Origin of the sequence: Nocardia sp. NPDC005366 (assembly GCF_040606855.1) — a bacterium.
Classification (GTDB): domain Bacteria; phylum Actinomycetota; class Actinomycetes; order Mycobacteriales; family Mycobacteriaceae; genus Nocardia.
The window spans coordinates 1-94,230 of sequence record NZ_JBEXFQ010000031.1; the positions used below are offsets into that span (position 1 = coordinate 1).

The 94,230-nt window shown below is 66.2% G+C and carries 87 protein-coding genes, 1 rRNA gene and 3 pseudogenes; 34 read left to right on the plus strand and 57 right to left on the minus strand.

The features are described from left to right. Window positions 1-158 precede the first annotated feature (158 nt). The 9 genes from ABZS43_RS28415 to ABZS43_RS28455 form a co-directional block, all read right to left on the minus strand. Entirely contained in the window at window positions 159-1,172 is a 1,014-nt protein-coding gene (locus ABZS43_RS28415; RefSeq protein WP_355039042.1) for a Rieske 2Fe-2S domain-containing protein, read from the minus strand. A 106-nt stretch (window positions 1,173-1,278) separates the two neighbouring features. Then, on the minus strand, window positions 1,279-2,937 hold the full coding sequence (locus tag ABZS43_RS28420) for an OB-fold domain-containing protein (RefSeq protein ID WP_355039043.1): 1,659 nt from the start codon (window positions 2,935-2,937) through the stop codon (window positions 1,279-1,281). A 22-nt stretch (window positions 2,938-2,959) separates the two neighbouring features. Then, a complete protein-coding gene (locus ABZS43_RS28425) occupies window positions 2,960-3,781 on the minus strand; it encodes an enoyl-CoA hydratase (protein WP_355039044.1) in 822 nt (273 codons plus the stop codon). Window positions 3,782-3,810: 29 nt separating this feature from the next. Beyond that, a complete protein-coding gene (locus ABZS43_RS28430) occupies window positions 3,811-5,013 on the minus strand; it encodes an amidohydrolase family protein (RefSeq protein WP_355039045.1) in 1,203 nt (400 codons plus the stop codon). Between the two features lie 14 nt (window positions 5,014-5,027). Next, window positions 5,028-6,230 carry an acyl-CoA dehydrogenase family protein gene (locus tag ABZS43_RS28435; RefSeq protein WP_355039046.1) on the minus strand — a complete coding sequence of 401 codons (1,203 nt, stop codon included), beginning with the start codon at window positions 6,228-6,230 and terminating at the stop codon, window positions 5,028-5,030. Between the two features lie 12 nt (window positions 6,231-6,242). Next, window positions 6,243-7,295 carry an acyl-CoA dehydrogenase family protein gene (locus ABZS43_RS28440; RefSeq protein ID WP_355039047.1) on the minus strand — a complete coding sequence of 351 codons (1,053 nt, stop codon included), beginning with the start codon at window positions 7,293-7,295 and terminating at the stop codon, window positions 6,243-6,245. Between the two features lie 26 nt (window positions 7,296-7,321). After that, the gene (locus ABZS43_RS28445) at window positions 7,322-8,155 is read right to left on the minus strand and encodes an amidohydrolase family protein (protein ID WP_355039048.1); all 834 of its coding nucleotides are present in this window, start codon (window positions 8,153-8,155) and stop codon (window positions 7,322-7,324) included. Window positions 8,156-8,157: 2 nt separating this feature from the next. Beyond that, the gene (locus tag ABZS43_RS28450) at window positions 8,158-9,783 is read right to left on the minus strand and encodes an AMP-binding protein (protein WP_355039049.1); all 1,626 of its coding nucleotides are present in this window, start codon (window positions 9,781-9,783) and stop codon (window positions 8,158-8,160) included. A gap of 124 nt (window positions 9,784-9,907) precedes the next feature. Beyond that, entirely contained in the window at window positions 9,908-11,113 is a 1,206-nt protein-coding gene (locus tag ABZS43_RS28455) for an amidohydrolase family protein (RefSeq protein WP_355039050.1), read from the minus strand. 311 nt (window positions 11,114-11,424) lie between these two features. On the opposite strand from ABZS43_RS28455, the gene ABZS43_RS28460 reads away from it, so the two are divergent. Continuing rightward, window positions 11,425-12,249 carry an enoyl-CoA hydratase-related protein gene (locus tag ABZS43_RS28460; protein WP_355039051.1) on the plus strand — a complete coding sequence of 275 codons (825 nt, stop codon included), beginning with the start codon at window positions 11,425-11,427 and terminating at the stop codon, window positions 12,247-12,249. 78 nt (window positions 12,250-12,327) lie between these two features. On the opposite strand, the gene ABZS43_RS28465 is transcribed toward ABZS43_RS28460, so the two are convergent. After that, window positions 12,328-13,824 carry a carboxyl transferase domain-containing protein gene (locus ABZS43_RS28465; protein WP_355039052.1) on the minus strand — a complete coding sequence of 499 codons (1,497 nt, stop codon included), beginning with the start codon at window positions 13,822-13,824 and terminating at the stop codon, window positions 12,328-12,330. Window positions 13,825-13,945: 121 nt separating this feature from the next. Further along, window positions 13,946-15,181 (minus strand): cytochrome P450, encoded by a 1,236-nt coding sequence (locus tag ABZS43_RS28470; protein ID WP_355039053.1) that lies wholly within the window; start codon window positions 15,179-15,181, stop codon window positions 13,946-13,948. A gap of 156 nt (window positions 15,182-15,337) precedes the next feature. Between ABZS43_RS28470 and ABZS43_RS28475 the strand changes: the two genes are divergently transcribed. From ABZS43_RS28475 to ABZS43_RS28490, 4 genes are all read left to right on the plus strand, one after another. Continuing rightward, on the plus strand, window positions 15,338-16,123 hold the full coding sequence (locus ABZS43_RS28475; protein ID WP_355039054.1) for an SDR family oxidoreductase: 786 nt from the start codon (window positions 15,338-15,340) through the stop codon (window positions 16,121-16,123). A 192-nt stretch (window positions 16,124-16,315) separates the two neighbouring features. Further along, window positions 16,316-17,524, plus strand: coding sequence for a cytochrome P450 (locus tag ABZS43_RS28480; protein ID WP_355039055.1), 1,209 nt, complete (start codon window positions 16,316-16,318; stop codon window positions 17,522-17,524). Window positions 17,525-17,601: 77 nt separating this feature from the next. Next, window positions 17,602-18,402: an enoyl-CoA hydratase-related protein gene (locus ABZS43_RS28485; protein WP_355039056.1), complete on the plus strand. Its 801-nt coding sequence runs from the start codon at window positions 17,602-17,604 to the stop codon at window positions 18,400-18,402. Between the two features lie 313 nt (window positions 18,403-18,715). Beyond that, window positions 18,716-19,474, plus strand: coding sequence for a TetR/AcrR family transcriptional regulator C-terminal domain-containing protein (locus tag ABZS43_RS28490; protein ID WP_355039057.1), 759 nt, complete (start codon window positions 18,716-18,718; stop codon window positions 19,472-19,474). Window positions 19,475-19,585: 111 nt separating this feature from the next. On the opposite strand, the gene ABZS43_RS28495 is transcribed toward ABZS43_RS28490, so the two are convergent. Continuing rightward, window positions 19,586-20,482, minus strand: a complete 897-nt coding sequence (locus ABZS43_RS28495) for an enoyl-CoA hydratase/isomerase family protein (protein ID WP_355039058.1) — start codon at window positions 20,480-20,482, stop codon at window positions 19,586-19,588. Window positions 20,483-20,525: 43 nt separating this feature from the next. Then, window positions 20,526-21,218, minus strand: a complete 693-nt coding sequence (locus ABZS43_RS28500; protein WP_355039059.1) for a hypothetical protein — start codon at window positions 21,216-21,218, stop codon at window positions 20,526-20,528. A gap of 112 nt (window positions 21,219-21,330) precedes the next feature. On the opposite strand from ABZS43_RS28500, the gene ABZS43_RS28505 reads away from it, so the two are divergent. From ABZS43_RS28505 to ABZS43_RS28530, 6 genes are all read left to right on the plus strand, one after another. Beyond that, complete coding sequence (locus ABZS43_RS28505; protein ID WP_355039060.1) at window positions 21,331-22,134, plus strand: enoyl-CoA hydratase-related protein; 804 nt, start codon at window positions 21,331-21,333, stop codon at window positions 22,132-22,134. 50 nt (window positions 22,135-22,184) lie between these two features. Beyond that, window positions 22,185-22,988, plus strand: coding sequence for an enoyl-CoA hydratase/isomerase family protein (locus tag ABZS43_RS28510; RefSeq protein ID WP_355039061.1), 804 nt, complete (start codon window positions 22,185-22,187; stop codon window positions 22,986-22,988). Next, a complete protein-coding gene (locus ABZS43_RS28515; RefSeq protein ID WP_355039062.1) occupies window positions 22,988-24,535 on the plus strand; it encodes an AMP-binding protein in 1,548 nt (515 codons plus the stop codon). The genes ABZS43_RS28510 and ABZS43_RS28515 overlap by 1 nt, the downstream gene beginning before the upstream one ends. A 75-nt stretch (window positions 24,536-24,610) precedes the next feature. Further along, window positions 24,611-26,212, plus strand: coding sequence for a class I adenylate-forming enzyme family protein (locus tag ABZS43_RS28520; protein ID WP_355039063.1), 1,602 nt, complete (start codon window positions 24,611-24,613; stop codon window positions 26,210-26,212). Next, window positions 26,205-27,809: a class I adenylate-forming enzyme family protein gene (locus tag ABZS43_RS28525; RefSeq protein WP_355039064.1), complete on the plus strand. Its 1,605-nt coding sequence runs from the start codon at window positions 26,205-26,207 to the stop codon at window positions 27,807-27,809. The genes ABZS43_RS28520 and ABZS43_RS28525 overlap by 8 nt, the downstream gene beginning before the upstream one ends. Next, window positions 27,806-28,201, plus strand: a complete 396-nt coding sequence (locus tag ABZS43_RS28530) for a PaaI family thioesterase (protein WP_355039065.1) — start codon at window positions 27,806-27,808, stop codon at window positions 28,199-28,201. The genes ABZS43_RS28525 and ABZS43_RS28530 overlap by 4 nt, the downstream gene beginning before the upstream one ends. An 11-nt stretch (window positions 28,202-28,212) precedes the next feature. Here ABZS43_RS28530 and ABZS43_RS28535 read toward each other — a convergent pair. The 4 genes and pseudogenes from ABZS43_RS28535 to ABZS43_RS28550 form a co-directional block, all read right to left on the minus strand. Next, window positions 28,213-28,386: pseudogene (locus ABZS43_RS28535) on the minus strand (long-chain fatty acid--CoA ligase); the annotation flags it as partial. A gap of 404 nt (window positions 28,387-28,790) precedes the next feature. After that, window positions 28,791-30,461 (minus strand): acyl-CoA synthetase, encoded by a 1,671-nt coding sequence (locus ABZS43_RS28540; RefSeq protein ID WP_355039066.1) that lies wholly within the window; start codon window positions 30,459-30,461, stop codon window positions 28,791-28,793. Window positions 30,462-30,542: 81 nt separating this feature from the next. Then, window positions 30,543-32,072 carry a coniferyl aldehyde dehydrogenase gene (locus ABZS43_RS28545; RefSeq protein ID WP_355039067.1) on the minus strand — a complete coding sequence of 510 codons (1,530 nt, stop codon included), beginning with the start codon at window positions 32,070-32,072 and terminating at the stop codon, window positions 30,543-30,545. A gap of 23 nt (window positions 32,073-32,095) precedes the next feature. After that, a complete protein-coding gene (locus ABZS43_RS28550) occupies window positions 32,096-32,905 on the minus strand; it encodes an NAD(P)-dependent oxidoreductase (protein WP_355039068.1) in 810 nt (269 codons plus the stop codon). Window positions 32,906-33,146: 241 nt separating this feature from the next. Between ABZS43_RS28550 and ABZS43_RS28555 the strand changes: the two genes are divergently transcribed. The 3 genes from ABZS43_RS28555 (at window position 33,147) to ABZS43_RS28565 (ending at window position 35,565) form a co-directional block, all read left to right on the plus strand. Continuing rightward, window positions 33,147-33,968 carry a mycofactocin-coupled SDR family oxidoreductase gene (locus ABZS43_RS28555; protein WP_355039069.1) on the plus strand — a complete coding sequence of 274 codons (822 nt, stop codon included), beginning with the start codon at window positions 33,147-33,149 and terminating at the stop codon, window positions 33,966-33,968. Between the two features lie 47 nt (window positions 33,969-34,015). Then, window positions 34,016-34,789, plus strand: coding sequence for an alpha/beta fold hydrolase (locus ABZS43_RS28560; protein WP_355039070.1), 774 nt, complete (start codon window positions 34,016-34,018; stop codon window positions 34,787-34,789). 296 nt (window positions 34,790-35,085) lie between these two features. Next, window positions 35,086-35,565 carry a DNA-directed RNA polymerase subunit beta gene (locus tag ABZS43_RS28565; RefSeq protein ID WP_355039071.1) on the plus strand — a complete coding sequence of 160 codons (480 nt, stop codon included), beginning with the start codon at window positions 35,086-35,088 and terminating at the stop codon, window positions 35,563-35,565. A gap of 139 nt (window positions 35,566-35,704) precedes the next feature. On the opposite strand, the gene ABZS43_RS28570 is transcribed toward ABZS43_RS28565, so the two are convergent. From ABZS43_RS28570 to ABZS43_RS28615, 10 genes are all read right to left on the minus strand, one after another. Next, window positions 35,705-36,370 (minus strand): hypothetical protein, encoded by a 666-nt coding sequence (locus tag ABZS43_RS28570; protein WP_355039072.1) that lies wholly within the window; start codon window positions 36,368-36,370, stop codon window positions 35,705-35,707. Window positions 36,371-36,417: 47 nt separating this feature from the next. Next, entirely contained in the window at window positions 36,418-37,728 is a 1,311-nt protein-coding gene (locus tag ABZS43_RS28575) for an MlaD family protein (protein ID WP_355039073.1), read from the minus strand. Further along, entirely contained in the window at window positions 37,725-38,834 is a 1,110-nt protein-coding gene (locus tag ABZS43_RS28580; RefSeq protein WP_355039074.1) for an MlaD family protein, read from the minus strand. The genes ABZS43_RS28575 and ABZS43_RS28580 overlap by 4 nt, the downstream gene beginning before the upstream one ends. Next, window positions 38,831-39,925 carry an MCE family protein gene (locus tag ABZS43_RS28585; protein ID WP_355039075.1) on the minus strand — a complete coding sequence of 365 codons (1,095 nt, stop codon included), beginning with the start codon at window positions 39,923-39,925 and terminating at the stop codon, window positions 38,831-38,833. The genes ABZS43_RS28580 and ABZS43_RS28585 overlap by 4 nt, the downstream gene beginning before the upstream one ends. Before the next feature lie 8 nt (window positions 39,926-39,933). Beyond that, the gene (locus tag ABZS43_RS28590; protein ID WP_355039076.1) at window positions 39,934-40,989 is read right to left on the minus strand and encodes an MCE family protein; all 1,056 of its coding nucleotides are present in this window, start codon (window positions 40,987-40,989) and stop codon (window positions 39,934-39,936) included. 6 nt (window positions 40,990-40,995) lie between these two features. After that, a complete protein-coding gene (locus ABZS43_RS28595) occupies window positions 40,996-42,036 on the minus strand; it encodes an MlaD family protein (RefSeq protein WP_355039077.1) in 1,041 nt (346 codons plus the stop codon). Beyond that, a complete protein-coding gene (locus ABZS43_RS28600) occupies window positions 42,033-43,295 on the minus strand; it encodes an MCE family protein (protein ID WP_355039078.1) in 1,263 nt (420 codons plus the stop codon). Before ABZS43_RS28600 ends, ABZS43_RS28595 begins: the two co-directional genes overlap by 4 nt. 4 nt (window positions 43,296-43,299) lie before the next feature. Then, the gene (locus tag ABZS43_RS28605) at window positions 43,300-44,154 is read right to left on the minus strand and encodes an ABC transporter permease (protein WP_355039079.1); all 855 of its coding nucleotides are present in this window, start codon (window positions 44,152-44,154) and stop codon (window positions 43,300-43,302) included. Next, window positions 44,154-44,981 (minus strand): ABC transporter permease, encoded by an 828-nt coding sequence (locus ABZS43_RS28610; RefSeq protein WP_355039123.1) that lies wholly within the window; start codon window positions 44,979-44,981, stop codon window positions 44,154-44,156. The genes ABZS43_RS28605 and ABZS43_RS28610 overlap by 1 nt, the downstream gene beginning before the upstream one ends. 605 nt (window positions 44,982-45,586) lie before the next feature. After that, on the minus strand, window positions 45,587-46,204 hold the full coding sequence (locus tag ABZS43_RS28615) for a TetR/AcrR family transcriptional regulator (RefSeq protein ID WP_355039080.1): 618 nt from the start codon (window positions 46,202-46,204) through the stop codon (window positions 45,587-45,589). Between the two features lie 73 nt (window positions 46,205-46,277). Between ABZS43_RS28615 and ABZS43_RS28620 the strand changes: the two genes are divergently transcribed. The 8 genes and pseudogenes from ABZS43_RS28620 (at window position 46,278) to ABZS43_RS28655 (ending at window position 53,384) form a co-directional block, all read left to right on the plus strand. Continuing rightward, a complete protein-coding gene (locus ABZS43_RS28620; protein ID WP_355039081.1) occupies window positions 46,278-47,096 on the plus strand; it encodes an SDR family oxidoreductase in 819 nt (272 codons plus the stop codon). A gap of 44 nt (window positions 47,097-47,140) precedes the next feature. Beyond that, a pseudogene (locus ABZS43_RS28625) lies at window positions 47,141-47,357 on the plus strand (alpha/beta hydrolase fold domain-containing protein); the annotation flags it as partial. Window positions 47,358-47,656: 299 nt separating this feature from the next. Further along, window positions 47,657-48,265, plus strand: coding sequence for a TetR family transcriptional regulator (locus ABZS43_RS28630; RefSeq protein WP_355039082.1), 609 nt, complete (start codon window positions 47,657-47,659; stop codon window positions 48,263-48,265). Between the two features lie 216 nt (window positions 48,266-48,481). Continuing rightward, entirely contained in the window at window positions 48,482-50,014 is a 1,533-nt protein-coding gene (locus ABZS43_RS28635) for a MorD protein (protein ID WP_355039083.1), read from the plus strand. Next, complete coding sequence (locus ABZS43_RS28640; protein WP_355039084.1) at window positions 50,011-50,817, plus strand: CbbQ/NirQ/NorQ/GpvN family protein; 807 nt, start codon at window positions 50,011-50,013, stop codon at window positions 50,815-50,817. Before ABZS43_RS28635 ends, ABZS43_RS28640 begins: the two co-directional genes overlap by 4 nt. A gap of 140 nt (window positions 50,818-50,957) precedes the next feature. After that, window positions 50,958-51,704 (plus strand): hypothetical protein, encoded by a 747-nt coding sequence (locus ABZS43_RS28645; protein ID WP_355039085.1) that lies wholly within the window; start codon window positions 50,958-50,960, stop codon window positions 51,702-51,704. Between the two features lie 36 nt (window positions 51,705-51,740). Beyond that, window positions 51,741-52,178, plus strand: a complete 438-nt coding sequence (locus ABZS43_RS28650) for a hypothetical protein (protein WP_355039086.1) — start codon at window positions 51,741-51,743, stop codon at window positions 52,176-52,178. A gap of 42 nt (window positions 52,179-52,220) precedes the next feature. Then, window positions 52,221-53,384, plus strand: coding sequence for an aminoglycoside phosphotransferase family protein (locus ABZS43_RS28655; protein WP_355039087.1), 1,164 nt, complete (start codon window positions 52,221-52,223; stop codon window positions 53,382-53,384). A 43-nt stretch (window positions 53,385-53,427) separates the two neighbouring features. On the opposite strand, the gene ABZS43_RS28660 is transcribed toward ABZS43_RS28655, so the two are convergent. Further along, the gene (locus tag ABZS43_RS28660; protein WP_355039088.1) at window positions 53,428-54,225 is read right to left on the minus strand and encodes an SDR family oxidoreductase; all 798 of its coding nucleotides are present in this window, start codon (window positions 54,223-54,225) and stop codon (window positions 53,428-53,430) included. A gap of 250 nt (window positions 54,226-54,475) precedes the next feature. Here ABZS43_RS28660 and mftA point away from each other — a divergent pair, with 250 nt between their 5' ends. From mftA to ABZS43_RS28680, 4 genes are all read left to right on the plus strand, one after another. Then, the gene (gene mftA / locus ABZS43_RS28665; RefSeq protein ID WP_355039089.1) at window positions 54,476-54,583 is read left to right on the plus strand and encodes a mycofactocin precursor MftA; all 108 of its coding nucleotides are present in this window, start codon (window positions 54,476-54,478) and stop codon (window positions 54,581-54,583) included. Next, entirely contained in the window at window positions 54,573-54,866 is a 294-nt protein-coding gene (mftB, locus tag ABZS43_RS28670; RefSeq protein ID WP_355039090.1) for a mycofactocin biosynthesis chaperone MftB, read from the plus strand. Before mftA ends, mftB begins: the two co-directional genes overlap by 11 nt. 16 nt (window positions 54,867-54,882) lie before the next feature. Continuing rightward, the gene (mftC, locus tag ABZS43_RS28675; protein ID WP_355039091.1) at window positions 54,883-56,082 is read left to right on the plus strand and encodes a mycofactocin radical SAM maturase; all 1,200 of its coding nucleotides are present in this window, start codon (window positions 54,883-54,885) and stop codon (window positions 56,080-56,082) included. A gap of 139 nt (window positions 56,083-56,221) precedes the next feature. Then, complete coding sequence (locus ABZS43_RS28680; RefSeq protein WP_355039092.1) at window positions 56,222-57,196, plus strand: HAD family hydrolase; 975 nt, start codon at window positions 56,222-56,224, stop codon at window positions 57,194-57,196. A 636-nt stretch (window positions 57,197-57,832) separates the two neighbouring features. Here the strand turns inward: ABZS43_RS28680 and ABZS43_RS28685 are convergent. The 4 genes from ABZS43_RS28685 to ABZS43_RS28700 form a co-directional block, all read right to left on the minus strand. Next, a complete protein-coding gene (locus ABZS43_RS28685; protein WP_355039093.1) occupies window positions 57,833-58,429 on the minus strand; it encodes a helix-turn-helix domain-containing protein in 597 nt (198 codons plus the stop codon). A 145-nt stretch (window positions 58,430-58,574) separates the two neighbouring features. Beyond that, on the minus strand, window positions 58,575-58,988 hold the full coding sequence (locus ABZS43_RS28690; RefSeq protein ID WP_355039094.1) for a metalloregulator ArsR/SmtB family transcription factor: 414 nt from the start codon (window positions 58,986-58,988) through the stop codon (window positions 58,575-58,577). Further along, window positions 58,988-59,644: an SRPBCC family protein gene (locus tag ABZS43_RS28695; RefSeq protein WP_355039095.1), complete on the minus strand. Its 657-nt coding sequence runs from the start codon at window positions 59,642-59,644 to the stop codon at window positions 58,988-58,990. Before ABZS43_RS28695 ends, ABZS43_RS28690 begins: the two co-directional genes overlap by 1 nt. A gap of 83 nt (window positions 59,645-59,727) precedes the next feature. Continuing rightward, the gene (locus ABZS43_RS28700; protein ID WP_355039096.1) at window positions 59,728-60,390 is read right to left on the minus strand and encodes a TetR/AcrR family transcriptional regulator; all 663 of its coding nucleotides are present in this window, start codon (window positions 60,388-60,390) and stop codon (window positions 59,728-59,730) included. 134 nt (window positions 60,391-60,524) lie between these two features. Between ABZS43_RS28700 and ABZS43_RS28705 the strand changes: the two genes are divergently transcribed. From ABZS43_RS28705 to ABZS43_RS28715, 3 genes are all read left to right on the plus strand, one after another. After that, window positions 60,525-61,670, plus strand: coding sequence for an acyl-CoA dehydrogenase family protein (locus ABZS43_RS28705; RefSeq protein ID WP_355039097.1), 1,146 nt, complete (start codon window positions 60,525-60,527; stop codon window positions 61,668-61,670). 106 nt (window positions 61,671-61,776) lie between these two features. Further along, window positions 61,777-62,673, plus strand: coding sequence for an NAD(P)H-binding protein (locus ABZS43_RS28710; RefSeq protein ID WP_355039098.1), 897 nt, complete (start codon window positions 61,777-61,779; stop codon window positions 62,671-62,673). After that, window positions 62,670-63,329 (plus strand): CPBP family intramembrane glutamic endopeptidase, encoded by a 660-nt coding sequence (locus tag ABZS43_RS28715; protein ID WP_355039099.1) that lies wholly within the window; start codon window positions 62,670-62,672, stop codon window positions 63,327-63,329. The genes ABZS43_RS28710 and ABZS43_RS28715 overlap by 4 nt, the downstream gene beginning before the upstream one ends. A gap of 16 nt (window positions 63,330-63,345) precedes the next feature. On the opposite strand, the gene ABZS43_RS28720 is transcribed toward ABZS43_RS28715, so the two are convergent. Continuing rightward, the gene (locus ABZS43_RS28720; RefSeq protein ID WP_355039100.1) at window positions 63,346-64,092 is read right to left on the minus strand and encodes an MBL fold metallo-hydrolase; all 747 of its coding nucleotides are present in this window, start codon (window positions 64,090-64,092) and stop codon (window positions 63,346-63,348) included. A gap of 316 nt (window positions 64,093-64,408) precedes the next feature. On the opposite strand from ABZS43_RS28720, the gene ABZS43_RS28725 reads away from it, so the two are divergent. Continuing rightward, window positions 64,409-66,922 (plus strand): MFS transporter, encoded by a 2,514-nt coding sequence (locus tag ABZS43_RS28725; RefSeq protein ID WP_355039101.1) that lies wholly within the window; start codon window positions 64,409-64,411, stop codon window positions 66,920-66,922. Window positions 66,923-66,929: 7 nt separating this feature from the next. On the opposite strand, the gene ABZS43_RS28730 is transcribed toward ABZS43_RS28725, so the two are convergent. The 3 genes from ABZS43_RS28730 to ABZS43_RS28740 form a co-directional block, all read right to left on the minus strand. Next, window positions 66,930-67,556 (minus strand): helix-turn-helix domain-containing protein, encoded by a 627-nt coding sequence (locus tag ABZS43_RS28730; RefSeq protein ID WP_355039102.1) that lies wholly within the window; start codon window positions 67,554-67,556, stop codon window positions 66,930-66,932. Continuing rightward, window positions 67,553-68,773: a cytochrome P450 gene (locus tag ABZS43_RS28735; RefSeq protein ID WP_355039103.1), complete on the minus strand. Its 1,221-nt coding sequence runs from the start codon at window positions 68,771-68,773 to the stop codon at window positions 67,553-67,555. Before ABZS43_RS28735 ends, ABZS43_RS28730 begins: the two co-directional genes overlap by 4 nt. Before the next feature lie 63 nt (window positions 68,774-68,836). Further along, a complete protein-coding gene (locus ABZS43_RS28740; RefSeq protein WP_355039104.1) occupies window positions 68,837-69,625 on the minus strand; it encodes a helix-turn-helix transcriptional regulator in 789 nt (262 codons plus the stop codon). A gap of 554 nt (window positions 69,626-70,179) precedes the next feature. Between ABZS43_RS28740 and ABZS43_RS28745 the strand changes: the two genes are divergently transcribed. After that, window positions 70,180-71,082 (plus strand): Scr1 family TA system antitoxin-like transcriptional regulator, encoded by a 903-nt coding sequence (locus ABZS43_RS28745; protein ID WP_355039105.1) that lies wholly within the window; start codon window positions 70,180-70,182, stop codon window positions 71,080-71,082. 70 nt (window positions 71,083-71,152) lie between these two features. On the opposite strand, the gene ABZS43_RS28750 is transcribed toward ABZS43_RS28745, so the two are convergent. Beyond that, a complete protein-coding gene (locus ABZS43_RS28750; RefSeq protein ID WP_355039106.1) occupies window positions 71,153-71,461 on the minus strand; it encodes a DUF397 domain-containing protein in 309 nt (102 codons plus the stop codon). A gap of 62 nt (window positions 71,462-71,523) precedes the next feature. Here ABZS43_RS28750 and ABZS43_RS28755 point away from each other — a divergent pair, with 62 nt between their 5' ends. Then, entirely contained in the window at window positions 71,524-72,108 is a 585-nt protein-coding gene (locus ABZS43_RS28755; protein WP_355039107.1) for a hypothetical protein, read from the plus strand. A 35-nt stretch (window positions 72,109-72,143) separates the two neighbouring features. Here the strand turns inward: ABZS43_RS28755 and der are convergent, their stop codons facing one another. The 11 genes from der to steA all read right to left on the minus strand — a co-directional run bounded on the left by der (window position 72,144) and on the right by steA (window position 84,496). Next, window positions 72,144-73,559, minus strand: a complete 1,416-nt coding sequence (gene der, locus ABZS43_RS28760; RefSeq protein WP_355039108.1) for a ribosome biogenesis GTPase Der — start codon at window positions 73,557-73,559, stop codon at window positions 72,144-72,146. Continuing rightward, a complete protein-coding gene (gene cmk, locus ABZS43_RS28765; protein ID WP_355039124.1) occupies window positions 73,556-74,233 on the minus strand; it encodes a (d)CMP kinase in 678 nt (225 codons plus the stop codon). The genes der and cmk overlap by 4 nt, the downstream gene beginning before the upstream one ends. A 71-nt stretch (window positions 74,234-74,304) precedes the next feature. Next, window positions 74,305-75,522, minus strand: coding sequence for a pseudouridine synthase (locus ABZS43_RS28770; protein ID WP_355039109.1), 1,218 nt, complete (start codon window positions 75,520-75,522; stop codon window positions 74,305-74,307). An 8-nt stretch (window positions 75,523-75,530) separates the two neighbouring features. Then, window positions 75,531-76,175: an SMC-Scp complex subunit ScpB gene (gene scpB, locus ABZS43_RS28775; protein ID WP_355039125.1), complete on the minus strand. Its 645-nt coding sequence runs from the start codon at window positions 76,173-76,175 to the stop codon at window positions 75,531-75,533. A gap of 65 nt (window positions 76,176-76,240) precedes the next feature. Beyond that, window positions 76,241-77,053 carry a segregation/condensation protein A gene (locus tag ABZS43_RS28780; protein WP_355039126.1) on the minus strand — a complete coding sequence of 271 codons (813 nt, stop codon included), beginning with the start codon at window positions 77,051-77,053 and terminating at the stop codon, window positions 76,241-76,243. A gap of 101 nt (window positions 77,054-77,154) precedes the next feature. After that, window positions 77,155-78,132 carry a ParA family protein gene (locus tag ABZS43_RS28785; protein WP_355039110.1) on the minus strand — a complete coding sequence of 326 codons (978 nt, stop codon included), beginning with the start codon at window positions 78,130-78,132 and terminating at the stop codon, window positions 77,155-77,157. A gap of 335 nt (window positions 78,133-78,467) precedes the next feature. Next, complete coding sequence (gene xerD / locus ABZS43_RS28790) at window positions 78,468-79,421, minus strand: site-specific tyrosine recombinase XerD (protein ID WP_355039127.1); 954 nt, start codon at window positions 79,419-79,421, stop codon at window positions 78,468-78,470. A gap of 13 nt (window positions 79,422-79,434) precedes the next feature. Then, window positions 79,435-80,091 (minus strand): NUDIX hydrolase, encoded by a 657-nt coding sequence (locus ABZS43_RS28795; RefSeq protein WP_355039111.1) that lies wholly within the window; start codon window positions 80,089-80,091, stop codon window positions 79,435-79,437. Window positions 80,092-80,346: 255 nt separating this feature from the next. After that, a complete protein-coding gene (locus ABZS43_RS28800; protein ID WP_355039112.1) occupies window positions 80,347-82,068 on the minus strand; it encodes a CTP synthase in 1,722 nt (573 codons plus the stop codon). 237 nt (window positions 82,069-82,305) lie between these two features. Further along, window positions 82,306-83,250, minus strand: a complete 945-nt coding sequence (locus ABZS43_RS28805; protein ID WP_355039113.1) for a copper transporter — start codon at window positions 83,248-83,250, stop codon at window positions 82,306-82,308. Between the two features lie 31 nt (window positions 83,251-83,281). Beyond that, window positions 83,282-84,496, minus strand: coding sequence for a putative cytokinetic ring protein SteA (steA, locus tag ABZS43_RS28810; protein WP_355039114.1), 1,215 nt, complete (start codon window positions 84,494-84,496; stop codon window positions 83,282-83,284). A 349-nt stretch (window positions 84,497-84,845) separates the two neighbouring features. Here steA and ABZS43_RS28815 point away from each other — a divergent pair, with 349 nt between their 5' ends. Then, window positions 84,846-85,220, plus strand: a complete 375-nt coding sequence (locus ABZS43_RS28815) for an SHOCT domain-containing protein (RefSeq protein ID WP_355039128.1) — start codon at window positions 84,846-84,848, stop codon at window positions 85,218-85,220. A gap of 71 nt (window positions 85,221-85,291) precedes the next feature. Here the strand turns inward: ABZS43_RS28815 and ABZS43_RS28820 are convergent, their stop codons facing one another. Then, the gene (locus ABZS43_RS28820) at window positions 85,292-85,489 is read right to left on the minus strand and encodes a rhodanese-like domain-containing protein (RefSeq protein WP_355039115.1); all 198 of its coding nucleotides are present in this window, start codon (window positions 85,487-85,489) and stop codon (window positions 85,292-85,294) included. A gap of 91 nt (window positions 85,490-85,580) precedes the next feature. Then, the gene (locus ABZS43_RS28825; protein ID WP_355039116.1) at window positions 85,581-86,486 is read right to left on the minus strand and encodes a LysR family transcriptional regulator; all 906 of its coding nucleotides are present in this window, start codon (window positions 86,484-86,486) and stop codon (window positions 85,581-85,583) included. A gap of 188 nt (window positions 86,487-86,674) precedes the next feature. Here ABZS43_RS28825 and ABZS43_RS28830 point away from each other — a divergent pair, with 188 nt between their 5' ends. After that, window positions 86,675-87,094 (plus strand): SRPBCC family protein, encoded by a 420-nt coding sequence (locus ABZS43_RS28830; RefSeq protein WP_355039117.1) that lies wholly within the window; start codon window positions 86,675-86,677, stop codon window positions 87,092-87,094. Between the two features lie 139 nt (window positions 87,095-87,233). Here ABZS43_RS28830 and recN read toward each other — a convergent pair whose 3' ends face one another. The 7 genes and pseudogenes from recN to rrf all read right to left on the minus strand — a co-directional run. Next, window positions 87,234-89,003, minus strand: coding sequence for a DNA repair protein RecN (gene recN, locus ABZS43_RS28835; RefSeq protein ID WP_355039118.1), 1,770 nt, complete (start codon window positions 89,001-89,003; stop codon window positions 87,234-87,236). Beyond that, window positions 88,981-89,973: an NAD kinase gene (locus ABZS43_RS28840; protein ID WP_355039119.1), complete on the minus strand. Its 993-nt coding sequence runs from the start codon at window positions 89,971-89,973 to the stop codon at window positions 88,981-88,983. The genes recN and ABZS43_RS28840 overlap by 23 nt, the downstream gene beginning before the upstream one ends. After that, window positions 89,970-90,782, minus strand: a complete 813-nt coding sequence (locus tag ABZS43_RS28845) for a TlyA family RNA methyltransferase (protein WP_355039120.1) — start codon at window positions 90,780-90,782, stop codon at window positions 89,970-89,972. Before ABZS43_RS28845 ends, ABZS43_RS28840 begins: the two co-directional genes overlap by 4 nt. Window position 90,783: 1 nt before the next feature. Beyond that, window positions 90,784-91,056, minus strand: a complete 273-nt coding sequence (locus ABZS43_RS28850; RefSeq protein WP_355039121.1) for a hypothetical protein — start codon at window positions 91,054-91,056, stop codon at window positions 90,784-90,786. A gap of 48 nt (window positions 91,057-91,104) precedes the next feature. Then, window positions 91,105-92,004 carry an HAD-IIA family hydrolase gene (locus tag ABZS43_RS28855; RefSeq protein WP_355039122.1) on the minus strand — a complete coding sequence of 300 codons (900 nt, stop codon included), beginning with the start codon at window positions 92,002-92,004 and terminating at the stop codon, window positions 91,105-91,107. A gap of 266 nt (window positions 92,005-92,270) precedes the next feature. Further along, a pseudogene (locus ABZS43_RS28860) lies at window positions 92,271-92,999 on the minus strand (hypothetical protein); the annotation flags it as partial. 1,140 nt (window positions 93,000-94,139) lie between these two features. Further along, window positions 94,140-94,230: ribosomal RNA gene (rrf, locus tag ABZS43_RS28865) — 5S ribosomal RNA — on the minus strand; the annotation flags it as partial.

A 94,230-nucleotide genomic window follows, 5' to 3' on the forward strand; every position in this document is an offset into this window, starting at 1 on the left:
GGGCGTCGTCGGGGGTCTACCGCCAGGGCGCGAGCAGTTCCTCGGTCGTGGTGACGGTCGCCAGCAGTCACAGCGTGGTGTCGATGATCGCGGTGCCGTATTCGCGTGGCACCCCCGCGACGGCGTCGCGCGGCAGCACCACCTCCACGATCACCGGCTCACGCCGAGGTGCTCGCCGCGTCAACCGGTGGCACATCATAGAACTGAGTGGCCCATTTGCGCAGCGACATATAGGGTTTCGCGTCCTTGGGCGAGAGCGGGGGCCGTTCGACGTACTTCTGGTGGCGCCAGATGCTGAGGTCTTCCCATACGGTGACCAGGAACTGCTTCTCGACGCGGGCCTGGACTTCCGGGGGCGGGACGTCGGAATCGTCGCCCGGATTCCTCGGCCACCAGATCGAATAGAACAGATCCAAGCACTCGTCGTCGACAGGGGTCGTGGCGAAGATGAGCCGATGTTTCGATGAACCCTCGAAGGCGCTGATGGAACCGCCGAGGCCGAACATCTGGGCGTGGATCTTGAGCGCCATCCGCTCCGGATCGTCGCTGCGCGCGTCGGGCCAGCCGGTGAGGAACGACCAGGTGTGGTCGACGGCGCTGTAGTCCAGCATCTGCGGCGTGACGGTTGCGCCGTGCACATACTCGAAATGCAGGCTGTCCGGGCCGTTTTCGAGGACGACCTGGGGATGCACCGGTTCCTTCTCGGTCTTACGGGAGAACTCGGGGTAGGGACGATAGAAGTTCGCCGGGTCGGTGCCGAGGTCAGGGAACAGCCGCAGGATATCGGGCATCTCCCATTGCGGCTCCTTGCCGTCGGGCTGATGCCACATGAACACGCAGCCGTTCTGCTCGTTGACCGGGTAGACCCGCAGCCGCAGGCCGCGGTTGGTCCGATCCTGGCCGGGGATCTTGCGATTGGTGCCGTCCGGCCCCCACCGCCACCCATGGAAGGGGCATTCGACGCAATCACCGACCACCTTGCCGCCGTAGCCGATATGCGCGCCGAGGTGGCGGCAGTGGCCGGTCAGGATATGCAATTCGCCGGATTCGTCACGGTAGGCGACCAGATCCTCGCCGAAGTATCGCAGCGGCCGGACCTCACCGAGCGGGAACTCGGCCGACCAGCCGACCATGAACCAACCGGTGACCTTCCAGGTGAAGGGAACCTTCACGTGACACCTCCCGCATTTCGATAACGTTACTGTTAGTATTACAGTAACGTACGTATACCGGCTTGGCGACCCCGTATCGGCCGTTTCGCCTACGGGAACCGGCGGGTCACCGGTCCGCCCGCAGCAGTAGCACGCCGCTCGGCGTCAGACCGCCGCCGCTGGCGACGGCGACGCGAGCGTCCGGGATCTGGCGAGCGCCTGCCTGACCGCGTAATTGCGCGACCGCCTCGTGGATGAGGCCCATGCCGTGGGTACGGCCGTGCGAGAGTTGCCCGCCGTGGGTATTGAGGGGCAGCACGCCGTCACGCGCGATATTCCTGCCGCCACGCAGGAAATCCTTGGCCTCGCCGATTCCGCAGAATCCCAGCGCCTCTATCCAGGACAGGCAGTTGAAGGTGAATCCGTCGTAGAGTTCGGCCACATCCACGTCATCGGGACGCAGTGCCGTGCGCGACCACAGATGGGCGGCCTGGCCCAGTACCTGCGGCTCATGGGTCGATGTGCTCTGATCCCATTCGAGGCGTTCGATGATCTGGGTTCCCACCGCCTCCACGAAAACCGGCGGCTGGGCCAGATCGGCCACGGTTTCCCGCGCGGAGACCACTACCGCGACCGCGCCGTCGCACGGTACGTCGCAGTCGTACAGACCGAAGGGGGTGGTGATGGGACGCGCGGACAGGTAGTCGTCCATGGTGAGCGGATCGCGGTAGATCGCCGTCGGATCCAGGGCGGCGTTGGCGCGTTGGTTGAGGGCGATCCAGCCCAGCGTCTCCCGGTCGGTGCCGTAGCGGTGGAAATGACGCTGCGCGGTCTGCGCGAGCAGGTGGGCCGCCGAAATCGCGCCGTAGGGGGCAAGCCAGCTGTCGGCGATGCCGGGGGGCGGCGAAAGAGATCCCGCGCGAACCAATTCCGCGTAGGTGGATTCCCAGATGGTGCGGAAACACAGCACGTGCCTGGCCAGACCGCCCGCGACCGCCAGCATCGCCGCGATCACCGAACCGCCGGGCCCGAAGGTCTCCCCACCGCCGTTGTACCAGGTCGGCCGGAGACCGAGAGCGGACTCCACCGCGGTGACACCGCCCTCGGTGAACGGGCCGAGGTTACCCGAACCCGGATAGGTCGCCAGGCCGTCGATATCCTCCAGTCGGAGTCCGGCGTCCTCGACAGCGGCGCGGCAACCTCGCACCGTCAGCGACAGCGGATCGGCCATGAGCCTACGGCCGATGGGCGACATGCCGATTCCGGTGATGGCGACCTTGTCCTCGAACTTCTCCCGCGTCGCCATCGGCCGGACATGATCGCGCATGGACGCGGGATCGATGGGGTCATCGGGCAATGGCGCCAACGGCCCGGACACGGCGGCCGGACGGAACAGCGGCAGCCACACCGCACCGACGTGCTGGAAGACCACCTCCATCCGGAGGCCGAGTTCGAGCTGTTCCGGTTCGCATTCCACCGTGTTGGTGGTCAGCCGGACCCGCGAATCCTCCTCGAGGGCGACCTGTGCGACGACATACGGCGCGGGCAGGCCGGGCAGCGTGAAGCGGTGGTTGACGGTGAAACCGATCAGGGTGGCGTACCCGGACACCGCGCGTACCCCCATGCGGTCGCCGCGACAGTGCCGACAGACCGGCTGCGGTGGATGGATCAGCGCCGCACACGACTGGCATTGCTGAATCCGCAGTCGGCCATCGGCACCGGAAGTCCAAAAGAACTCGGTCTCCGGTGTGATCGACGGCAGCGGACGTTCCGATGTCCCGGACACGTGTTCTCCTCGGGTACCGATCTCAGCGTGGCGTGGCGGAATCGCGCTGCTGGGATACCTCGGCCTTCATCCCCTCCAGCGCGATCAGCACAGGCAGTCCGCTCTCGGAGATCGCGTGGGCGTGCCCGAGCTGATGGATATCGAAGACGGATTGCACCGCGGTGGTGAAGCCTTGGATATCGAGGGTCTGATTGACCGCGCGCTTGGCCATCCGCAGCGCGAAGGGATGCTTGGCAGCGATCTGCGTGGCCAACTCCCTTGTCGCCGAATCGAGTTCATCGCGCGGGACCACCTTGTTGACCATGCCGACGCGATGCGCCTCCTCCGCGAGGATGGCGCGGCCGGTGAACAGGATCTCCTTGGCCAGCCGGTGGCCGAGTTCCCAGGTGTGGCCGTGGTATTCGACTCCACCGATACCCATGGCGAGTACCGGATCGGAGAATTTGGCGTTATCGGCCGCGACGATCAGATCGCACGGCCACGCCAGCAGCAGACCGCCCGCGATACAGACACCCTGCACCGCGGCGATCGACGGTTTCGGGATATTGCGCCACTTCAGCGAATAGCCCACGTATCGGCGAGCCTCGACATCGTAGATATCCGAGACCAGCCATTTCGACTTGTTGTTCCAGGTCTTCGGATCGATGTCGTGACCCGAGGAGAAATGCTTTCCGTTGGCGCGCAGCACGATCACTCTGACCTCGGGATCGTCGCCCGCTCTCGTCCACACCACGTCGAGTTCGTCGAGCAGTTCCATATTCAACGCGTTCGCCACCTCGGGACGATCCAGGGTGATCGTCGCGATGCCGTCGGCGACGTCGTACAGGACGAGATCCGCACTCATAACTGACCTTTCGTTCTGGTGGGCCGGCCTCAGCGGTCGGCGCCCACCTTGGAATCCATTCCGAGCAACTGCAACATATTGCCGCCCATGATCTTGCGGACGTCGTCCTCGGGGATTCCGTCGAAGTAGTCGAGCAGGCTCAGCGGATCCCGCAGTCCTTCCGGATGCGGCCAATCCGATCCGAAGATCACATGGTCGGCGCCCATCAACTCCACGATCTCGCGGTAATCGTCCTCCCAGAACGGATTCATGTACACGCACCGCTTGAACGCGACGACCGGATCCTCCAGGAACAGATGCGGCAGTTTCTTGTAGGCGAGCTTCAGATTCCGGAACAACGTCGGCAGCCAATCCGCGCCGTTCTCGATCGACAGGATCCGCAATTCCGGCACCCGCGAGAGCGCTCCGTGACAGACCAGCGCGGTCATGGCGTCCTCGATGGCGCGGCTACCCATGGCCGCGGTGCGGAATGCCGTGGGGATGAAGGGCTGGTACTCGGTCGCGGGCTCCCAGATGTTGAGCACATCCGAGTATCCGCTGTCGGAAGCGTGCATCGACACCGGAATACCCGCCTCGACGCAGCGACGCCAGAACGGGTCGAACTCCTCGAATCCGAACGAGCGGGTGCCCTGGTAGCCGGGCACCGGCGCGGGACGCACCAGCACCGTCTTCGCGCCGCGCTCGAGGCACCACTCCAACTCCTCCAGTGCCCGATCCACCACCGGCAGCGTGATCACCGGAACCGCGAAGATCCGGCCCTCGTAATCGAAGGACCACTGCTCGAACATCCACTCGTTCAACGCGTGGATCACCTCGTGGGTGAGCGCGGGATCGTCCTTGAGACGCTCCTCGACCAGACTGGCCAGCGTCGGGAACATCAACGCGTAGTCGATACCCAACTCGTCCATCTTCGCCAGCCGCGCCGCGGGTTCGCGAAACGCCGGAATCGACTTCATCGGCTCGCCCATGATCTCCCTGGCGGATTTGCCGTCCGGGTTGCCGTAGCGGAAATAGTCTTCCTGCGCACCGGGTTTCGCGACCACCGAGAAGGTCGGATTGGGAATGAACTCGCTGATCAGATTGCGCACGACGATTTTCGTGCGCCCATCGAGATCGACGTAGCGGATCGTATTCTTGACGCGGTCCGGCAGGAATTTCGTCAGCGCGTCCCGCGTCTCGTACATGTGGTTATCCGAGTCGAAAACCGGAAAACCGACCTGGCGTGAAGGCATGGTAAGGCTCCTTTTCAGCTCACCTTCGCCTTCGGCTTGGCCGGAAGCGAATAGTTGGCGCGCCCGAGTCCGAGCACGTGCTGGGCGATCATGTTGCGGAAGACTTCGAGCGTGCCGCCGTAGATGCCGCACAGCGGCGCCCAGCGGTAGATGTATTCGGCCCCACCGTTATCGGCGGCGCCCTCGGTATCGATCGGAAGCGCCGAAGCGGGACCGAGAATATCCATGAGATCCGGGGAGATGTCACGCATCGCCTGGGCGATGGCGACCCGCCCGAACATATGCGGCGCGGACAGGGCCGCCTCCACCCTGGCGATGCTGCGGCCGAGCCGATACGCCACCGACGTGTCGTCGAGCAGTCGGCGGCCGTCCGGACCCTCGCGCGCCGCGATCGCCGTGACCCGGTCGACCGCGGTCGCCATCATCACACCCTGGTGTGTCATGACCGAGACGTCCTGCAGACCGTCGGCCGACTCGCCCACCACTCCGTGTTCTTCGTTGAGGGGGGCCATCAGCACGGCCCAGCCGCCGTTCACATCGCCGAGCCGGTATTTGTCGTCGACCCTGACATCGCTGTAATAGACGATATTGGTGCGGTCGCCGTCCACGGTGCGGATGCCCTGGATCTCGATGCCGGGACTGTCGAGCGGAACCAGGAACATGGTGAGGCTCTTGTGTTTCGGTGCCTCGGGATCGGTATTGGTGATCAGGAAGACGTACTGGCAGTTGTGCGCGCCGGTAGTGAACATCTTCGAGCCGTTGATCACCCACTGGTCACCGTCGCGTACCGCGCGGGTCTTGCACATCGCGACATCGGATCCGCCCTCGGGCTCGGTATATCCCAGGCACAGCCGGATCTCACCGCGCTCGAGGCCGGGCAGTACCTCCTGCCGCAATTCGGGGGATCCGTGCTGCCGGACGGATTTCGACACGATGATGGTGGTACCCCAGGTGACCCACGGCACGTGCGACCGCCGCTTCTCCAAATCCCACAGCCGCCGCCGCAGGCGGTTCAGTCCGCCGTCGGCTTCCGAGCTCAGTTCGGCGGTGAGCCAGCCCGCCGCGCCCATCGCCAGGTGCACACCCTCGTCGAAATTATCGCCGGTCTCGCGATCTCGGCGGCGCACGTCGTCGGTGACGTGGGTGTCGAGGAATTCGCGCACCCCCGCCAGAAACTTCTCGTCGTCCTCGCGGAGTTCGACTCGTGAAAAATCCATGATTCCTCCGTCCTAGGCCTGTGCGGCCGCGAAGCGTTCGGCGACCTGTGCCGCGCTGGCTCCCACATCGCCCGCGGCGAGCGGCCATCCCCTGGCGCGCAGCAGATAGGCCGACGCGGCCGATTCCGTGGAAACCCCGAGGCCGCCCTGGACCTGGACCGCCATGGTGGCGGCCTTGGGGGCCTCGTCGGCGATGTAGACGAAGGCCGCCGCCGCAAGTCCCGGCTGGAAATCGGGTTCGAATTCGAGGAACCACGACGCGCGACGGGTCAGCGCACGGGCGGCGTTGACGACGACCGCGATATTGGCCAGCGGATGCGAGATCCCCTGCAAGGTCGAGATCGGGACGCCCATGGTGTAGCGGGTGGTCGCGAATTCCGCTGCCACGCGCATGGTTTCCTCGACGAGCCCGACCAGCGCCGCGGCGGTGAGCACCCGCCATTCGTCGAGCGCCCGGTCGTACTGCGCGCGCGCCTCGGCACCGGCGGCGAGAACGGTTCGCCGGTCGGCGGCGCCCGGATCGACCCACGCCATCGGCAGGCGGCCGATATTGTCCACCTTCGCCGGGCGGGTATCGAAACTCAGTCGCACGATCTCGTCGCCGTCGCGCACGATGACGTGATCGGCGATCGATCCCGACGGAATCAGCCGGAGTCCGGCCGCCGCGTCGACGCGCGGATCGAGAACGACCAACTGCCTGCCCTCGACCACGTCGGCGGTCTCGGAATCACCCGCGGACAACGCCCCGAGCCGGGCCAGCAGTCGCGCCGCGCAGACGTGATCGATCCACGGCACCGGTGCGATCGCGCGTCCGAGTTCCTCGGCGACCAAGGTCAGATCGACGATCGTCGCGCCGTCCCCGCCGACCGACTCGGGCAGCGCCATCGTGGTCGCGCCGGTCCCGCACAGTTGCTCCCACAGATTCTTGTCGAAACCCGCGGGTTCGGCCGCACGGACGACCTCGAGCGAGCACCGCGTCTTGAAGAATTTCACATACGCGGCTTGCAGTTCCGTCTGATCCTCGGACAGGCTGTAATCCTGCCTGCGCAATTCGTAGCGGTCCATATTCGTACTCCTTGTTCCGGCGCGTGTCAGTCGCCGACAGATCGGTCGCCGAAGAAGAATTCCTGCGCGTTGTTGTAGAGGTAGTTGTCGAGGACGTTGTCGGGCAGGTCGAGCGCCACCGCCTCCGGCACCAGCCTGCGCATGGCGAGCACCGGCCAATCGGAACCGAAGATCACCTTGTTCTCGCCGCGCGTGCGCATGAAATGAATCAGGCTCTCCGGCAGCCGTTTCGGCGACCAGGCCGAAGTCATCAGCCGGAGGTTCTCGTATTTCATCAGCAGGCGGATCGCGGTGTCCCACCACGGATCGGCGCCGTGGATCATGCACAGCCGCAACTCCGGGAACCGATAGCAGACCCGATCCAGATAGATCGGATTCTGCACCTCACCCGGAATCGGCGGGCCGGGGATGCCGGTGTTCATGCACAGGGGCAGACCGATTTCGGCGCATTTGTAGTACAGCGGATAGTAGACCGCGTCGGTCGGCGGATACTGTCCGTCGCCCCAGAAACTCGGTCCCGTCGTCGTGTAGGCCACCGGCAGGGTGTTCACCAGGGAGGTGAGTTCACGCAGCGACGCCACCGGATGGAGCAGGTCGACCCCGTTGAGCGCCAACGAGAATCGCTCCGGCCGCGCCTCGACGAATTTGAGCGTCGTGGTGGACGGTTTGACCATCGAGTACATCAGGATCGCCTTCTCGACGCCCTGTTCGTCCATCTCGTCGAGCAATTCGGTGAGATCGACCTGCGCGTACATGGAAGTCGAGCCCTTGAAATAGTCGTCCCTGACCTTCAGCATCCAGTTGGGCTGCTCACGTTCACCGAAGTGAACATTGACCAGGCAGTCGTTTACTTTCCGCATCGTCAGGCTCCGATTCCTTCCGTGACACCTTCGACGGCCCGCTGTTTGGCCCATCGGTAATCCGGCTTGCCATTTCCGAGGCGTCGAATTTCGGTGACGAAGATGATTTCCTTGGGCACTTTGAACCCGGCCAATCGCGTTCGGCAGGACTGTCGCAGGGCCGCTCCGGTGATGGGCTCGCCCCCTGCGGAGCAGACCAGCGCGACGACCTCCTGCCCCCATTTCGGACTCGGCCTGCCGACGACCAGCGCATCGCTGACTTCCGGATGCGCCCGCAGCACCTCTTCGACCTCTTCGACGAAAACCTTCTCGCCACCGGTGTTGACCACCAGCGCATCCCGCCCGAGCAGGCGTAGTGTGCCGTCGGCGTCGACCGTCGCACGGTCTCCAGGGATGGCCATGCGCACCCCATCGATGACGGGGAACGTCTTCTCGGTGGCCTCGCGGTCGTCCAGATATCCCAGCGGCACCCGGCCGGTGCGGGCCGCCCATCCGACCTCGGTCTCCCCCGGTCTCAGGAAGCGCGTTCGGTCCTTGGACACGGCGGTGCCGCCGGGCATCGGGGCGAAGGTGTCGACCTCGGCGCCGCGCGTGCTGCGGCCGAAGCCCATTCCCCCGGTCTCCGACGATCCGTACCCTTCGACGATGTAGGCGTGCGGGATATGCTCGAGTAGTTCGCGCCGGTAGGCGGGGTTGGTCGCCGCGCCGCCTGTTCCGATGCCGAGCAGCGAGGACAGGTCGTAGGTGCGCTCGCGCAACGCGCGCACCAGCGGTGCGGCGTAGGCGTCGCCGACGATGGTCATCAGCGCGGCTCGTTCGCGCTCCGCTGTCTCCAGCGCGGTGTGCGCGTCGAATTTCTTCCTGTCGTCGTAGAGCACGATCGTTTGCCCGGCCAGCAGACCGGCGAACGAGGTCCAGATGCCTGCCGCGTGCGAGAGCGGAGACACCGCGAACCACACGAATCCCGTCATCCGCGCGAGGCTGTGCAGGGGTGCGGCGGATTCGTGGTCGGCGCCGTTCATCGACGACACGTACATATCGCTCTGCCGCCACAGCACACCCTTGGGACGTCCGGTCGTCCCGCCGGTGCACAGCATCACCAGATCATCGGGAGAGGTCGCGATGACCGGGTCGGGCGCGCCGAGTTCCACCGCCTGCTCGAACGGGATGGCGCCGGCGAGTTCCGTTGTGTCACTGCCGTCGTCGACCGACACCAGCAATTCCACGCTGTCCGGGGCGGCCTCGGCCACGACCGAAGCGAAGGAGCTGTGATAGACGATGGCGCGCGGTTCGACGTAGGCGAGTAGATCCCTGATCTCGCGCGCCGTGTAGTGATGGTTGATATTCACCGGGACGACGCGGGCCTTCACGCAACCGAGCATCACGTCGAGATATTGGTCGTTGCGCATGAGCAGTGCGACGCGGTCCTGGCCGCACTCCCAGCGCTGGAGCCGCTCGCGCGGGGTCCGCTCGCCGAATCCGCGCTCGGCCAGGAAGTTCGCGAAACGGCGGGTGCGCAGTGCCGACTCGCCGAATGTGCGTCGACGAGTACCGCAGATGGTCATCGTGCGGTCCGGCACGGCCGCCGCTATCTCATCGAAGACGGCTCCGATCGTCCATTCGGTCAACAGAGCCCTCCGATTTGCGAGCCGCGCGCGGTCGGCGGCGAATGTCGCGATCCGACGTCGGATCCGGACGCGCCGGGAAAGGTCGCGACTGGTCGTGCACACATGGAATCTCGTCCTCGCCGTACTATCGCGGCGAGGAGGCGACGGGCACCCCGAGGAATTCCAAGGCGTTGTCGCGCATGATCTTTCGCACGTCCGTCGCGTCGAATCCGGCCAGTTCCTCGGTGAAGGACACCGGATTCTCCAGCCCCTCGCCGTGCGGCCAGTCCGAGCCGAACAGAATGCGCTCGGCGCCGATCCTCTCCGCCAGCGCGGGTAGATCGTCCTCGTAGTACGGCGCGACCCACACGTGCTCGCGCAAGGTCTCGACGGGATCGTTCGGGAAAGCCCGCGGCGACTGGTTGGCCAGCTTCTTCATCCGCTTGGACAGCCGGTGCACCCAGTCCGAACCGTTCTCGATACTGGCGACCCGCAGCGTCGGATGGCGATCGAACACGCCGTGGATGACCATCGAGGCCATGGTGTCGTGGATGGCCCTGTCGTCGACGAGGATCTTGTCCAGCGCGTCGCCGGGGCCGAACGGCTCGAAGACATCCTTACCGCCCCACATGGCGGCGACCTTGAGATATCCGCTGTCGCCCAAGTGGAAGGCGACCGGAATCCCCGCCTCGGCCAGTCTGGCCCACACCGGGTCGTGCGACCGGTCCCCCAGCGAGCGCGGCTTGGCGGAACCGGGTACGGGGGCGGGGCGGATGTGCACCAGGCGCGCACCGCGCGCCAGCACGAACTCGACCTCCTCGACCGCCGCGACCGGGTCGGCCAGTGAGATCATCGGCGCCGAGAGGACACGGTGATCGGGCCGGTCGAAGCCCCAGTCCTCGTCCAGCCAGCGGTTGAAAGCGTGCAACGAGGCCATCGTGGCCGGAATATCCTCTCGCAGCGCCTCTTCCACGCCGCAGCCGAAGGTCGGGAACATGAGGATCGTCTCGATCCCCTGTTTGTCGACCACCGCGACGCGCGCATCCCTGTCGCGGTATTCCGGGCGCAGCTCGAGTTTCTCGACCTTCATCAGTGTCGCGGGATCGACCCCTTCGGGAACCTGACCGCGAAAGATCAGATCCAGGCAGCCGGGCACGATGATCGGATCGAAGGTCGGATTCGGGATGAAGCGATTGACCCGATTGCCGATGATCGTCGTGTGGTACTTGCCGTCCCGCACGATCTGCACGCCGCGACGCCGGAAGTCCTTGTCCAGATACCGGGTGAACGCATCGAGCGGCTCGTAGTAGTGGTTGTCGACGTCGATCGCCGAGTAGCTGAGCGCGGTCATCAGCATCCTTTCATTTCGCTGGATGGTCGTTTCGACATGTCCGTGTGAGGGCTGGCGGATCGGCGTCGGCGCCCGGCGCGACCCTGGGCGATCGGTCGTGACGATCCGTCTCGGGTGGCAACCTCCTGATACCGATCGGCCTGCCGCAAACCGAATAGATATGTCTACTGTATACGTATCGGTAGGGCTCCGCGCAAGGGTTGGCGCGCAACCATTCCGATACCAGCGCCGACTACAAACGGTATCATCTACTGTATATATGACAGTATGGCGCACGCGACCGCACTGCCCAGGAAGAAGCGGGTACCGCAGTGAATAACGACAATGCTCCGACCGATACCGGCGCGACGGTCCGCACGCATCGCGACGGACCGGTCCTACGTCTCACGATCGACCGCCCGGGGCGACGTAACGCACTCTCCCACACCATGATCGACGAACTCGTCGCCGCGCTGAGCGACGCCGCGACCGACGACGGTGTGCGCGTCATCCATATCAGGGGCGCAGGCGACGACTTCTGCTCGGGCGTCGACTGGGTGAGCACCAACACCAACACCAACGGCGAACGCCCGCGCACCGGAGACCTGGTCCGACGCATCCCGCATACCGCGCACCGCGTCATCGAACTCGTCCACACCATCCACCTGCCGGTGGTCTGCACCGTCCGGGGCTGGGCCGCGGGTATGGGATGCAATCTGGCGATCGCCGCGGATTTCACCCTCGCCGATTCCGACGCCGTGTTCTGGGAGCCCTTCCTGCCGCGCGGATTCAGTCCCGACACCGGCGCGACCTGGCTGCTGCCGCGACTGATCGGGCTGACTCGCGCCAAGCGGATGCTCCTGCTCGGCGAGAAGGTCGGCGCCGCGGACGCCGCCGACTGGGGCCTGATCCATCGCGCCACCGAACCCGCCGAACTCGACCGGCGCACCGACGAACTGCTCGCCCGGCTGGCAGCGGCGCCGACCGTCGCCTTCGGACTGACCAAACAGGCCATCCATCGCAATCAGCACACCGGGCTGACCGATGCGATGGACAACGAACTGTATGGCCTCGAACTCGCCTGTCGCACGAAGGATTTCAAAGAGGGCTTGGCGGCCTTCCAGCAACGCCGCCCCGCGCAATTCCAGGGCAGGTGACCTGCGGGGCCGACCGACCGCCGACACATCGCGAACGGGGTGCCGGATATCTGCTCCGACGCCCCGTTCGCTGCTCGATCAGGGGATGATGGCGGTGCGGCACACCGGTTGCGCCGCGGCCTGCCTGCTGTAGATCCCCCGCCGCAGCGACAGCAGCAGGGCGTCGCGTGTTTCCTCCGGTCGGATCAACTCGTCGAAACCCATATGCTCGGCGGAGTGGTAGGAGGCCTGTAGCTCCATCTGCTGTAGTTCCGCGGCGAGGTCGTCCTGGGCGTGGGAGGCGTTGCTCAGTGCCGCGGCGCTCATCGCACCCATCGTCGCGCCCGGATAGGCGAAGGTCGCCGCTTGCCCGTCGAATCCGATCAGCGACATCACCATCGAGCCGAAGCCGTATGCTTTGCGCAGGGTCACATGCAGTTTCAGCGTCGTCGCCGCTGTCTGGGCCACGAACATCTTCGCGCCGCTGCGCAATACGCCCTCCTGTTCGGACTCGCTGCCGGGCAGCATGCCGGGATTGTCGGCGAGGAAGATGATCGGCAGATGGAAGGAATCGGCCACCTGGATGAAGTGGGCGGCCTTGTCAGCGGCATCGGCGTCGATCGACCCCGCGAGTACCTGTGGCTGATTGGCGACGACCGCGACCGGGTGACCGCCGAGGTGGGCCAGCGCGCAGATGATGGCCGTGCCGAATTCGGGCTGTACCTCGAACCAGTCGGTGCCGTCGAAGACCACATCGAGCACGCCGCGCATATCGTAGGTGTGCCGGTTGTCCCGGGAGACGATGTCGAGCAACTCCGGTGTGGCCCGCGGGCCGGTCGAGTCATCGGGAAGGTACACCGGCGGATAGGACCACGCGCTCGGCGGGAAGTAGGACAGGTAGCGACGGATCTCGTCGAGAACGTCCTCGTCGGTCTCGGCGACATTGTGGATCACCCCGCTCGGTAGCGCCACATCCGGGCCACCCAGATCCTCCTTCGAGATATCCTCTCCCGTAGAGATTTTCACGACCGGCGGGCCCGCGGTGAAGATGGCGCCCTGCCGGCTCATGATCGAGAAATCCGAGACGGGAGCGATCAGCGCGCCGTGTCCGGCCGACGGTCCGAGTACCCCGGTGACCATCGGAATCTTTCCCGAGCATTGCGCCTGGGCCAGCAGATCGGTGGGGGTGCGCCCGTAGTGGGCTCCTGTCGGGCGGAAACCCGCGCCCTCCAACAGCATCACCAACGGCACCTTGTTCCGCACCGCGAGTTCGGCCAGGCGGTACCGCTTGGAATTGCTGCCCGGCGCGATCGTGCCTGCCAGCGTGGTGAAATCCTCCGCCCCCACCATCACCGGCGAACCATTGATCAGCCCGGAGCCGGTGACGACCGCGTCGGCCGCGACCTCGCCGCCCACCAAGGTGCCGAACTCCTGGAACGTACCGGGATCGAGCAGTCGCTCGACGCGCGCCCTCGCGTCCAGTTTGCCCTTCCCCCGGTGTTTGGCGACCCGTTCCGGACCGCCCATCTCCAATACGCGAGCACGGCGGCGCCCGAGATCCTCCAGCGTTTCGTCCCAGGTCTTGGCATTGGTCATCGGTAGGTCCCTGTTCCCTGTGATCGTTCGGCCGGTGACGGCGCGTCGGTGGTCTGTGCCGCGGCCCCCACCGCGTCGTCGCGATCGCTCACCTGTGGCGGCAGGTCAGCGAATCCGCCCGTCAGGTCACGGAATACCGGATCGGGAGGTGTTTGAGTCCGCCCGCGAACGTCGTCGCGGTGAGTTCGGGTTCACCGTCGAGTTCGATCGAGGTCAGCCTCGGCAGCAATTCGGCGAAGAATTTGCCGATCTCCATGCGGGCCAATGCCGCGCCGAGACAGAAATGGACGCCGAACCCGAAAGCGACATGTTTGTTCGGCTCGCGCTCGATATCGAAGCGGAACGGGTCGTCGAAGGCGTCCTCGTCACGATTGGCGGAGACATAGGAGAGCAGCAGCGAATCGCCCGCCGCGATCGGAACACCGCCGACCGTTGTGTCCTCGGCGGCGGTACGCATGAAAGCCTTGACCGGTGTCACCCAGCGGATGATCTCCTCGGTCGCCTGCGGCATCAGATCGAGGTTGTCGCGCAACCTGCCGAGTTGGTCGGGATTCTCGATCAGCGCACGCAGCCCCCCGGAGATACTGCTGCTGGTGGTGTCGTGTCCGGCCGTGGCGATGATCGCGTAGTAGGACATGGTGTCGATATCCGACAGCGGTTCACCGTCGATTGTGGCGTTGGCGATCGTGGAGGCGAGATCGTCGGTCGGGTTCTCCCGGCGCGCGACGGTCAAGGTCTGGAAGTAGGCGAACATCTCGAGCAGCGCGTTCATGGTCTCGTCGGACTGCGTCGAACGCTTCAGCTCGTCGTCGTCGCTGCCGAACATCTCCTGGGTGAGCTTCAACATGAGCGGGAAGTCGGATTCGGGAACCCCGAGCAACGACATGATCACGTACAGCGGATAGTTCACCGCGACCTCCCGCACGAAATCGCATTCACCACCCGTATCGCGCATCTTGTCGACGTAGCGCTTCACGAGATCATCGATCCGGACGCCCATGGCGCGCATCGCTTTCGGACTGAACCAGTCCGCGGCAATCGAACGCATGATCCGATGCCGCGGATCATCCATGTGGATCAACGTGCGAACACCCATGGCCGCTTGAATCTCGTCCGATTCGGCGGTCATGAGCACCGGACGCGGCCAGTTGGTGAATGTGCGGTTCGCCCGTTCGATCGCCATGACATCGGCGTGTTTGGTGATCGCCCAGAACGGCTTGTACCCCGGCACGTCCACCCGCGAAACCGGCGCCTCGGCGCGCAGCGTCGTCAACGCGGTGTGCAACCTCGTCTCATCCGCGTACGCGGTCGGATCCGCCAGTACGTTCGCGGCATCGTCGACGATCGGCATGCTCATCAGCGACCTTCCGTTCCTCGGGTTTTCCTGCGGTTCCGCGCACCGCGCAGGCGGCGTCCCGGATCGTTGTCTCGACCACAAGCGTGATTTATAGTGACCCTTACTGTCAAGCATTCTGTAATGGATGCCAGTTAGCGTATCGGAGCGGTGGTACCCATGGTTTCCCCACAACGCAGAGTCATCGTGGTCGGCGCGGGATCGGGGATCGGGGCGGCCACCGCCACCCACTTCCATCAGCGCGGCGACCACGTGCTCGCGATCGATGTCCGCCCCAATGACACCCCCGCAGCGCGGCACGAATTGTGCGATCTGCGCGACGCCTCGGCCATCACGGCTCTACTCGGTCGGATCGGACCGGACTGGGATGCGCTGGCCTACGTCGCAGGCCTGCCCGGCACCGCGCCCGCCGCCGACGTACTGAAGGTGAACTACCTCGGCATGCGACTGTTCACCACAGGCATGCTGCCACTGCTGCGCCAGGGCGCGGCGATCGTCACCGTGGCCTCGGTCGCCGCTCTGGGCTGGCAGCAGCGTCTCGGCGATCTCGAGGGTTTGCTCGACGCGGCCGACGCCGAATCCGTCGAGCGGTGGCAGGCGACCCAGGATCCGAACTATCCGGTGTACAGCACCTCGAAGCAGGCCGCGATCATCTACGCGAAGCGGCTCGCACCCGCCGCGTGGCGGAAATACGGGGTCAGGGTGAACACCGTGAGCCCTGGACCGACCGAGACGCCGATTCTCGCCGATTTCGAGGATTCCATGGGCAAGGAAGTTCTCGACACCGTGAAGGCCACGATCGGCAGACATGCCACCGTCGCCGACATCGTGCCGGTGATCGCGTTCCTCGGCTCGCCGGAATCGCGGTGGATCAACGGGCAGGACATCCACGTCGACGGCGGTTTCGTCGCACCACTGTCGGTCGGCGCGCCCGTCGCGCTGTAGTCGTCCGACGCCGATTCCGCGGGCGCGTCCGGGGCGCCGGACGGCGCGGACTCCTCCGGTAATGCCAACCGCCACAACACGTGCCGGACCTCGACTGCGCATCGGCGGAGACACTGATCTTGCATACTGTATATATTACAGTATGCTGTAACTCCCGAGAGCCGTGCGGCGTGACGAAGCCAGAGGTGAGCTGTGGACAGCCCTGTTGAAGACAAATCAGTGACGGTGCGCGACATCATCGATCCCCGTGACCCCTACCCCTTCTTCGCCGCGAGACGGCGCGAGGGCGGCGTCTTCCACGGAACCGTCATGGACTACGCCAAAACCCCGGAGTCGCTGCGCCCTTCGGATTCCTACGCCGCGGTGTCATGGACGGCGGTGAACAGCGCGCTGCGCAACAGCAAGGTGTTCAGCACCAAGCTCTACGATTCCACGATCGGCATATTCATGGGGCCGACCATCCTGGCCATGGAGGGCAGCACCCACCGGGCACACCGAAACCTGGTGTCCGCGGCATTCAAACCGCAGAACCTGACGGTCTGGGAACCGGAGGTAGTGCGGCCGATCTGCGAAGCGCTCATCGATGAATTCGTGGAGGAGGGCCGCGCCGATCTGATCCGGGACTTCACCTTCGAATTCCCCACCCGGGTCATCGCCACGTTGCTCGGCCTGCCCGAAGAGGATCTCCCCTTCTTCCGCGAGGCGGCCGTATCGATCATCAGTTACGCGGGCAATGTGCCGCGCGCGCTGAAAGCGTCGAAGGATCTGAAGGAATACTTCCTCGGCCATATCGAACAACGCAGGTCGAATCCGACCGGCGACATCATCAGCGATCTGGTGACCGCCGAGATCGATGGCGAGAAGCTGACCGATAGGGCCATCTACTCGTTCCTGCGATTACTGCTGCCCGCAGGATTGGAAACGACGTACCGGTCCTCGGGGAATCTGCTCTATCTGCTGCTCACTCATCCCGCGCAGCTCTCCGCGGTCCAGCAGGATCACGATCTGCTCCCCCAGGCCATCGAAGAGGGTCTGCGGTTCGAAACGCCGCTGACATTGGTGCAGCGATATGTGACCGAAGATACCGAATTGGAGGGCGTCGCCGTTCCCGAAGGCGCGGTACTCGATTTATGCCTGGGCTCGGCCAACCGCGACGAGAACCGCTGGGAGCGCTCGGAGGAATTCGATATCTTCCGCAGCCATATCCCCCACATCAGTTTCACCGCGGGCGCGCACACCTGCCTCGGCCTGCACCTCGCCCGGCTCGAGACCCGTGTCGCCCTCGAATGCCTGTTACAGCGGCTCACGAATTTCACGCTGTTGCCCGAGGGCGATCCGCATATCTTCGGACAACCGTTCCGTTCGCCGACCTCGCTGCCGGTGACCTTCGATGTCGTCTGAGCCGCGCCGCCCGATTCGGCGATCCGGGTGCGATCGGCCCGGCCGCGCACAGCGTAGCGCGACGAAAGGATGACATCATGACCGACGAACGAGCAGTTCTCATCGAGGATGTCGGCAGTGTGCGCACACTGACACTCAATCGCCCGCATCGCAAGAACGCGATCACCATGGCGATGTGGTCGGCGCTGCGGGACACCCTGCACGACGCCACCTACGGCGGTGGGGTCCGCGCCCTTGTGCTGACCGGCGCGGGCGACGCGTTCTGTTCCGGCGCGGATATCTCCGACGCCTCGGGCATGGCGGAATTCCCCGATCCGAGCAGGCAGATGCGCGCCATCAACGAGGTGGTGCAGCGCCTGCACGACCTGCAGGTGCCCACCATCGCCAAGGTGCGCGGCGTGGCGGCGGGCGCGGGATGGAATCTCGCGCTCGGATGCGATCTCGTGGTCGCCACGCCCCAGGCGCGGTTCTGCCAGATCTTCAGCCGCCGCGCGCTGTCACTGGACTGCGGAGGTTCCTGGCTACTGCCCAAACTGGTCGGACTCCAGCAGGCCAAGCGCCTCGCCCTGCTCGCCGACATGATCGGCGCCGAGGAAGCGCATTCGCTCGGTCTGGTCACCTGGATTCGGTCCGAGGCGGATATCGACGAATTCGTCGACGACCTCGCCGGCCGTTTGGCGGCGGGACCGCCGACGGCGCTGGCCCAGACCAAGGCCCTGCTCAACGACGGCACCGATCACACCATGCGCGAGGCGCTCGCCAACGAGGCACGCGCGCAGACGATAAACCTGTCCGGCCGCGACGTCCTGGAAGCCTTCGCCGCCTTTTCCGAGAAACGCGATCCGGTGTTCACCGGCACCTGGGGGCCGACCGGGTAGGTTGTCGCCTGAATTCCGAATCGCCGGTTCCCGAAAACAATTCGATAATGCCCGCAAACTGTGATCCAGGTAACTCGGATGCCACCCCGGATGAATCGCCGGTCACACTGGGTAATCGATGACGTCACACCCCCCTCGAAACGGTACGACAGTAACTGCCGTGGTATGATTTACTGTGCTACTTTCAGTCCCGTTACCGAACACTCGAAACACGTTTCGCGGACCGAACTTTGGCACCGCCCTTATCGGCTTGGACCTGAAGTGACGTGTTCGTGTTCAGGTAAATAGACCTTTCACGGAAGTGGGATCGGGAATGACGAAACGAACCGCCGCCGCCAAGCGGCCGAGACGCGAGCGCGGCTCTCTCAATCCGGAGGACATCATCGAGGGCGCGTTCGAACTCGCCGAACAGGTGTCGATCGACGGTCTGAGCATGCCGCTGTTGGGTAAGCATCTCGATGTGGGAGTCACGAGTATCTACTGGTACTTCCGTAAGAAGGACGATCTGCTCAACGCGATGACCGATCGCGCGCTGAGCCAGTACGTCTTCGCCACACCGTTCGTGGAGGCTCGCGACTGGCGCGAGTCCTTGATCATGCACGCGCGCACTATGCGCAGCGTTTTCCTGGGGAACCCCATCCTGTGCGATTTGATCCTGATCAGGTCGGCGCTGAGTCCGCACGCCGCCCAGTTGGGTGCGCGCCAGACCGAGCACGCGGTAGCCAGTCTCGTCGAGGCCGGTTTATCCGTGGACGAGGCTTTCGATACCTACTCGGCGATCAGCCTGCATATCCGCGGATCGGTGGTGTTGCAGCGTCTCTACGACAAGAACAAGGAGCAGGACGCGCAGGCCGGTGCGTATTACGACGATATTCTGGTCGAGCCCGAGACGACTCCGCTACTCGCCGAGGCGATGGCCAAGGGGCGCAAATCGGGTGCGCCGGATGACCGGAACTTCGAATACGGCCTGGAATGCATTCTCGACCACGCCAGTTCACTGATCGAGTCCCATAAGCCCGCCAAGACCGCCACCCCACGCCGTACCAGCAAATCGGCGGCGGCAGCAGGCTAGGGTGAGCCCCGATGCCGTCACTCACGAGTGGTTCAGGATCGGATACGACGACCGAGAAGGGCCCGACGCGATTCGCGTCGGGCCCTTCCGCGATCTGTCACCGGCAAGCGGCTACCGATCCGGTTCCGGCACGTGAAAATGTTCGTCCCGCAGCTTGAACGCTTCCTTGGTGCCGTGTTCGGCGCGAGTCTTCACGAAATTGAATTCCCCCGGCGCGAATTGCAGATTGGTGCCGAAGGCGTGGAACAGATAACTCGCCACTTCCTCGCCCTGGTAGACCTGGCTCTGTTCGACCAGCCGGAAAGCCTCCTTCGCGATAACGACGCCGTCGGCGGGCATCTTCGCGGCCTTCTCGGCCCAGTAGCGCGCCCGCGCGGTCACCGCGGCCGGATCACAGGTCTCGGTGAAGACGCCGAGATGTTCGACGGCCCCCGCCTCGATGATGTCGCCGGTCAGCAACATCCGGCGCGCCAGCACCGGACCGAGCCGGTGGAAGAACATGTGCAGACTGCCCAGCGCCGGGCCGAGGAACCGCGTGGCGGGCATGCCGATCTTCGCATCGCGGGCGATCACCGAGATATCGGTCATCAGCGCCATTTCGAAGCCGCCGCCGAGCGCGTAACCGCCGATCTCCCCGACGGTGACCTTCGGAAAGCCCATGAAATTGTGGTAGAAGCCGAAGGATTTGCGGTCGACGGTGAGTCTGCGTCGCTGACTCGGCCTGCTCTTGGCCGGTTTGCCGCCATTGCCCGAACCGCGCTCGCCGTACCAGCCGTAGGCATTGTTCATATCCGCGCCGGTGCTGAAAACACCCTCGGCCCCGCGCAACACGACGACGGTGATGTCATCGTCCTCGGCGATCTCGTCCAGATATCGCGCCACACCGTCTCGCATGGCCGCATCGTAGGAATTGCGCTGCGCTGGATTGTTCAGCGTGACGGTGGCGATCCTGTTGTCCTGGTCCACCTCGTAGAGAACGCGGCCATCGGCGGCGCTGGAACTGGTCATCGGTAAGTCTCTTCCTTCTCGTGGACGGGGACGTGTGCGCGCGTCATGTACGCGCCGTCCGCTTTCCGTAGCGCGAGGTGGACAGCCGCGCGAGTGGAACGGCCACGGTCTGCACCACCGCCCGGCACAGCACCTCGTCGTCGCGCGTGAGCCTGGCCGTCGATTCGATCCCCGTCTCCTGTACCGACCTGGTGATATCGAAGCTCAATTCGACCAGGATCGGCGTCGGGCGGCGATAGATGATATTCATCGACCGCGTCTTACCGGCGAGGCCGGCCGCACAGCTCTGCTGCTGGATGACGGCATCGAAGAAGACGCCGAGGAAACCACCGTGCACCAGTCCGGGCGGACCTTCGTACACCAGCGGAAAAGTGATGCGCCCGTTCGCCGTCTCGGCGTCGAGATGGTCGAAAGTGTATTCCGGGAAGCACGGGTTGAACGCGCCGATATCGAAGGCGTGGTCGAGGTAGACGCGCTGCGTTTCGCTCGCCGCGTCACCGACCCGCGGTGTCGGATCCGGTGGGGCCGCCGCGGCGAGTTCTCTTTCCCATTCGCCGATACGCGCGAGCATGGTGTCCACCGCGGGGTGGGGATGTTCCTGTGCCAACAACAAGCCGCTGAGTCTTCGGATGGCCGCGGCCGCGGCGACGGTCTGGGCCAGCGGCCGCTCGCCGAAGCGCACATCGGGATCGGGCGCCGCCGCGCCGTCCGGGTCGGAGTGCCCGTTCTCGGCCATCGGACCTCTTTCGTCGTCGGTACTTTCCGCCACCTTGGCAGCGGCTGACGGTATTGTCTACTGTACATATAACAGTATGGGCCGTCATCGCTCGGCCCAGGAGGAGACGACGATGCCGTTCGACACCATCGGATACGAGGTCGACGGGCATACGGCCACCATCACGCTGAACCGCCCCGATGCTCTCAACGCGCTCAGCCCGCATATGATCACCGAGTTGCGCGCCGCCTACGACGAGGCCGAGAACGACGACAAGGTCTGGCTCATCATCGTCACCGGCTCCGGTCGCGCCTTCTGCACCGGCGCCGACGTCAAGGCGATTCCCGGCGACGGCAAGGTACTCAACGACAAGCCGTACCTGTCCACCTACGAACAGTGGGAGGCCCCCCAGGAGGGCACGCCGCCGTTCCGCAGTATGACCAAACCGATTCTGGCCGCGATCAACGGAATATGTTGCGGCGCCGGACTCGATTGGGTCACCACCGGCGATATCGTCATCGCCTCGGACAAGGCCACCTTCTTCGATCCGCATGTCAGCATCGGGCTGGTCGCCGGGCGGGAAGTGGTGCGCCTGGCCAGGGTACTGCCGCGCTCGGTCGCGCTGCGCATGGCGCTGATGGGTAAGCACGAGCGGATGAGCGCCGAGCGCGCGTACGAACTGGGCATGATCACCGAGGTCGTCGCGCACGAGCGACTGCTCGACCGCGCGCACGAAATCGGCGACATCCTCAATTCCAATGCGCCGCTGGCGGTCCGGGGCACGCGTTTGGCGATCCTCAAGGGGCTCGACGTGCCGCTGCACGAAGCCGAGATGCTCGCCGAATCATTCCGCGAACGCGTCACCCGCACCGAGGACGCGCTCGAGGGACCGAAAGCCTTCGTAGAGAAGCGGACTCCGGATTGGCAGTGTCGATGAGTCCCGAGCCGACCGAGCCTAAGAGCACCGAGCCGATGAGCACCGAGCCGATGAGTACCGAATTCGAGACCATTCTGGTGGAGATCGATAGGGCGGACCGGGTCGCCACCCTCACCTTGAACCGGCCGGAGCGGCTCAACGCCTTCGATCGCACCATGTGCGAGGAGATCCGCGACGCCTGGCATCTGCTCAAACTCGACGACTCGGTCAATGCCGTCGTCCTGCGGGCAGCGGGTGATCGCGCCTTCAGCTCCGGTCTGGATATCAAGACGGCCTACGGGCAGCCGTCGAGCGTGTGGCATCACGACGATCCGGGCGAGGCGCTCAGCCCGAAATGGCAGAAGATGTGGAAGCCGGTGGTGTGCGCCGTCCAGGGGATGTGCACCGCGGGCGCGTTCTATTTCGTGAACGAGGCCGATGTGGTGATCTGCTCACGGGAGGCCACCTTCTTCGACTCCCACGTCTCGGCAGGGCTGGTCTGCGCCTTGGAACCGATCGGGCTCATGCGCCGCGTCGGACTCGGCGAGACCCTGCGCATCGCGCTGATGGGCAATGACGAACGGGTCTGCGCCGAAACCGCTCTCCGCATCGGGCTTGTCTCGGAAGTCGTTTCACGCGAACAACTCTGGGCTCGCGCACACGAGATCGCCGCGACCATCGCCGCCAAACCGCCCGCCGCGACACAAGGCACCGTCAAAGCGATCTGGGAATCGTTGGACAAGCCCTACCGTGCCGCACTCGACCACGGACTCATCTACACCCGCCTGGGCAATCCGATCGCGAAAGCCGAACTGGCGGCCGCGGCGAACGACGCGAGTCGCCAGAATATCCCGCTCGAACCGAGGATCCGTTGATGACAGGCGACGACAGCCACCCGTTGAGCCTCCGCATCGCCGACGTGCTCGCACTGTCCCCGAATTCTCCCGCGCTCGAATACGACGGCCGGTGGAATTCGTGGCGAGAAATCGGCGATCTGGCGCACCGTATCGGCGCGTATGCGACGGGTCCGGGTCAGGTCGGCATTCTGCTGCGCAATCGGCCAGAACATGTCGCCGCACTCCTGGGCGTACTGATCGGAGGCGGCACCGTGGTGGTGATCAACCCCTCGCGCGGTGACGATCGCACCCGTGCCGATATCGCCGCGCTGCGATTGCCGTTGGTCATCGGCGGGCCCGATGACTCGGCGGCCCTTGTCCCTCCCGGCACGGCGACGGTGACGATCACGGATCTGCGCGCCGAACCGCGATCGACGTCGCCGATCAGCGATATCGATTCCGGCACAGCGGAATCCGGCGTCGCCGTGCGCATGCTCACCAGTGGAACCACCGGACCGCCCAAACGCGTAGACATCACCTACGACATGCTGGCGCGCAGTGTGATGGGGCCGGTTCCGGAGAAGTGGACGTCCCCGGGCGAACCGCGCCGCGGCGTCGCGATCGTCAACGCGCCACTGGTCCATATCGGTGGCGTCTTCCGGGTTCTGCAATGCGTCACCGAGGCGCGGCCGTTCGTCTTCCTGCCCCGATTCGAACTCGACCGCTGGGCCGAGGCAGTGCGGACGCATCGGCCGGGCGCGGTGTCGCTGGTCCCTGCCGCATTGCGCATGGTGCTGCATTCGGATCTGGGTAAAGAGGATCTGGACGGCGTCCGGGTCGTCACCTCGGGCACCGCGCCGCTGTCGGCTGCCGACGCCGACGCCTTCTTCGAGAAATTCGGGATTCCGGTCCTGACCTCCTATGCCGCGACCGAATTCGGTGGCGGCGTCGCGGGCTGGACGCTGCCGGACCATCAGCGCTACTGGAATACCAAGCGGGGCAGTGTCGGCCGCGCCAGCGGGGGCGCTCAGCTGCGGGTGGTCGGCGAGGACGGCGCCATATCCGAGGCAGGCGAGCCGGGCCTCCTCGAGGTCAAACCCGGCCAGCTCGGCCCTGCGGCGGACTGGATACGCACCACCGATCTCGCGCGCATCGATGCCGACGGATTCCTGTGGATCCTCGGACGCGCCGATCAGGCGATCATCCGCGGTGGCTTCAAGATCATGCCCGACGACGTGCGCGGAGCCCTGGAAAGCCATCCGGCGGTGTTGGGCGCGGCGGTGGTCGCCAGGCCCGACCAGCGTCTCGGCGAAACGCCGGTGGCACTGGTCGAACTGCGCGATGACCAGTCCGCCGACAGCGGCGAACTCGTCGAATACCTACGAACCCGACTGGCGCGCTACGAGATTCCCACCGAGATCGCGATCGTCGATGCCATTCCGCGCACGCCGTCGGGCAAAGCGGATCTGACCGCGGTCCGGCGTCATTTCACCGAAACCGCTACGTCCGTTCGAGGCGATCTTAACGGTTCCCCCTGCCGTGTACCGCACTACTTCGCCCGTGTGTTCGATCCTAACGAAAGATAATGCCATGCAACACAAGCGACACATCCACCTTTTCCTCCCCGGCGTCAACGACGGGGTATCCAAGGCGAATTCCTGATGACCATCGACTCCCCCACCGTCGGCCGAATCCTGCGCGCACAGGCGCGGAGCCGTCCGGATCGCGCGCTGCTGATCTGCGATGACGAGCGCCTCGATTACGTTACGGCCCAGCGCCGTTCGGCACGGCTCGCCCGCGGACTGATCGCACTCGGCGCGGGCAAGGGCACACATATCGGGTTGCTGTATCCCAATGGCGTCGATTTCGTCGTCGGAGCGCTCGCCGCGGCGCGGATCGGCGCGGTGGTCGTCCCGTTCTCGACCTTCGCCACCGCGCGGGAGATGCACCAGCAGTTGGTCGACGCCGATATCCGAATCTTGTTGGCGACCTCGGCGTATCGCTCCCACGACTACGTGCGACGGCTGAGCGATGTACTCACCGAGTCGCGATTCGGGGCGGGTGGACGTCTGCTCTGTAGCGCGGTCCCCCAGTTGCGTCATGTCGCGATCAGCTACGGCGGCGATATCCGCCGCCGTGTCCGCGATATCGGCGGGCTGGACCGGCTCGCGGAATCGGTGGACGACGAACTGCTCGAGGCCATGGAGAACGATGTCGACGGCTCCGATCCGCTGGCCGTCATCTACACCTCCGGTTCCACCAGCACCCCCAAGGGGGTGGTGCACACCCACGGCGCACTGCTCGAACACCAGACGAACCTGAACGGCATCCGCGGCCTGACCGAGGCCGACATCCTGTTCTGCAATTCGCCGTTCTTCTGGATCGGCGGATTCGGCTTCGGACTGCTCGCCACCTTGGTCGCCGGATCGACGCTCGTATGCTCGAATGCCACCGACGCCGGGGCGACCCTCGACCTGCTCGAAGCCGAGAAACCCACCGTGACGAATGGTTTCGCGGCCGGTGTCGCCCACCTGGCCCGCCATCCCAGTTTCGCCGCCCGCGATCTGTCCAGCATGCGCCGTGGCAATCTCTACGCGATCATGCCCGAGCAGGTGCGGCCGAGCGATCCGGAATTGCGTCACAATATGCTCGGCATGACCGAGGCGGGCAGCGTCCTGCTGATCAGCGACGACGACGGCGATCAACCCGAATCCCGGCGCGGATCGTTCGGCAGACCCGCGCCGGGATTCGACATCCGCGTCGTCGATCCCGACACCGGGGCCGAGGTGGCGGCGGGAGAGGTCGGCATCCTGTGCATTCGCGGGCCCTACGTCATGCAGGGCTACTACAAACGCAGCCGCGAGGAATGTTTCGACCCCGACGGGTGGTTCCACACCGGCGATCTGGTGCGGGTCGATGACGAGGGTTTCGTCTATTACCTCGGCCGACACGGTTCGATGATCAAGACCGCGGGAGCAAATGTGTCCCCCGTCGAGGTCGAGAAGGCCATCACCAAGATCACCGACTCCGTCGCGCACGTGATCGGACTTCCCGATCCGGACCGGGGGCAGGTGGTCGCGGCCGTGGTCGTGTCGCCCCACGGGGACGCACTCGACGAAACCGAGCTGCGCGAACGGCTCGGGACCGAACTCTCGGCGTACAAGATCCCCAAGCGGTTCATCTCGGTTCAGGCCGCGGACATCCCCCTGCTCTCCAGTGGCAAGGTCGATTCCCATCGACTCGGAAAGTTGTTCGATGCCTGAGGAAATCGCGACGACCGTCGATGAGCTGGTGCGACTGCGCGCCGTCCGCAATGGGGCGCAACCGGCGGTGATCGATCCGGAAGCTCGCCTGACCTACACCGAACTCGACAGCGCCACAAGGTATTCGGCCGCGGCCTTCGTGGAAGCCGGGATCGCCAAGGGCACCAGGGTCGGTCTGATCCTGCCCAACGGCGCCGAATGGGTGCGGATCGCGGTCGCGCTCACCCGCGTCGGCGCTGTCCTGGTTCCGCTGAGTACCCTGTTGCGGACACCGGAATTGGTCGCGCAGTTGAAAGTGGCCGCAGTGGAATTCTTGATAGCGGCCGAGGAATTCCGCGGGCATCGCTATCTCGACGGACTGCGCCGCGCCTTGGATGTGCCCTTCGGCGACGACGCTGCGATCCACCATCCGAAACTTCCCGCGCTGCGCCGGGCCTGGACCGTCGAACAGGCAACCGGACTGCCGCTCACCCCGGAGTCCGTCGAGGTCGCGGAGAGTTCGGCGGCTACCGTCACCGCCGCCGACCCACTGACGATCATGTTCACCTCGGGAAGTCGTGGCCTACCCAAGGGCGTGATCCACTCCCACGGAAACGCGATCGGCGCGGTGCGGTCCGGACTGCGCAGCCGGTGCATCGACGGCGATACCCGGCTGTATCTGCCGATGCCGTTCTTCTGGGTGGGCGGGTTCGGCGGCGGCGTGCTTTCGGCGCTGCTCGCGGGCGCGACCCTGGTCACCGAGGAGATCCCGCGTCCGGAGACGACATTGCGCCTACTGGAACGCGAACGGGTCACCCTGTTCCGCGGCTGGCCCGATCAGGCCGAAGCGCTCGCGCGCCAGGCGGATACGATCGGCGCAGATCTGTCCGCGCTGCGGCCGGGCAGCCTGGAGGCACTGCTGCCCACCGATCGGCGGTCACGCCCCGGCGCGCGCGCCAATCTGTTCGGCATGACGGAGTCGTTCGGACCGTACTGCGGATATCCCGCCGATACCGATATGCCCGAATCCGCCTTCGGCAGTTGCGGTCGGCCCTTCGACGGCATGGAGGTGCGTATCGCCGATCCGTCGGACGGCACACCGCTGGGTATCGGCTCCGTGGGGGAGATCCTGCTGCGTGGACCGCATATGCTGCGCCGTATATGCGGACGGACCCGCGAGGAGCTGCTGACCGTCGACGGTTTCTACCGCACCGGGGATCTCGGCCGACTCGACGCGGCCGGATTCCTGTTCTACCACGGCCGCTCCGACGATATGTTCAAGGTCAGCGGCGCGACCGTGTACCCGAGCGAGGTGGAGAAGGCGCTGCGCGCCGTCGCCGGGGTCGCGAACGCCTTCGTCACCGATATCGATCGAGGACGCGGCGATCAGGTGGCGGCCGCGGTGGTCTGCGACGGTTCGGCCACCGCCGCCGGAATTCGCGCGGCGGCGCGAGAACTGCTGAGTGCGTTCAAGATTCCGACGGTCTGGCTACTGCTGGATTCCGACGACCCCATCCCGCGCGGATCCACCGGCAAGGTCGATCTCGCCGGCCTGCGTGACCTGTTGTCCCGCAGAGGTTATGCGGCCCAGGTCACGACCGGGACCACGGATGTGTGATCGGCAACACCCCGGCGAACGATAAGGAACGCGACGCGAACGGATCGCTGGTCTGGGAACTTCCGGTCGCACCCCACGTCGTCAATACCTCGGGTGGATTACAGAGCGGACTGATCGCGACCCTCGCCGACATCGCGGCGGGCACCCTCGCGCTGGAGAACCGGCCACCGCACACGGGCGTGGTCACCTCGGATCTGAGCGTGCGCTATTTCCGCCCCATCGCCGGCGGCACGGCACGCGCCGTGAGCAAGGTCGTGCACGCGGGGCGGCGGTCGGTCGTCGTCCAGGTCGAAGTGATGGGGATGCCGGACAACCAATTGGCGGCGCTGGCAACGGTGAATTTCGCGACCGTCGACTTCGCGACGGACGCATCGGCTTCCAGCAGACGATAGAGCGAATCCGGCACCAGCTCTTTCAGTTCCGTCTCCGATGGCGCGGCCGCTCCGCGCCGCGGTTCCACCCCGGCGAAGGGCACCTGCCCCAGCCTGCGATCGGGTACGCCGACGACGCAGGCATCCCTGACCGCGAGATGGGTCAGCAGGACGGCGCACACGGTTTCGGGCAGAATCTTGAATCCCATTGGGGTGTCGGCATCCCCCTCGCCGCCCGATGGTGTCGTCTGAGTCGCCATAGTGTTCAGGATTCGTTCGTGGGCCGGTAGCAGAGGGCGAGTCGTCCAATCCCGCGTACTCGATGATGCCCGAGGTACTCGGCGTCCTTCCGTGCCGCATGACGATCGCGACGACGAGGGCGACCACACCCAGCGCGGACACCGTCCAGAACGTTTGCCCAGCAAAGGCGTCGCGGCGGCCCCGATGATGCCGGTGACGATGAGGGCCGAGTTGACAGCGGATGCCTGTCCGGACCATCGGTCCTCGCGCTGGCGCGCCACCGCGAGGTCTACCGAGTCGAATTCCAGTACGGCATTCTGTCCGGCATTCCGGCGAACTCGCGTCGACGATTTCCCCTCTGCTCCGCGAATCAGCTGTCCGCGACGGCCTGTTCGCGAGCCCACCGATAATCCGCCTTACCCGCGGGGCTGCGGCTGATGGCGGCCCGGAACACGACCGCCTTCGGGAGTTTGTATCGCGCAATCGATTCGGCGGCATGTCCCACCAATTCGTCGAAATCGGCGCTGCGCCCCTCGACGAGTTCAACGACCGCGACGACCTCCTGCCCCCACCGCTCACTCGGACGCCCGACGACGAGCACATCGGCGACGGCCGGATGCGAAGAGATCGCCATTTCGACCTCCTCCGCGAAGATCTTCTCGCCGCCGGAATTGATCGTGACGGCATCGCGGCCGAGCAATTCGATCGTTCCGTTCTCGAGATGTCGCGCACGGTCGCCAGGCAGCACATACCGCACACCGTCGATCACCGGGAAGGTCGCCGCGGTCTTGACGGCGTCTCCCTTGTAGCCGAGCGGGGTGAAGCGGCGTTTGGCCAACCAACCGAGCCCCTCGTGACCGGCGTCGAGTACCGCACCGAGATCCTCGGCGATCACCGAGGTATCGGCGCCCGCCGTGAATGTGCCGGTCGAGACGAATCCCGCCCCCGAGACGTGATGCAGTTGCGTCCCGGTCTCCGAGGAGCCGACACCGTCGAGGACGACCAGTCCCGGTACCGCCTCGATCCACTGTTGTTTGACCGGCGGGCTGAGCACGGCGCCGCCGTTGGCGATCGCCGCCAGTGAAGAAACGTCCGCGCCGGTAGCCGCGACCGCGGCCAGTAGCGGCCGGGCCATCGCGTCGCCGACCACGATCGCGATCGCCACCTTCTCGCGTTCGATGGTGCGAACGATCTCCGCGCCGTCGACGCGATCCACCACCGACGACAACACCACAGTCTGCCCCGTCGTCATTGCCGTCAGCACCGCCCACTGCGCCGCTCCGTGGATCAGTGGCGGCAACAGCATGAGTTTCACGCCGGGATTCGCCGCGGCCCGAGCCCGGATCTCGTCATAGGAACCCACCGTGGTGCCACTGCTGACATCCCCGCCGCCGCAGGCCGCCATGTAGATATCGTGCTGACGCCACAGCACACCTTTCGGCATTCCGGTCGTGCCGCCGGTATAGAGAACGTAGAGGTCGTCGGGCGAGGGTTCGACGGGCAGCGGGCCGGGTTCGGTTTCCGCGATCACCGTTTCGTAATCGACAGCGCCATCGAGCAATTCGTTACCGGAATCATCCGCGATCTGAATGAGGACACGCAGACCCGGCAGTTCGGCGCGAATCTCGGCGACCCTCGGGGCGAACGTCGCGTGATAGACGAGCGCGGTGGCCCCGGAATCCGCGAGCAGATGCTGGAGTTCGCTTTTCACGTACCGGTAATTGACGTTGAAGGGCGCGACACGCGCCCGAAAAGCACCCAGCAGGCTTTCGACGAATTCATTGCCGTTGTAGGCGTAGATGCCGAGCAGATCCTGGCCGACCTCGTGGCTGTCGAGCGCCGAGCGTTCGGTGTGGCAGCCCAACCCGCGCGAATGCAGGTACGCCGACAGCCGCTTGGACCGCTCGGCGATCTGGGCATAGGTGTGGCGGTGATCGCCCTGGATGACGAGATCTCGATCAGGAAGGGCCGCCGCGGCGGCGTCGGCCGCCCCGACGAGCGTGAACTGGGACGGATCGGACCCGGTCGCGGATGGGGACAACGTGACTCCTCGATCTTCTCCCCGCGCCTCGGCGCGGGCTGTACGGGTTGATGGGCGGGTTCCGATGCGCGCGAGAACCGTTCAGGCGTCGGCGGGGAGGCCGGGTAACCGGCCAGTGACCCTGCGCCGGTTACGCATACGCGCGGCCCGCAGCGCGACATCGATGAAGCCCTTGGTTCGGTCGCCGAAGGGCGGCGCCGCGATTCCGGTGATCGCGAACGGCAGGTCGGTGCCAGCGACGGTGCGCATATGACTGAAGGTGTCGAATCCCGTCTTACCGTGATACGCGCCCATTCCGCTGTGGCCGACACCGCCGAAGGGCGCGTTCTCCGAGAACATGTGGATGGCGAATTCGTTGCGCGCGACACCCCCGCTGCGGGTGCTCTCGACGAAGGTGCGGAAATCCGCCCGGTCCGGGCCGTACCAGTAGGCGACAAGGGGTGCGGGCCGCTGGTTCACGTAGTCGATGACATCGGCGAGTGCCGTGTACGGGCGGACGAGCAGCACCGGCCCGAAGATTTCCTCGGAGGCGATCCGCATTTCGTCGGTGATATCGCGAACGAGAGTGGGAGCGATCTTGCGCGCCGCGGGGTCGGGCAGGACTTCCCCCGGCGGGGCGATCGATTCGATCCGCGCGCCACGAGCGCGGGCATCCTCGACGAGGGCGAGTACCCGCTCGTAATTGGCCGTGTCGACCGAGGCGGTGTAATCCTCGTTGTCGAGGATCGCCGGGAACATATCGCGGAATCGCGCGCGCAACGCGTCGACGAAACCGTCGATACGGTTCTCGGGAACGAAAACGTAGTCGGGACACACACAGACCTGACCGCCGTTGACCATGCGGGCGCGCGCGATGCGGCCCGCCGCGTGCTCGATATCGGCGTCCGGGGCCACGACCACCGGATTCTTCCCGCCGAGTTCGAGGGTGACCGGCACCAGATTCTCGGCGGCGGCGCGCTGGACCAACCGGCCGACCCCGGTCGATCCGGTGAAGAAGAGATGGTCGAGCGGCAGCCGGGTGAACGCCGCACCGACCTCGGCGCCGCCGGTCACGACCGCGAACTCGGTCGGGTCGAAATAGGTGGCGGCCAGCGATCGCGTCAACTCCGCGGTATGCGCGGTGATCTCCGACATCTTGATCATGACCCGGTTACCGGCCGCGAACGCGGATGCCGCGGGCACGACCACGAGTTGGAGCGGGAAATTCCACGGACCGATGATCCCGACGACGCCGAGCGGTGACGGCCGGACTTCCGTGCGGACGCCGTACAGCCGAGACATGCGGCTCGCCCGCACGGGGCGCATCCACTTGGCGGTATGCGAGCGGGTGTGCTCGAACGCTGTGAGCATCCCCATGATCTCGGCGAACAGTGTGCCCGTTCGCGAGCGCGTCCCGAAATCACGGGACATCGCCTCGACGTATTCGTCGACATTGTCCAGGACCATGGCCAGCAGGCGGTCGATCCGATCCCGTCGCAGGGCCGCCGACGGCGGGCCCTCCCGCAGGAATGCCCGGCGTTGCCGTTCCAGGATCGTGGTCAATTCGGCCGGATCGGTGGATTCACCGGTTTCGAGGTCGTCGATGGGCTGGTCGGTGGCTCTGGTGTCCATACGTGATGTCTTTCCGGGGAAACTCAGGTGAGATCGAACGGACCTTCTGCGATGACGGTGGCGAGCTGACCGAGGTCGACCCCGAGGTCGGCGGTCGCGGCGATACACGCCGCCACATCTTTGCGAAGGAACGGGGCCGCGTACTGTTCGAATGTCGCGAAACCGCCGCTGCGGCGAATCGCGTCCGCCGCGAAACTGTTTCCGCTCGCCGCCGCCAGCGCGTGCAGGAGTTGGCTGTCCTCGATACCCAAGCGCCGTCCCACCTCGGCGGCGACGGCGACCAATTGCGCGTTCGCGGCGAACAGGGCGTTGTTCACCAATTTCACGCCCAGCGCGCTGCCGAGCGCGCCGGTCGCGATGATGGTGTCGGCGTAGGACGTCAGTACCGGGCGCACCGATTCGACGGATTCGGCGGGGCCGCCGAGCAATACCGTCAACTCCCCCGCCGCGATGTCCTCGGCCGAACCGCTCACCGGTCCGTCCAGCAGAATCGGGCCGTTCGGATGCGCCGCGGCCAGGTCCTGCACGGTCGAGACCACACCGGTCGTATGCGATACCACCACCGCGTCCGGGCGCGCGGTCGCCAGCACCCCTTCCGGCCCGTCCAGCACCTCGAGCAACTGTTGATCGGAGAACAGGCAGGCGATCACCACGTCGCCTGCGGCGGCGGCCTGTGCCGCCGAATCGACCACAACCGCGCCCGCGGCCCGCAGCCGCTCACGCACCGGTTCCTTGCGCGCGTAGACCACCGTCCGAAAACCTGCCCGCACCAGCCTGACCACCATCGGCTCACCCATCTGGCCTGCCCCCACAAACCCGACGACCTGCGACATTCGCGCACTCCCTCACTCGCGATGAGTCCGCGTCCGCCACCACGCGAAACGAGGGCCTGCCACGAACAGATAACCATCCAGTAATGGCAACTGTAACAGCGGACACTTGATAGGGACAGCGATATGCGGCAGTTTCCCGTCGATATGCCGGGTGGTACTAATTAGCATGGAGAACGGTCTCGGAACCAGCTTGTCCCGAGGTACCGGCGATATTCGACGCTCGACAGCACGAGGAGCACATGTGACCGGCCGACTCACGGACAAGGTGGCATTCATTACCGGGGCGGCGCGCGGGCAGGGCCGCGCCCACGCGGTCCGCATGGCGACCGATGGCGCCGACATCATCGCCGTCGATATCGCCGGCCCACTCCCCGAGGCGGTTCCCTACGATTCGGCGACCCCCGATGACCTCGCCGAAACCGTGCGACTGGTCGAGGCGACCGGCCGACGCATTCTCGCCTCCACCGTCGACACCCGGGATCTGGACGGACTGCGCAAGGTCGTGGACGAGGGGGTCGCCACCCTCGGACGGCTCGATATCATCGTGGCCAACGCGGGGATCTGTATTCCGCAGGCGTGGGACGCGATCACGCCGGAGTCGTTCCGCGATGTCATGGATGTCAATGTCACCGGCACCTGGAATACCGTCATCGCCGGGGCGCAGCACATCATCGATGGCGGTCGCGGCGGTTCCATCATCCTGATCAGCTCCGCGGCGGGGGTGAAGATGCAGCCGTTCATGGTGCACTACACGGCCAGCAAGCACGCGGTCACCGGAATGGCGCGTGGCCTCGCCGCCGAACTCGGCAAGCACAATATCCGCGTCAACAGTGTGCACCCGGGTGCGGTGAATACGCCAATGGGCAGTGGTGACATGAGGGCCGCACTGGAGCGCGCGCTGGAAACCAATCCGCTACTGGGGAATATGACGACACCGTTCCTGCCCGCCTGGATAGCGGAGTCGGAGGACATCGCCGATACCGTCAGCTGGCTCGCCAGCGACGAATCGCGTTTCATCACGGCCTCGAAGATCTCGGTCGACCTGGGTTCCACCCAGTACTGATTTCCGGCTATCCCGACGCGGCCGGCTCCAGGAAAGCGCAGGAAGAAATGACAGCCACCGACGCGCCTTTACTCCTGCTGCACGGCGTCATGATGTCGGAGACGGTGTGGGACGAGGTGATTCCGGCACTGGGCGACCGCCGCGAGGTGATCGCCATGACCGCCATGGGGCACCGGGGCGGGCCGCCCGCGACGCGCCATCCCACCCGGGTCGAGGATCTCATCGACGACGTGGAACGACGCCTGGATGATCTCGCGGTGCCGCGAGCGCATATCGCCGGTAATTCCCTCGGCGGCTGGATGTCGATCGAATTGGCGCGGCGCGGGCGGGCTGTCACCGTGTGCGCGATCTCGCCCGCCGGGTTCTGGGACACGGGGGCGGCGAGCAACCACGACGCGACAGCCCGGCTGCGACGCGAGGTCGCCCTCGCCCGCGTCGGTCGTCATCTCGCCGCACCCGCGATGCGCGTGCCGCTGCTGCGCCGCACGCTGTTACGCAATATCGCCGACCACGGCGACCGGATCACCGCCGCGCAGGCCACGAAGATCGTCGGCGACCTCACCGCCTGCGCCGTGTCCACCGACCTGCTGTCGACGCGGGCACAGATCGCGCCGCTGCGAGCCCTCCCCTGCCCGATCACCGTGGCGTGGGCCGAGCACGACCGGATCTTTCCTCCGTCCGTCAACGGCGTGATCGCGCGACTGCGACTCCCCGACGCCCGCTTCGTCGTTCTCAGCGGCGTCGGACACGTACCGATGATCGACGACCCGGCGCTGGTCGCCGCGACGATCCTCGAATCCATCGAGCGGGCCGACTCCTAGCCGCAATCGTTTCGCGCGAGGCGTAGTCCGCGCGCACCAGGGAATTGTGCGGCCGGACCGGATGACCGGTCGGCAGGTGGAGCGGACGTCTCCCGGCTACCGTGTGGCGACGGGAAACCAGCCGGTAGCCGAAGGGAATTCGGCGGAAGCAAGAATATTCCGGCTGAAACTTGTAGCGGGGCAGGTCCTAGTGGTCTTCTTGATGCGCGACCGGTGCGAAAGCTTCCATCCATCAGGAGTTTTCAGCGCACCGGGCGCACCCATGTACCACCACTGCGAGCAAAGGCGCTTTTCGCATGGACCACACTGCTTCGGGAGACGACCCGTCCTCCCGGTGCGACTACTACCGGCGTATCTGTGATCTCCCCGCCGTTCTCGACCCGTCTCATCCGGACAGGATCGTCATGCGGACCACCACTGTGTGGGGCTTGATCATGCCCGTGGCACTCGGGCAAGCGGTACAAGCCGATATGCGGAAGCGGCAGATCGACCTCGGGCCGATTCTGTCGCATCCGCGCTCACAGCACTGGTCATTTCTGATCAGGCCGGATCTACCCGAGGACGACAAGCTGTTCGCCGAGATGTTCCGATCGAACGTGTCCGTCGTGCGCAACGGCGGAACGATCGCATTACCCGGTCCCACGGACCGGTGTGCCGAATTCCGGGTGTGGGTGGAACCGCCGCGGTCGGCGTTCCGGCCGTCCGGGCTTGCGGTGATGGACGCGGTACGCGCGTGCGCGCCGCGGCGGGAACGCCGGACAGCGGTGTCCGCGTAATCGCACGGCCACCACGATCGCCGTGCCGGAGGCGGATTCCTGAGCCGTAGCCGTCGGCCGGGGCATACCCGGCCGACGAGCCCCGAGCTCGCGACAATCCCGCCCCAGCCGTCGAATTCGTGCGGTGGGGACGCCCGAGTCAGGGAAGGTATACCCGACTCGCCAGCCAGCGCCCGTCTACCAGTTCCATGGTCATGTTCACCCGGCTGCGATCGACCTTCGGATCGGTCGACGCCGTATTGGTCACCGTCTGGTCGATGAACAGCAGCACTTCCACCTTCGTCGGCGTCACGGATTTCACCGCGGCATCGAGCACTGTGCCCTTGCCGGTCGCCTTGTTCTCCAGCAGCAGCTGGCGCAGCTGTCCACTCGAGCGGGTGTACATATCCTTGAACTCGCCGGTGGATCCGTCGAGTACCGCGGTGATATCGCGATCGAGATTGCTGGAATCAACGCTTGTCAACGTCACCGCGAAGGTGCGCGCCGCGTCCAGACCCGCGGCGGCGGCATCGTCCTCATCGCCTGCCTGCTTCACGTTCCATCCGAAGATCGCCGCGAGCACCACGGCGACCACGGCAACCAGAATGAGTAGCGGAAGGCGGATCTTGCGCCAGAGCAGAACCGCGAACATCTTTCGGATCGCCCATGTGGACGGCATCACGACGTCGGGCTGGGCAGGGGTGTCCTCGGCTTTCTCCACGTCCGCTACCGGGGCGGTCGAATCCTTCGCCATCGATACCGACTGTTCCTCGTCGCCGGGGTGCGCGTCGGTGGTGGCCCTATCGATCTCGGTGGTCTCGTTCATCGCGTGATTCCTTGTGTCGCAACTAGCGGGGATTCGGGCGTCGCCGGTCAGCGAGGCGGGGAGGGAGCACCCCGGCCGGATTCGACCGGAGGTAGCGGCAGTGGGATGCTGAGCGGGCCGATGGGTGCGGGCGTCGCCGTCCGATCGGAGGGCCGGCCCGGCGGCGGGGCGCCCGGAATCGGCTCCCCTGGCGGGCGTGGTGCGTTGCGCGCGCCGCGCACCAGGAGCGCGGGATCGTCACTGCGACAGTAGGTATACAGATACGGTTCGGAATAGTCGCCGAGCGACGGCGGTCTGCGCGGATGGTCGTACTTGCACGACGGTCTCGGATAGAGATTGACCAGCCCCCAGAAACCTCCGTCGTGCATGACCGAAATCAGCGCCTCCAGGGTCGATCCGTCACGTTGGGTCGGGAAAAAGAACTCCTGGAAAGCCGGAACACGCGAATTCGTCAGCTGCGCGACGGTGGACAGGTTCGTCAGCATCCCGACGACCGCAGCGGAATTGTCCGACAGCACCGCGTCCACCGCGGCGAGGGTGCCCGGCGCCGCGCCGAGCAGATCGACGTATCCTCCGGTCTTCGCCTCGACACCGCGCGTGAATCGAGCGGCGTCACCGGAGAATTCGGTCAGTGTCGGCGCCCCTCGACCGACCGTGGCGAGCACCGTCTTGCTGTCGCGCAGCAGTGCGACCGTCTGCGGGAGGATCGAATCCAGTGTGGCGATCAGGAATACGCCGCCATCGAGGATGTCGGTCAACTTGTCCGGCCCCTCCGGCCCCGCCCCGAGTTCATCGACGACCGCCGCCAACTGCGCCGGATCGACCTGTGCCAGGGTGGAATCCATCTTGCCGAGCATCTGCCACAGCTGCACCGGCGTCGAGGTCCTCTCCGCCGAAATCTCCGTCCCGTCGCTGAGGTAAGGCCCGGTCAGCCGGGTGGGACGGAAGTCGAGGTACTGCTCCCCCGCCGTCGACAGACTGATCACGTCGACTGTGCCGTCATCGGGCACGCGCACCTCGGCCGCGATACTCGCGACCGCGACCACACCCCGCGGCTCGAAGTCGACCGATCTGACCACTCCGATGGGCACTCCACGCAGCGTCACATCCTGGCCCGCCAGCAGACCCCCGGATTGCGCGAGATGAACGCGCACCGTGATCGTGGTCGCGGTCGGATCGAGGCCGAGCGCTCCGAACACCAGATACGTCGCGCCGACCGCCATCGTGATGCCGAGCGCCACGACCGACAGCACCGACCGATGTGGGCGCCCGACCCGGATCGCGGCGACCAGCATCCGCGCGGGTGTATCCGCGACCGCCGCCGCGATCGCGGCGACTCGCGCGCCGCTCCCGGTCATCGGCCCGGTCCGAGTACGCGGTCGCGCAGTGTGAGCAGGGTGTAGGTGAGGGTGCCGACCAGCCCCGCCCAATCCTGGGCGCCGGGTACGTGCGCGCCGGGATCGGCCGGGTGGAACGGATCGGGCAGCGCGCCCACCGCGAAATCCGCCAGATCGACATTGCCGTGCGCCGAGGTTCCGCTGCTCAGCTTCAGTATGGTCGGGAGCAGCGCGTTCATCGCGTACAGGCTGGCGTCCGGATTCAGCGCGGCGTTGTTCAGCCCGGCGGCGAGCTGATCGAGATTCGCGATCAGACCGCCGGTTTCGCCGCCCCGGATCACCGGGAACTTCGCCAACTGCGCGCTGATGTCGTCCACCGTGCGCACCAGGGCCAGCGCTTGCGCGGCACTGGCGTCGATGGTGGTGGCCGCGGGGCCTGCGGCATCGAGGAATTCGTCGATGACGCCCTGTTGGGCCGCCAATTCGCGCACCAGCCTGTCGGTTTCGGAAAGTGTGAGGCGAATATCGTCGCTACGGGCGGCCAGCGACCGAACCAGCAGGGTGGACTGGTCGAGCAGCGCGCCGAGATGATCACCGCGATCACCGACCGAGCGCCCCAATCCGTTGACCACGGTCGTCAGATTGCGAATGGCGCCACCGTTGACCAACAGTGCGGCGGTCGTCAGCAATTCCTCGACGGTCGCGGCGGCCGAGGTGGACTGCACCGGGATGGCATCGCCGTCGCGCATCGCCGCCGTCGTCGGCGATGCGTCCGCGGGCGCGCTGAGCGCGACGTAGACATCACCGAGCGGGGTGGCGGTGCGCAGTTGCGCGCGGGTGCCGACCGGCAGGGTGACCTCCTGCTCGATACGCAATGTCACCATGGCCGTGTAATCGGAGACCGTCATCTCCGACACCTCCCCGACATCGGCGCCCGCGAGGCGAACCTTGGCCTTCGTCGGAAGATTCAGCGCGTTGGCGAAACTCGCGTGGATGCGGTAGCCGGACCCGCCCGCCCCCGGCGCGGACAGCGGGAGGTCGCCCAGCCCGACCGCGCATCCGGAGGTGGTCACGAGGAGGGCCGTAGCGAAGGCGGCGGTCCCGAGCAGGGGATATCTCTGTCTCATCGTGGCAGCCTCGTCATGGCCTCCAGCAGGTCGGTGATTCCGAAATCCGGGCCGAAGTCCTGCAATGTTCCTGTGCTACAACCCAATTGGCGCAAACCGAGGATATTGCACACTTCCTTGACGATCTGACCGTCGAAGAAGACCCGATCGAGCAGCGCGTGAATCCGGGCGCCACCGGTCTGCTGATCTACCGCGTTGAATCCGTTGGCGAGCAGTAGCGGTGTCAGATCCAGGAATTCGGCCAGCTCGCCGCGATAGTCCGCGAGGGCGCGCATCACCGTATTCGTGTCGGCGACAGTGGAACGCATGGCCTCACGGTTCGCGGTCAGCAACTCGTCGGCCTGGCGCATGATCGTGGTGATCTGCGCCCCGGTCGCACCCGTGCCGATATCGAGTTGGGCGAGCATATCGCCCAATTGGCCGGAGGCGGCGCCGAAATCGCGGATGACCTGGTCGTTGTCCGCGGCTGCCGCCACCAACGCCGACAATTCGTTCACGACCCGCGTCACCGAATCACGAGTCTGCGCCCCCGCGTCGTCGCCGAGGCGCAACGCCCGCGCCAACTCGTCCATGGTGGCGCGCAACTCGCCGCCATTACCGCCGGTCGCCGACGCGGCGACCGCGAGCAGTCGTGCGATCGGGCCATCACCGTTCTGTCTGCCCTGCAATCCGCCGGACATCCGGTCGGCCATCGCGATCAGCCGGTCGACACCGACCGGGGTGCGGGTGCGGTCCAATGCCAACTGCGCGCCGTCGCGCAATGCCTCCCCGCCCCGGTACACGGGCGTGAACTCCACGTGCCGGTCGGTGAGCACCGAGGTCGACAGCGTGACCGCGGTGGCATCCGCGGGGATCTTCACCTCGCCATCGATGCGCATCGTCACCTCGACATGGGTTCCCTTCGGAGAAATCTCGGTCACCTCACCGACCGGCATCCCGAGTACCGCGACGGCGTTGCCGACATACAGCCCCGCGGCGTTGTCGAATCGCGCCACGACCGTGATGCCGCCGGAGCCCGACGCGAACGGGCCGCCCGCGCAGCCGACCACCGCGCAGACCGCGACCGCGATGGCGGCACGCAGAACCTTCATCACTGTTCTCATCGGCAATCTCCGAAATACTCCGGCAGGCTCAGCTGGTCGGCGCGGCCGCTCAGTGCGCACATCCACGAGTCGACGAGCACACCGGCCGGTGCGTCGAAGTCGATGGAATTTCCATTACCCGAGGCGTTGGTGAGGTTGCGGACCGAGACGGGCAGGATCTCCATGATGTTGCGCAGCAGGTCGTCGTGGCGGGCCAGACTCCCGAACAGGCCGCGCAGTCCATCCAGCAACTCGTCCACCTTCGGCCGGTCGTCGACGACGATGCTCCGGATCTGTTCGACCAAGCGCGTGGTCGCCGACATCAGCAATTCGATCGCGCCGCGGCGAGCGGTGATGTCGCGCAGTAGATCTCGCCCCACCGTCACGATCGCGGAAACATCGGACCGCTGGCTGGTCACGACCGAGGTCAGCTCACGCACTCCGGCCAGCAGTGACCCGAGTTCGTCGCGACGGCTGCCGAGAATACCGGCGAGCGCGCGGATATTGGCGAGAACACCGGGTAGCACGGCGGGCACCCCGTCGAGCTGGGTGGCCAGCGCGTCGAGAGATGTCCCGATCCGCGCGGCATCGATCTGCTCGAACGTGGTGGTGGCGTTCTCCAGCGCTTGTTGCAGATCGTAGGGAACCGCCGTGTGTGACAGCGGGATTCGACGATCGCCGACCTCGCCGCCGCCCGCGGGCCGCAATTCGAGGTAGCGGGCGCCCAGCAGCGTGGTCAGTTTGATCGCGGCCGTGGTCTCGGCGCCCAGACTCACCTCCCCATCGATCCGGAAGGTGACGACGACGCGGTCGCCCGCCAATTCCTGCTCGGTGACCGCTCCGACCGACACACCGGCTACGGTGACGCCGTCACCGACGCGCAGACCCGCCGCCTGCGTGAATTCGGCTTCGTAGCTACGCTCACCGACACCGAGGGAGTTGAATCCGAGCGTGACGGCCAGGACCGCTATCAGCGCGGTCAGCGCGACCACGCCGAGGATTCGTGAGTTCCGTGCTTCGAGTGGCCGCCCGATCACGAAGATCCAGCGCCCGATACGAGGTGGCAGTGTCATCGGTTCTCACCTGCACATCGGTGATTGCGTGACGGTTCCCGACGGTGCTGCCATCCTGACGATGGCCGGGATGATCTCCGACAGGGCCGGGATCGCCGTGAAGTTGAGATTGCACAGGTAGACATTCATATTCGAGCCCTCCTGGCTCACCCGCGCGATGCCCTTCAGCAACGCGGGCAGGTTGAATCCGAGATAGGCGAACTGGTCCTTGTTCTCCTCGAAATGCCGGGTGAATCCCGGTTCGCGGTTGAGCATCTGCTCGAGGGCCGGGCGATCCTCGGCCACGACCGCCGCCATCCGATCCGCCACCTGCGACACCTCGGTCAATGTCGTCAGGAATTCATCGCGATGACGGGCGAGACCGTCGACGATCGTGCGCGTCTGGCTGATCAGTGTGCCGAGATCGCCGCGCCGCGCCGCCAGACTCCGCACCACCTGGGTCAGATTCGTGATGACCGATCCGAGTATCCGGTCCGGACCCGCCAGCGACTGCGCGAGCGTCGACATCTGCTCGATCAGCAACGTCAGTGCACCCGCGTCGCCTTGCAGAGCTGTCACCAAGGCCGCGGTCAGATTGTCGACCTGCTTCGGATCGAGTCCGCCGAACAGTGGCTCGAAGCCGTTGAGCAGCGCGGAAAGGTCGAAGGACGGCTCGGTGCGCTCCACCGGAATCTCCGCGCCCCCTGGCAATTCGGCTGGCTGACCGGAATCACCGCGCGACAGGCCGAGATAACGCTGGCCGATGACGTTCTGGTAGGTGATGGCGGCCTCGGTGTCACCGTAGAGCTTCTGCCTGTCCTGCACCCGGAAGCGGACGCGAGCGCGTGTTCCGTCGAGTTCGACCGCGTCGACGCGGCCGACTCGGACACCGGCCATCCGGACATCGTCGCCGACGCGCAGCCCGGTCACATCGGTGAAGATCGCCGAGTACGACCTGGTGGAACCGTCGATACCGCGATGCAGCGTCACGAAGGTCATCCAGATGAGTCCGAAGGCGACGACCAGGAAAAGGCTGACCCCGATCGCCGAGCGGCGAAAGTTCGTCATCGAACACCTCCGGCATCGGGCGTTGCGCTGGTCAGCGGGCGGGCCAGGAACGTCTCCGCGGCATTGGCATCGCCGCCGAGGACTCGGCCGATGATTTCCCGCATTTCCGGGCTCAGTGGGGGCAGGGGGATCGATCGCGGGTCCATCACCGCGGGCAACGGCGCGACGGTCGCCTCGGTGGGCGCGGTCCGGCAGCTCGGGCCTTCCAGATCGCCGTACCTCGGGCAGTCCGCTCGCGTGTACTGGGTATCGGGGGTCACCCTGATCTGGAATTTCCCGGTTCCGCTCTGCGTGTCCTCGTTCCAGAATTCGGCGAACCACACGTCCGACAGTCGTTTGATCCGGCCGACGATGGGACCGAAAGTCGAACTGCCCGCCGCGAATACATCCAACACGGGGGTGAGCTGTTCGGTCGCGGTGACGACCTCGTCGACGTGGTCGTCCAGGCCGGTCCCGGCCCTTGACAACGTGGCGGTGCCCGCCGCGAGCAGATCGAGGAGTTCACCGTCGCGCTCCACTACCGTGCGCATCGGGAGGACGGCGTGATGCAGGACATCGAGCAGATCCGGTGCGGCCGTGGCCAAACCCCGCACCGAGTCGGTCAGCGCGGACATGGCCGAGGGCTGACCGGGCGGCGCGATCTGCGCGCCGAGTTCCCCGGTGATGCGATCGAGCTGGACGCCCGCCTGCACGATATCCGCGCCGCGCCGGTCCGTGGCCTTGGACACCGCGGCGAGAACGCCGACGGTGTCACTCGTCCCGATTCTGGCCGTGGCGGCGACGATATCGCGCAGTTCGGTCAGCGCGGTCTGTAGCTGCACGGTGGACAGACTTTCGTCCTGCTCGATCTCCGCCCCGGCTCGCAACGCCGGTCCCGGTCCGTTCTCGACCAACTGCACCGAGGACACCGCGAAGATATTGCTCGGCACCACCCGTGCCGTGACCGAGTTCGGAATACTCGCCAGCGAGCCCGGATCCAATCGCAGGCGAACGCGACTCGTGCCGCCGTCGATCGACGGCGCGACATCGGCGACCGTCCCCACCAGCACGCCGCGAAACTTCACATCCGAGTTCGGCGGCAGTCCGTCGCCCACCTGGTCGAGCAGGGCGACGACCTCGGCCTTCGAATCGAAGGTGCCCGCCGATTTCATGAGCACCAGACCCAGACCCACCGCGATGACCACGGCGATGACCACCCCGCGCAGCAACAGCGCGCCGGCGGAGGGGCCGCGTCCGTCCTTGTCGAACAGCACCGACATCGGCTCAACCTCCCAGCCGCGCACTGGCTCCGATACCCCACAGGGCCACGGTCAGTAGCAGATTGACGATGATCATCACCGAAATCGCCGCGCGCATCGCACGCCCGGCCGCGATGCCGACGCCCTGCGGACCGCCTGCGGCATAGAACCCGTAGTAGCACTGGATCGTGGTCGTCAACACGACGAAGACGACGGCTTTGAGCAGCGAGTAGGCGATGTCGGGCCCGTTCAGCACGAGTTGGAAGTAGTGGTGATAGGTGCCGACGGAAAGGCCGCCCGATGCCGCGACCACGAATTCGACAGCCAGATAATTGACCGCGAGGCAGACCAGATACAGCGGGATGATGGCGACCACCGACGCCAGCAGCTTGGTGCTGACCAGATACGGAATGGACCGAATGGCCATCGACTCCATCGCATCGATTTCCTCGGCGATACCCATCGCGCCGAGTTGCGCGGTGAAACGGCATCCCGCCTGTGCGGCGAAGGCCAGCGACGCCATGATCGGCGCCAATTCACGCGTCGATGCGGTGGAGGCGACCAAACCGATCGCGGGTTCCATACCGAGCAGGTGCAGCGCGTTGTAACCCTCGAGTCCGACGATCGCGCCACCGGCCGCGCCGAGCACGATGATGACGCCCGCCGTCCCGCCGCCGACGACGATCGAGCCATTTCCCCACACGACATCCGACAGGGTGCGCATGAATTCGGTGCGATAGTGTCGAAGCATCACCGGAATCGAGGCGGCGGCACGCACGAAGAATGTGATCATATGCCCCAACCGCATGAATGCGGTACCGAGGAATCGCGAATACCTGATCACCGCTCGGGTGCCGGTCGGGTAATACGTCGCCGCCATTACAGACCCTGCCTGGGGAACAGCATCATGAACAACTGGGTGAACAGCACGTTGACGATCATCAGCAGCAGGATCGAGGAGACGACGGTGGAATTCACGGAATTCGCGACACCGGCCGGGCCGCCTTTGGTGGTCAAACCTTTGTGACAGGCGACCACCGCGACGATGGCGCCGTAGACGACGGCCTTGATCATGGTCAGCACCATGTCGCCGACCGTGGCGAAGGACGCGAAGGTCACCACGAAACTTCCGGGCGCGCCACCCTGGGCGAAGACGTTGAACACATAGCCCGCGACGAATCCGACGAAACACACGACCCCGGTGAGGGATACGCCGATGACGATGGCCGCCGCGAAACGGGGTACAACCAGGCGCCGGATCACCGACAATCCCATGATCTCCATCGCGTCGAGCTCTTCGCGGATCTTGCGGGATCCGAGATCGGCACAGATGGCCGAACCGACGGCCGAGGCCATCAGCAGTGCCGCGACCATCGGCGCACCCTGCCTGATCACCGCGAGACCGCTGGCCGCCCCGGCGAGCGAGGTAGCGCCGACCTGACCGGCGAGCAATCCGAATTGAATGGACAGCGTGACGCCGATCGGCAATGCGACGAATATCGTCGGAAGTACCGCCGCCGACGCCATGAACGCGGCCTGCTGGATACATTCGCGAAAAGGCAGCCGGCCCGTCACGATATCGATCAGCAGAAACCGCACCGTGCGCATGCCGAGCAGGAACTGGCCGCCGACCGTTTCCAGCGCTACCGCCGGATGCCGCTCGAGATAGCCTCGAAACCAGGTGAGGACTTCCCTGGTCGCCGACATGGCGGCCGGCGTCGAGCCTTGTTCTTCATCGCCTTCGGCTACCGCGGCGCGGAAACGGTTCATCATGGTTCTGAACGTCTCCATTCGAGTGAGTTCGCGCGCCGCAAATGCGCTTCCCAGAGTGTGCGTGGGCCGACGACGTCAAGTCAATAGAAATCCGTTGATTATCGCGATGCGATTCGCATACCTATTTTCGGGACGACAAATTTCCCGTCGCGGTGTCGACGAGTATTTCACGTCAGGTGCGACGAATATTCGCCGCACACCAATCAACAGTATTGATTCTGCATTTGAAGCCGCCCACTCGGTCGAGCGGATATCACCCCGATCACTGCCCGAGGGGGCATGGCCGCAGTACAGCGCGTCGATGGATCGCGACGGAGGCGACTGCGAACTCCCGTGCGACGATGCGGGTGCGCACCTCGCGCCACCGTGGTCTGACACCGTGGTCTGACACCGTAGGACCTACCTTCCATTCACTCGCTTCACACAGTGAGGGACTCGGCGGCGACGCCGACGCGCGAACTTCGGGCCGGGTGACCGATCCGAACGTCGCGTACCGCCATCGCCGCCTCCGGCAACTATACAGTAGGTATTACAGTTACTCACACAAGATTGTCGCGACGCCGGCCCGTCTGCGACGCCATCCCCGCGAACAGCAGGTCGAGAAGACCAGCGGCACTGCGATATCCCGCCGACGGAGGACCGGCGAGAACTCGATACAACAGGGTGCCGACAACCGCGTCGGCCGCCGCGGCGAGATCGGCGTCGGCGCGCAATTGCCCCTGTTCCACCCCCACCGCGAGTCGCCCGATCAGGTGGTCGCGGGTCGGTCCGGTGAGCTGCCCGAAGAGCCGCTCGGCGTCCGAAGCGCTGTCGGCGGCCGCCGCGGCGAGGCCGCGAACCATCGCGACGGAGGCGGGGTCGTCGATCCGCTGGAATTGTTCGTCCAGCCAGGTACGCAGATCGGCTTCGACATCGCCTGTGTCGGGCGGTACGCCCCCGCTGGTGTCGAGGTAGCCTGCCAGAACGGCCTCGGCGACCACCGCCGCCTTCGAGGACCACCGGCGATACACCGTCTGTTTGCCGACCCCGGCCCCTGCCGCGATCGCCTCCATCGTCAATTGCTCGTAGCCACCGGATCTCAGCAGGTCACGGGCAGATTCCAGAATCGCCTGGTGCGCGCGAGCGCTCCGCGGCCGACCGCGCTGGACACCTTTCATGTACCGGAACACTAGGCGACAGCATATTTGCTTTACGATACGAGTCGTCTCGAAATGTCGGATAGGAGTTCCCGTGGACAAGGACGTAGCGGTTGTCATCGGCACTGGCGGAATGGGTCAGGCCATCGCCCGCCGGATAGGTAGCGGTCGCTCGGTACTGCTCGCCGATTTCGACGAGGCCGCACTCACGGCCGTCGCCGATCGGCTGCGCGGTGAGGGACATCAGATCAGCACCCGCGTGGTCGATGTGTCCGACCAGGATTCGGTGCGATCGCTCGCCGACGCCGCGGCCGCGCTCGGGCGGGTCACCCACGTCGCCCACACCGCCGGGCTGTCGCCGATGCAGGCAACAGCCGAGATGATCCTGCGGGTGGATCTCGCCGGCGTCGCCTACGTACTCGACGAATTCGCCCGCGTCATCGCCCCGGGCGGCGCCGGGGTCGTCATCGCCAGTATGGCCGGGCACATGTCGGGTGACTACCTCGCCGAACACAATCGGTCCCTGGCCACCACCCCCGCGGCGGAATTGCTCGACCTGCCCTTCCTGTCCTCCGATGAACTGGCCTATCCCGCCGTGGCTTACGCGCTCGCCAAGCGCGCCAACATGCTACGGGTCCAGGCCGCCGCGGGCGCATGGGGCGCACGCGGCGCACGCGTCAACTCGATCAGTCCGGGGATCATCTCGACCCCGATGGGGCAGCAGGAACTCGACGGCGAGTCCGGGGAGAGTATGCGCGCGATGGTTCGGATGTCGGCAAGCCAACGCCTCGGCACCCCCGACGATATCGCCGCCGCGACGGCGTTCCTGCTCGATCCCCAGGCCGGATTCATCACCGGCACAGACCTGCTCGTCGACGGTGGCGTGGTGGCGGCGGCCCGGGCACTGGCATAGGTGGATCGGCGCGCGGTCCGCGCCCAGCCGAGCCGGGCGCGGACCGTATCGCTATCGCGGGCGAGAGCGCTGGCGGCGGTCTGGCCGCAGCACTGGCGCTGCTGGCCGCCGAACGCGGCGAGATCCGGCTCGCCTTCCAGGCGCTGGCTTGCCCCATGATCGATGACGGGACCGCGGCTCGCACCGATATCGACGGCGCGACCCTGCTTGTGGAGCCCGGCCGATAATCGCTTCGGCTTGCGGTCCTACCTCGGCGCGGCGGCCACCGGCGACGTGCCGCCCCTGGCCGCGCCGGGCCGCTACGACGATCTGTCGGGCCCGCCCTCGGCGAAGACGACCGCGACATCGCCTGATCGCCCCGGTCGCCGCCGAAATTCCGGCGGCGACATTCTATTGACGCGATTCAATGACATCTGTCAGTATGTTCACTACCGCTCGACGCGAGGACCCTCTTCCGCGAGAGTGAATTTACAAGTCGGAGAACATATTCCGAGCCGACTCGGCTCCGGCATGTCTACATTCATTGACAAATGTCAATGATATCCGTAAGAAGTCGAGCCATGAGCGAAATTCGGGACAAGCCACAGGGCCGCGAAGCCCAGCGTCTCCGGACACGACAGCGCGTGCTCGACGCCGCCATCGCCGAGTTCAAGGAGACCGGAATGGCCGAGGCCGATGTGGGCGCGATCGTCGACGCCGCGGGAGTGGCGCGCGGCACCTTCTACTTTCATTTCCCCACCAAAGAACATGTGCTGCTCGAGTTGGAGGCGCGCGAGGAGGCGAGGATCGCCCGCGAACTGACCCGCTTCCTCGCGACTGCGCGCGATCTGCCGACGGCGCTGGCGAAGACGATCCAGCTGGTCCTCGCCATGGAACGCAGACTGGGCAGTCTCTTGTTCAAAGATCTTCTCGCGGTGCACTTCTCGCCGACACGTCCGCTGACCGACGAATGGATGGAACATCCCGTCATCGTGCTGGTCGTCCGGATGATCGAGAACGCGCGCGACGCCGGCGAGGCCGAGATCGAGGTCGATCCCTACCACAGCGCGGTGTTCTTCCTGCTCGGGCTCTACGCGCTGCTGACCGCGACGACCAACACCAAACCGCTGCGCGATATGGCGCTCGACAGTTATCTGACCACGGTGCTGCGCAGTCTGGAGCCCCGATGAGTCCAGCGCTACGACCACAGATCGACCGATGTCCTGGTATCGGCGCACTCGAAAGATACGGAGAGATCCCATGTGGCAAGACATCGTGCGGTTGTTCCTCGCCTGGGGCGGGGTTATCGCGATCATCGCTTTCTGGTACTGGATCATGAGCAATATCGGGACCTTCTGAGATGCGCCCATCCGGCAGCGGCCGAAGGCGACCGCGTGGAGTAGGTCATGACCGGTAGTGATACCGCGCACGCGCTGTCGGTCGAACGCAGTTGCGCGGTAACCGCGGTCGCCTTCTCCGGCCGCCGCCGCGACGGCGTCCGCCTTGTCACCGGCGAACGGCGCGGTTTCGGTCTGAGCCCGACACGCACACTCGTGCACGTCCCGTATCCGCCGATCGGGCCGGAATGGACCAGGGCCACGCTGACATGCGGTGTGGCACTGCAATGTTCGCCATCGAAGGACCGCATCGCGCGGTACGCGCTGCACGAATTGTCACCGCGCCAGCTCGGTGCGCTCTCCCTCGTCGAGGGAGGCGTCGCGGCGAGATGGATCGCCGACCGGCTCCCCGGCCTGCTACCGGAACTCCGGCGCATGCTGCCCCACCTCGACATCGCCGAACATGATCTCGAAGGCGACGAAATGCTGGACCGCGCCATGGATCTGGCGCGATCACGAGAACCGCTGACCGGTCATCCGCTGCTGGGGAATCTGCCGTTGGCCGCGCCGGCGCGCGGTGTGTTGGCCGCGGCGTTGCGGCGTGTCTACGGCCGGATGCCGTGGACCAGTAGTCGCAGCGACACCTACCGCGTCATGTCGGTGCCGGTCGGCGGCGAGGGCGGCAGCCGCGGCACGAATCTGCCGCCGCCGAGCCGGCCGGAGAACGACGATATCGAGATCCGCGCCGATCAGCGCGCGGGAGTCCCGTACCCGGAATGGAATCTGTGGACCGACAGCTTCCTGCGTGATCACGTCGCGGTGCTGGAGCGCAGACTTCCGACCCGGCCCCGGCCGGTCGCCGCGGTATCCCCGGACGTGCGGCGATGGTTCGAAGAACATACCCACCGTGGGATGCGTACCGGTCTGGAGGACGGCTCGGACCTCGATATCGACCGCTACGTCGGCCATTATGTCGACCTGATGGCCGGAGACGCGGGCGAACCACGGGTCTTCCGCGACCTGCTGCCGAGTTCCCGTGATGTCACCACCGCGCTGCTGTTGGACGGCAGCTCCTCACTCGGCGTGCACGGCGGCCGGATATTCCGGCTGGAGCTCGAATGCGCCGACGCCCTGTCCAGGGCGATGACATCGGCGCACGAACGCCACGGCATCTTCGTCTTCACCGGCAATACGCGCCACCGGGTAGAAGTGAACTGCCTCAAGGATTTCGACGACCGCCACTTCGTCGATCCGAGCGGCGTCGGTCTGCTCACCGCGGGCTATACCCGCCTCGGCGCGCCGCTGCGGCATCTGACCCGCCGATTGCTGGAACAGCCCTGCGAACGCCGCCTGCTCATCGTCATCGGCGACGGCCTGATATCCGACGAAGGGTACGAGGGCCGCTACGCCTGGGCCGATGTCGCGCACGCCGTCGAGGAGGCCGATGACGCCGGGGTCTCCATCTACTACCTCGGCGTCGGGCCGACCCGCGTCGATCCCCTGCCCGAGGTCTTCGGGCACCGCCGCTCCCGCCGTATCCGGCGGGTCGAAGAACTACCCCGGGTACTCGCCCATATCCATCGGGAGTTGGTCGCCGAATGAAAAATGATCTCTACTACACCACCGGCACCGAAGTGCAACTGTTCGAATGGGCGTTCCACCAACAGATGCCGGTGATGCTCACCGGACCGACCGGCTGCGGAAAGACGCGTTTCGTCGAACATATGGGCCACCTGCTCGGCCGCCCCGTCGTCACCATCAGCTGCCACGACGACCTCACCAGTTCCGACCTCGTCGGCCGATTCATGGTGACCGGCGGTGATGTCGTCTGGACCGACGGGCCGCTGACGAGGGCGGTGAAATCCGGCGCCATCTGCTACCTGGACGAGGTGGTCGAAGCCCGCCACGATTCGCTGGCCATCCTGCACTCGCTCACCGACCACCGACGCGCGCTGTTCCTCGATCGCGCCGACGAGGTCGTGCGGGCCCGCGAACCATTCATGCTCGTCTGCTCCTACAACCCGGCGTACCGCAGTTCGCTCAAGGAGTTGAAACCCTCCTTCCGGCAACGGTTCGTCACCATCGCGATGAGCTATCTGCCGCCGGATCGCGAAGCGGAGGTCCTCGTCGCCGAATCGGGTGTCGAGCCGGCTATCGCCTATCGACTCGTCAACTGCGCCAACACCATTCGAAATGCCGACGAGGTATTCCACTTCGAACCGCCGTCGACGCGCGTGCTGGTCGCCGCGGCACGGCTGATCGCCGCGGGCGCGAGCGAGATCGAGGCGGCGCACGCGTGCGTCCTCGCACCGCTGAGCAGCGACGGCGCCATCGACGAGGGCCTTCGAGAGATCGCGGCGGCGAACCTGCTCGCCGCCGACGGCTCGCACACGCAGTCACCGTAGGAGAGAACCGCCATGAATGAACAGGATCGCCGACGTAAGCGCGCGCTGATCGTCTTCCAGATCGCCATGTACGGATTCCTACTGGCGATGTTCCTCATCCAACTGAATATGTACTTCACCCGGGATTGGTAGGACCGACCGTGAATCTGCCGACATTCAACCGGCGCCGCGACGGGGGCGGCGGCGCCACCGCGACGAAAACCCCTGACGCCAAGGCCTCGGTGACCTACGACCAGCACGATGCGGAAAGCCGTACCGCACAACGTCACGCCGACGTGTGGCTCACCATCGGCACCGCGCTCATGGGCACCTTCATCTTCGGCTTCATCGGCCTGCCGATCTTCCTGCGCGGCGTATGGCTACAGCGGCAAGCGCAGAGATCCGGGCTGTCGGTCCGGCCCATTATCGTCACCCTCATCGGCTACCTGGTCATCCTCGACGCCTTCCTCAACAGCATCGGGTGGATCCTGGATCTGTTCGCCAACCACACATTGATCACGCGCGTGTTCTTCACCGCGTGGGGCAATTTCGTGGACAACGGCTACTTCTGGCATTACAACGAGCTGTGGATCGGCGGCTCTAGCGCGCCCGGCGAAAAGGGTTGGGAGGTCACGCTGATCTGCACGGTATTCCCGATGCGGGTCGCCGCGGCCATCGCGTTCCTCCAGATGAAGCGCTGGGGCCACCAGTGGCTCACGGTCACCTGCTGGTTCGGCGTCGTCATCTGGGTCGGCTATGTCGTCAATATGACCATGTACGCCGACGTCCGGTTCGAGGGCACGGTACTGCCGGTCGTCGGCTGGTGGTTGTACGACATCTTCTACATTACCCCATTCCTGGCCATCCCCTACCTGCATACGGTCAACCGCGAGATCTTCTCCGACTGACCGTCGACGAAAACCACACGGACCCGGGAGAATTCCATGAGCACAACCCCAGCCCCGACCGAGAAATCCGCCGAGCAAGAACTGCCGCTCGGCACCACACCAGCCTTCGCGGGTATGCACAAATGGCTCAAACGCGGCATTTTCGTCTGCCTCTTCGCGCTCGTCGTCGAAGGCGCGTTCACCATTCCCGCCCTCGCCATCTGGTACGGCTGGCCCACACTGTCTTTCACCGAGATCTGCGGCGAACTCATGAAGGTCCGCTACAGCGACGACACCATCGAATGCGAACAGCCCTACCCCCTCGGCGGACCCCCGTTCGGCGGCGAACCCGAAGCGGCCCACCAAGACACCGCACGCGACGAATGGGGTGTCCAACCCAAACCCGAATACCACCGCATCGGATTCCGCGAACTCATCCGGATCCACGAAGAACGGATCGCCCGCGAACAGGCCGAGCATGCGGGGCATCCGTAGGAAAGCTATTCTGCCCGAAACATTCTGAACGAAAGGCCGCTTGTGACCTCGCAGGCTCTCGTCACGATGCTCGGGCTCGGTATGGCCGTGAAGGAGGCGGTCCGGGCGGGTTTCGACCGAACCGTCTCCTTCCGCGCGACGCTGCCGCTGCGCGTCGACGAGGTGACCGAGCAGTGGCTCGGCGACTCGCTCGGGCTGCCGCCCGGAGTCATCACCTCGGTCCGCGTCGTCGATCATCATTCCGGGACGGCGGCGCGGGCTCGAGTCGCGGTGAAATCCGAGTCCGCCGACATCCCCCCGCATCTGTTCGTGAAACTGCCGCCGCGCAACTACTTACAGCATGTGCTGATGAATATCTTCCGGCTCGGCACCCGCGAGGTACTCGCCTACAACGCGCTCGGCGAGGATCCGCCGGTGCGGGTGCCGCGCTGCTATGCCGCGAAGTCCGACGAACTGCGCAAGCGCAATGTCCTCGTACTGGAGGATCTGTCGGAGACCGCCGAATTCCGCACGGTGATCGACACGGTGACCGGCGCCGAGGCCGAAGCCGTCGTGGACGCGCTGGCCGACCTGCACGGAAGGTTCTGGGGCACCGACCGTTTCGCCGCCGACCTGCGCCCGCTCGCGCAGCGCTCCGCGGCGGAGATCCGGATCGGCGACATCATCCGCCGCCAATTCCTCGCGGAGATCACCGGGCATACGTCGGACCTGATCTCGGAGGAGACCAAGAAACAATGCCGCGTCTTCTACGAGCGCAGCGCTGATATCGACGCGTTCTGGGCGTCACAGCCGCAGACCCTGATCCACGGCGACCCGCATCTGGGCAACCTCTTCTTCGAGGGCGCCACACCGGGTTTCCTCGACTGGCAGATCGCCACGGCGGGAGCGGGAATCCGCGATATCGCGTATTTCGCGACCGCTTCGGTAGCACCCGAACTGCTCCGGACGATCGAGCGCGATCTCGTCGCTCGCTACACCGCCGCGCTCACGGCCGCGGGTATCGATGTCGATGGCGAGCGCATGTGGACGCTGTACCGGGCCGCCGTGACCGAATTCTTCCTCGCCGCCGTCTGCACCGCGGAAGCCGGTGAACGCATGCAGCCGCTGGACGTGTCGAGGGTCGGTGTGGAACGCGCCGTCGCGAGTGTCTCCGTCCATGACAGTTTCACCGTGCTGGCCGACCTGATCGACGGCAAGAGCGGGTGAGAGCGTGACGGCATCCGGCGCGCGAGCCGGATGCCGTTGTCACTCAGACGAAATCGGACCCGCCGTCGACGTTGACATTGGCGCCGGTCATATAGGAATTGCGTCGCGAGGCCAGGAAGGCGGCGACCGGCCCGATCTCCTCGGGCAGACCGGCCCGCGGCAACTGCGCGGGATGCCCGTAATGGGTGCCTATCGCCTCCATCAGTCGATAGGGATCGTCGCTGTCGATGCCGACCGAACGTGCCCACTCGGTCAGGGCCGGGGTGACGAAGGTGCCCGGCGATACCACGTTGACCAGGATCTCCTCCTTCGCCAGCAACAGTGACAGATTCTTCGACACACTCGTCACCATGGCCTTGGCGGCGGTGTAGGCCACCAGCGAAACAGTCTGGCGCTGCGTCGAATGCGCCGAGAAGTTGACGATCCGCCCCCACGCGGCGTTGCGCAGCAGCGGCAGGGCCGCATTGACGCAGTGCACGAGGGCCAGCACCCCGTGGTCGACGGCCTCGCGCCATTGATCGTCGGATAATTCCTCGACGGTGCCCTGCACATTCGGACCGACCGTATTGATCAAGGCGTTGAGTTCACCGCCCCACCGCTGCCGCAGTTCGGCGAAAACGGCGTCGACCTGTCCGATATCCCTGGCGTCGGCGACAAGACCGACGGCATCCGGGCTGCCGCTTTCGGCCAGCTCCGCGGCCGCGCGATCCACATCGGCACGGGAACGGCCGACCACCGCGACCCGCGCCCCCTCCTGCGCCAGGCAGCGCGCGGTGGCGAGGCCCATGCCGCGGCTACCGCCGACCACTACCGCCGCCGCGCCGCTGAATCCCAAATCCACGAGTGCTACCGCCTCTACCGTCGAGCGATCGGATATCCGAGGACGAACCGCCAGACGCCGCGGCCGATCGCCGCCGGGCCAGGACTTCACGCCGGATATCGACTGTTTCACATACTGTATATGCATCGGTAAGGCGGACAGAAGAGTTCCCGCGGTCGAATCGACGACGACCGCCGAACCACCCCTTCCATTTTGTCATCGGGTGCCATTATGCTGGCGGTCACATCCCTTCGGCCTCCGAGGAGCAACAATGAGTGACGTGACAGCCAGCACAACGGTTGCCACCGATGACACCCTTATCGAGGCGGACGTCCTCGTCGAGGAAGTCTCGATCGACGGAATGTGCGGTGTCTACTGACCCCGCCGCATCATTCGACCCGGCCCTGCCCTATACCTTGGCGGGGTCGGTGTCGTTGCGGCCCGAACCATTCGGCGCGCTGGTCTACGACTACGCGACCCGAAGGCTTTCTTTTCTGAAGACACCCCTGCTGGTGAATGTGGTCCGCGAGTTGGAGAATCATCCGGACGCCTCGAGCACCCTGGTAGCGGCGGATGTTCCCGCCGCCGATCACGACCGGTATCTGCGCGCCCTCGCCGGATTGTGCGAGTCGGGAACCATTCACCTTCGCGCGGCCTCCTGAAGCGGACAGGAACATCATGAAACTTGTCGAGCATTTCGAATACGGCCTCGATGCGCCCATCTGCCTGACGTGGGAATTGACCTACGCCTGCAATCTGGCCTGCACGCACTGCCTTTCCTCATCGGGTCGCCGAGACCCGCGCGAGCTGAACACCGACGAATGCAAGGCAGTCATCGATGAACTCCAGCGCATGCAGGTGTTCTACGTGAATATCGGCGGCGGCGAGCCGACGGTGCGCCAGGACTTCTGGGAACTGCTCGACTACGCGGTCGACCACGGTGTCGGCGTCAAGTTCTCCACCAACGGGGTTCGCATCACCCCGGAGCGGGCAGAGCAACTGGCCGCCAGCGATTACGTCGACGTACAGATCTCGCTCGACGGCGCCACCGCCGAAGTCAACGACGCCGTGCGCGGCGCAGGCTCTTTCGCCACCGCGTGGCGAGCCATGGAGAATCTCGCCGCGGCAGGTAAGACCGGCTTCAAGATCTCGGTGGTGATGACCCGCGAGAATGTCGGGCAGCTCGACGAATTCAAAGCCATCGCCGACCGATTCGGCGCGCAATTGCGCATCACCCGGCTGCGGCCGTCGGGCCGCGGCGCGGATGTCTGGCAGGATCTGCATCCCACCGCCGACCAGCAACTGGTGATCTACAACTGGCTCGTCGCGAACGGCGAGGACGTGCTGACGGGTGATTCGTTCTTCCACCTCAACGCACTCGGCTCCACCCCGCTGCCCGGCCTGAACCTGTGCGGCGCCGGTCGCGTCGTCTGCCTCATCGACCCGGTCGGTGACGTCTACGCCTGCCCGTTCGCCATCCACGACCAGTTCCTCGCTGGCAATGTCCGCGACGAGGGCGGCTTCGAAACGGTCTGGCGCGCATCGGAATTGTTCACCCGTCTGCGCGAACCGCAGACCGGCGGCGGCTGTACCTCGTGCTCGGCCTTCGATTCCTGCCGTGGCGGCTGCATGGCCGCGAAATTCTTCACCGGACTGCCATTGGACGGTCCCGATCCGGAATGCGTGCGGGGCAACGCGGAGCTCGCGCTCGTCGGTGCTGGCGCCAACCGGCCCCAGCCGGACAAGGACCATTCCCGCACCGGTACGCGCCGCACATCGGTGGCGCTCGGGCTGCCCTCGACATCGAGGGCGACCGCGGTCACGGTCGCGCCCGACCGCGCCTGCGATACCAGCCCCCTGGCGGGATTCGGCCACTGACGCCGTAGGGCAGGTCCACCCCCTGCCCTACATTCGGGCCGTATCGCCGAGCGTGTCACCCGTAGGGGGTGATGCGTCCGATTCCGAGATTGCGGAGAGTCGCACCCAGTGCCTCCCAGCTCGAGCAAGGAGTCGGTCCATGGCGGCAACAAACCACGCGCGGCCCGTGCGCGCCGCGCTCGTCTCCGAGAGCGCGGCCTCGGCGGACGACCCGCTCCCCAGCTGGCGAGACGGCGTCGTCAAGAAGGACATCCTGGAGTTCGTGGCGCGGGTGACGGCCGACGATGTCGCACCCGAGGAGCGGATCGCCGTCTTCGACAATGACGGCACGCTCTGGTGTGAGAAGCCGATGCCCATCCAGCTCGATTTCATCGCGCGCCGCCTGGTCGCCATGTGCGTGCAGGTGCCCGCGTTGCGCACTCGCCAACCCTGGCAGGCGGCCTACACCAAGGATTACGACTGGCTGAACGGCATTGTCACCGAGCATTACCGCGGTGAGGACAGTGAGGCGGCCGCGCTCGCCACCGGAGTGCTGACGGCGTTCGCCGGAGTGACCGTGGAGGAATTCGAGGCCCAGGCCGACCGATTCCTGCGCACGACCGAGCACCCCACCCTCGGTCGCCTCTACTCGGCGTGCGCGTACACACCGATGGTCGAACTGCTCGGCTTCCTCGAGGCCAACGGATTCGACAACTACATCGCCTCCGGCGGGGGTCGCGACTTCATGCGGCCGATCAGCCAGGACATGTACGGCATTCCCCGCGATCGTGTCATCGGCAGTAGTGCCACGCTGGCATGGAAAGACGCAACGATCGTCCACAACGCCGAGGTGGACGTCCTGGACGACGGGCCGGACAAGCCCGTCCGAATCTGGAGTCGAATCGGGCGCAGACCCCTGCTCGCGGTCGGGAACACCAACGGGGATATCCCGATGCTGCGATTCACCGAACGCGGGGATCGGCCGACATTGCGCATGCTGGTGCTCCATGACGACCCCGCCCGCGAATTCGACTATGTGAACGGCGCCGAACGGGCGCTCGAGTCGGCCGCCACCGAGGGCTGGACGGTGATCAGCATCCGCGACGATTGGGCGACCGTCTTCGACCTGCCGTAGCGGTCAGTGTTCTCCCTCACTCCGGGCCCTGCGCCGACACGCGCGGAGGGCGAATCTCTGTGAGAATATTGGCGAACCAGACAACGGCGTCAAACTATCTGTGCCAGATCAGAATTCAACTACCGGCGGGGCCACGAGCCCGCGCCGGATCGAGGAAGCGGGAATACGTCTTGTACTGGGGACTCATCACGATCGTCATCGTCGTCGCACTGCTGCTGCTCGTGGCCGCGGCGATGAAACCGCGCGATCGACACGAGAGCCGCATTCGGGTCGGATACGACCTGCCGGATCGAGACCCGCGCAGTTCGCAGCCGCGAGAGGCAGTGCACCACTAGTCGAAAGTCCACCCTGTTCCGCGAGGTCGCGGCTCCGGCGTGCGGTTGCCGCCAGGTGTTATGCACACGAGGTGGCGGCGCCGGGACACCGCGGCGGATATGGACAGGCCGCGGCCGGAACGGTTTCGGGTTCGCACCACCGGGAGAACGACGATATCGGGCGAATCACAGCGCCTTCGATCAGCGATCTCTCCCGGTGGCGCGCTACCCAGTCGATCGGTGAACAAGTCCGGGGCGCAACCGATTTCATGAACGGCCCGAGCGAACCCCCGCCACGAGAGCATCAGCGGGGTCGCGACGATCACGCCGTGGTGACGCTCGGTGGGTCGAGTTGACGCAGACGCTGCTCGACGAATTCCATGGTTTCCGCGTGACCTCCGGTCACACCGAGCGATTCCTCCAGCATCAGGAAGCGCGAGACGCCCGAGAGCGCGACGACCACTACGGCCGAGGGCCATTTCTCCTCATCGGTCTCGTAGTTTTCCATGAAATTTCGCAGGGCCGTCATCTCGGCTTCCCTGAACCGATTGGAATATTCGGTGAGGGCGGCGCGAATCACCTTGCGGTGGTTGGACAATGCCGCGAATTCCAAGGTGAGCGCCGCTGCCGCGGCCTCGGTATTGAATTCCCACAGCGCACGCAGCGGATTGGGCGAGGCAAGTGCCTGCGCCTGCCGCGCCAACCCCTCCTCGGCACGCCGCTGGAAGACTTCGAGCAGCAGATCGTCCATGGTCCGGAAGTAGTAGTAGACGAGCTGATATTTCAGCCCGGCCTTGCGAGCGACAGCGCGCGAGGTGACGGCCGCGTAGCCCTCTTCGAGCATGAGCTGCTCCGCGGCGTCCAGCAGGACCGTGCGATTCTTCGCATCGGGCGCACCGAACCTTCTCGGCGATGTCATCTCGATAACCTCCGTGACTTGTGACCGTCGCTCACCGTGTCATCCGCGTCGACCGCGTGCCGCGATCCACCGAGTCTCGATGATCAGCGCTTCCGTTCCGATGCTAGGCGGCCTGGCATCGTCGCCACCGATCGCCCGGAGAAATCTAACCCAATCGGCGCGACCGCCCCGCTCCCTCAGCCGAAGTCGCCTCCCGATCGCCCTCGGCCTGCCGAGCGGCACGTTTGCCTCGGGCGAGTTCGGTGGCGAGGGCGTCGAGGGGTTGCGCGAACTGCTCGATCGGATGCGACAGCCTTGCCAGCCACGTCCGCGCGACCTCCACCCCGGCGGGATCTATGGCGTAGATCCTGCGGGTACCCTCCGCCCGGACGGTCACCAACCCGGCATCGCGCAGCACCTTCAGATGTTGCGAGACGGCGGGCTGGGAGATCGGCGAGTACGCGCGCACGGCGTCGACCACCGCGCCCGCGGGCATTTCGCCGCTCGCCACCAGTTCGAGGATGCCGCGGCGAATCGGATCGCCCAGCGCCTCGAAGATCTTCGCCGCCGAGGATTCCATCAGGACTCGGGGCTGTCCTCGGGCATGGTCGTGTAGAACACGATGGTCTGCTCGGCGGCGGTATGCGCCTGCGTTGGATCATCGCCGTCGCCGATGGCCGCGTCCGCCCAGCCGACCGCCGAGGTCCTGATGAAGGTGATGCCTTCGGGCGTGAGGGGAAATTCCATCGCCGTGGCCGGATCGACGGGGGCTCCGCTCGCGATGTGCAGACCGAGTCCCATCAGGGCCAGATCCCAGCCGACCCCGACCGCGCCCGGCCCGAACTGCGACCAGAATTCCGGATCGACCTCGGCCTCGTGCACCAATTCCAGCGACGTGCCCTCCCCCTCGGGGCTGAGGCTCACCTCCAGCCACGACATCTGCGGCCCCATTTCCCAGGTCACCGCGAACCGCTTCGGCTCTTCGCACTGTTCGATCACACCGCCCGCGTTGCCCTCGGTCTGATATCTCCCGCCGAGCCGCAATTCGCCACTGACCGGGAGGAACCAGCGCGGGAGCCGCTGCGGATTCGTCAACGCGTCCCAGAGATCACCCTGATCGGTCGGATAGGTACGCCGCGCGACCGCGATCCGCGTCGGCGTTCCCGCACGCGTGCCGGATCGGACTTCGCGAGTCACCAGTCCCGCGATGGCGACCGGATCGGTCAGCAATGCCATGACAACCTCCTTTTTATAAGTGTGAACTTATATTAGCGGTCACAACCCACCCCGGCAATCTCTTCGCACGGAGCCGCGTCCGATCAGGACGGCGGCAGCGGGGAGCGCGGGTCGAGGACGATACCGAGCGCGCGCAGGCGATGGTCGATCAGCAGCCAGGATTCGATGACCAAGGTCTCGACCAGTTCGTCCCTGGAGCTCTCGCGGTGGGTCAGCCACCAGCGCACCGAGGCGTCGATCAGGCCGAGCAGCGCGACGACCAGTCGATCCGCGGCGGCGCGATCGGCGCCGAAACGGGGAATGTAGCGCGTGGCGGCGGCCGAGATCTCGGAGGCGAACGCGCTACCGCCGATACTCGGATCGTCGTTGCCTCGTCGATAGTTGCGACCGAGCAGGAATCGGTACAGGTTGGGATGCTCGTTCGCCCATCCGACATGTTCGGCGACCGGCGCGCGGATGATGTCGAGCGGAGTGCCGTCCACCGCGAGCGCCGCACGGATCCGCTGGGTCAACTCCTCGTGCGCGTGCCGGGCGATGGCGAGGTCGAGCTCTTCCTTGCTGGCGAAATGCCGGTAGAAGTGCGTGCGATTGAGTCCGGCGCGATCGGCGATCTGGCCGGTGAGCGCATTCGGCCCCTCGTCCTCGATGGCGGCGATCGCGGCGTCGACGATCGCCCGTCGACGATCCTCGCCGCGATTCCCCGAGCGCCGAGTAACGGCGGTATCGGTCCATCGGGTATCTGTCACACCGGCCACGCTAGCCGACCGTTCCTGCCGATTAGGCATATTTCTTGCCTCCCGGCCCCACGTGGGACACACTGTACCCGCTAATTCTGGTTACCAATATGTACCCAGTGCTTTGCCGAGCCGAAGGAGCCTCGATGACCGCGCACCGGTCCCCGTGGATGAACGATGATCTCGACGCGCTGCGCGACCTCGCGCGGGCGTTCTTCGAGAAAGAGGTCGCACCGAACGTCGACAAGTACCTCCAGCAACACCACGTCGACAGGGATCTGTGGAACAAGGCGGGCGACCTCGGCCTGCTGTGCCTGTCCATCCCCGAGGAGTACGGCGGCGGCGGCGGCACCTTCGCGCACGAGGCCGTCATCATCGAGGAACAGGCCAGGATCGTCGACACCGCGTGGGGCCAGAGCCTGCACAACGGCATCGTCGCGCACTACCTGCTCTCCTACGGCACCGAAGAGCAGAAGAAGACGTGGCTGCCGAAGATGGCCAGCGGAGAAGTGGTCGGCGCCATCGCCATGACCGAACCGGGTACGGGATCGGATCTGCAGAACGTCAAGGCCAAGGCGATCCGCGATGGCGACGAATACGTCGTCAACGGTTCCAAGACGTTCATCACCAACGGCGCGCAGGCCGATCTGATCATCGTCGTCGTCAAAACCGATACCACCCAGGGCGCCGCGGGTATCAGCCTGGTGCTGGTCGAGGCCGACCGTCCCGGTTTCCGCCGCGGCCGGGTCCTGGACAAGATCGGCCAGAAGGGTCAGGACACCTCCGAACTGTTCTTCGAGGACGTCAGGATTCCGGTCACCAATCTGCTCGGCACCGCCGAAGGCCAGGGTTTCGTCCAGCTCATGCAGCAACTGCCGCAGGAACGGCTGATCATCGCCGTCGGCGCGGTCGCCGGGATGGAAGCGGCGCTCGAGCACACCGTGCGCTACACCAAGGAGCGCGAGGCGTTCGGCCGCACCGTGTTCAACTTCCAGAACACCAAATTCAAACTGGCCGAGGTGGCGACCGAGGCCAGGGTCGCGCGCGTGTTCACCGACGACTGCATCGTCAAGCACATCAAGGGTGAACTCGATATCCCCACGGTCGCGATGGCCAAGTGGTGGACCACCGACCGGGCGCTTTCGGTCACCAGCGAATGTCTGCAACTGCACGGCGGCTACGGCTATATGACCGAATACCCGATCTCGCGGATGTGGGTCGACAGCCGCGTCCAGATGATCTACGCGGGAACCAACGAGATCATGAAAGAGATCATCGCCCGCACCCTGTGATCGCATCCCGCGGCGCGCACCGGTCTCGGTAGTGTGGCAGGAGCACCATCCCGGGCCGTGACACCGCCCGGTCCACTCCCCGCACTGCTACGGAGAGGACGCGAAGATGACAGTGCTCGTCGCGGGTTCGACAGGTTTCATCGGCGCTCGGCTGTGCCCGGCGCTCGAGGACGCCGGACATCCGGTCAGGGCGATGACCCGGCATCCCGATACCTACCACGGCAGCGGCACACCGATTCGCGGTGACGTCGCCGATCCCGGATCGCTGCGCGCGGCCCTCGACGGATGCCGGGCCGCCTACTATCTCGTCCATTCGCTGGCCGCACCGGATTTCGAGCGCCGCGACGCCGACGCCGCGCGGAATTTCGGGCAGGCCGCCGCCGACGCCGGGGTCGGGCAGATCATCTATCTCGGCGGACTCGGTGACGACCGCGACCAGCTGTCGGCACATCTGCGCAGCCGCAGGGAGGTCGAAGGACTCCTCGGCACGGCGGGAGTACCCGTCACCACACTGCGCGCCGGGATCATCGTCGGCCACGGCGGCATCTCCTGGGAGATCACCCGGCAACTCGTCGAACATCTGCCCGCGATGGTCACCCCGCGATGGGTGCGGACCCGCACCCAGCCCATCGCCGTCGACGATGTGATCCGCTATCTGGTCGGCGTGCTCGACCTACCGGAAGCCATCGGGCGCACCTTCGATATCGGCGGGCCCGATGTGCTCGAATACATCGATATGTTGCGCCGGGTTGCCAAAATCGAGGGCAGGCCGCTGCTGGTGGTGCCGGTTCCCCTGCTGTCGCCGCGCTTGTCGTCGCTGTGGTTGTCGCTGGTCACCGATGTCGATGCCCGGACTGGGCGCTCGCTGGTCGATTCGATGGTCAACGAGGTGCTCGTCCGCGATCCTGCCATCCGGGAATTATTGCCCTTCGAACCGATCGGTTACGACGAGGCAGTCCACCGAGCGCTCGGCGAGCGGGCAGCGGCACGGCCTTCCTCATGAATCGCACATCGAAACAACGGTGGCACAAGATAATTCATGAACACGATCGGTATCGCTCGAGGACCGTCGAAGTCGGCGTCCTCGGTACCGGACTGCTCGGGGCCTCCCTGGCGTCACGGCCCGACAGCACCGAGTTCTACGGTCTCACCCTCGCCACCGCGGCCGTGTTCGCCGTCGGCGGCTCGGTTTCGACGCCGCCCTCCGCCGAACCGTCGAAGCGGCAGGTTCTCACACCGGTCCTCATCGGCGTCGGCGCGTTCGGCGTCTTCTACGGGTGCGCCCTCGTCGTCCGTCGAATTCCCTTCCTGCGCAGAGCGATCGCCGGTGTCCTGCAATACGCCGAGCGCGGTCCGACCCCATCGGTGCTGCTGATCACACTCGCCAACGGCGCGGCAGAGGAGGTGTTCTTCCGCGGCGCCGTCTACGCCGCCGCGCGCACCCATCCGGTCGCCGTGTCGACCGCCGTCTATATGGGCACCACCGCCGCCACCCGTAATCCCGCACTGGTCCTGGCCTCGGCGGTGATGGGCGCGCTGTTCGCCGTCCAGCGGCGCTGGACCGGAGGGGTGCGGGCTCCGATCCTCACCCATCTCACCTGGTCGACGCTGATGATCCACTATCTGCCACCACTGTTCTCACCCTCGCGTGATCGGTGAGGCAGAGCGATTCGATTCAGCTGCCGACGGCCCGCTCGCGGGCGATCTCGGCAGCCCGCCGGATACCTTCCTTCCATACCGGACCGTGACCGGGTACGACCAGATCCGCTTCGACGGAATCGAAGGCGGCCAGACCATCGATCGCGTCCCTGGTCGAATGGTTGAAGAAGTCCGGAAGTAATTGCGGGCCCGCGATATTCGAAGTCGGATGCGCGGTCACGAGAGCATCGCCGGTGGCGACAAGCCCGGCCCCAGGCAGATGGAACGCGCTGTGCCCGGAGGTATGCCCCGCACACGAGATCGGCACCGGTCCGCCGGGCACATCCAGTGCGCCCGACTCGGGAAAAGGCTGGATATGCGGGGCGCTGTTCTCGCGCAGCCCGCCCGCCGCGGCGATACGCACGGCCCACGCCAGGGTTCTCGGCTTCCACGCGCGGCGGATCACGTCGAGCGGTGTGGCCTGCTCGTGGTATTCACCGCGCGCGTGGCCGACTTCGGCCGTGGCCGTGTAGGCGGGAGTTCCGTAGCGCTCGTGCAGGTGTCGCAGCGCACCGATGTGATCGAGGTGGGCATGGCTCAGCAGAACGGCGACGATATCCTCGGGGCGGTGTCCCAGCGCGCGGATCGACTGTTCGATCACGCCCGCGTCCTTCAGCCAACCCGCGTCGATCAACGTCAGCGCCTCGCCGTCGCGTGCGAGCACCATATTGACATCGGTCCCTCGGATACAGAACACATCGTCGGCCACCTGGTAGTACCGCACGCACCCTCCTCTCCCGGAACAACCGCTCCGAATCTAGTCCGGATGCCCCCGACCCGAACACACCCGACCCCGGCCTGTCGCCCGACCGCGCGGCCGGATGCCCGGCGTCGGTATGTATAGTGAGCCACCGCAACCGGCTGGGGTTTATCAAATCCGCTGATGGGGAACGGGACTCGCGGGTGCCGTACGGCGACGCCTGCCCGGGGGCGGCGAAGCGCCGCGGGCCGCGCGCCCGAAATCCGCGCCGGTTAGCAGTTTCGTTCGCAGCACTCGGCTTCACTCCACGACAGACCGTCGATAGGACCAGGGCTCCGCCATGACGAATTCCACCACCGCCGCGCCCGACCCGGGCGCGGGGCTGTCGCACCGGCAGATCATGACCATCCTGTCCGGCCTGCTGCTCGGAATCTTCCTCGCCGCACTCGATCAGAACATCGTGAGCGTGGCGATCGTGCAGATCGCCAACAGCCTGCACGGATTCGACGATCAGGCCTGGGCGACGACGGCTTACCTCATCACCGCGACGATCACCACGCCGCTGTACGGCGGACTCGCCGACACCTATGGTCGAAAGCCGTTCTATCTCATGGCGATCGGATTATTCGTCCTGGGTTCGGTGGCATGCGCCTTCGCCACGTCGATGTATCAGCTTGCCGCCTTCCGCGCATTCCAGGGTCTCGGCGCGGGTGGACTGATGTCGCTGGCCTTCACCATCATCGGAGATATCGTGCCCGCCCGGGAACGGGTGCGCTACCAGGGTTATTTCATGATCGTGTTCGGCTCGGCCACCGTCTTGGGGCCGGTGCTCGGCGGATTCTTCTCGAACTACGCCGAACTCGGCGGGCTGGCGGGCTGGCGGTGGGTGTTCCTGATCAACGTCCCGGTCGGTGTGGCGGCATTCCTCGTGGTCGCGAAGGTGGTGAAGGTGCCGCACCGGCGACAGCCCCATCGCATCGACTGGTTCGGCGCGCTGACGCTGACCCTCTGCGCGGTCCCCCTGCTGCTCGTGGCAGAGCAGGGCAGGGAGTGGGGATGGATGTCCGATCGCGCGCTGCTGTGTTACGGGATCGGCGCGGCCGGGCTGGCCTCGTTCGTCCTGGTCGAACTGCTGATGAAAGACGCCGCCCTGATCCCCCTGCGATTGTTCCGCAGCGCGACGTTCAGCGTGGCCACCGTGGGCGGATTCATCGTCGGCATCGCGATGTTCGGCGCGATCGTCCTTGTCCCCCTGTACTTCCAAGTGGTGCGCGGATATTCGCCGACCACCGCGGGATTGCTCATGCTGCCGCTGGTTGTCGGCATCATGGTCGGCTCGCAGATCGCCGGCGTGATCACCAGGAGATCCGGACGCTACAAGATGGCGCCGGTCGTCGGATCGTTCGTCATCGCGTTCGGCGCGGCGCTGCACGCGGGGATGGACTTCGACAGCCCGCTGTGGCAGCCGCTGGTCTGCGGCGCGATCATCGGTTTCGGGCTCGGCTGCTGTATGCAGACCTTGGTCATCGCCGCCCAGAACGCGGTGCCGCCCACCGATATGGGGGTATCCACCGCGACGGCCACATTCTTCCGCCAGATCGGCGGAACGCTCGGGGTGGCGGTCTTCCTGACGATCCTGTTCAACCTGCTGCCGCACCGGATCATCGACGCGTTCGGCGGCCAGTTGCCCGACGGGTTCGATGCCGCGCAGTTGTCGACCGTACAGAGCAGTACCAGCGGGATCGCGGCGCTGCCGGAGCAGGTGCGAGTTCCGATTCTCACCGGATTCACCGAGTCCATGCAGTCGGTCTTCCTGGTGGCCGCCGCCGTCGCGACGGTGGCGGGCGCGGTGCTGCTCTTCCTGAGGGAAATCCCGCTCCAGACCGTCGCGGCGGCGGCCGAACCGTCGCCGAGCGGCGCGGGTCCGGCCGGCGAGGAGCGGATCAGGCAGGAGGTACCGACGAGGAGACAGAGTGCGGCGAAGACGCTGGCGAAACCGGCACGGGTGGGAGCCGGGGCCACCTGCCGCATTGGCGAAACCCGCTGTCTCGCTTCGTCATCGGCGGGTGTCGCGACCGATGTCATCGCATCCGAGCGCTGTTCGATATCCGGTCGGGTACACCGGGAGGACGGACATCCCGTCCCCGAGGTGGCGCTCACCCTCATCGACCAGTGTGGCCGCCAGTGCGCTCGGGCGACCGGCGGCAACGACGGCTCCTACACCCTCGTCGCGCCGGACCCGGGCGAGTACGTGCTGATCGCCGCGTCGACCGGACATCAGCCCGCCGCCGTCGGCGTGACCATCGTCGCACGCAGGCAGCGGATCGACGTGACCCTGCTCGGCACCGGAGAACTGTCGGGCGTGGTGCGCTCGGCCCGCCGTGGAACTCCGATTTCCGGAGCGACCGTCACCCTCACCGATGCGGGCGGTGAGGTGGTCGGCGCGGCCGTCAGCACGGGCGAGGGCGCGTACCTGTGCCGGGGCGTGGTACCGGGCACCTACACGCTGGTGGCGATCGCCGACCATATGCGGCCCTACGCCACGACCCTCACCGTGCCGGACAGCGGTCTGCTGCGCCACGACGTCGACCTCGCGCCGATGGCGGTGCTCGCCGGATCGGCGCGGTCCGACGACGACAGGGCAGTCGCGGATATCCAGATCACCGTCCTCGACGCCGCGGGCGATATGACCGCGTCCGCCCGGACCGACGAGCACGGCCGCTACGTGGTGCCCGACCTGCCCGAGGGGCAGTACACCGTCGTCGCGCGCGGTTATCCCCCGGTCACCAGCCGGGTCACCGTCGCGGGCGGCGAGGTCGCCCACGATGTCCGACTGGGCTACCGGTCCAGGTGATCTCCGGTCACCCGCCCCGATGACGTTGTGCCACAGGGATTTCGCCGGTCGCGACGACGACGGGGGCGACGAATCGCTCCAACATCGCGCGCTCGTCGTCTGCGTCGCGGCCCGGCGCGGTGAGCAGCGACATGATCACCCGCGCCGCCCACCGGGCCGAACGGGAACGATCGGAATCCTCCGGCACGGCGTCGGCGAGCAGACCCGCGGCGATGGCCTCGATGACATCGGAGGTTCCGCCGATCTCGTTGGCGATACCGGCGTCGCCCGCGGTGAACCAGGCGATCAGAGTGGGATCGTCGCGGACCAGCCGGATCGAGGCCGTCATCGCGGCGACCACCTTGTCGCCGGGTTCGGCGATGTCGGCGACTTCCGCGGCGACCGCGGCGGCGACGCGACGGGCCTCCCGGTGGACGAAGGCGATCCGCAGCGACTGCCGATTCGGAAAGTAGCGGTACAGCGTCGCCCGCGAACATCCCGCCGCCTTGGCCACCTCGCCCATTCCGGTATTCGTCACGCCGCGCTCGACGAACAGCTGCGCCGCCGCGTCGAGTATCTGCCCGGCCGCGATATCGGCGCGGGTGGGGCGCAGCCAATCGTTCATGCCACCGCTGTTCACGCCACCGCTGTTCATGCCACCGCCACGAAGGGCACCCGGTCCGGCCAGCGCACATAGCCGCCGGGCGCATAGCGCACATTGTCGATATCGACGCTGAAATCCGGGCAGCGGGCGAGCAGTTCCTCCAGCGCGACGCGCGCCACCATCCGCGCGGCCGCCGCGCCGAGGCAGTGGTGGTTACCGTGACTGAAGGTGAGGATGCTCTTGGGACGGCGCAGCACATCGAGTTCGCCTGCGGTGGGCCCGAATTCGCGTTCGTCGTGGTTCGCCGACGCGTACAGCAGCAGCGCCCTGCGTCCGGCCGGGATGGTGGTTCCCGCGATCTCCACGTCGCGCGCGAGGGTGCGCGCGAGACCCTGCACCGGTGAGGTGACGCGTAGGAACTCCTCCACCGCGTCCGGGATGAGCGCCGGATTCTCGATGAGCAACCGGCGCTGGTCCGGATACCGGGTGAGCAGTTGCACCGCACCGCCGAGATTGCCGGTGGTGGTGTCGTTACCGCCGGTGATCATGGTGAAGGCGAATCCGAGAATCGAGATGATGCCCGCGTAGTCACCGTCCGCCCCCAGTCCCGACGCCACCAGATGCGAGATGGTGTCGTCGCCGGGTTCGGCCTTGCGGCGCTCGATAAGCCGGGTGAAGTACTGCATCAGTTCGCCGATGGCCTCGTGGGCATTCATCGGACTGCCGCCCGAGGACGCGGCCATGATGAGATCGGTCCATTCGTCGAAACGCGCCCGATCCTCCTCCGGCACACCGAGATAGTGCGCGACGACCATACTCGGCAATGGTTTGAACAGTTCGACCACGATATCGCCCTCGCCGATCGCACGCAGCCGCTCGAGCCGCTCCACGACGAAGGCCCGCACCTGCGGCTCGACCGACCGGACCTGGCGTGGCGTGAATCCCTTCATCACCTGTTTGCGGAAGGTGGTGTGATCGGGCGGGTCGGTGAAGACGAGGGGCCTCGGCCGCGGCAGCCCGATCTCGTCGAGGCTCGTGTAATCCACCGTCAGCCCCTGCGCGGAGGAGAACGTGGCGACATCGCGGGCGGCGGCGTAGATATCGGCATAGCGCGACAGCACGTAGTAGTCACCACTCGGATCGTCCTTCGGAATCACATGGTGGACCGGATCGTGGTCGCGCAGTGCGCGATACATGGGCCACGGATCGCGCCAGCTCTGCCCGGTTCGCAGCTCGAATCGCGGTTGATGAGACAACTCTGTCGACATGATTCGAGGCTAAGACAAATATCAATTCTTGTCTAGAACAGGTTCTACCGGACTCGCGACCTACTACTCCCTCGGGCGCCTGGCGCCGAAGAACTGCACCCACCCCGGATAGCCGCCGTTGTCCACGTCGTAGATCTGGAAATCGAAACCTCGGCACTCGCCGGTCGTCAGATCGCGAAACCGCAGGTGCGGATGTTCGCGGAAGTAGGTGACGTCGCCGCGCTCCCACAGCCCGCGGAACTCCGGATACACGCCGAGCTCTTCGAGCAGGCCCGCGAAATGCTCCCCCGCCTGCAGCCGGCCGATCCGGCCGCGCAGCCCCGCCACCGACAACTCGACCGCGCGCTCCCAGTCGACCACCGCGCGCCTCGCGAATTCGTGCCCGAAGAACCAGTGCAGAATATTGGCTTCTTCGCGCAAGCCGGGGAAGATCACCCCGACCGCCGCATTCGCGGCGAGCAGATTCCAGCGGGAGTCGAAATATCCGGCCGCGTACGGCTCGTGCAGCGCCAGCGCCCGCCGCATATCCGGTGTGATGTCGGCGCACAATTGCGCGACGGTGGGAACGGCAGTGTCGACAAGCCCCGCCAGCTCGAACAGATGCCTGCGATCCTGACGCGGCAATGCCTCCACGCTGCCGAGGTAGCGGATCAAACCGTCCACCACCGTGCGCGTCGGCCGTTCGCGTTCACCGCGTTCCAGATGCGTGAGATAGCTGACGCTCACACCCGCGCCGAAGGCCAGCTTTTCGCGCGAAATACCTCTGCCCTGCCGCAAACGGCGCAGCGACGCACCGAACGTCGGCGGCAGCAGCGTGACCCCGCAAGCGCGCCCGCCCGACCTGTCGACCACTCGCCATCCCCTCCAATACGGTGCGAGTCGAAGACTCGTGACCAGTGATGATGCGATTCCCGAACGATCCATCCGCACCCTAGCGGTTTGCCGACCACTCCTACGCCATTCTCGTAATGCTTTCATACGAAACAAATTTGGACATGCGCGCGACCGGGACCTCCGCGCCGGACAACTCCCGCCGAAGACGCCCGGACACGATTTGGACACCTATCGGCAATCATCCGATGCCCCACCATCGAGCGGCCCTTTCGGCGACAACCACAGTTCATGCCCCGCAAAACATTACGGACACCATCCTCGACGCCATTCAGCAATTATTGTGCAAAGATATAGCAATCCAATCGCAAGCTCCGCAACGCTCGAAGCCAGGGAGCGGTGTCGCGCGGCATGACCTGCCCGATCATCAGGGACGCGGCCGACTACGGCTGGCGCGGTCCTGGCCGGCGTCCACATGTTCGAATCAACAGTGAATCACGATATGACCAGGGCCTAAGGACATTTTGTTGACGACGATGAATCATGGTGATTCAATTCCACCCGCGATGAGTCAGATGAATCGAGCCGGGAACGACGCGGTGCAGGCCACCGGCTCACATCCCGAAGCCTCCGGCGCCGAGTCACGCGCCCGACTCGGTGCCGAACTCCGGCGTCTGCGCGATCACGCGGGCATCTCCGGCCGCGATATGGCGCATCGGGTGGGGATCAGCCAGTCGAAACTGTCGCGGATCGAGAGCGGGAACGCGGTTCCCTCGGTCCCGCAGGTACTCGACTGGGCCAGGGAGGTCGACGCGACACCCGAAACCCGGCGTGTTCTACGCCGTTTGACCGAAGCCACGCACTCCGAGGTCGATACCTGGCGGTCCGCATTGGAATCGCGCAGACATCTCCAGGACGACGTCCGCGCCCGAGAGACGGCGGCCAAGGTGGTCTCCACCTTCCAGCCCTCGGTGGTGCCGGGCCTGCTACAGACCGCCGAATACGCGCGCAGGGTGTTCGCCACATTCCAGTTGCCCTACGCGAAGGACGATCTCGCGGCGGCGCTGGCCGCCCGGCTCGACAGGCAGCTGGCGCTGTACGACTCGGAGCGGCGGTTCGAATTCCTCGTCACCGAGGCCGCGCTTCGCCTGCGCCCCGGTCCGCATCGGGTGCTGCTCGGCCAGCTGGACCGCATATCCTCGCTCAGCACCCTCGGCAATGTATCGATCGGCGTCATCCCGCTGGATGTGCAGGCGACGACAACGGTCCCGCACGGTTTCGTCATCTACGACGGCGACGAGGACGCGCTCGTCTCGCTCGAGCTGATCGACGCGAGCCGGCTTGTCCGCGCTCCCGAGGAGATCGACCTGTATCGCGGCTGCTGGGATCTGCTGGGGCGGATGGCGCTGTTCGGCGACGACGCCCGGCGCTTCCTCGCCGAGCTCACCGCCGATATCCGCGGATCCGTGGACGATTGATATGTCAGGTTCCGCCGCGCGAGGGATGGTGGCGCCGCAGCAACCCCGCTGCGGCGCCACCCCGGCGGCACTACGTGCCGAAATCGAACTCTCCGGCACGCATCCCGGCGAGGAATGCCCGCCATTCCGATGGTGTGAACCACAACACCGGGCCGGACGGATCCTTCGAATCGCGCACCGCGACTCGGTTGTCGTGGAACGCGACCTCGACGCACCCTCCACCGCCATCACTGAAGGTACTCTTTGCGAACTTCGCATTGAAGTCCCCCTCATCGAATGTGTTGTCTCTCATGATGTCTCCTCGATCGCGGAGGACGATTACCTCCGCTCCGATAACCAGGAAAGCGCCCCGAATGACCGCGCGCACCGAAATCGGCACGTGTGCAATCGGATTCGAAATCGTTATGTCGCAGTCCGATTCATACAGTGAGGAAGAATTACATGGCGATCGGTAACCGCGCGTTCCTCCGTTCCGTGGTGCAATTCCGGTTGCTCGGCGGCATAGAAGCCGAGGTGAACGGCCGGTACGCCGATCTCGGCGGCCCGCGCGAACAGCGCCTGCTCACCGCACTGCTATCGGTCGTGGGTCAACCGCTCTCGCACGAGGAATTGATCGACTGGATATGGGACGCCCCGCCGAAAGAGCCGGGTCACGCACTGGCCGAGATCGCCGATACGCTGCGCACCGGGCGCCTGCGGCCGATCGGGCTCGGCGATGCGCTGATCGGCGGAGACGGGGTGTACCGACTGGATATACCCGCGGAATGGGTCGATGTGCACCAATTCCGCATACTGACCGAACGGGCCGCCCAACTCGACGACGTCGAGGGACGCGAATTCCTCGCCGCGGCCCTGCAGTCGGTACGCGGGATACCGCTCGCCGATCTGGACGGCCGCCGGATCGCGGAATACCGGCACGAACTCGCCGAAGAATTGCACGCCGCGCAAACCCGATTCACCAGGATCCAGATCGGACAGAGCCGATCCGCGACGACGCGTCATCCGGAGATCGCACAGGCCCTGTGACGACTGTCCGTCACAGGGCCCGTATCGAAACGAATCTACTTTTTGCGTTCCCGCTTTTCGCGCACTCGAACCGAGACACGAACCGGCGAGCCGTCGAAACCGAATTCCTCGCGCAGCCTGCGCTCCAGGAAGCGACGGTAACCCGCCTCCAGGAAGCCGGTGGTGAACAGGACGAAGGTCGGCGGGCGCGTGGACGCCTGGGTGGCGAACAGCACCCGGGGCAGCCGACCGCCGCGCATCGGCGGCGGAGTGGCCGCGACCACCTCTTTGAGCCAGGTGTTCAGGCGGCCGGTCGAGATCCGCTTATCCCAGGACTCCAGAGCCGTTTCCATGGCGGGAACCAGTTTCTGGACCGCCCGTCCGGTATGCGCGGAGATGTTGACCCGTTGCGCCCACGGCACGCGGACCAGGTCGCGGTCCACTTCCTTGTCCAACATGAGACGCCGATCCTCATCGACGAGATCCCATTTGTTGAAGGCCAGCACCAGCGCTCGACCGGAATCGGCCACCAGGCTGATCACCCGCAGATCCTGTTCGGTGATCGGCTGCGAGGCATCGATCAGCATGATCGCGACCTCGGAGGCCTCCAGTGCGGATTTGGTGCGCAGCGAGGCGTAGAACTCGGTGCCGCTGGCATTGGACACCTTGCGCCGCAGACCCGCGGTATCGACGAATTTCCAGATCTTGTCGCCCAACTCGACGAGAGAGTCCACCGGATCGACGGTGGTACCCGCGACATCGTGCACCACCGAACGCTCGTCGCCGGACAACTTGTTGAGCAGGCTCGACTTACCGACATTCGGCTTGCCGACCAGCGCGACGCGGCGCGGGCCGGTCCCGCCGCTACCCTCGCGGGGCGTTTCCGGCAGTGCGGCGAGCACATCGTCGAGCAGATCGCCGGTGCCACGGCCGTGGGCGGCGCTGACCATGCGCGGCTCGCCGAGCCCGAGCGACCACAATGCCGCGGCCTCGGATTCGACCCGCTGATCGTCGACCTTGTTGGCCACCAGGATCACCGGGATCTTGGAACGGCGCAATTTCTTGACCGCGGCCTCATCGGTCGCGGTCGCGCCGACGGTCGCGTCGACGACGAGCAGGATGGCGTCGGCGGTCTCCATGGCCAGTTCGGCCTGGCGGGCGACATGCTGTTGCAAGCCTTTGGCATCGGGCTCCCAGCCGCCGGTGTCCTGCACCCAGAAACGCCTGCCCGACCAGTTGGCCTCGTAGGAGACGCGGTCGCGGGTCACGCCGGGAATATCCTCCACAACGGCCTCGCGGCGGCCGAGAATACGGTTGACCAGCGTGGACTTGCCGACATTGGGACGTCCGACCACCGCGAGGGTGGGCATGACGAGATCTTCGAGATCCTCCGACATGTCGTCGACATCGGTGACATCCCAGTCGGATTCGTCGCTCCAGACGCCGTCGCCGGCGAGTACGTCTTCGTTCATCGGGCGCCTCCCGGCGAGCTCGTGGTGATCTGGCGGGCGACGACACGGTACAACTCGTCGATGACCTCGTCCTTGGTCAGCTCACTGGTGTCGACCAGGACCGCGTCCTCGGCCGGGCGCAGCGGGGAGACCTTGCGAGTCGAATCGAGGTTGTCGCGACGTTGCACGTCGGCGAGTACGGCTTCGTAGTCATCGCCGCGTCCCTCGACGATATTCTGCTGATTGCGCCGCTGGGCGCGTGCCTGCGCGGAGGCGGTGAGGTAGATCTTCGCGTCCGCGTCGGGCAGCACGACGGTGCCGATATCGCGGCCTTCGACCACGATCCGCTGTGCGCTGTAGGTGATTTCACGCTGCAACGCGACCAACAGCTCACGAACCTCAGCCACCGCCGACACCGCCGACACCGCCCTGGTGACCGCGTCGCCGCGGATCTCGCGGGACACGTCCTCGCCGTCGAGCGCGATGACCTCGTGGCCGGGATCGGTGCCGATGGTCAGCGGCAGTTCCTTCACGGCCGCACCGATGGCGGCGGTGTCGGTGAGGTCGATACCCGCGCGCAGCACCCGCAGGGTGGCGACCCGGTACATCGCACCGGTATCCAGGTAGCGGGCGCCGAGGCGGTTCGCGAGCAACCGCGAGACGCTCGACTTTCCGGTCCCCGATGGACCGTCCATCGCGACGACCAACGACTCGGCGCCCGAAAGCTTGCCCGCTGCCGCACTCTGCACCGGAACCTCCACACTGTTCACAACGACACCGCCTCGTAGAGTTTGCCTACTTCGTCGCGACCGAGCACCCGCAGCGTGCCGGGCCGTTGATCGCCCAATATCACCGGACCGATCTGGGTGCGGACCAGTCGGGTGACCGGATGTCCGACCTCGTCCAACAGCCTGCGTACGATGTGCTTGCGCCCTTCGTGCAACACCAGTTTCACCAGGGAGCGTCCCTCCCCGAGTTCGAGCACCTGGAAGCGGTCGACCTTGGCCGGACCGTCCTCCAGTTCCACGCCTTCGCGCAGTCGCTTACCGATGATCTTGTTGTTGACTTCGCCGTTCACCGTCGCCAGGTAGGTCTTGGAGACCTCGAAGGACGGGTGCATGAGCCGATGCGCGAGATCACCGTCGTTGGTGAGCAGCAACAGGCCTTCGGTGTCGGCGTCGAGACGCCCGACGTGGAACAGCCGCTGCCCGGCCGCGATCCGCTCGGCGACGATATCGCCGACGCAGGGGCGTCCGAGATCGTCGGACATGGTGGACTGCCAGCCCTTGGGTTTGTTCAACGCCAGGTGCACCAGTTCCGAACGCACCATGACGCGGGTTCCGTCGACACGGACCACCGCGTTCTGCGGGTCGATGCGCAGACCCTGCTCGCGCACGATCATCCCGTCGACCTCGACGCGACCCTGCGCGATCATGTCCTCGGCGGCCCTGCGCGAGGCGACCCCCGCCTTGGCGAGCACCTTCTGCAACCGCTCACCCTCACCCCACGGCATCTTGGTGTGGGTTTCGGTGCTGTCGGATTCGACATGCTGGCGGCGTGCGGGCTTGGCATTGCTCAGCAACGGCGGTCCGGTGACCTGACGCTGCGGTTTCGGATTCTTGGCTTTACGGCCGGTGGGAGCGGGCGCCTGCGCGGGACGCCGGGCGGAACCGCCACGCGGGGCGGAACCGGACTGCGTCGAGCCGGACGCGGCCGAGCCACGGTAGCCGGACCCCCCCGAGGAGGTCGACCCGCCCTGCCCGTACCCGCCGCGGGTGCCGCGCTGGGGCGATTCCCCCTGGGAACCGCCGCGCCTGCTGTTGCCGCGCTGGTCGTTGTCCCAGGCTCCGCGCTCGGCGGCGGCTCCACGCTGTGCCGCGCGGGCGCCACGGGAGCCCGTGGTGCGATTCGCGCCACCCTGTGCGGGTTGGTCGCTGCGTTTTCTTCGATCCGGTGTGCCATCTCGGCGAGCGGAATTATTCATCTGTCCTGTCAATTCTCGGTGCCGAGATCCAAATCGGATTCGGCGGGTTTTTTCAGCCTGGTGTAACGGGGGTCGGTCTCCAGGCTCTCGTTGATCTCATCGATCAGGTCGACGCCCGGAAGTAAGGGCGCCAGCGCGGGCAGGTCGGACAACGACGCGAGCCCGATCCGTTCCAGGAACAATTCGGTCGTGCAGTACTGCGTGCCGTTCGTTTCCGGATCGACCCCGGCCTCGGCGATCAATCCACGCGCGAGCAACGTGCGCATCACACCGTCGACATTCACACCGCGAACCGCGCTGACCCTGGTACGGGTCACCGGCTGGCGGTAGGCGACCACCGCCAGAGTTTCCAGCGCCGCCCGGGTCAATTTGGTCCGAGCGCCATCGAGCAACACCCGCTCCACATAGGGCGCGTACTCGCTGCGAGTATAGAAGCGCCACCCGTCTCCGACGAAACGCAGGTCGATGCCGCTGGCCCTCGCGGAGAACTCGGCAGACATCTCGCGCAGCGCCACCTCCACCCGCTCGGTGGTGTCGTCCAAGGCGGCGGCCAGCTGTTCTACCGGGGCCGGAGCGTCCACGACCAGCAACATGGCCTCGAGCGCGGAACGGAATTCCGTCTCGTCGAGCGTCGCGGGGGTGAACTGCGCCACGGTCGGGTCGGGAGCCTGACTGTCCCGCGCGACTGTGCTCGAGATCTCGGGCGCGCTGGGCTCGTTCACCCGTAATCCTCCTCGATCGTGACGGTCTGATTGTGCTCGGCGTCGGGGTCGAGCTCGCCGATCCAGCTCACCGCGAGCGGGCCGAGCGGATCGGGCTGGTCGAATTCGATCGTCTTGCCCCGGTACAGCTCGAGCAGTGCCAGGAAGCGGGCAACGATCTGCACCGCCATCTCGCAGTCGGCGACCAACTCGGCGAAGGTCGTCCACCCGCCTCGACCACGTTCCTTGAGCCGTTCCAGCACTCGCGCGGCCTCCTCTGCCACCGAGATCGCGTGCGAATGCAGGTGGTCGAGCCCGACCCGCGGAATCGGCCTCGGCCGGAAGGCGACGGCGGCGATCTGGGCGAAAGCCGCCGCGTCCACCCCCAGCGTAACCTCGGGCATCAGTCCGGCGAAGCGCTCCTCGAGACCGACGGCGCGCGGATAACGGCGCAGTGCGATGGCCTCGAGTTCGCCGAACAGTTCCGCGACCTGTTTGAACGCGCGATATTGCAGCAGCCGCGCGAACAGCAGATCGCGTGCTTCCAGTAGTTCGAGATCCTCGGCATCGGTCATTTCACCCGAAGGGAGCAGACGGGCCGCCTTCAGATCCAGCAGAGTCGCGGCGACGACGAGGAATTCGGTCGTCTGGTCCAGGATCTTGTCCGCGCGCAGGCCCGACACCTCGGCGCTCGCCGCGGTCAAAGCCTTGGTGTAGGCGATGAACTCATCGGTGACCTGGTGCAACGCGACTTCGGTGACATCGAGTTTGCGAGAGCTGATGAGGGTGAGCAACAGGTCGAACGGGCCTTGGAAGTTGCTGAGCGTCAGATGGAATCCCGAGGCCCGCGCCGGTTCCTCTGGCGGCGTGGCGTCATCGGGGTCGAGCGGGTCCGCGGTTGTCGTCTCCGGCGCCGGGGTTATCGGATCGCTCACCGTCCCGACCGGTGGATGACTTCCCGCGCCATCGACCGATAAGCCTCGGCTCCACCGGATTTCGGCGCCCACGTGGTGATGGGTTCGCCCGCGACACTGGCATCGGGGAAACGGACCGTCCGCGAGATGGCGGTGTCGTACACCAACTCACCGAAAACCTCGACGACGCGCGCCATCACCTGTCGCGAATGTAGTAGGCGGGCGTCGAACATCGTCACCACGATCCCGTACAGACTCAACCGCGGGTTCAGGCGGTCACGCACCTTCTCCACGGTGTCGTTGAGCAGCGCCAGCCCGCGCAGCGAAAAGTATTCGCATTCCATCGGAATGATCACGCCGTCCGAACAGGCCAGCGCGTTCACGGTGAGCAGCCCGAGCGAGGGCTGGCAGTCGATGAGGATGTAGTCGTAGCGATCGCGCACCGGTTCCAGCGCGCGGCCGAGCGTCTGTTCCCTGCCGACCTCGTTGACCAGCTGGATCTCCGCGGCCGACAGATCGATATTGCTGGGCAGCAGATCCATGTTCTCGACCCTGGTCGGCATCAGCACGTCGTCGATGGAGGTGCGCGAGCCGATCAGCAGGTTGTGCACGGTCTGGTCCAGATCGTGGTGGGCGACCCCGAGCCCCGCCGACAGCGCGCCCTGCGGGTCGAGATCGACCAGCAGCACCCGGCGACCGTATTCGGCCAACGCGGCACCGAGATTGATGGTCGAGGTGGTCTTGCCGACCCCGCCCTTCTGATTGCACATGGCGACGATCAGCGCGTCGCCGTGCCTGCCCACCGGCGGTGGGTCGGGAACGAGGCGCAACGGCCGCCCCGTCGGGCCGAGTTCCGTGCTTTCCGGAACCGGCTCGGCGCCTTTGCCCCACAGCGTTTCCGCGGCGGCCTCCGAGTACGGTTCCGAGCGGGGGCCCGTAAGCGGCTGCGCCCCAGCACCCATCGGCGGCTCCTGCGCCGCACCGGCTGTCGTCACGATCCGCTGCTCCTTATGCTTCTGCCCGTTGCCTCGCCGAGCGTAGCGAGACCGATCAGGCCCGACCTCGCTTTCGTACGGTCCAGCTCTCGATAGACGCTACCGCTTGACGACACGAGACCCACGTTCGGACACGCGGCACCGTGTTCGGAGCGCGTATCGAGATCGATCGACACCGTTGCGGGCAATCCCTCCATGCTGTCTCATTCCGTCTCGTCGCGCGACGCGACCGAGTCTGCGGATACCTTTGATCCGGACCCTACCCCGTGTGCGAACGGTGAGGAACCGACCGCGCACATCGGCGCGGCCCCGGCGCCGGTGGCATCGGCCAATTTTCATCGTGCCCGAGGGTGGGCGGTTGCCCAGACTTCGCGCAGGGTATTGACGGTGACGAGCGTGTAGATCTGGGTGGTGGTCACCGACGCGTGCCCGAGCAACTCCTGGACGACCCTGACGTCGGCGCCGCCGTCGAGCAGATGGGTGGCGAACGAATGACGCAACGTGTGCGGGGAGACGGCCGCGCCGATACCCGCGCGTTCGGCGGCGGTCTGCAGCACCTGCCAGGCGCTCTGGCGCGACAGTCGGCCACCCCGCGCGTTGAGGAACAGCGCTCCCCCGTTACCTTTTCCGCCCGCGCCCAGCATCGGGCGACCGCGAACGAGGTAGGCGTCCACCGCGGCGAGGGCGGGCCTGCCGATCGGCACCATACGTTGTCTGCCGCCCTTGCCGTGCAGGGTGACCGCGCGTTCGGCGGTATCGATATCGTCCACATCGAGCCCGACCATCTCGGAGATGCGCGCACCGGTGGAGTAGAGCAGTTCGAGTAGCGCGCGGTCGCGCAGACCGCGCGGGCCGCCGTCCGTGCCGGACGCGCGATCGCGCGGGTCCGCCGAACCACCGCCAGCCGCCTCGAGTAATCGCAGAACCTGGTCGTAGGGCAGGGCTTTCGGAAGTCGGCGGCCGGGCGCGGGGGGTTTCACCCCGTGCGCGACATCGGTGGTGCTGATGCCCTCGGCGGCGGCGAATCGATGCAGACCGCGCACCGCGATCAACGCGCGCGCCACCGAACTCGCGGCGAGCGGTGGATGATCGGCTCCGCCCGCCCGCAACGCGACGGTGAATTCGGCGACGTCGGATTCGGCGACTCGGTCGACCTCGGTGATACCGCGTGCGGTCAGGAAATTCCGGTAGCGACCGAGATCGCGGCGATACGCGCCGAGAGTGTTGCGCGCGGCGCCGCGCTCGACCGCGAGATGGTCGAGGTAGGCGGCTATCTCACGCGCGAGCACCCCGTCGGACACGTCAGTCTTCGGATCGCGAGCGAGCCTGACGACTCAGGAAACCCGTCGGTTGACCGGGCCACGGCGCGTCCGCGGGACGCAGTGGGATATCGTCGGCACGCGCCGCCGCGAGCGCGAGCACCCCGGCCACCGCCGTCGCGTTCACGATCTCGCCCGCGAGGGCGGCCCGCACCGCGGCGCCGACCGGCATACGGAAGATCCGCAGATCCGCCTCCTCGTGCTCCGGTTCGGGACGGTCGACCTCGTACAGGTCGCGCGCGGCGTAGATCCGCAGCGCCTCGTCGGTGAATCCCGGCGACAACGCCACATCGACCAGCACCGACCATTCGTTCGCGGCCAGCCCGGTCTCCTCCGCGAGTTCACGCTGAGCGGCCCGCAGCGGATCTTCGCCCTGCACATCCAGCAGTCCCGCGGGCAGTTCGAGCAGCCTGTCCTCGATCGGATGCCGGTACTGTTCGATGAGCACCAATTCGTCGTTCGCATCGATCGCCGCGACCGCCACCGCCGCATGATGTTCGATGACCTCGCGCTCGACGACCTTGCCGCCCGGCATCGCGACCCGGTCCAACCGCAGCGCGAGGATGGCCCCGCTGTATACGGTCCTACTGGATACGATCTCGAATTCGTGGCTGCCCGCCGCTGTTTCGTTCTCCGTCACGACCGTGCCTCACTCCCACTCGGCGTCGCCGCCCGCGCTCACACCCACTCGGCGTCCGGACCTCCCGCACACCAGCGCGCGGCCCCGACCGGACCGCGGTTCGGGTCCGGACCGCGGTCCGCACCCGAGCACGCTATACCCACGATCGGCCCGCCGCATGCGCGTACGGGCCGCGCACCGTGCTCGACACGGTATTCCGCCGCCGAACGCTGGTGCCGCGGGCCGACCGTCGATCGGCCGGCGACACCCTCACATTCACGAGCTCTGGTCGGCGCCCGCCAATTCCTCGCCGGGGATGTCCACCGGAAGCCGTTCGGCCAGTTTGTATTTCAGCGCCGCGGAAATGAGCGCCGCGAACAGCGGATGCGGGCGGGTCGGGCGGCTCTTGAGTTCGGGGTGCGCCTGGGTGGCGACGAAGAACGGGTGCACCTGCGCCGGATACTCGACGAATTCGACCAGATGTCCGTCCGGCGAGGTGCCGCTGAACCGCAGACCGCTCGCCGCGATCTTGTCGCGGTAGGCGTTGTTCACCTCGTACCGATGCCGGTGACGTTCGGAGACATGCTCGGCGCCGTAGGCCTGGGCCACGACCGACCCCTTGGCCAGCGTCGCAGGATAGGCGCCCAACCGCATGGTGCCGCCGAGATCGGCCGCACCCGCCACGATCTCCTCCTGATCGGCCATGGTCGAGATCACCGGATGCGGTGTGTCGGGTTCGAATTCCGCCGAATTGGCCTCGGCCAGACCGACCGAACGCGCCGCCTCGATCACCACGCACTGCAGGCCGAGGCACAGGCCGAGCAGGGGGATGCCGCGGAGGCGGGCGTAGCGGATCGCGCCGACCTTACCCTCGATGCCGCGAATTCCGAATCCGCCGGGAATCAGCACGGCGTCCACGTCGCGCAGAGCCGCGATCGCGCCGGCCTCGGTCTCGCATTCGTCGGAGGGCACCCAGCGGATCTGCACCTTGGCCCGCGAGGCGAACCCGCCCGCGCGCAATGCCTCGGTGACCGACAGGTAGGCATCGGGCAGGTCGACGTATTTGCCGACCAGCGCCACCTCGACGGTCTCGCGCGGCGAATGCACCCGGTCGAGCAGGTCGCCCCACACGGTCCAGTCCACATCGCGGAACGGCAAGCCGAGCCTGCGCACCACATAGGCGTCCAGACCTTCGCGGTGCAGCACCTTCGGGATGTCGTAGATCGACGGCGCGTCCGGGGTAGAGATGCAGGCGTCCACCTCGACGTCGCACATCAGCGCGATTTTGCTCTTGAGCGCCTGCGGCACCTCGCGGTCGCATCGCAGGATCAACGCGTCGGGCTGGATACCGATATTGCGCAGCGCCGCCACCGAATGCTGGGTCGGCTTGGTCTTCAGCTCGCCGGATGGCGCGAGATACGGCACCAGGGACACGTGCAGGAAGAAGACGTTGTCGCGTCCGACGTCGTGGCGGATCTGACGGGCCGCCTCGAGGAAGGGCTGCGATTCGATGTCGCCGACCGTGCCGCCGATCTCGGTGATCACCACATCGGGCACCTGGCCCTGCAGATCAGGGCCCTGCATCGCGAGGATGCGGTCCTTGATCTCGTCGGTGATGTGCGGGATGACCTGCACCGTGTCACCGAGGTATTCACCGCGCCGTTCCTTGGCGATCACCGTCGAATAGATTTGCCCCGTGGTGACATTCGCGTCCTTCGACAGGTCGCGATCGAGGAATCTCTCGTAGTGGCCGACGTCGAGATCGGTCTCGGCGCCGTCCTCCGTCACGAACACCTCTCCGTGCTGGAACGGATTCATGGTGCCCGGATCGACGTTCAGGTACGGGTCGAGTTTCTGCATCGTGACGCGCAGTCCGCGCGCTGTCAGCAGCTGACCGAGGCTGGAAGCCGTCAGGCCTTTGCCCAATGAGGAGGCGACACCACCACTGACGAAGATATGTTTCGTGGCAGTTCGCGCCTGAATCCGTGTTTGACCCACGGGTCTTCACGGTAACACGGATGCGTCCCGCCGCTCGACAACCACGCCCGTTTGCCCGGAAGTCGCTATACCGTTCGACCGGGCTCTCAGCACCCCGAGCTCGGACGGCTCGGCCACCCGATGCCGTATCCCGTGGCGGTGAGTGTGAGCCAACTCGCTCGCGGCGCGGCGGCGGTCGGTCGAGCACGGCTCGGCAGCGACCGCGAGCGGGCACTATCCGATCCGGGTCGACTCCGCTCAGGCCGGCGGCGCGGCGGGGGTCAACGCGGTCGCCTTCGTGCCGGTGCCGTAGCGCCCCGCACCGCCATTCAGCTGCTCGGTCAATCCGAGTACCGCGGTGACCCGGCCGACCTCGCGATCCAGATTGTCGACGGTGGTGACGGCCGCCGCCAGGGCCGGGTCCGAGCGGATGACCGCGATCGGACCCGGATTGTCTGCGGCGCCAGCGCGGCCCGCCAGCACCGCCCCCGCGCCGCGCCCGCGCAGCGCGCCGGTGAACCTGGCGATATTGGCGCCCTGGGCGTTCTCGGCGGATTTCGCGCCATTGCCGGTGACCACCAGCGCGAGTTGGGCGGGCGCGACCGGGGCGCCCCCGTCGGCGAGGAAGCCGCCGCCACGCAATGTCTCCAGCACCAGATCCAGTTCCTGCGGGGTGCCGCGCGGTTGCGCGTCCGCCGGATCGAGCAGCAGCACCAGACCGAGCAGATCGCCGGCCATACTGCCCTGATCGACCGCGCCGGTGCGCAGCTGCGCACCGGCGGGGATGACATTGGTGAGAGTCGTGCGCATCCGATCGCCCGCACCGGCGTCGAGGAACGCGTCGGTGAGCGCGATACGCCCGGTCACCGAAGCACCCGAGGTCTCGAGTCCCCTGGTCACCGCCTCGATATCGGCCGGGTCGGCGTCCGGCGTGGTGAACACCACGACGCTGCGACCGGCGAGCGTTCCCCCCGTGATCCGGTTCGCCGAACCCGCGATGAAACGGTCGGCGGCATTCAGTTCGTCGGTCAACTGCCGGTTCTGCGCGGAGTAGGCGTCGACCTGTCGACGCAGATCGCTGCGGTCCGAGCGCAAGCCGGACACCATGTCCGCCGCCAAGGTCTGCGATCCGAGAACCACGCCGACCGCCAGCGCGAGGAAGATCGCGACGATCGAAATGGCGTGCTGGCGAAACGAGATCATGATGCTCCTGTGCTCGTGACGGAACCCGCCGCTACTGGTCTCCCGCGCCGACCAAGTCGTGCACCCACAGCGCGAATCGATTCCAACTGTCGATCGTCCAGTTCAGGACCTCGCCGCCGGAATTGGAGGCGAGCAGCACCACGATGATCGCGACCAGCGCGGCGAGTACCACCATGGCGATGGCGACACCGGTCATGCGATTGCGGTAGAGCGTGCCGACCGCCTTGGCGTCCACCAGTTTGGTGCCGACCTTCAGCCGGGTCAGGAAGGTCGCCGGATTGCTGTCACGACGTCCACGGTCGAAGAAATCGTCCAGCGAGGCGGCGGCGCCCGCGGTCACGATCAACACCGCCCCGTGATGATGCGCGAGGAGCAGGGCCAGGTCCGAGGGCGCGCCGGAGGACGGGAAGGTAGTCGCGCCGATGCCGAGATCCTGGATCCGGTCCAGCCCTTTGGCGTGGCCGTCGGTGTCGGCGGGCAGGATCACCTCGGCTCCGCATTTGAGGGTCGCGGCGGTGATCTCGTCGGGGTCGCCGACGATCAGATCGGGCCGGTAGCCCTGCTTCCTGACGGTGTCGGCCCCGCGGCCGACGCCGATCATGATCGGGGCGTACTCCTTGATGAACGGCTTGAGCCGTTTGAGGTCGTCCGCGTGGTCGGAGCCGTCACCGACAACGACGACGTGCCTGTTCTTCATGGACAGTTCGAGTTCGGGCACGCCGATGCCATCGATCAGCAACGCGCTCTCGGTGCGGATGAATTCGATCGTGTTACCCGCGAAGGCCTCGAGGTGATCGGCCAGCCCGCTGCGGGCGGCGACCATCCGTTCCGCTACGGCGGCTTCGGTGAGTTCGATGCCCTCGACCAGGACTTCGGGTTCCTTCTTGACGAGCTTGTCCGAGTAGACGACGCCGTCGGCGATGCGCACCTTGGCGCCGTCCTTGATCTTGGTGAAGGCGTCCGAACTCACCGTGTCGAGCAGCAGGATCCCGTTGGCCACGAGCACTTCCGGGCCGAGATTGGGATACCGGCCGGAGATCGATGGCGAGGTGTTGATCACCGCGACGACACCGGCCTCGATGAGGCGATCGGCGGTCATCCGGTCCAGGTCCATCTCATCGATGACCACGACATCACCGGCGTTCGCGCGTCGCAGCAAACGGCGGGTATTACGATCGACCCGGGCCACCCCGGTCAGCCCTGGCAGCGATTCGGTTGCTCTCGACAGCAGCGCCGGCATCTTCATGGCCCGATAATGGCTGGTGAACCGCGTCTGTCAGCGGAGGCGCGCCGTATCATCTGCCACATTCGTCACAGTGATACTTCCCGTACCAAATCCATACCGCTCGAATCGGAGAGCCCCCTTGGCGCCGATATCTGCATCCCGCCGAGGATGGCTAACACCTGGCGCACCGCCGTGCGGGGACACCGAGATCTCGGCGCGAAGCGGACCGGGCCACGCCGTCCGAAATCACCCGCATCGTGTGAGGGAATCCGGCCCATCGGGTTGGAGGGTTGTGCCACGTCGCACCACAACGCGACCACATCGTGCTGACAGTGCCTGGGCACCGCGGCCTCGAGAAGGGCGAATGAATATGGATTTTTGGGACATTATCTGGTTCATCGTGGTGAGTTTCTTCTTCATCGCCTATCTGATGGTGATGTTCTCGATCCTCACGGACCTGTTCCGGGATCACGAAACCTCGGGCTGGGCGAAGGCGATCTGGGTGGTATTCCTGCTGATATTCCCGTTCCTGACAGCCCTGGTGTATTTGGTGGTGCGCGGCAAAGGGATGGCGGAACGACGGGCCGCCGACACGATCCAGCTGAAACAGGCGCAGGACGACTACATCAGGCAGGTGGCGGGCGCGGATCCGACAGCGCAGATCGCGAACGGCAAGAAACTGCTCGACGACGGCGCGATCACCCCGGAAGAATTCGAACAGATCAAACGCGTCGCTTTGCGGTAGCGGCGACGAAAAACCCGTCGGGCCGCGCGCATCGCTGAGGCGATTCCGGCCCGGCGGGTTCGCCGCGATAGTTACCCGGCGACCACCGGCGGATCGGTCGGCAGACCGGCCTCCTGCCACGCCGGAAAACCGCCCTCGACGTGCACCACATCGATGAATCCGCGCTCGAGCAGCCCGGACGCCACCGGCCCCGAACCATTGACCGATCCGCAGACGACGATCGGCTGGTCGAGCGCGATGATCTCGGGATGCACTTCACGCTCTGTCACGCCGGTCCGCGAAGCAACGGACTCGATCACGGTGATTCCAATCGACCGCTGTACCCCACGAAATATCAAGGTGCGCTACAACAATCACGCGTCACGACGCCAATTGGGTAGGCAGCACGGTCAGGCGCAGCGCGCGAATCGCCGCGGCGACGGCCGGTCGCTCCAGCGAGGCCAGACGATAGGTGACACCGATCTGACGCGACCCGTTGGCGATGGTGCAGGCGATCAGTGCGCGATGATGTTCGGACACCGACATTTCCGGAACGATGGCGACGCCGAGCCCGTGCGCCACCATCTCGGCCATCCCCTCGAAACTGCCGCTGCGATGTTCGATCCGTGGCGCGAAACCGGCCTCCCCGCAGGCATAGACGACCGAGACGATCGACGGCGCGCCGTCACGGGCGGCGATCCAGTCGGCGTCACGCACCTCGGCCAGGCCGTGCTGTGCGGCGCGTTCGCGCAATCCGGGCGGCGCTAGCAGGACGAGCGGGTCGCTGAACAGGACTTCCGACGACAGGCCGAACGGAAGATCCCGCGCGCGGAAGGAATAGGAATAGGTGATCGCCAGATCGACCTCCTGCTGGCGCACGGCAGGAACCGAGTCGACGGGCATCTGATCGACCACGCGGACGCGCAGGGCCGGATACTCGCGCTTCAACAGGGTGGCCGCGGGCAGCGCGAGTCGTGACTGCGCGGTCCGGAATGTCGCCAGGGTGAGCACCCCGGTGACAGCCTCCGCCGTCGCGGCGACCGCGCTCTCGGCCTCCTCCAGAGCCGCGACGATCCGCGAGGTGTGATCGACGAGTATCCGACCGGCCGGGGTCAGGCGCAGTGTCCTGCCCTCCCGCCGCGTCAGCACCCTGCCGACCTCGTCCTCCAGAATCCGCAATTGCTGCGACACGGCCGAGGTGGTGATGCCGTGCAGCTCCGAGACAGCCGTCATGGTGCTGCGCTCCGCCAGGTCGCGCAGCAGGATGAGGCGTCGAATGTCGTACATGAACCCTCGCTTCGACTGCTGGCATCCGCACTCATCATGCGCACCCGCCGCCGTCACGGAAATCCTTACGATCAGAACGATTCTGTACACCCGGACTTCACGTCGGCGATTCGGATGACATGGTCGCGCGGCACCGCGTCAGGGTAGCTATACACTTCCTGTCACAGACAGCTCGTATAGGAGACAACATGGCCAGCAGTACCGTTGATGCCGTCATTGCGGCCCCGCGTGAAGTCGTCTACAAATTCTTCGTCGAACGCGATGGGATCAATCCCTACCTGCCGGTCGATTTCACCCTGAAGCGGCCGGGCTCGCCGACCCCCGAGGGTGTGGGCGCGCAGTACTTCATCGGCAAAGGCGGCGTCGGTCTGCTCGAGGAAACCACCAAACTGGTTCCCGGCGAGCGAATGGAATACAAGATCGTGAAGGGCGCGCCGGTGAAACGCCACGTCGGCATCATCACCTTCACCGACGTCGACAACGGGACACTGGTCTCGTACACGATGGAGTCGGAGCCGAGCCTGCCGGTGCCCGCGAAAGTGCTCGAATTCGGGCTGAAGAATCTGATCAACCAGTTCATCAAGGGCGCGCAGAAGGCATTGCGCTGACCCGATAGCAGATCCGCTCCGAACCCTCGTCCGCTTGCGCGGGCGGGGGTTCGGTCGTATCCGGGGGTGCCGGTGACTGCCGCCCGCTGGGCGGCTCGGCGAGTATTACGGCGGCCCGCATCTGCCCGGCACGACCCGATCAGGCCGGGGCGCGCTCCGCGCGGGCCGTTTCCAGCAGTTCCTCCGCGTGGGCGCGACCGGTTTCGGTGTCACCCAATCCGGCGAGCATGCGGGCCAGTTCGATGACCCGCTCGTCCTTGGTCAACGCCCTGACGCCGCTGTTGACGATGCCGTTGCCGTCATCGGATTTGTCGACAACAAGGTGGGTGTCGGCGAAGGCCGCGACCTGGGGCAGGTGGGTCACCACGATCACCTGGTGGGTGCGGGCCAACCGGGCCAGACGTCGACCGATCTCCACCGCCGCGCGACCGCCGACACCCGCGTCCACTTCGTCGAAGACCATGGTCGCGCCGTGGTCCGAGCTGGACAGCACCACCTCGAGCGCGAGCATCACCCGGGAGAGTTCACCACCGGATGCGCTCTTGCTCAACGGGAGCGACTGCGCCCCCGAATGCGCGGCGAGGCGGAACTCGGCCTCGTCCACCCCCGACGCGCCCGCGTGTAATTCCTTACCTCCGACGGCGAGCGGCGCGGAATCCTGCGCGCCAGCGGGCACCGCACGCAACTCGACCTCGAGCCGCGCCTTCCCCATGGCGAGACCACCGAGTTCGGCGCTGACCGCGGCGGCGAGTCTGCCCGCCGCCTTGGTCCGCGCCGTGGTCAGTTTGCGTGCCGCCTCCCGCACCTTCTCCGCGGCGACATCGACCTCCGCGGCGAGTTTGGTGAGCGCTTCTTCCGAGACGTCCAGCGAATCCAGCCGGGCGCGCGACTCCTCGGCCCAGGCGATGACACCGTCGACATCCGGTGCGTACTTGCGGGTGAGGCTCTTGAGTTCGGCCTGGCGGGTCAACAGGGAATCGAGGGCGCCGGGATCCGACGGCAGATCCGACAGATAACCGCTGAGTTCGGTGGTCAAGTCGACCACGACGGCGATGGCCTCACCCAAACGCGGCACGAGCGCGGTGAGCGCGGGATCGTCGGCCGATTCGATGCGACTCCTGGCGGCGCCGAGCAATTCCAGTGCGCCGGAGCCGCCTTCGGGCGAATCGGTCGAACCGGCGAGCGCCTCGTGTGCGGTCGCGGCGGCATCGCGCAGCGAATCGAGGTCGCTCAGCCTGCGCACCTCGCCGACGATGCGCACATCCTCACCGGGTTCCGGTGCGATGGAGTCGATTTCGCCGAGCGAATGTTTCAGGCGATCCGCCTCGAGCGCGAGCTCGCGGCTGCGCGCGGTCCGTTCGAGTAATTCGTTGCGGGCATCGAGCCAGGAGCGCCGGTACGCCTGATACTTGCGCAGCAGCGGTCCGACGGTGTCGGCGGCGAACTGATCGAGCGCGTTCAATTGCTGGTCGGGACGTTGGAGCCGCAATTGGTCGTTCTGGCCGTGCACCGTCAGCAGCGGCGCGGTGAATTCGGCGAGCACCGAGGCGGGCACACCACGGCCGCCGAGATGGGCGCGCGAACGTCCGTCGCTGCCCACGGTACGCACCGCGATGACGCTGCCGTCGTCATCGCGTTCGGCCGCCGACGATTCCAGCACAGCGGCGACCTCGGCACGGGCGGCCTCGTTCACATCATCGACGGTGAACCGGCCCTCTACCACCGCGCGCTGGGCTCCGAGCCGGACCCGGCCCGCGTCCGCCCGCGCCCCGCTCAGCAGATGCAGGCTGGTGACCACCATGGTCTTGCCCGCGCCGGTCTCGCCGGTCAACACGGTCAACCCCTCGTGGAATTGCGCGGTAGCGGTGGATATGACGCCGAGTCCGTCAATCCTGATCTCTGTCAGCACGTGTGCTCTCCGTTCGCCGTCGGCCACGCCAGCCGGTCACGGGCAATTGGAACTTGCGCACCATTCGATCCGCGAACGGCGCGGAATCCAACCGCACCCAGCGCACCGGTTCCGCGCCACGGACCGCTTCCACCCGGCCGCCACGAGGCAGAGCCAAGGTGCGCCTGCCGTCAAGGAAAACTATCGCATCGTGGCCCGTCGCAACCGATTCGACCGCGATCAGGGATTCGGGGCTCGTCACCAGGGGCCGCGCGAACAGGGCGTGCGCATTACTGGGAATCACCAGTAGCGCCTCCAGTTCCGGCCACACCACCGGGCCGCCTGCGGAGAACGCGTAGGCGGTGGAGCCGGTCGGCGTGGCGATGAGTATTCCGTCACAGCCGAAAGACGACACCGGCCGGCCGTCGACTTCGAGTACCACCTCGAGCACACCCATCCTGGACGCGTTCTCGATACTCGCCTCGTTCAACGCCCAACTGGATTCCACGATCTCGTCATCGACGCGGACCGTCACGTCGATCGTCATGCGGTCCTCGACACGGTAGTCCCCGCGCACCACCTGCGCCAAGGCTTCGTCCAGATTCTCGGCCTCGGCTTCGGTGAGAAATCCGATGCGGCCCAGATTGATTCCGAGAACCGGCACCGCGGCGGGCCTGGCCAGTTCGGCGGCCCGCAGGAAGGTGCCATCGCCGCCGAGCACCAGCACCATCTCGCATCCGAGCGCGGCGCTCGGATCGTGCGGGACCACCCGTGCCGGATAACCACCCGGCTCGGCCACGGCTCGCACGCTCGCGCTCGTATCCTCGAATTCGAATCGGGTGCTGTCGGCTTCGTCGTCGAGTACCCGCAACCCGATACCCGCGTCGGCGAAGATCTTCGCGACCCGGTGGGCGGTTTCGATGATCTCGGCGCGTCCGGGGTGTGAGACGAGCAGGATTTCCCGCCGGCCGCCGACGGTCGGCGCGTTCACTGTGGCCCCTCCTCAACCGCACGCTCGACGAGGGCCGCGACCTGCTCGTCGTCGTATTCGAACCGTCCGTCGTTACGCAGCCACAAGAAGTATTCGACATTCCCGGACGGACCGGGCAGCGGGCTCGCCACCGCGGCGAGAGTACGCAGCCCGTGCCCGGCCGCCGCCCTGGCGACCTCGCGCACCGCCTCCGCGCGCAATGCCGGATCCCGGACAACGCCACCGGACCCGACGCGTTCCTTACCCACCTCGAACTGCGGTTTCACCATCGGCAGCAGATCGGCCCCCGGCGCCGCGCAGGCGGCGAGCGCGGGCAGCACCAGAGCGAGTGAGATGAACGACAGATCGCCGACCACCAGTTCGACGGCGCCACCGACGATTTCGGGCGTCAGCGTGCGCACATTGGTCCGATCGAGTACCCTCACCCGCTCATCGCTTTGCAGCCGCCAGACGAGTTGGCCGTATCCGACATCGACGGCGACCACCTCGCGTGCACCCTTCGACAGCAGTACATCGGTGAAACCGCCGGTCGACGCACCCGCGTCCAGGCAGCGCTTCCCCTCGATGCCGACACCGAACGCTTCCAGCGCACCGAGCAGTTTGTGCGCACCGCGCGATGCCCACGACACTTCGTCGGGTACCTCGCGCACCAGCAGCGGGGTACCCGTCTCGACCGCGGTCGCCGGTTTCACGGCGACCGTTCCAGCTATCAGGACGCGGCCCGCGCCGATCAACTCGACCGCGTGCTCCCGCGATCGCGCCAACCCGCGGCGAACCAGTTCGGCGTCCACCCGCGCGCGCCTGGCCACCTCAGATCTTGTCCACCGTAGCCAGGGCCTGAACGAGCACGTCGTGTGCCTGTTCCAGGATGCGGGCGCGCCGGGTGATATCCGCACCGGATTCGGCGCTGTCCGCCGCTGGATTCACCCACTGCGGGCGGGAGCCGAGTTCGGCGAGCAGGCTATCGATCTCGGCGCGGATCCGAGCCGGATCGGCGGGCTCCGGATGCCCCTGCGCGCCGGGCAGGTGCCGACCGGGCAGTGGGACACCGGGGCGGGGTCCGTTCGAGCCTGGTGCGGTCATACCGGGTCCATTCGGGCGGGTTTCGGAGTACTCATTGTGGTGACAACGCTATCGGATTTCGGAATCGGACGCGCGGACCGTCACCGCCCTGCCGGGATGACGGTGTGCCAGGTCGGCCAATATCCGACCCGGGTCACCCTCGACGTCGAATTCGATGGGTGGATGGTTGAGTGCGACCAGTGAGTCGGCGACGAACGTGGGAATCCGTTCGGTCGGCGCCCCGCGCAATTCGTCCAGGGTGCTGACGCCGGTGAGAACGAGCAGCGATTCCAGGCCGACCCGATTCGCACCCTCGATATCGGTGTCGAGCCGATCCCCCACCACCAGCGCGCTGCGCGTACCGGCCCGCACCAGCGCATCCTCCAGCAGCGGCGCGTACGGTTTGCCCGCGACGACCGGTTCACGATCGCTCGCCGCGACCAGGGCCGCGACCATCGCACCGTTGCCGGGCGCGAGACCGCGCTCGTTCGGCAAGGTCCTGTCGGTATTGGCCGCCACCCACAGCGCGCCCGCGCGCAGGGCGTAGGCGGCCTCCGCCAGATCCGGCCATACCGTGTGCGGCGAATGGCCCTGCACCACGGCGGCGGGGGCGACATCGTCGAACCGGCGGATCGATTTCAATCCGACCGCGTCCACCTCGCGTGCCAGGTCGTCGGTGCCGACGACCAGCACCGTCGCACCGGGAGCCAGACGCTCGGCCAGCAGCCCGGCCGCCGCCTGGGCGCTGGTCACCACATCCTCGGAGGCCGCGGGGAAGCCGAGTTCGGTCAAATGCTCGGCGACCGTCTCCGGCGCCCGGCTGGCATTGTTGGTGACGTAGACCAACCTCTGACCGCCGACCTCGCCGACGAGCGCCTCCGGCGCGCCATCGATCACCGCCGGCCCCCTGTACAGAGTTCCGTCCAGATCCAGCAGCAGGGCCTCATAGCGATCCCGTAGTCGCCTCACACCACTCTCACTCCATGTCGCCGATCGGCACCGGGCCGTTCGCACCTCCCGCCGACCGGGTCCGGCGAGGGCAATTCCCGCCCCACACCACCGATGCGGCGATCTCGGCAGCTGACCGAGACGCCTCGCACCCTACGCCAGCGAGGCGACAGGCATGTTTCCCGATATGAGGCCGGGTCGCCGACGAGGACGACCTCGACGCCGGTTACCGCTTCCCCGAGCGACGTGGTGTGCGGTCCCCGACGAAACAGCGTGGTCGCGGTCGGCTACTGATCGCCGGTGAGTTCGGCGGCCCGCTCTTCGGCATCGGTTTCGCCGTCCAGATCCGCGGAGGCCGAATTCAGGAACCATTCCAGGCCTTCGGCGGTGCGGCCTGCGGCGACCAGGGCGTCGGCGTAGGCGTAGAAAAGGCGTGCGGCGGACGAGCCGGTGCGCTCGGGGTCTAGGTCGGAGGTTTGCAGGGTGACCACGGCCTGGTCGTACTGGCCGAGATCCATGCGAGCACCCGCGACGACGATGCGGAGTTCGGCGGCCTCGTCACCGGAAAGTTCCCTGGCCTCGTCGCTACGTCCGAGTTCGATGGCCCGCTCGGGGCGACCGAGTCCGCGTTCGCAATCCGCCATGACGGCGAGCAGACCAGAGCCACCCGACATCCGGCGCGCGGTACGCAACTCCGAGAGCGCCTCGGCCCATTCCCCCGCGTGATACGCCGTGACGCCCGCGGTCTCCCTGACCACAGCGATACGGCCCGCACGCTGCCGGGCGGCACGCGCATGCGCCAACGCCAGCCCCGGATCGTCATCGATCAGGCGAACGGCCATCACCAAGTGCCTGGCAACGGCTTCGGCGTTGGTCTTGTCCAAGCTCAACAGGTCGCGACGGACCGTCGGGTCCAGATCGGATGCCTGGATCTCGTCCGGCAGATCCGGCTCTTCCGCACGAGGCGGGCGGCGATCGCCCTGCCCTGCGCCACGAGCGCCCTCACCACCGCGGCGACGGTCGTCACCCCGGTCGAAGCCTCCACGATCACCGGCGCCGCGGCTGAATCCGCCACGCTCGCTGGAACTCCCGCCGCGATCACGGTCGCCGGAGCTGCCGCCGCGCTTGAAACCACCGCGATCGCCGGAATCACCACCGCGGTTCTGGCCGCCACGGTCACCGGCGTCGCGCTGGAAGCCGCCGCTCTCACTCGCACGTTTGAATCCGCCACGCTCACGCGGATCGGAGCTCCGGTCGGGGCGGCTGCGGTCATCGGAACCTCCGCGGTTCGCGGAACCCCGATCGTCCGAGTCGCGCCGGAAACCACCGCGCTCACCCGAACCACCGCGCGGGGATCCGCTGCGGTCGTTGTCACCACGACGTTGGGCGCCGCGATCACCGGAATCACGACCGGAAGACCCGCCGCGATCACCGGCATCGCGGCTGAATCCGCCACGATCGCCGGAGCTCCCGCCGCGATCACGGTCGCCGAAGCTCCCGCCGCGCTTGAAACCACCCTGGCCGGAGTCACGGTGACCTCCGGACGCGCTCGAGCTACCGCGGTTGTCACCGCCCGAATCACTGCGACGAAACCCACCGCTACGTCCGGATTCGCGGTTGTAGCCACCGCGGTCGTCGGAACCGCCGCGTTTGAAACCACCGCGCTCACCGGAATTGTCGCCCCGGGAGTCACCGCCGCGACCACCCGAATCGTCGTTGCGGCGGAAACCGCCGCGCGGCGTCGAATTCTCTCCGCGCTTGAAACCGCCGCCGGTGCCACCGCGTGTTGAACCGCCACTGCGGTCACCGGAGCTACCAGCACGGTTGTAGTCGCCGGATCCACCGCGTTGATCGGACGCACGTCCACCGGACGAACCGGGACGCTCCCCGCCGCGGTCGGGACGGCCTTCGTCGGAGCCGCCGGTACCGCGGGATGGACGATCGGATCCATCGCCGCGTCGGAAGGACTTCCGACCGTCGTTCTGTTCCGACACGGTGATCCCTTTCTGAAGTTCCGGAAGCCGATGCGGGCTCCACGAGCAAATTCAATCACGTACCGACATCGGTGTAGGGATACGGCCGTGTAGCGAGGGCACGACAAGGTGCCCAAACGACGATAGGGGACCCAGATTCTGGGTCCCCTATCGTGAAGGATGTTCCGGCGGTGTCCTACTCTCCCACACCCTGTCGAGTGCAGTACCATCGGCGCTGGCAGGCTTAGCTTCCGGGTTCGGAATGGGACCGGGC

What these genes read in the sequence shown, in the direction of transcription:
- ABZS43_RS28425 (WP_355039044.1), bottom strand. Translation starts at nt 3,781, where the DNA reads ATGAGTGCGGATCTCGTCCTGTACGACGTCGCCGACGGCATCGCGACG.
- ABZS43_RS28430 (WP_355039045.1), bottom strand. Translation starts at nt 5,013, where the DNA reads ATGCCTTCACGCCAGGTCGGTTTTCCGGTTTTCGACTCGGATAACCAC.
- ABZS43_RS28435 (WP_355039046.1), bottom strand. Translation starts at nt 6,230, where the DNA reads ATGGATTTTTCACGAGTCGAACTCCGCGAGGACGACGAGAAGTTTCTG.
- ABZS43_RS28440 (WP_355039047.1), bottom strand. Translation starts at nt 7,295, where the DNA reads ATGGACCGCTACGAATTGCGCAGGCAGGATTACAGCCTGTCCGAGGAT.
- ABZS43_RS28445 (WP_355039048.1), bottom strand. Translation starts at nt 8,155, where the DNA reads ATGCGGAAAGTAAACGACTGCCTGGTCAATGTTCACTTCGGTGAACGT.
- ABZS43_RS28455 (WP_355039050.1), bottom strand. Translation starts at nt 11,113, where the DNA reads ATGACCGCGCTCAGCTACTCGGCGATCGACGTCGACAACCACTACTAC.
- ABZS43_RS28465 (WP_355039052.1), bottom strand. Translation starts at nt 13,824, where the DNA reads ATGACCAATGCCAAGACCTGGGACGAAACGCTGGAGGATCTCGGGCGC.
- ABZS43_RS28470 (WP_355039053.1), bottom strand. Translation starts at nt 15,181, where the DNA reads ATGAGCATGCCGATCGTCGACGATGCCGCGAACGTACTGGCGGATCCG.
- ABZS43_RS28475 (WP_355039054.1), top strand. Translation starts at nt 15,338, where the DNA reads ATGGTTTCCCCACAACGCAGAGTCATCGTGGTCGGCGCGGGATCGGGG.
- ABZS43_RS28485 (WP_355039056.1), top strand. Translation starts at nt 17,602, where the DNA reads ATGACCGACGAACGAGCAGTTCTCATCGAGGATGTCGGCAGTGTGCGC.
- ABZS43_RS28490 (WP_355039057.1), top strand. Translation starts at nt 18,716, where the DNA reads ATGACGAAACGAACCGCCGCCGCCAAGCGGCCGAGACGCGAGCGCGGC.
- ABZS43_RS28495 (WP_355039058.1), bottom strand. Translation starts at nt 20,482, where the DNA reads ATGACCAGTTCCAGCGCCGCCGATGGCCGCGTTCTCTACGAGGTGGAC.
- ABZS43_RS28500 (WP_355039059.1), bottom strand. Translation starts at nt 21,218, where the DNA reads ATGGCCGAGAACGGGCACTCCGACCCGGACGGCGCGGCGGCGCCCGAT.
- ABZS43_RS28505 (WP_355039060.1), top strand. Translation starts at nt 21,331, where the DNA reads ATGCCGTTCGACACCATCGGATACGAGGTCGACGGGCATACGGCCACC.
- ABZS43_RS28510 (WP_355039061.1), top strand. Translation starts at nt 22,185, where the DNA reads ATGAGTACCGAATTCGAGACCATTCTGGTGGAGATCGATAGGGCGGAC.
- ABZS43_RS28515 (WP_355039062.1), top strand. Translation starts at nt 22,988, where the DNA reads ATGACAGGCGACGACAGCCACCCGTTGAGCCTCCGCATCGCCGACGTG.
- ABZS43_RS28520 (WP_355039063.1), top strand. Translation starts at nt 24,611, where the DNA reads ATGACCATCGACTCCCCCACCGTCGGCCGAATCCTGCGCGCACAGGCG.
- ABZS43_RS28525 (WP_355039064.1), top strand. Translation starts at nt 26,205, where the DNA reads ATGCCTGAGGAAATCGCGACGACCGTCGATGAGCTGGTGCGACTGCGC.
- ABZS43_RS28545 (WP_355039067.1), bottom strand. Translation starts at nt 32,072, where the DNA reads ATGGACACCAGAGCCACCGACCAGCCCATCGACGACCTCGAAACCGGT.
- ABZS43_RS28550 (WP_355039068.1), bottom strand. Translation starts at nt 32,905, where the DNA reads ATGTCGCAGGTCGTCGGGTTTGTGGGGGCAGGCCAGATGGGTGAGCCG.
- ABZS43_RS28560 (WP_355039070.1), top strand. Translation starts at nt 34,016, where the DNA reads ATGACAGCCACCGACGCGCCTTTACTCCTGCTGCACGGCGTCATGATG.
- ABZS43_RS28565 (WP_355039071.1), top strand. Translation starts at nt 35,086, where the DNA reads ATGGACCACACTGCTTCGGGAGACGACCCGTCCTCCCGGTGCGACTAC.
- ABZS43_RS28570 (WP_355039072.1), bottom strand. Translation starts at nt 36,370, where the DNA reads ATGAACGAGACCACCGAGATCGATAGGGCCACCACCGACGCGCACCCC.
- ABZS43_RS28575 (WP_355039073.1), bottom strand. Translation starts at nt 37,728, where the DNA reads ATGACCGGGAGCGGCGCGCGAGTCGCCGCGATCGCGGCGGCGGTCGCG.
- ABZS43_RS28580 (WP_355039074.1), bottom strand. Translation starts at nt 38,834, where the DNA reads ATGAGACAGAGATATCCCCTGCTCGGGACCGCCGCCTTCGCTACGGCC.
- ABZS43_RS28585 (WP_355039075.1), bottom strand. Translation starts at nt 39,925, where the DNA reads ATGAAGGTTCTGCGTGCCGCCATCGCGGTCGCGGTCTGCGCGGTGGTC.
- ABZS43_RS28590 (WP_355039076.1), bottom strand. Translation starts at nt 40,989, where the DNA reads ATGACACTGCCACCTCGTATCGGGCGCTGGATCTTCGTGATCGGGCGG.
- ABZS43_RS28595 (WP_355039077.1), bottom strand. Translation starts at nt 42,036, where the DNA reads ATGACGAACTTTCGCCGCTCGGCGATCGGGGTCAGCCTTTTCCTGGTC.
- ABZS43_RS28600 (WP_355039078.1), bottom strand. Translation starts at nt 43,295, where the DNA reads ATGTCGGTGCTGTTCGACAAGGACGGACGCGGCCCCTCCGCCGGCGCG.
- ABZS43_RS28605 (WP_355039079.1), bottom strand. Translation starts at nt 44,154, where the DNA reads ATGGCGGCGACGTATTACCCGACCGGCACCCGAGCGGTGATCAGGTAT.
- ABZS43_RS28610 (WP_355039123.1), bottom strand. Translation starts at nt 44,981, where the DNA reads ATGTCGGCGACCAGGGAAGTCCTCACCTGGTTTCGAGGCTATCTCGAG.
- ABZS43_RS28615 (WP_355039080.1), bottom strand. Translation starts at nt 46,204, where the DNA reads ATGAAAGGTGTCCAGCGCGGTCGGCCGCGGAGCGCTCGCGCGCACCAG.
- ABZS43_RS28630 (WP_355039082.1), top strand. Translation starts at nt 47,657, where the DNA reads ATGAGCGAAATTCGGGACAAGCCACAGGGCCGCGAAGCCCAGCGTCTC.
- ABZS43_RS28635 (WP_355039083.1), top strand. Translation starts at nt 48,482, where the DNA reads ATGACCGGTAGTGATACCGCGCACGCGCTGTCGGTCGAACGCAGTTGC.
- ABZS43_RS28640 (WP_355039084.1), top strand. Translation starts at nt 50,011, where the DNA reads ATGAAAAATGATCTCTACTACACCACCGGCACCGAAGTGCAACTGTTC.
- ABZS43_RS28650 (WP_355039086.1), top strand. Translation starts at nt 51,741, where the DNA reads ATGAGCACAACCCCAGCCCCGACCGAGAAATCCGCCGAGCAAGAACTG.
- mftA (WP_355039089.1), top strand. Translation starts at nt 54,476, where the DNA reads ATGAGTGACGTGACAGCCAGCACAACGGTTGCCACCGATGACACCCTT.
- mftC (WP_355039091.1), top strand. Translation starts at nt 54,883, where the DNA reads ATGAAACTTGTCGAGCATTTCGAATACGGCCTCGATGCGCCCATCTGC.
- ABZS43_RS28680 (WP_355039092.1), top strand. Translation starts at nt 56,222, where the DNA reads ATGGCGGCAACAAACCACGCGCGGCCCGTGCGCGCCGCGCTCGTCTCC.
- ABZS43_RS28685 (WP_355039093.1), bottom strand. Translation starts at nt 58,429, where the DNA reads ATGACATCGCCGAGAAGGTTCGGTGCGCCCGATGCGAAGAATCGCACG.
- ABZS43_RS28690 (WP_355039094.1), bottom strand. Translation starts at nt 58,988, where the DNA reads ATGGAATCCTCGGCGGCGAAGATCTTCGAGGCGCTGGGCGATCCGATT.
- ABZS43_RS28695 (WP_355039095.1), bottom strand. Translation starts at nt 59,644, where the DNA reads ATGGCATTGCTGACCGATCCGGTCGCCATCGCGGGACTGGTGACTCGC.
- ABZS43_RS28705 (WP_355039097.1), top strand. Translation starts at nt 60,525, where the DNA reads ATGACCGCGCACCGGTCCCCGTGGATGAACGATGATCTCGACGCGCTG.
- ABZS43_RS28710 (WP_355039098.1), top strand. Translation starts at nt 61,777, where the DNA reads ATGACAGTGCTCGTCGCGGGTTCGACAGGTTTCATCGGCGCTCGGCTG.
- ABZS43_RS28715 (WP_355039099.1), top strand. Translation starts at nt 62,670, where the DNA reads ATGAATCGCACATCGAAACAACGGTGGCACAAGATAATTCATGAACAC.
- ABZS43_RS28725 (WP_355039101.1), top strand. Translation starts at nt 64,409, where the DNA reads ATGACGAATTCCACCACCGCCGCGCCCGACCCGGGCGCGGGGCTGTCG.
- ABZS43_RS28730 (WP_355039102.1), bottom strand. Translation starts at nt 67,556, where the DNA reads ATGAACAGCGGTGGCGTGAACAGCGGTGGCATGAACGATTGGCTGCGC.
- ABZS43_RS28735 (WP_355039103.1), bottom strand. Translation starts at nt 68,773, where the DNA reads ATGTCGACAGAGTTGTCTCATCAACCGCGATTCGAGCTGCGAACCGGG.
- ABZS43_RS28745 (WP_355039105.1), top strand. Translation starts at nt 70,180, where the DNA reads ATGAATCGAGCCGGGAACGACGCGGTGCAGGCCACCGGCTCACATCCC.
- ABZS43_RS28755 (WP_355039107.1), top strand. Translation starts at nt 71,524, where the DNA reads ATGGCGATCGGTAACCGCGCGTTCCTCCGTTCCGTGGTGCAATTCCGG.
- der (WP_355039108.1), bottom strand. Translation starts at nt 73,559, where the DNA reads ATGAACGAAGACGTACTCGCCGGCGACGGCGTCTGGAGCGACGAATCC.
- cmk (WP_355039124.1), bottom strand. Translation starts at nt 74,233, where the DNA reads ATGGACGGTCCATCGGGGACCGGAAAGTCGAGCGTCTCGCGGTTGCTC.
- ABZS43_RS28770 (WP_355039109.1), bottom strand. Translation starts at nt 75,522, where the DNA reads ATGAATAATTCCGCTCGCCGAGATGGCACACCGGATCGAAGAAAACGC.
- ABZS43_RS28805 (WP_355039113.1), bottom strand. Translation starts at nt 83,250, where the DNA reads ATGATCTCGTTTCGCCAGCACGCCATTTCGATCGTCGCGATCTTCCTC.
- steA (WP_355039114.1), bottom strand. Translation starts at nt 84,496, where the DNA reads ATGAAGATGCCGGCGCTGCTGTCGAGAGCAACCGAATCGCTGCCAGGG.
- ABZS43_RS28815 (WP_355039128.1), top strand. Translation starts at nt 84,846, where the DNA reads ATGGATTTTTGGGACATTATCTGGTTCATCGTGGTGAGTTTCTTCTTC.
- ABZS43_RS28825 (WP_355039116.1), bottom strand. Translation starts at nt 86,486, where the DNA reads ATGTACGACATTCGACGCCTCATCCTGCTGCGCGACCTGGCGGAGCGC.
- ABZS43_RS28830 (WP_355039117.1), top strand. Translation starts at nt 86,675, where the DNA reads ATGGCCAGCAGTACCGTTGATGCCGTCATTGCGGCCCCGCGTGAAGTC.
- ABZS43_RS28850 (WP_355039121.1), bottom strand. Translation starts at nt 91,056, where the DNA reads ATGACCGCACCAGGCTCGAACGGACCCCGCCCCGGTGTCCCACTGCCC.